109 protein-coding genes, 1 tRNA gene and 3 riboswitches (2 of these 113 only partly in view) are annotated in these 112768 nt (G+C 59.9%); of the genes, 55 read left to right on the plus strand and 55 right to left on the minus strand.

All coding sequences use genetic code 11. The annotated features are described in order from the left end of the window. The 5 genes from nagA to metA form a co-directional block, all read right to left on the minus strand. A protein-coding gene (gene nagA, locus JNB88_RS11470) for an N-acetylglucosamine-6-phosphate deacetylase (RefSeq protein ID WP_220355572.1) crosses the window boundary here: on the minus strand, positions 1-793 show its 5' portion. Its footprint begins 359 nt before the window's first position; the window shows 793 of its 1152 coding nt (coding positions 1-793); the start codon lies at positions 791-793; its stop codon lies beyond the left edge, outside the window. Beyond that, positions 790-1821: an SIS domain-containing protein gene (locus JNB88_RS11475; protein WP_220355573.1), complete on the minus strand. Its 1032-nt coding sequence runs from the start codon at positions 1819-1821 to the stop codon at positions 790-792. Before JNB88_RS11475 ends, nagA begins: the two co-directional genes overlap by 4 nt. Then, positions 1818-2591, minus strand: a complete 774-nt coding sequence (locus JNB88_RS11480) for a GntR family transcriptional regulator (protein WP_220355574.1) — start codon at positions 2589-2591, stop codon at positions 1818-1820. The genes JNB88_RS11475 and JNB88_RS11480 overlap by 4 nt, the downstream gene beginning before the upstream one ends. Positions 2592-2703: 112 nt before the next feature. Beyond that, entirely contained in the window at positions 2704-3726 is a 1023-nt protein-coding gene (locus tag JNB88_RS11485) for an aldose epimerase family protein (protein WP_220355575.1), read from the minus strand. 138 nt (positions 3727-3864) lie between these two features. Further along, the gene (gene metA / locus JNB88_RS11490) at positions 3865-4788 is read right to left on the minus strand and encodes a homoserine O-acetyltransferase MetA (RefSeq protein ID WP_037131835.1); all 924 of its coding nucleotides are present in this window, start codon (positions 4786-4788) and stop codon (positions 3865-3867) included. A 35-nt stretch (positions 4789-4823) separates the two neighbouring features. Beyond that, a riboswitch (SAM riboswitch) is annotated at positions 4824-4901 on the minus strand. Positions 4902-5051: 150 nt separating this feature from the next. Here metA and JNB88_RS11495 point away from each other — a divergent pair. Beyond that, a complete protein-coding gene (locus JNB88_RS11495; protein WP_220355576.1) occupies positions 5052-6878 on the plus strand; it encodes an ABC transporter ATP-binding protein/permease in 1827 nt (608 codons plus the stop codon). A 42-nt stretch (positions 6879-6920) separates the two neighbouring features. On the opposite strand, the gene JNB88_RS11500 is transcribed toward JNB88_RS11495, so the two are convergent. From JNB88_RS11500 to JNB88_RS11510, 3 genes are read right to left on the minus strand one after another with little or no spacing between them, the layout of a single operon-like run. Continuing rightward, positions 6921-8744 carry an ABC-F family ATP-binding cassette domain-containing protein gene (locus JNB88_RS11500; RefSeq protein ID WP_220355577.1) on the minus strand — a complete coding sequence of 608 codons (1824 nt, stop codon included), beginning with the start codon at positions 8742-8744 and terminating at the stop codon, positions 6921-6923. Positions 8745-8747: 3 nt separating this feature from the next. Then, positions 8748-9404, minus strand: coding sequence for a thiamine diphosphokinase (locus JNB88_RS11505; RefSeq protein ID WP_223217171.1), 657 nt, complete (start codon positions 9402-9404; stop codon positions 8748-8750). Between the two features lie 48 nt (positions 9405-9452). Continuing rightward, positions 9453-9977 carry a MarR family winged helix-turn-helix transcriptional regulator gene (locus JNB88_RS11510; RefSeq protein ID WP_220355579.1) on the minus strand — a complete coding sequence of 175 codons (525 nt, stop codon included), beginning with the start codon at positions 9975-9977 and terminating at the stop codon, positions 9453-9455. 119 nt (positions 9978-10096) lie between these two features. Between JNB88_RS11510 and JNB88_RS11515 the strand changes: the two genes are divergently transcribed. The 5 genes from JNB88_RS11515 (at position 10097) to JNB88_RS11535 (ending at position 17006) form a co-directional block, all read left to right on the plus strand. Beyond that, positions 10097-11629 (plus strand): MDR family MFS transporter, encoded by a 1533-nt coding sequence (locus JNB88_RS11515; RefSeq protein WP_220355580.1) that lies wholly within the window; start codon positions 10097-10099, stop codon positions 11627-11629. Between the two features lie 59 nt (positions 11630-11688). After that, a riboswitch (TPP riboswitch) is annotated at positions 11689-11800 on the plus strand. 44 nt (positions 11801-11844) lie between these two features. Next, on the plus strand, positions 11845-12873 hold the full coding sequence (gene thiB / locus JNB88_RS11520; protein ID WP_220355581.1) for a thiamine ABC transporter substrate binding subunit: 1029 nt from the start codon (positions 11845-11847) through the stop codon (positions 12871-12873). Then, a complete protein-coding gene (gene thiP / locus JNB88_RS11525) occupies positions 12873-14504 on the plus strand; it encodes a thiamine/thiamine pyrophosphate ABC transporter permease ThiP (RefSeq protein ID WP_220355582.1) in 1632 nt (543 codons plus the stop codon). Before thiB ends, thiP begins: the two co-directional genes overlap by 1 nt. Continuing rightward, positions 14497-15213: a thiamine ABC transporter ATP-binding protein gene (locus tag JNB88_RS11530; protein ID WP_220355583.1), complete on the plus strand. Its 717-nt coding sequence runs from the start codon at positions 14497-14499 to the stop codon at positions 15211-15213. Before thiP ends, JNB88_RS11530 begins: the two co-directional genes overlap by 8 nt. 248 nt (positions 15214-15461) lie before the next feature. After that, entirely contained in the window at positions 15462-17006 is a 1545-nt protein-coding gene (locus JNB88_RS11535) for a M48 family metalloprotease (RefSeq protein ID WP_220355584.1), read from the plus strand. A 53-nt stretch (positions 17007-17059) separates the two neighbouring features. Here JNB88_RS11535 and JNB88_RS11540 read toward each other — a convergent pair whose 3' ends face one another. From JNB88_RS11540 to JNB88_RS11560, 5 genes are all read right to left on the minus strand, one after another. Continuing rightward, positions 17060-17923 carry an RNA polymerase factor sigma-32 gene (locus JNB88_RS11540; RefSeq protein WP_037131856.1) on the minus strand — a complete coding sequence of 288 codons (864 nt, stop codon included), beginning with the start codon at positions 17921-17923 and terminating at the stop codon, positions 17060-17062. A gap of 372 nt (positions 17924-18295) precedes the next feature. Then, positions 18296-18868, minus strand: a complete 573-nt coding sequence (locus JNB88_RS11545) for a CarD family transcriptional regulator (RefSeq protein ID WP_007528356.1) — start codon at positions 18866-18868, stop codon at positions 18296-18298. Between the two features lie 396 nt (positions 18869-19264). Next, positions 19265-19603: a ferredoxin FdxA gene (gene fdxA / locus JNB88_RS11550; protein WP_037132391.1), complete on the minus strand. Its 339-nt coding sequence runs from the start codon at positions 19601-19603 to the stop codon at positions 19265-19267. A 193-nt stretch (positions 19604-19796) separates the two neighbouring features. Next, positions 19797-20201, minus strand: coding sequence for an RNA-binding S4 domain-containing protein (locus tag JNB88_RS11555; RefSeq protein WP_220355585.1), 405 nt, complete (start codon positions 20199-20201; stop codon positions 19797-19799). A 4-nt stretch (positions 20202-20205) separates the two neighbouring features. Continuing rightward, a complete protein-coding gene (locus JNB88_RS11560; protein ID WP_220355586.1) occupies positions 20206-23271 on the minus strand; it encodes a helicase-related protein in 3066 nt (1021 codons plus the stop codon). A 518-nt stretch (positions 23272-23789) separates the two neighbouring features. Between JNB88_RS11560 and JNB88_RS11565 the strand changes: the two genes are divergently transcribed. Then, positions 23790-23945 carry a DUF3309 family protein gene (locus tag JNB88_RS11565; protein ID WP_081930825.1) on the plus strand — a complete coding sequence of 52 codons (156 nt, stop codon included), beginning with the start codon at positions 23790-23792 and terminating at the stop codon, positions 23943-23945. Between the two features lie 27 nt (positions 23946-23972). Then, complete coding sequence (locus tag JNB88_RS11570) at positions 23973-24233, plus strand: YMGG-like glycine zipper-containing protein (RefSeq protein WP_037131863.1); 261 nt, start codon at positions 23973-23975, stop codon at positions 24231-24233. A gap of 158 nt (positions 24234-24391) precedes the next feature. Here JNB88_RS11570 and efp read toward each other — a convergent pair whose 3' ends face one another. Next, on the minus strand, positions 24392-24961 hold the full coding sequence (gene efp, locus JNB88_RS11575; protein ID WP_220355587.1) for an elongation factor P: 570 nt from the start codon (positions 24959-24961) through the stop codon (positions 24392-24394). Between the two features lie 148 nt (positions 24962-25109). Here efp and epmA point away from each other — a divergent pair, with 148 nt between their 5' ends. From epmA to JNB88_RS11615, 8 genes are all read left to right on the plus strand, one after another. Further along, positions 25110-26177, plus strand: a complete 1068-nt coding sequence (gene epmA, locus JNB88_RS11580; RefSeq protein ID WP_220355588.1) for an EF-P lysine aminoacylase EpmA — start codon at positions 25110-25112, stop codon at positions 26175-26177. Continuing rightward, the gene (locus JNB88_RS11585; protein ID WP_220355589.1) at positions 26174-27226 is read left to right on the plus strand and encodes a lysine-2,3-aminomutase-like protein; all 1053 of its coding nucleotides are present in this window, start codon (positions 26174-26176) and stop codon (positions 27224-27226) included. The genes epmA and JNB88_RS11585 overlap by 4 nt, the downstream gene beginning before the upstream one ends. 258 nt (positions 27227-27484) lie before the next feature. Further along, complete coding sequence (locus JNB88_RS11590) at positions 27485-27736, plus strand: acyl carrier protein (RefSeq protein WP_037131870.1); 252 nt, start codon at positions 27485-27487, stop codon at positions 27734-27736. Beyond that, the gene (locus tag JNB88_RS11595; RefSeq protein WP_220355590.1) at positions 27737-28918 is read left to right on the plus strand and encodes an acyl-CoA dehydrogenase family protein; all 1182 of its coding nucleotides are present in this window, start codon (positions 27737-27739) and stop codon (positions 28916-28918) included. Between the two features lie 4 nt (positions 28919-28922). Further along, positions 28923-29831 carry an amino acid--[acyl-carrier-protein] ligase gene (locus JNB88_RS11600; protein WP_220355591.1) on the plus strand — a complete coding sequence of 303 codons (909 nt, stop codon included), beginning with the start codon at positions 28923-28925 and terminating at the stop codon, positions 29829-29831. Beyond that, positions 29795-30802 carry a DUF1839 family protein gene (locus JNB88_RS11605; protein WP_220355592.1) on the plus strand — a complete coding sequence of 336 codons (1008 nt, stop codon included), beginning with the start codon at positions 29795-29797 and terminating at the stop codon, positions 30800-30802. Before JNB88_RS11600 ends, JNB88_RS11605 begins: the two co-directional genes overlap by 37 nt. Positions 30803-30818: 16 nt before the next feature. Then, positions 30819-33293: a glycosyl hydrolase 2 galactose-binding domain-containing protein gene (locus tag JNB88_RS11610; protein WP_220355593.1), complete on the plus strand. Its 2475-nt coding sequence runs from the start codon at positions 30819-30821 to the stop codon at positions 33291-33293. A gap of 237 nt (positions 33294-33530) precedes the next feature. After that, positions 33531-35381 (plus strand): alpha/beta hydrolase, encoded by a 1851-nt coding sequence (locus tag JNB88_RS11615; RefSeq protein WP_420832185.1) that lies wholly within the window; start codon positions 33531-33533, stop codon positions 35379-35381. 2 nt (positions 35382-35383) lie between these two features. On the opposite strand, the gene JNB88_RS11620 is transcribed toward JNB88_RS11615, so the two are convergent. Continuing rightward, complete coding sequence (locus JNB88_RS11620) at positions 35384-35620, minus strand: Lrp/AsnC ligand binding domain-containing protein (protein ID WP_016556708.1); 237 nt, start codon at positions 35618-35620, stop codon at positions 35384-35386. 73 nt (positions 35621-35693) lie between these two features. Further along, positions 35694-36584, minus strand: coding sequence for a LysR family transcriptional regulator (locus tag JNB88_RS11625; RefSeq protein ID WP_220355595.1), 891 nt, complete (start codon positions 36582-36584; stop codon positions 35694-35696). Positions 36585-36806: 222 nt separating this feature from the next. Between JNB88_RS11625 and JNB88_RS11630 the strand changes: the two genes are divergently transcribed. The 6 genes from JNB88_RS11630 to JNB88_RS11655 all read left to right on the plus strand — a co-directional run bounded on the left by JNB88_RS11630 (position 36807) and on the right by JNB88_RS11655 (position 44639). Then, positions 36807-38090, plus strand: a complete 1284-nt coding sequence (locus JNB88_RS11630; RefSeq protein WP_220355596.1) for an NAD(P)/FAD-dependent oxidoreductase — start codon at positions 36807-36809, stop codon at positions 38088-38090. Between the two features lie 17 nt (positions 38091-38107). Continuing rightward, positions 38108-39646, plus strand: coding sequence for an L-piperidine-6-carboxylate dehydrogenase (gene amaB, locus JNB88_RS11635; protein WP_220355597.1), 1539 nt, complete (start codon positions 38108-38110; stop codon positions 39644-39646). 70 nt (positions 39647-39716) lie between these two features. After that, entirely contained in the window at positions 39717-40706 is a 990-nt protein-coding gene (locus JNB88_RS11640; RefSeq protein WP_220355598.1) for an Ldh family oxidoreductase, read from the plus strand. A gap of 135 nt (positions 40707-40841) precedes the next feature. After that, positions 40842-41870: an iron ABC transporter substrate-binding protein gene (locus JNB88_RS11645; protein WP_220355599.1), complete on the plus strand. Its 1029-nt coding sequence runs from the start codon at positions 40842-40844 to the stop codon at positions 41868-41870. A 130-nt stretch (positions 41871-42000) separates the two neighbouring features. Beyond that, positions 42001-43602 carry an ABC transporter permease gene (locus JNB88_RS11650; protein WP_222857995.1) on the plus strand — a complete coding sequence of 534 codons (1602 nt, stop codon included), beginning with the start codon at positions 42001-42003 and terminating at the stop codon, positions 43600-43602. Continuing rightward, on the plus strand, positions 43599-44639 hold the full coding sequence (locus JNB88_RS11655) for an ABC transporter ATP-binding protein (protein ID WP_220355600.1): 1041 nt from the start codon (positions 43599-43601) through the stop codon (positions 44637-44639). Before JNB88_RS11650 ends, JNB88_RS11655 begins: the two co-directional genes overlap by 4 nt. Here JNB88_RS11655 and JNB88_RS11660 read toward each other — a convergent pair whose 3' ends face one another. From JNB88_RS11660 to JNB88_RS11720, 13 genes are all read right to left on the minus strand, one after another. Then, a complete protein-coding gene (locus JNB88_RS11660) occupies positions 44640-45965 on the minus strand; it encodes a glucoamylase family protein (RefSeq protein WP_220355601.1) in 1326 nt (441 codons plus the stop codon). Positions 45966-46087: 122 nt separating this feature from the next. Next, complete coding sequence (locus JNB88_RS11665; RefSeq protein WP_220355602.1) at positions 46088-46714, minus strand: thiamine phosphate synthase; 627 nt, start codon at positions 46712-46714, stop codon at positions 46088-46090. Further along, positions 46711-47484 carry a thiazole synthase gene (locus tag JNB88_RS11670; RefSeq protein WP_220355603.1) on the minus strand — a complete coding sequence of 258 codons (774 nt, stop codon included), beginning with the start codon at positions 47482-47484 and terminating at the stop codon, positions 46711-46713. Before JNB88_RS11670 ends, JNB88_RS11665 begins: the two co-directional genes overlap by 4 nt. A gap of 2 nt (positions 47485-47486) precedes the next feature. Further along, entirely contained in the window at positions 47487-47684 is a 198-nt protein-coding gene (thiS, locus tag JNB88_RS11675; protein ID WP_037131900.1) for a sulfur carrier protein ThiS, read from the minus strand. Continuing rightward, a complete protein-coding gene (gene thiO / locus JNB88_RS11680; RefSeq protein ID WP_220355790.1) occupies positions 47681-48649 on the minus strand; it encodes a glycine oxidase ThiO in 969 nt (322 codons plus the stop codon). The genes thiS and thiO overlap by 4 nt, the downstream gene beginning before the upstream one ends. A 1-nt stretch (position 48650) precedes the next feature. Next, positions 48651-50477 (minus strand): phosphomethylpyrimidine synthase ThiC, encoded by a 1827-nt coding sequence (gene thiC / locus JNB88_RS11685; protein ID WP_220355604.1) that lies wholly within the window; start codon positions 50475-50477, stop codon positions 48651-48653. 93 nt (positions 50478-50570) lie between these two features. Further along, positions 50571-50683: riboswitch (TPP riboswitch) on the minus strand. A 47-nt stretch (positions 50684-50730) separates the two neighbouring features. Beyond that, positions 50731-51501: a FadR/GntR family transcriptional regulator gene (locus JNB88_RS11690; RefSeq protein ID WP_220355605.1), complete on the minus strand. Its 771-nt coding sequence runs from the start codon at positions 51499-51501 to the stop codon at positions 50731-50733. An 18-nt stretch (positions 51502-51519) separates the two neighbouring features. After that, entirely contained in the window at positions 51520-52581 is a 1062-nt protein-coding gene (locus tag JNB88_RS11695; RefSeq protein WP_220355606.1) for a four-carbon acid sugar kinase family protein, read from the minus strand. Then, positions 52578-53570, minus strand: a complete 993-nt coding sequence (locus JNB88_RS11700; RefSeq protein WP_220355607.1) for an ABC transporter ATP-binding protein — start codon at positions 53568-53570, stop codon at positions 52578-52580. The genes JNB88_RS11695 and JNB88_RS11700 overlap by 4 nt, the downstream gene beginning before the upstream one ends. Beyond that, the gene (locus tag JNB88_RS11705; RefSeq protein WP_220355608.1) at positions 53570-54577 is read right to left on the minus strand and encodes an ABC transporter ATP-binding protein; all 1008 of its coding nucleotides are present in this window, start codon (positions 54575-54577) and stop codon (positions 53570-53572) included. The genes JNB88_RS11700 and JNB88_RS11705 overlap by 1 nt, the downstream gene beginning before the upstream one ends. Further along, a complete protein-coding gene (locus JNB88_RS11710; RefSeq protein WP_220355609.1) occupies positions 54577-55539 on the minus strand; it encodes an ABC transporter permease in 963 nt (320 codons plus the stop codon). Before JNB88_RS11710 ends, JNB88_RS11705 begins: the two co-directional genes overlap by 1 nt. 2 nt (positions 55540-55541) lie before the next feature. Then, a complete protein-coding gene (locus JNB88_RS11715; RefSeq protein ID WP_220355610.1) occupies positions 55542-56498 on the minus strand; it encodes an ABC transporter permease in 957 nt (318 codons plus the stop codon). A gap of 146 nt (positions 56499-56644) precedes the next feature. After that, on the minus strand, positions 56645-58294 hold the full coding sequence (locus JNB88_RS11720; protein ID WP_037131919.1) for an ABC transporter substrate-binding protein: 1650 nt from the start codon (positions 58292-58294) through the stop codon (positions 56645-56647). A 304-nt stretch (positions 58295-58598) separates the two neighbouring features. Between JNB88_RS11720 and JNB88_RS11725 the strand changes: the two genes are divergently transcribed. The 8 genes from JNB88_RS11725 (at position 58599) to JNB88_RS11760 (ending at position 65809) form a co-directional block, all read left to right on the plus strand. After that, positions 58599-59504: a dihydrodipicolinate synthase family protein gene (locus JNB88_RS11725; protein WP_220355611.1), complete on the plus strand. Its 906-nt coding sequence runs from the start codon at positions 58599-58601 to the stop codon at positions 59502-59504. 11 nt (positions 59505-59515) lie between these two features. After that, on the plus strand, positions 59516-60703 hold the full coding sequence (locus JNB88_RS11730) for a sialidase family protein (protein ID WP_220355612.1): 1188 nt from the start codon (positions 59516-59518) through the stop codon (positions 60701-60703). A gap of 342 nt (positions 60704-61045) precedes the next feature. Then, complete coding sequence (locus tag JNB88_RS11735; RefSeq protein ID WP_220355613.1) at positions 61046-62179, plus strand: iron-containing alcohol dehydrogenase; 1134 nt, start codon at positions 61046-61048, stop codon at positions 62177-62179. A 33-nt stretch (positions 62180-62212) separates the two neighbouring features. Further along, complete coding sequence (pdxA, locus tag JNB88_RS11740; protein WP_037131928.1) at positions 62213-63202, plus strand: 4-hydroxythreonine-4-phosphate dehydrogenase PdxA; 990 nt, start codon at positions 62213-62215, stop codon at positions 63200-63202. Positions 63203-63277: 75 nt separating this feature from the next. Then, on the plus strand, positions 63278-64243 hold the full coding sequence (locus tag JNB88_RS11745) for a hydroxyacid dehydrogenase (RefSeq protein WP_220355614.1): 966 nt from the start codon (positions 63278-63280) through the stop codon (positions 64241-64243). 30 nt (positions 64244-64273) lie between these two features. Continuing rightward, a complete protein-coding gene (locus tag JNB88_RS11750; protein WP_220355615.1) occupies positions 64274-65323 on the plus strand; it encodes an Ldh family oxidoreductase in 1050 nt (349 codons plus the stop codon). Between the two features lie 116 nt (positions 65324-65439). Continuing rightward, the gene (locus tag JNB88_RS11755) at positions 65440-65622 is read left to right on the plus strand and encodes a hypothetical protein (protein WP_220355616.1); all 183 of its coding nucleotides are present in this window, start codon (positions 65440-65442) and stop codon (positions 65620-65622) included. After that, positions 65588-65809, plus strand: a complete 222-nt coding sequence (locus JNB88_RS11760; protein ID WP_220355617.1) for a hypothetical protein — start codon at positions 65588-65590, stop codon at positions 65807-65809. Before JNB88_RS11755 ends, JNB88_RS11760 begins: the two co-directional genes overlap by 35 nt. On the opposite strand, the gene JNB88_RS11765 is transcribed toward JNB88_RS11760, so the two are convergent. After that, positions 65788-65862, minus strand: a tRNA-Gly gene (locus tag JNB88_RS11765). The genes JNB88_RS11760 and JNB88_RS11765 overlap by 22 nt on opposite strands. Before the next feature lie 251 nt (positions 65863-66113). On the opposite strand from JNB88_RS11765, the gene JNB88_RS11770 reads away from it, so the two are divergent. The 4 genes from JNB88_RS11770 (at position 66114) to JNB88_RS11785 (ending at position 68612) form a co-directional block, all read left to right on the plus strand. After that, on the plus strand, positions 66114-66623 hold the full coding sequence (locus JNB88_RS11770) for a prolyl-tRNA synthetase associated domain-containing protein (RefSeq protein ID WP_037131937.1): 510 nt from the start codon (positions 66114-66116) through the stop codon (positions 66621-66623). Positions 66624-66676: 53 nt separating this feature from the next. Further along, positions 66677-67642, plus strand: coding sequence for a thioredoxin (gene trxA, locus JNB88_RS11775; RefSeq protein WP_220355618.1), 966 nt, complete (start codon positions 66677-66679; stop codon positions 67640-67642). A gap of 112 nt (positions 67643-67754) precedes the next feature. After that, complete coding sequence (locus tag JNB88_RS11780; RefSeq protein ID WP_037131942.1) at positions 67755-68414, plus strand: LON peptidase substrate-binding domain-containing protein; 660 nt, start codon at positions 67755-67757, stop codon at positions 68412-68414. A gap of 9 nt (positions 68415-68423) precedes the next feature. After that, entirely contained in the window at positions 68424-68612 is a 189-nt protein-coding gene (locus JNB88_RS11785; RefSeq protein WP_007794429.1) for a Trm112 family protein, read from the plus strand. Between the two features lie 4 nt (positions 68613-68616). Here the strand turns inward: JNB88_RS11785 and JNB88_RS11790 are convergent, their stop codons facing one another. Then, a complete protein-coding gene (locus tag JNB88_RS11790; protein WP_220355619.1) occupies positions 68617-69912 on the minus strand; it encodes a ubiquinone biosynthesis hydroxylase in 1296 nt (431 codons plus the stop codon). A gap of 5 nt (positions 69913-69917) precedes the next feature. Here JNB88_RS11790 and tesB point away from each other — a divergent pair, with 5 nt between their 5' ends. From tesB to JNB88_RS11820, 6 genes are all read left to right on the plus strand, one after another. Then, complete coding sequence (gene tesB, locus JNB88_RS11795) at positions 69918-70802, plus strand: acyl-CoA thioesterase II (protein WP_220355620.1); 885 nt, start codon at positions 69918-69920, stop codon at positions 70800-70802. 210 nt (positions 70803-71012) lie between these two features. After that, positions 71013-71363 carry a P-II family nitrogen regulator gene (locus JNB88_RS11800; protein ID WP_019280527.1) on the plus strand — a complete coding sequence of 117 codons (351 nt, stop codon included), beginning with the start codon at positions 71013-71015 and terminating at the stop codon, positions 71361-71363. A 28-nt stretch (positions 71364-71391) separates the two neighbouring features. Next, positions 71392-72822, plus strand: a complete 1431-nt coding sequence (locus tag JNB88_RS11805) for an ammonium transporter (protein ID WP_220355621.1) — start codon at positions 71392-71394, stop codon at positions 72820-72822. A 242-nt stretch (positions 72823-73064) separates the two neighbouring features. Then, positions 73065-75731: an FtsK/SpoIIIE family DNA translocase gene (locus JNB88_RS11810; RefSeq protein WP_220355622.1), complete on the plus strand. Its 2667-nt coding sequence runs from the start codon at positions 73065-73067 to the stop codon at positions 75729-75731. Between the two features lie 132 nt (positions 75732-75863). Next, a complete protein-coding gene (locus JNB88_RS11815) occupies positions 75864-76535 on the plus strand; it encodes an outer membrane lipoprotein carrier protein LolA (protein ID WP_220355623.1) in 672 nt (223 codons plus the stop codon). A 123-nt stretch (positions 76536-76658) separates the two neighbouring features. After that, entirely contained in the window at positions 76659-77462 is an 804-nt protein-coding gene (locus JNB88_RS11820) for an exodeoxyribonuclease III (protein ID WP_220355624.1), read from the plus strand. A 4-nt stretch (positions 77463-77466) separates the two neighbouring features. Here JNB88_RS11820 and JNB88_RS11825 read toward each other — a convergent pair whose 3' ends face one another. Together JNB88_RS11825 and JNB88_RS11830 are read right to left on the minus strand one after the other, a co-directional pair. Beyond that, entirely contained in the window at positions 77467-77922 is a 456-nt protein-coding gene (locus JNB88_RS11825; RefSeq protein WP_037131960.1) for a cyclic nucleotide-binding domain-containing protein, read from the minus strand. Between the two features lies 1 nt (position 77923). Further along, complete coding sequence (locus JNB88_RS11830) at positions 77924-78607, minus strand: response regulator transcription factor (RefSeq protein ID WP_037131962.1); 684 nt, start codon at positions 78605-78607, stop codon at positions 77924-77926. 144 nt (positions 78608-78751) lie between these two features. Between JNB88_RS11830 and JNB88_RS11835 the strand changes: the two genes are divergently transcribed. Together JNB88_RS11835 and JNB88_RS11840 are read left to right on the plus strand one after the other, a co-directional pair. Then, the gene (locus tag JNB88_RS11835; protein WP_222857996.1) at positions 78752-79300 is read left to right on the plus strand and encodes a L,D-transpeptidase family protein; all 549 of its coding nucleotides are present in this window, start codon (positions 78752-78754) and stop codon (positions 79298-79300) included. Between the two features lie 139 nt (positions 79301-79439). Continuing rightward, on the plus strand, positions 79440-80270 hold the full coding sequence (locus JNB88_RS11840; protein ID WP_220355625.1) for an aldo/keto reductase: 831 nt from the start codon (positions 79440-79442) through the stop codon (positions 80268-80270). 49 nt (positions 80271-80319) lie between these two features. Here JNB88_RS11840 and JNB88_RS11845 read toward each other — a convergent pair whose 3' ends face one another. From JNB88_RS11845 to ffh, 10 genes are all read right to left on the minus strand, one after another. Then, positions 80320-80859: a SixA phosphatase family protein gene (locus JNB88_RS11845; protein WP_037131966.1), complete on the minus strand. Its 540-nt coding sequence runs from the start codon at positions 80857-80859 to the stop codon at positions 80320-80322. A 112-nt stretch (positions 80860-80971) separates the two neighbouring features. Further along, complete coding sequence (leuC, locus tag JNB88_RS11850) at positions 80972-82381, minus strand: 3-isopropylmalate dehydratase large subunit (protein ID WP_037131969.1); 1410 nt, start codon at positions 82379-82381, stop codon at positions 80972-80974. Between the two features lie 244 nt (positions 82382-82625). Further along, positions 82626-83447 (minus strand): amino acid ABC transporter permease, encoded by an 822-nt coding sequence (locus JNB88_RS11855; protein ID WP_220355626.1) that lies wholly within the window; start codon positions 83445-83447, stop codon positions 82626-82628. A 22-nt stretch (positions 83448-83469) separates the two neighbouring features. Next, complete coding sequence (locus JNB88_RS11860) at positions 83470-84267, minus strand: transporter substrate-binding domain-containing protein (protein WP_220355627.1); 798 nt, start codon at positions 84265-84267, stop codon at positions 83470-83472. 146 nt (positions 84268-84413) lie between these two features. After that, positions 84414-84950, minus strand: a complete 537-nt coding sequence (rplS, locus tag JNB88_RS11865; protein ID WP_037132408.1) for a 50S ribosomal protein L19 — start codon at positions 84948-84950, stop codon at positions 84414-84416. Between the two features lie 228 nt (positions 84951-85178). Beyond that, on the minus strand, positions 85179-85874 hold the full coding sequence (gene trmD / locus JNB88_RS11870; protein ID WP_220355628.1) for a tRNA (guanosine(37)-N1)-methyltransferase TrmD: 696 nt from the start codon (positions 85872-85874) through the stop codon (positions 85179-85181). Between the two features lie 8 nt (positions 85875-85882). Then, the gene (gene rimM, locus JNB88_RS11875; RefSeq protein ID WP_220355629.1) at positions 85883-86452 is read right to left on the minus strand and encodes a ribosome maturation factor RimM; all 570 of its coding nucleotides are present in this window, start codon (positions 86450-86452) and stop codon (positions 85883-85885) included. A gap of 117 nt (positions 86453-86569) precedes the next feature. Beyond that, complete coding sequence (gene rpsP / locus JNB88_RS11880; RefSeq protein WP_220355630.1) at positions 86570-86938, minus strand: 30S ribosomal protein S16; 369 nt, start codon at positions 86936-86938, stop codon at positions 86570-86572. Positions 86939-86987: 49 nt separating this feature from the next. Then, a complete protein-coding gene (locus JNB88_RS11885) occupies positions 86988-87308 on the minus strand; it encodes a chorismate mutase (RefSeq protein ID WP_016556656.1) in 321 nt (106 codons plus the stop codon). A 16-nt stretch (positions 87309-87324) separates the two neighbouring features. Beyond that, a complete protein-coding gene (ffh, locus tag JNB88_RS11890; RefSeq protein ID WP_220355631.1) occupies positions 87325-88893 on the minus strand; it encodes a signal recognition particle protein in 1569 nt (522 codons plus the stop codon). 304 nt (positions 88894-89197) lie between these two features. Here ffh and JNB88_RS11895 point away from each other — a divergent pair, with 304 nt between their 5' ends. Next, complete coding sequence (locus JNB88_RS11895) at positions 89198-90202, plus strand: MBL fold metallo-hydrolase (protein ID WP_220355632.1); 1005 nt, start codon at positions 89198-89200, stop codon at positions 90200-90202. Here JNB88_RS11895 and JNB88_RS11900 read toward each other — a convergent pair whose 3' ends face one another. Beyond that, positions 90203-92161 carry an elongation factor G gene (locus JNB88_RS11900; protein ID WP_220355633.1) on the minus strand — a complete coding sequence of 653 codons (1959 nt, stop codon included), beginning with the start codon at positions 92159-92161 and terminating at the stop codon, positions 90203-90205. Positions 92162-92367: 206 nt separating this feature from the next. Here JNB88_RS11900 and dapF point away from each other — a divergent pair, with 206 nt between their 5' ends. The 5 genes from dapF (at position 92368) to JNB88_RS11925 (ending at position 97439) form a co-directional block, all read left to right on the plus strand. Further along, a complete protein-coding gene (gene dapF, locus JNB88_RS11905) occupies positions 92368-93273 on the plus strand; it encodes a diaminopimelate epimerase (protein WP_220355792.1) in 906 nt (301 codons plus the stop codon). Next, positions 93270-94544, plus strand: coding sequence for a tRNA (N(6)-L-threonylcarbamoyladenosine(37)-C(2))-methylthiotransferase MtaB (gene mtaB / locus JNB88_RS11910; protein ID WP_220355634.1), 1275 nt, complete (start codon positions 93270-93272; stop codon positions 94542-94544). The genes dapF and mtaB overlap by 4 nt, the downstream gene beginning before the upstream one ends. 15 nt (positions 94545-94559) lie before the next feature. Then, positions 94560-96146, plus strand: coding sequence for a signal recognition particle-docking protein FtsY (ftsY, locus tag JNB88_RS11915; protein WP_220355635.1), 1587 nt, complete (start codon positions 94560-94562; stop codon positions 96144-96146). A 64-nt stretch (positions 96147-96210) separates the two neighbouring features. Beyond that, positions 96211-96855 carry a septation protein A gene (locus JNB88_RS11920; RefSeq protein WP_220355636.1) on the plus strand — a complete coding sequence of 215 codons (645 nt, stop codon included), beginning with the start codon at positions 96211-96213 and terminating at the stop codon, positions 96853-96855. After that, positions 96852-97439, plus strand: a complete 588-nt coding sequence (locus JNB88_RS11925) for a DUF2585 domain-containing protein (RefSeq protein WP_220355637.1) — start codon at positions 96852-96854, stop codon at positions 97437-97439. Before JNB88_RS11920 ends, JNB88_RS11925 begins: the two co-directional genes overlap by 4 nt. On the opposite strand, the gene JNB88_RS11930 is transcribed toward JNB88_RS11925, so the two are convergent. Genes JNB88_RS11930 through ccmA form a run of 5 tightly spaced genes read right to left on the minus strand, consistent with a single transcriptional unit; the run spans position 97440 to position 100324 of the window. Then, positions 97440-98045: a DsbE family thiol:disulfide interchange protein gene (locus JNB88_RS11930; RefSeq protein ID WP_220355638.1), complete on the minus strand. Its 606-nt coding sequence runs from the start codon at positions 98043-98045 to the stop codon at positions 97440-97442. Further along, positions 98042-98209 carry a heme exporter protein CcmD gene (gene ccmD / locus JNB88_RS11935; protein WP_220355639.1) on the minus strand — a complete coding sequence of 56 codons (168 nt, stop codon included), beginning with the start codon at positions 98207-98209 and terminating at the stop codon, positions 98042-98044. Before ccmD ends, JNB88_RS11930 begins: the two co-directional genes overlap by 4 nt. A gap of 2 nt (positions 98210-98211) precedes the next feature. Continuing rightward, positions 98212-98973, minus strand: a complete 762-nt coding sequence (locus tag JNB88_RS11940) for a heme ABC transporter permease (RefSeq protein WP_037131999.1) — start codon at positions 98971-98973, stop codon at positions 98212-98214. A 47-nt stretch (positions 98974-99020) separates the two neighbouring features. Next, complete coding sequence (ccmB, locus tag JNB88_RS11945) at positions 99021-99680, minus strand: heme exporter protein CcmB (RefSeq protein ID WP_007794331.1); 660 nt, start codon at positions 99678-99680, stop codon at positions 99021-99023. Further along, on the minus strand, positions 99677-100324 hold the full coding sequence (gene ccmA / locus JNB88_RS11950) for a heme ABC exporter ATP-binding protein CcmA (RefSeq protein ID WP_220355640.1): 648 nt from the start codon (positions 100322-100324) through the stop codon (positions 99677-99679). The genes ccmB and ccmA overlap by 4 nt, the downstream gene beginning before the upstream one ends. A gap of 258 nt (positions 100325-100582) precedes the next feature. Between ccmA and acnA the strand changes: the two genes are divergently transcribed. From acnA to JNB88_RS11965, 3 genes are all read left to right on the plus strand, one after another. Further along, positions 100583-103273 carry an aconitate hydratase AcnA gene (gene acnA, locus JNB88_RS11955; RefSeq protein WP_220355641.1) on the plus strand — a complete coding sequence of 897 codons (2691 nt, stop codon included), beginning with the start codon at positions 100583-100585 and terminating at the stop codon, positions 103271-103273. A 224-nt stretch (positions 103274-103497) separates the two neighbouring features. Further along, positions 103498-104235 carry a DUF1223 domain-containing protein gene (locus tag JNB88_RS11960; protein ID WP_220355642.1) on the plus strand — a complete coding sequence of 246 codons (738 nt, stop codon included), beginning with the start codon at positions 103498-103500 and terminating at the stop codon, positions 104233-104235. Between the two features lie 365 nt (positions 104236-104600). Beyond that, on the plus strand, positions 104601-105002 hold the full coding sequence (locus JNB88_RS11965; protein WP_220355643.1) for a DUF2794 domain-containing protein: 402 nt from the start codon (positions 104601-104603) through the stop codon (positions 105000-105002). A gap of 4 nt (positions 105003-105006) precedes the next feature. Here the strand turns inward: JNB88_RS11965 and JNB88_RS11970 are convergent, their stop codons facing one another. The 4 genes from JNB88_RS11970 to JNB88_RS11985 all read right to left on the minus strand — a co-directional run bounded on the left by JNB88_RS11970 (position 105007) and on the right by JNB88_RS11985 (position 109822). Next, complete coding sequence (locus JNB88_RS11970) at positions 105007-105564, minus strand: GNAT family N-acetyltransferase (RefSeq protein WP_220355644.1); 558 nt, start codon at positions 105562-105564, stop codon at positions 105007-105009. A gap of 103 nt (positions 105565-105667) precedes the next feature. Continuing rightward, the gene (locus tag JNB88_RS11975) at positions 105668-106396 is read right to left on the minus strand and encodes a Bax inhibitor-1/YccA family protein (protein ID WP_037132016.1); all 729 of its coding nucleotides are present in this window, start codon (positions 106394-106396) and stop codon (positions 105668-105670) included. Positions 106397-106574: 178 nt separating this feature from the next. Then, positions 106575-109118 carry an ABC transporter permease gene (locus JNB88_RS11980; protein WP_220355645.1) on the minus strand — a complete coding sequence of 848 codons (2544 nt, stop codon included), beginning with the start codon at positions 109116-109118 and terminating at the stop codon, positions 106575-106577. Then, the gene (locus JNB88_RS11985) at positions 109115-109822 is read right to left on the minus strand and encodes an ABC transporter ATP-binding protein (RefSeq protein WP_220355646.1); all 708 of its coding nucleotides are present in this window, start codon (positions 109820-109822) and stop codon (positions 109115-109117) included. The genes JNB88_RS11980 and JNB88_RS11985 overlap by 4 nt, the downstream gene beginning before the upstream one ends. A gap of 53 nt (positions 109823-109875) precedes the next feature. On the opposite strand from JNB88_RS11985, the gene JNB88_RS11990 reads away from it, so the two are divergent. Both JNB88_RS11990 and thpR read left to right on the plus strand, forming a co-directional pair. Beyond that, entirely contained in the window at positions 109876-110520 is a 645-nt protein-coding gene (locus JNB88_RS11990; protein ID WP_220355647.1) for an arylesterase, read from the plus strand. A gap of 68 nt (positions 110521-110588) precedes the next feature. Beyond that, entirely contained in the window at positions 110589-111182 is a 594-nt protein-coding gene (thpR, locus tag JNB88_RS11995) for an RNA 2',3'-cyclic phosphodiesterase (protein ID WP_037132029.1), read from the plus strand. Here thpR and JNB88_RS12000 read toward each other — a convergent pair. Continuing rightward, complete coding sequence (locus JNB88_RS12000) at positions 111089-111589, minus strand: low molecular weight protein-tyrosine-phosphatase (RefSeq protein ID WP_220355648.1); 501 nt, start codon at positions 111587-111589, stop codon at positions 111089-111091. The genes thpR and JNB88_RS12000 overlap by 94 nt on opposite strands. 35 nt (positions 111590-111624) lie before the next feature. Here JNB88_RS12000 and JNB88_RS12005 point away from each other — a divergent pair, with 35 nt between their 5' ends. Together JNB88_RS12005 and JNB88_RS12010 are read left to right on the plus strand one after the other, a co-directional pair. Then, a complete protein-coding gene (locus JNB88_RS12005) occupies positions 111625-111930 on the plus strand; it encodes a 4a-hydroxytetrahydrobiopterin dehydratase (protein ID WP_037132033.1) in 306 nt (101 codons plus the stop codon). 52 nt (positions 111931-111982) lie between these two features. Further along, entirely contained in the window at positions 111983-112372 is a 390-nt protein-coding gene (locus tag JNB88_RS12010; protein ID WP_037132036.1) for a YkvA family protein, read from the plus strand. 12 nt (positions 112373-112384) lie between these two features. On the opposite strand, the gene JNB88_RS12015 is transcribed toward JNB88_RS12010, so the two are convergent. Then, positions 112385-112768: the 3' portion of a sigma-70 family RNA polymerase sigma factor gene (locus JNB88_RS12015; protein ID WP_220355649.1), read on the minus strand. The gene runs 177 nt beyond the window's last position; only the last 384 of its 561 coding nucleotides appear in the window; its start codon lies off the right edge, out of view; it ends in the stop codon at positions 112385-112387.

The following is a 112768-nucleotide window of genomic DNA, read 5'->3' on the forward strand; positions in this document are numbered from 1 at the left end:
CCCGTTTGGCTCGAAGAGCGGTTCGAAGCGCCTTCGGGTCGACATGGTGACCATCTGCGATGATGCCGCACCAGACCGAGGGATGGTCGATGGCCGCGCCGACAAGGCCCGGCGCGCGATGGCCGAGCTGGCTCATGGCGTTGAAAAGGTGGGTCACGCCACGCGCGCCGGCGTCAAAGCGCGCCTCCGCGGCCTCGCTGGAGCAATCGGAGTGGCCGATGCTGACGCTGACGCCGGCTTCACTGAGTTCGCGCACCTGCTTCACTGTGACCTGTTCGGCGGCCATAGTGACCAGCAGGGTGCCGATTGCTTCCTTGGCAGCAATGAAGGCCTTTACGTCCTTGTCTTCAACAGGGCGCATCAACTCGGCAAGATGAGCGCCCTTGCGCGCTGGCGCCAGATGCGGGCCTTCGAGGTGGAGGCCTGCGACGCCACGGTTTGTCTTGACGGCTTCCTTGGCTGCTTCGATCGCCGCCGCGGTCGCGTCTGCGGTATCGGTGATCAGCGTCGGCAGCAGTGCCGTCGTTCCGTATGGTCGATGGCCATCGGCAATCATATACATGGAAGCGGTCGATGGCTCATCGTTGAGCATCCTGCCGCCGCCACCATTCACCTGCGCATCGATGAAGCCTGCAGAAAGCACGCCGCCGTTAAATCGCGTGTGCTCGCCCTCCGGCAGTTCGCTGGTCGCTGCGATGGCTTCGACGCGTCCGTCCAGGACGATCAGTGCCTTGTCGTCATGGAAGCGCTGACCGTCGAAGATCCGCGCACCGGAGAAGATCTTGCGCATCACATCGTCTCCGTGACCTTGAGGAGGTTCGCTGGCTTGTCGGGGTCGAAACCCTTGCGGCGCGTAACCGACTCGATCAGGCGATAGTAGACCAGCAGCGAAACGAGCGGGTCGAGCAGGCCGCTGCCCGTGGTCGGAACCTGCAGATTGATGCCGGAGACCGGTTGCGCCGAGAACGGCACGGTGGTCGCTCCGAGTTTCCGCAGCCGCTCGAGCGCCTGGACATTGTTGCTGAATGCCGGATCATCGGGCGCAAAGGCGACGATCGGGAAGCCCGGTTGAACAAGACGCATCGGCCCATGCATCAATTCGGCAAGAGAGAAGGCCTCTGCGTGCAGGCCAGCAGTCTCCTTGGCTTTCAAGGCTGCCTCGAGCGCAATGGCGAAGGCAGGGCCTCGACCGGCCGTGTAGAGCGAACTGGCGTTGAAAAGCACATCTTCCGCGGTTTTCGTGTCGATCCCGCTAGTCGCCTGGAGGGCTTCCGGCAGCTTTTCCAAGGAGGCATGCAGGTCACGCTTGCCGCTGATGGCAGCCGTGACACCGGAAAGCGCGGCGACCGAAGCGATGAAAGACTTTGTCGCTGCCACGCTCTTCTCTGCGCCTGCATGAAGCCCGAGAACGATGTCGGCTTGTTTGGCGAGCGGGCTGTCGGTGACATTGACGACCGCAATCGTCGTTGCGCCACCCCGCTTTGCAGCATCCTGCAAGGCAACGATGTCGGGACTCGCGCCTGATTGCGACACCGTGAAGTGGATGCCGCCCTTCAGATGCAGAGACGCGCCATATACCGATGCGATCGACGGACCGATCGATGCAACCGGCACGCCACAGGTGATCTCGAACAGGTACTTGAAAAACGTCGCGGCATGGTCGGAAGATCCGCGCGCGGCTGTCGTCACCACGCTCGGGCGGCCGGACGCGAACAATTTCGCGATTTCATCGAAGGCCGCTTTTTCTTTCTGAAGCAGTGTTGCGACAACGTCCGGCGACTGGCCGGCTTCCTGCAACATTAGCGACGGGCTTTCAATCATAGGTCATCTCCGATTCTCAATTCCGCAACAAAATCATATGCATCGCCACGATAGTGGGAGCGGGTGTATTCAACAACGCGCTGGTCTTCCAGGCGCGAAACGCGTTCGATCAGGAGTGCGGGCGCACCCGCCTTCACGTCCAGTGCCGCGGCCGATGATGGATCGAGCGTCACCGCCGTCAGTCTTTGCAGCGCCCGAACGGGGCGGTGGCCGCTTGCCGTGAGCGCTTCGTAAAGAGAGCCTTCCCCCCCGGCATTCTCTCCAAGGAACTTTACCGGCACCACAGCGCGCTCGATGGCAAGCGGAAGGCCGTCAGCAAGGCGCAGACGATCCAGGCGGAGGACAGGTTCATCAAGGCCGAGGCCAAGCAAAAAGGCCTCATCGGGAGATGGCGTATTGACGGTTCTAGACAAGATCCTTGCCGCAGGAGCGCGTCCACGTGAGCGCATGTCGGCAGAGAATGACGAAAGCCGCCACAGCGATTGCTCCATCCGTTCGACCTTGCTCGAAACGAAGGTGCCACTTCCATGCCGCGACTCGAGCGTGCCTGAATTCATCAGATCGCGATAGGCGGTCCGAACGGTCACGCGCCCGACCTTCAGGGCTTCCGCCAAATCGCGCTCGCCGGGAAGTGCCGTTCCCGGCTTCAACAATCCTTCCTGAACCAGGCCAGTCAGGGCCTGCGCCAAGCGCTTGTAGAGCGGGCCGGTGAGCGCTTCGTCACGCAGGCCGCGGCTGTTCAGTTCTGCTATCAGACTGGTTCTATCCATATAGGAATAATAGAACCTATATAGAACCAATCGCAAGCAGTAAATCAGCCAGAAACGAAAAAACCCTCGCAGGCGACCTGCGAGGGTTCATTTCTTCGAGGAAAGAAGAGGCTTAGCTTTTAGAGAAGATGTAGTCCGTTTCTTGGCGCAGCACCTCACCCGGACGGAGGACTGCATCGGGGAAGCCCTCGTGGTTGATTGCATCCGGCCAGATTTGTGTTTCCAGGCAGAAGCCAGCGAACGGGCCGTATTTGCGCCCGTCCAGGCCGGGAACCGGCGTGTCAAGCTTGAAGCCGGCATAGAACTGCACGCCAGGCTCCGTCGTGCGCACTTCCAGCGAAACGCCCGAGTTCAAACTGCGGGCAAGGACGACGGAGCGCTTGGCAGTGCGCTCGTTCGAAAGGCAGAAATTGTGATCGTAGAGTGCCTGCTCACCGCCGTCGAACCGCTTCATGGGTGACATCTGACGGAAGTCAAAGGCCGTTCCGGCAACGGGCCGAGCCTCCCCGGTCGGGATCTGTCGTTCATCGGTGACGAGATAGCTGTCGGCTGCAATCATGATGTCGTGGCCGAGCGCGTCATCGCGGCCATCGAGGTTGAAGTAGGCGTGCTGGCAAACGTTGGCAATCGTCGGCTGGTCACTGGTCGATTCGTAGGTCACAGAGAGTTCGCCGTCGCCATGCACCCAGTAGGTTGCCTGAATGGTGCAGTTGCCTGGATAGCCGCCGCGCCCGTCGGGATCGACAATCTTCAGTATGACACGGTCGACATCATGCTCGACGATCGTCCAGTTCCGCTTGGCAATATTGTCGTTCCCGCCATGCAGGTGAGTCACGCCGTTCTCATTGAGGTCAAGCTGATAGGCTTGGTCATCCAGCGTGAATTTTCCGCCGCCGATACGGTTGGCACAACGTCCGGGAGTTGCGCCGAAGTAGGAGGAATGGGCGAGATAGCTGTCGAAATCGTCGAAGCCGAGCGTGAGCGGCGCGTCGTGGCCCTCGAGGCGGAGGTCCTGTATGACGGCGCCCCAGCTGATGACCTTGGCCGTCAGGCCGCCACCCTTGATCTCGACGCGATAAACAGTTTCTCCCGACTGGGTCTGCCCAAAAACTTCCCGCTTCAACATTTCCGCCATCACGACCGTCCTGATATATCTTCAATTAAGGCAGGGAACCTGCCCCCATTTGCGGTAAATCGCAACCGGTGCGGTTTAAAAAAGAACGGCCGCCTGATCGACGCGCTGTGCCGCTGTTCGCGCAACAGCTCGCCGGTGTTACCCGGTCTTGCCGATATCATTAAGGTCGTAAGGTGTCGTTTGGTATAGTTCGTTGATCCAATTGCCGAAGAGCAGGTGCGCATGGCTGCGCCAGCGGTTCTGCGGCGGCAGTGAAGGATCGTTGTGCGGGAAGTAGTTGTGCGGCATCTTGATCGGCACGCCAGCGTTCACGTCGCGGAAGTACTCATCGGAAAGCGACGTCGAATCATATTCCACGTGATTGAACATGTAGAGTCGCTTGCCCTTCCGCTCATGCACGAGGCAGACGCCCATTTCGCTGGACTCCATCAGGATTTCGAGATTGTCCGACTTTTCGATATCGCTGCGGCGGACTTCGGTCCAACGCGAGACCGGTACCTCGAAATTGTCGGAGAAGCCATTGAGATAGACCGATGAGGGCTTCAGGTTCCGGTGCCTGTAGACACCGAAGGCCTTCTCCTTCAGTTCGTACTTGGGGACGCCGTGGAAGTGATAGATTGCGGCCATCGCACCCCAGCAGACATTCATGGACGAATGGACGTTGGTTTCCGTCCAGTCGAAAATCTGCTGCATTTCGCCCCAATAGTTAACGTCCTCATAGGGCAGCGTTTCGATCGGCGCGCCGGTAATGATGAAGCCATCGAACTTCCGGTGCTTCACCTCTTCCCACGTTTGGTAGAAGGAGAGAAGATGATCCTCCGAGGTGTTCTTTGCTCTGTGGTTACCCACTCGGACCAGCGAAAGCTCGACCTGCAGCGGAGATGCGCCGACCAGACGGGCAATCTGCAATTCCGTCTTGATCTTGTTCGGCATGAGATTGAGAAGCCCGATCTGAAGCGGTCGGATGTCCTGACGGATTGCCGCCGTCTCGGTCATCACACGCACGCCTTCCTGAACCAGGGTTTCAAACGCAGGCAACGTATCAGGGATCTTGATGGGCATTGCGGTCACTCGATCAAAACAACGAATATATCGCTATCGGTCCGCACGCGGCCCTTTAGCAACTTCTTTAACGTGGCTGCAAGCCGGCCGGCCAAATCACCACGGAGCGTTTTAAATAGCGCCAGTCGACCTGCGAATCAATTGCTCAAACGAAGGATGGGGTCGATATCAAGTCACTCCCACGTTAATGACTGCTAGAAACTGTTGGTGGACACGGCGAATCACCATGTCTATTGAAGTAAGATGATTGCTAGGGACGCGTAATGGCAGATGACCTCGAAGGCAGGCCAAGCATTCAAGGGCAGGACAGAGTAGGGTACGATCTGAGCCTGGGCTATCGCCTGAAGGTAATGTTTTCGGCTTTCTGGCATTCCCCTGTTCGAGGCAGAGTTCTGGTCATTGCGACCGCGCTCATCGCCATTATTCTCGCCACCGCTTATGCGACCGTCATTCTCAACCAGTGGAACGCACCGTTTTACGACAGCATCGCTCGGCGCGATCTGCCAGGCTTCTTCCATCAGTTGAAGGTCTTTGCCCTAATCGCGGGCATGTTGCTTTTGCTCAACGTCGTGCAGGCGTGGCTCAATCAAATGACCGCGGTCTACATGCGCGAAGGGCTGACGAGGGACCTCGTCAATCAGTGGCTTCAGCGCAAACGTGCGCTTCGGCTTTCGGCCAGCGGCCTCATCGGCGTCAATCCTGATCAGCGCCTCCATGAAGATGCCCGCAACCTCGCGGAAAGCACCACGAGCCTGATGATTGGCCTGGTGCAGGCGACGATTCTGCTGATCAGTTTCATCGGCGTGCTATGGGAGCTCTCCAGCGGCTTTGTCTTCCGGTTTGGTACGCATGCCTTTTCTATTCCGGGTTACATGGTTTGGGCCGCGATCTTTTATGCCGCGTCAGCATCGGTCCTCAGCCAGCTGGTGGGACGCAAGCTGGTGAAGCTCAACGCCGATCGTTTCTCGAAGGAAGCCGAGCTTCGCTTTGCGCTGATGCATGCCAACGAGAACATGCCGGCGATTACGGTGGCCCGCGGTGAGGAAAACGAGCAGCAGCGTATCAATACCGATATCAGCGCCGTGCTTGACGTCATCAAGCGGGTCGCGATGGCCAACGTCAACCTCACTTGGGTGTCGGCCGGCTACGGCTGGCTCGTTGTTGTCATCCCAATCATCGTCGCAGCGCCCGCCTACTTCTCCGGCGGCCTGACGTTTGGTCAGCTGATGATGTCGGTCGGTGCCTTCAACCAGGTCAACACCGCCCTTCGCTGGTATGTTGCGAACTTTGGCGCGATTGCCGAATGGCGCGCCACGCTGATGCGTGTCACCGATTTCAGGCAGGCGCTCACCAGCATGAGTGACGACATCAATCTGAAGGGTACCATCAAGTACGAACGCAATCCTCCGGGAACCCTGACTCTCGATCATGTCCGGATCGCTGCCAAGATCGGCGAAGAGATCGATCAGTGCGGCGGCTTCCGCGTGCATGAGGGTGCCGTGACGATCAAGGCCGGCGAGAAAGTCATGATCAACGGCGATCACAACGTGAACCGTAAGCTCCTCTTTCTTGCGCTTTCCGAGCTCTGGCCCTGCGGTGGCGGCAAGATCGGCCTTCCGCCCACGGACGACATGCTTTTCGTCCCGCAATCGGCCTATATCCCCGGCGGCTCACTTCGCGAAGCACTGGCGTTCCCAGAGCCTGCCGATACCTATCAGAATGCCGATGTCGCCGCCGCGCTGGAGAAGGCGGGGCTTCACAACCTGGTCTCCCGGCTCGATACGCGGGCCCGCTGGGACAAGCTGCTCGATTCAGACGAGCAGCGTGCCATCGGCTTTGCGCGTCTGCTCCTCGTCCGGCCGAAGTGGATCGTGTTCGATGAGGTCCTTGAAGGCATGGAACCGGAATGGCAGTCAACGATGATGAAGGTTCTGGCTTCGATACCTGAGGCCACGATGATCTATATCGGTCGTTCCGAAGCTTATGTGGAAACTTTCCAGCCGCGTGTGCTGCACCTCGAGGCTCTGCCTGCCAAGCCGGAAATGAAGGTTATGGCAAAAGCACCAAACGCACCCGCGCCCGCGCTGTGATGGCTCGGTGACTGATAAGGGTCTGAGGCCGAAAGCGTTGCCTCAGCCCTCCAATTCTTCCCGCAGCATCTCGAGCTCCAGCCATTCCTCTTCCATTTTCGTCAGGCTGTTCCGGAGTTTTTCCATCTCCGCCGCCAGCTTGTGAAACGTGGTGGGGTCCTTGGTGAACAGGCTTGGGTCCGCCATCCGCTCTTCGCGTTTGGCAATCTCGGCTTCGGCCTTGGCCATTTCCTTGGGCAGATTCTCGAGCGCGAACTTCTGCTTGTAGGAAAGCTTGCCCTTCGCCTTCACCGTCTCGGTGGGGGCTGCTTCCTGTGGCTTCGAACGTTCCGATGCCTTTTCGGCCTTTCTTCGCTCCTCCGCGGCGCCCTTTCGTTGAGCGAGCATGTCGGAGTAGCCGCCGGCATACTCGATCCACCGCCCGTCCGGTGCATCGGGAACTGCCGGCGCGATCGTCGATGTCACGGTACGGTCGAGGAAGTCACGATCGTGGCTGACGAGGATGACGGTGCCGGGGAAGCCCGCAACGATCTCCTGCAGCAGATCCAGCGTCTCGATGTCGAGATCGTTCGTCGGCTCGTCGAGGATCAGCAGATTTGCGGGGCGCGACATGATCCGCGCCAGCATGAGCCGCGCTCGTTCGCCGCCTGAAAGGTTCCTGATCGGCGTGCGGGCCTGCTCGGGCTGGAAGAGGAACTCTTTCATGTAGCCGGTTACGTGGCGCTGCTCGCCATTGACGAGAAGGTTCTCGCCGCGTCCGTCCGTCAGATAGTGGGCGAGCGTCTCGTCCGGGTTAAGGTCTTCGCGCTTCTGGTCCAGCGTTGCGATTTCGAGATTTGTGCCGAGTTTGATCGTGCCGGTGTCGGGCGCGAGCTGGCCTGTCAGCATTTTTAGCAGCGTTGTTTTTCCAGCGCCGTTCGGCCCGACGAGACCGATGCAATCGCCGCGATGCACGCGGATCGAAAAGGGCGCAACGATCGCTCGGTCCCCGAATGTTTTCGTGATCTTGTCGGCTTCGATGACAAGCTTGCCGGATTCCTGTGCATCGGAAACCGTTGCCTGCACTGTGCCCTGGGGCCCCTTATGGCCTCGATATTGCGAACGCATGGTCTGCAGTTCGCCGAGGCGGCGCATGTTGCGCTTGCGCCGTGCCGTGACACCGTAGCGCAGCCAATGTTCCTCTCGCTCAATCGCCTTGCCGAGCTTGTGCTGTTCAAGCTCCTCTGCCTCCAGCACCTGGTCGCGCCATGCCTCGAAATGGGCGAAACCCCTGTCGAGCCGGCGTGAAGTGCCTCGGTCCAGCCAGACGGTGGCCGTTGAAACCTTCTCGAGGAAGCGGCGGTCGTGAGAGATCAGGACGAGTGCGCTTCGGCTCTTCTGCAGTTCGCCTTCCAGCCATTCAATGGTCGGGAGGTCGAGATGGTTGGTCGGTTCGTCCAGGAGCAGGATGTCTGGCTCGGGCGCAAGGACGCGCGCGAGGGCGGCACGGCGTGCTTCGCCGCCCGATAGGTTTTTGGGATCCTCTTCGCCTGTGAGCCCGAGGTGCGACAGGAGGTAGGTGACGCGATAGTGATCGTCGCCAGGACCAAGTCCCGCTTCGGCATAGGCCTGCACGGTCTGGAAGCCCGCGAAATCAGGGGCCTGCTCCAGATAGCGGACGGTCGCGGACGGATGACGGAAGACCTCGCCCGACTGCGCTTCGACCAGCCCGGCGGCGATCTTCAGCAACGTCGACTTTCCGGAACCGTTGCGGCCGACCAGACAGATCTTGTCTCCGGGCTCCACCTGCAGGGCCGCGCCCGCGAGCAACGGCGTGCCGCCGAAGCTGAGAAAGATATCGTCGAGTTTCAGAATGGGAGGCGCCAAAGATCAGACTCCGGAAAGGTCATAGGGGCGGGCGAGCACGATGGCCCGACCGCTCTCGAGCGAAAAGCACACCTTGCCTTTCGCCACATTGGAAACAGTGCGTGACGAGCCGAAAGGCAAGTGGAAGTCAGCAAGCGGGTAGCGCGCGTTCTCTATCGTAAGGCCGCGCAGTTCGCTGAAGCCGGGAACCGAAAACAGGCTGTCAGGCGGCAGGTCCAGCTCGATAGAACCCGCAATCAACGGCACGGCCTCCTCGGTGCCAGAGGTCAGAAGCACATCATAGCCCTGCTCTGCCAAGCTGACAGCATAGAGCAGGTGCTGAACGGCGTGGTCGGAGCGCTCGCCCGCCAGCGCACCCGCAAGCACAAGGCGCCTTGCGCCGCGTGCGATCGCTTCCGAGACGGCAATCTCGCCGTCTGTGGATGCCTTGGCAGTAGGATAGGGCTCTCGCGGTACATCAGGGAAAGCACTATCGAGATCAGACGGCGTTGAATCGAAATCGCCCACCCAAAGCTCGGGAACTATGCCGAGTGCAGCCGCATGCCGCATTCCACCGTCGGCCGCAATGAACCGGCTGCCAGCAACAGCGGTACGCAGTCGATCGGTTACGCGCAGTTCGCCGCCGAGGAGAATGGTGAAGGTGGATTGGCTCATGCGCATTGCCCATAGCGCAAAGCAGGGGGCAAGGGAAAGAGCCGCCGTTGTGGCTCAGTCGGCAATATCTTTCATTCGTGCTTGAAAAACGTCTTCAAAGCCGGAGATGAACTTCTCGAATAGCTCACCGAAGATCTCAATCTCTTCGGGGTTCCAGTCTTTGACTACCGTGGAAACAAACGCGAGCTTTTGTGCGCGTATCTCCGATAGCAGCTTCTGCCCGAGCGGGGTCATTACGACGATGATCCTTCGCGCATCCGCCTGGGATGCTTCTCTCCGCAGAATATTTCGTCCTACCATATCCGCGACAATTCGGCTTGCGCGCGATGGATCGATCCGCATCATCTCCGCGATTGTTCCGACCGTTACTTCTCCGTCCTCCTGAGCGCGCCGCACGGCATCCAGCACGTCCAGGTGCGATAGTTCGAGACCTGGTGCAACACTCTGGATGGCTAATCTCCCGATTAGCCGCCGCCCAGTCATGAGACGCATGCGGGTCATGCTTTGACCAATGCGCAGAATGCCCGGTTCGTCGGTTGCGGGGTCTGTCTCGGCAGGTTTCATCAGGCTCTCGTTCATTCGTGAAGCATAGCATGGCATGCGTCACATGAGAATATGCTGAGGTCAATCAAGTGACATTGACAAATATATGCTAATAGCACATAAATGGTTCATCGGTTCATTCGGAACGACATTTCATGGATACTCAGATTGCCATGCCGCCGCTTGTCACGGATCATCGTCGGCGGTTCATCCTCTTCCTTTTCCTGATGTCAGCCATGTTCATGGCAACGCTCGACAACCAGATCGTCGCAACCGCTCTGCCGACGATCGTTGGGGAGTTCGGCCATCTCGAGCGCTTCGGCTGGATCGGCTCTGCCTATCTCCTTGCTGTAAGCGCCGTGATGCCGCTTTATGGCAAGCTCGGTGATCTCTTCGGCCGCAAGTATGTGATGATGGCGGCGATCATGATCTTCACGGTCGGCTCCGCCGTCTGCGGGCTCGCCGTATCCATGAACACGCTGATAGCGGCCCGCGTGCTGCAGGGGCTTGGCGGCGGCGGCATCATGGTGTCCATCTTCGCTGTCAATGCCGACCTGTTCGAGCCGCGCGAACGCGCGCGCTACCAGAGCTATTCCAGCCTTGTGCTGATGGCATCCGGTGCCATCGGGCCTGTGCTCGGCGGCGCGATGAGCGATCTCTTCGGCTGGCGCTCGATCTTCCTCGTCAATGTTCCGATCGGTTTCGTCGTTCTCGTCGGCCTGGCTTTGATGCTGCCGTACCGCAAGCCGAACCGCCGTCCGAAGATCGACTATGCCGGCGCGTTGCTGCTCGCCGTGACAACGGCAAGCATCGTGCTGGCCGCCGACGGAGCGCAGCTCTTTGGTTCGTTGGTGGCTCCGCAGAACCTCGCCATCGTGGCTCTCGGCGTCGCTGCGGCCATCGCATGGATTTTCGTCGAGCGGCGCGCCGCGGAACCGATCGTTCCCTTGTCGCTGTTTCGCAATTCCACTTTCAGCCTGTTGCTCGTGATGTCGATCATGAGCGGGGCGATTGGCATCGGCATGGTCAATTATTTCGCGTTGTTCCTGCAGACGACGACCGGTCTTTCCCCGTCAGCGGCTGGTGCGTTCTTCATCCTCTTGACCGGCGGCATCGTCTGCGGATCGCTTTCCGCTGGCCGCATCATCTCCATCACCGGCCGGTACAAGCCGTTTGCGGTAGCGAGCCTGGCGTGCGGCGTCGTTGCATTCGCCCTGCTGACACAAGTTCACGCAGGAACGCCAACAATACTGATTGGAGCGGTTATGGCGCTGCATGGCTTCGGTGTCGGCCTCGCACAGCAGGTGCCCATCATCGGCGTTCAGAATGCGGCCCCTGCGCGCGATGTCGGCGCGGCGACCGGATCGGTAACGCTCTCGCGTATGGGCGGCGCATCGATCGCCATCTCCATCTATGGGGCGATCGTCGGGACGCAGCTCAGCAAGACTGGACTTTCCATCCCTGGCGTCACGGATATCGAGCAATTGACTCCAAAGATGCTGGCAGCCTTGCCGGAGCAGACGCGTCAAGCCGTTGCCGAAGCCTATGCCAGTGCCTTTACCCCGCTTTTCGCGGCATCATGCGCGATCGCTCTCATCGGGCTTTGTGCGGCGTTGCTGCTGAAATCGACGCAGTTGCCCCGTGCAGTTGAAGCACGGCCCACAGCCAGTGCCGAAGCCGCGGAGTAAGTGCCACGGCAGACTGAGACGGCCACTTGCAAGACGCCAAACGTAGCGATACATCTTCAAGCGCTCTAACGGGGTGCCCCGTGCCATCAGGCGCGCGGCTGAGAGGCTGAAAGCCAACCCGCGGAACCTGATCCGGCTAACACCGGCGGAGGGATTAGACGCGTGACATCTGGCACCGCCCTTTTCCCCTTCAAGCAAACCAGAGGAGAGGTGCCATGTTCATATTCAAACTCGCAAGCCGTTCGCTGCTTGCAGCGACGTGTGTCGTGTCTTTCGGAATTGCATGCGCAAGCGCGCAGGCGGCGGAAAAGACGCTCACCGTCTATACCTACGAGAGCTTCACCTCCGAATGGGGCCCAGGACCGAAGGTCAAGGAAGCATTCGAGAAGACCTGCGGCTGCAGCGTCAATTTCGTCAGTGTAGCCGATGGCGTCGCGCTGCTATCCCGTCTTAAGCTCGAAGGCGCTGGCACCAAGGCAGATGTCGTGCTTGGCCTGGATACGAACCTGACCACCGAGGCGAAAGCAACCGGCTTGTTCGATGTGAGTGGTGTCGACGTCGGCGCGCTCAAAGTACCGGGGGGCTACCAGGACGATGTGTTCGTGCCATACGACTATGGCCACTTCGCCGTCATCTACGATAGTCAGGCAATCAAGAACCCGCCGAAGAGCATGAAGGATCTGGTCGACGGCAATCCCTCGCAAAAGATCGTCATAGAGGATCCGCGCACTTCAACACCTGGCCTTGGTCTTCTGCTGTGGGTCAAGTCCGTCTACGGCGACCAGACACCCGAGGCGTGGGCAAAACTCAAGAAGCGGGTGTTGACCGTAACGCCCGGTTGGTCTGAGGCCTATGGGCTGTTCACCAAGGGCGAGGCGCCGATGGTGCTCTCCTATACCACCTCCCCCGCCTACCACATGGTTGCCGAAAATACCGACCGCTACCAGGCGGCGGCATTTTCAGAGGGTCACTACATCCAGATCGAAGTGGCGGGATTGCTGAAGAACGCGCCCGACAAGGAACTTGCGCGCGATTTCCTGAAGTTCATGATTACGCCGGCCTTCCAGGATGCCATTCCGACCAATAACTGGATGATGCCGGTTTCGGCGACGTCGCAACCATTGCCAGACGCATTCGACAAGCTTGTGAAACCGTCAAAGACGTTTCTGATGAGCTCGGAAGACGTGGCCAGGAACAGGAAGACCTGGATCGACGAGTGGCTGGCTGCCATGAGCATGAATTGATGCTTTCGACCAAGGCGGAGATCCGAAAAGCGATGCTGGGCGGGGCGTTGAGCCTTGCCGGCATTGCCATTTTCGTGGGTCTTGCGATCTTTGCCCTGCTTCTTTCTAGCGGTGTCTCGTCTATTCTAGCGACGGTGGTCGAGCCGTACATTCTGCGCGTTTTGCGATTCACTTTGTTGCAGGCCGTGCTTTCGACGCTGCTGTCGGTCGTTCTTGCCATTCCTCTCGCCCGGGCACTCGCGAGGCAGCAGCATTTTCCTGGTCGCGTCTGGATCATCCGCCTCATGGCTGTTCCGATGGGGCTGCCAGTTCTGATCGGGGCTCTCGGGCTTATTGGGATCTGGGGACGGCAGGGCATCTTGAATTCATTGCTGCTCAACCTTGGCATCGGGCAGCCGATCAGCGTCTATGGACTTTTCGGCATCCTGCTGGCGCATACGTTCTTCAACATGCCGCTGGCATGCAGGCTCATGCTGGCGGCCCTGGAGCGGGTGCCGGCGGAGTATTGGCTGATGGCGAACGGTCTCGGCATGCGATCCCGTTCTGTTTTCCGTTTCATCGAATGGCCAGTTCTGCGGTCGGCCATCCCAGGGGTTGCGGGTCTCATCTTCATGCTGTGCGCCACGAGTTTTACCCTCGTGCTGACCTTGGGCGGTGGACCAGCGGCGACGACGATCGAGGTTGCCATCTATCAAGCGCTCCGCTTTGACTTCGATCCTGGTCGGGCGGTTGCCCTCTCCCTGCTGCAGATCGTTCTGACCGCCGTGATCCTCGCGTGCCTGGCGCTCCTTCCCGCCGCAGGGGATGAGGGCGTAACCGCTGGTAAGGCCATCAGGCGTCCGGATGGCCGGCCGATCGGTGCGCGGCTTTCCGACGGCGGCGTCCTGGTATTCGCCACGCTTTTTTTGGGACTGCCTTTGCTGTCGATCGTCGCGGCAGGACTTCGCTCCGATCTGATGAAGCTCGTGAGGGAACCCATCTTCTGGCAGTCAACCGCAACAAGCCTTGGGATCTCGATCGCTGCGGCCGTTCTTGCCTTGCTGATGTCCATGACGCTCGTACGCGCCCGCCACGCGCTGCTCCAAAGCTCTCGGGCGCCGAGCATAAGAGTCTTCACCGCCGCCATGGGTGGCGCCTCTTCACTGGTGCTTCTCGTGCCCCCGATCGTCCTTGCAACGGGATGGTTTCTGGCGCTGAGAGATTTCGGTGATGCCGGCGTGATCGCTCTGATCCTCATCATCGCTATCAACGCCTTGATGGCGCTACCCTTCGTGATGCGTATCCTCGAACCTGCCTTTGGCATCCACAAGCGCAGGACGCAGAAACTCGCGGCGAGCCTGGGTATATCGGGTTGGGCGCGACTTCGCCTGGTCGATTTGCCTGCGCTGCTCAGGCCGTTACTCACGGCATTTTCCTTCGCAATGGCATTGTCGCTTGGGGATTTGGGCGCCGTCGCACTATTCGGCTCGGACCGTTTCGTCACATTGCCCTGGCTCGTCTACAGCCGCATGGGCAGCTATCGTACCAACGATGCTGATGGGCTGGCGTTGATCCTCGGTCTCGTCTGCCTCTTGCTGACGATCGCTGGCACCATGGGTTCGGCGCGCCGGGAGGCAACCTATCATGGATGACCGGCGCTTCTCGATCGAGATGCGGGATGTCGCCCTGCGGCTCGGAACGCAGGACTTCCATTTTGACTGCGGCCTTCCTGCCGGCGCCGTGATTGCCGTCACAGGCGCGTCAGGGGCCGGCAAGTCGACTTTTCTGAACCTGCTCGCCGGCTTCGATACCGCGACGCGAGGGAAGATTGTGCTCGCGGGAACGGATGTGACCCATGAGTATCCGGCGCGGCGTGCTGTCTCCCTCGTCTTCCAGGACAACAATCTGTTCGCGCATCTCGACATCTTCACCAATGTTGGTCTTGGCATTGATCCGGCGATGAAACTCAAGGCCGCCGATCGCCAATCCATCTTATCCGCACTTGAAAAGGTAGGCTTGGCCGGTTTTGAACGACGGATGCCAGGGACGCTCTCCGGCGGGGAGCGGCAGCGGGCCGCCTTTGCGCGCGCGCTTGTTCGCAACCGTCCGGTGCTTTTGCTCGACGAGCCTTTTGCTGCGCTCGATCCCGGCTTGCGCAATGAAATGGCCGCGCTGCTTCTGGAAATGCACCGTGAAACCGGCAACACCGTCGTCGTCGTTTCGCACGATCCAGATGAAGTAGAACGCATCGCCGATTTCGGACTGTTTATCGAAGACGGCGCGGTTGCCGTGGCGGCCCCGATCGGGGAGTTTCTGGCTGGCGAGCGGCATCCCGGATTGACGCAATTTCTCCGCAGCTGACGAATCTGGCCGTTACAACGGCACTTTTGCCATATTTTGAGGCGACCGAGAAAACTGCAAGGTCACGTTAGGCTTGCTAAAATACAACGGCGCCACATTTACTTAGAGTCTCGCTATGCAACCGATGCGGAAATCAGTTACAGCAAAGACTTGTGTCCCCGATTGTGCAATGCAAGAGCGGGGACGGACGCCTGTTGGATCAAAATGAGACCGAGCGGGTCGCGGAAGCGGGCCGGTCGACAAGCAAGATGACTTGGAGAGCCAGACTGGACAGCATGACGACGTGGAAATTGCCCGCGCCTTCCAGTGATGTGCTCTCTTCAGCGTGCCGTTTGATCCGGCGGGCCTCGGTTGTCTGTGTTGCGAGCCTGGTGCTCTACGGCTGTCAGTCCATGCTTGAGCAATCCTATCAGCCGAGCGTCGGACCGTCGTCCAATCCGCAGATTGTTGATGAAGTGCAGAAGAACGATCCGCGCGCAGCCATGGGCGCCCGCGAGCATCCGCGTATCGTTGCAAGCTATGGTGGCGAATACAAGGATGCAAAGACGGAGCGGCTGGTTGCTCGTATCGCGGGTGCGCTAACGGCGGTCTCTGAGAATCCGAGCCAGTCCTATCGCATCACCATCCTGAACTCCCCCGCCATCAATGCTTTTGCATTGCCCGGCGGTTATCTCTATGTGACGCGCGGTCTACTGGCGCTTGCCAATGACGCATCCGAGGTCGCAGCGGTTCTCTCGCACGAGATGGGCCACGTCACCGCAAACCATGGCATTGAGCGACAGAAACGCGAGGAAGCGGAAGTCATCGCCAGCCGCGTGGTTGCGGAAGTGCTGTCGAGCGATATTGCAGGAAAGCAGGCTCTGGCGCGTGGCAAGCTCCGATTGGCGGCGTTTTCACGGCAGCAGGAGCTGCAGGCCGACGTTATCGGCGTCCGGATGCTCGGGGAAGCAGGCTACGATCCCTATGCGGCAGCGCGGTTCCTGGATTCCATGGCCGGCTACAGCCGCTTCATGTCGGTCGATCCTGAGGCGGATCAGAGCCTTGACTTCCTATCCAGCCACCCGAACTCGGCGCAGCGTATCGAGCTTGCGCGCGATCATGCTCGCGCCTTTGGCCAGGAAGGGAAGGTTGGCGACAAAGGCAGGGACTATTATCTCGACGGCATCGACGGGCTGCTCTATGGCGACAGCCCGGAGGAAGGGTATGTTCGTGGCCAGACCTTCCTGCATGGCGGGCTTGGTATCCGCTTCGACGTACCGCCTGATTTCAAGATCGACAACAAGGTCGAAGCCGTCATGGCGACCGGGCCAGGCGATGTCGCGATCCGCTTCGATGGCGTTGCCGATACCCAGAACCAGAGCCTGACCAACTATATTTCCAGCGGCTGGGTCACAGGCCTTGATCCCTCCACGATCCAGCAGATCACAGTCAATGGAATGGAAGCTGCAACAGCGCGAGCAAGCGCGGATCGCTGGGATTTTGACGTCACCGTCATCCGCAACAACGCTCAGATCTTTCGGTTCCTGACAGCCGTGCCGAAGGGAAGCCCGACGCTGCAGCCGACAGCGGATGTCCTGCGGGCGAGCTTCCGCCGGATGACGCCAGAGGAGACGGCATCACTGAAGCCCCTGCGCGTCAGAGTCGTCAAAGTGCGTGCAGGTGAAAACATCACGACGCTTGCTGCAAGGATGATGGGGACGGACCGAAAACTCGATCTGTTCAAGCTTATCAATGCCCTGCCGACTGGCGCATCCGTGGCGCCAGGTGACCGCGTCAAGATTATCGCAGAATAAAAGAAGGCCCGGTTTTCGCCGGGCCAGTTGCATCACTGGGGGAGTAAGCTCTTTCAGGCCGATGCGGCCATGTAGGGGTCAGCGCTGACGAGCGCGCTGCGGAGTTTTTCCATTGCCCGGCTTTCAATCTGCCGAACGCGCTCCTTGGAAATGCCGAGATCGGCACCGAGTTCCTCAAGCGTCGCGCCGTCTTCCGCCAGTCTGCGGGCGCTGATGATCTTCATTTCTCTCTCGTTCAGATGCTTCAGCGCAGACGCAAGCCAATGGCGTCGGCGCTCACCGTCGATCATGTTCGACACCTGCTCATCCGGAAGAGGTTCGTCACTGACGAGGAAATCCATCTTCTCGGCACTGTCGGCGTCGCCCGAGACTGAGGGCGCCTGGAGGGAGGCGTCGTTGCTGGAAAGCCGCGCGTCCATCGTCTGCACATCCGATAGGCTGACGCCGAGGGCGGCTGCTATTTCCTGATGGATGGACTGCAGCGTGAGCTGGGTGTCTCCCTTGGCGAGTTTGGCTCGCAGACGGCGGAGATTGAAAAACAGGGCCTTCTGCGCGGAACTCGTCCCACCGCGAACGATTGACCAGTTGCGAAGGATGTAGTCCTGGATAGAGGCGCGGATCCACCAGCTCGCGTAGGTCGAGAAGCGAACATCTCGCTCTGGTTCAAAGCGCGCAGCAGCCTCTAGCAGGCCGACATAGCCTTCCTGCACGAGGTCACTCATTGGCAGGCCAAAGTTGCGGAACTTTCCCGCCATCGAGATAACGAGCCGCATGTGTGCCATGGCAATCTGGTTGCGAGCACCACGGTCATCATTGTTCTTCCAGCGAATTGCTAGATCGTGTTCCTCTTCGCGAGCAAGGTAGGGAGCCGCCATGGCGATTTTAATCATGCGCCGGTCTGCAGACATGTTCTTCATATTGGTCTCCTGAATTCAGGCGTCAGCCAAAAGAGCAAAGAATGCTTGCTTCCGGACATTGCGGCCCGGATCAAATTCATGTCTTGAAGGTATGAAGGCCCGAACTCTGGACGTTTCCAGGTGGAGCCCTAGCTTATCGTTATGCGCCGGTAATGCGGCCGGGTAGGACCAGTTTCTTCAGGTTGCCAAACAGGCAAAACGTGGAAGTCATGATCCGCTCCTATCGAACGTTTACAGGAATGCGAACGTTCGAGGGTGATGGCAGTTCCCGACGCTGTCCGCAGCTACATCACCTAAACGCGCCAGGATGGAAAAAGTTCCAATAAAAAACCCGGCACGATGGCCGGGTTTTTTGCAGGAAAAACAAGTAGCTTATGCAGCCTCGTCCTGAGATTCGTCTTCTTCGATTGCCTTGCCGCGCTTCGGACCCTTGTTGAGGTTGGTTTCGACGAGGCGAACGGCTTCCGTTTCCGACATCTTGTTCACGGCAGCGATTTCGCGAGCCATGCGATCAAGAGCGGCTTCATAAAGCTGGCGTTCGGAATACGACTGTTCCGGCTGGTTTTCGGCGCGATAGAGATCGCGGACAACTTCAGCGATGGAGATAAGGTCGCCGGAATTGATCTTGGCATCATATTCCTGGGCGCGACGGGACCACATGGTACGCTTGACGCGTGCCTTGCCCTGCACAACCTTCAGTGCGCGTTCAACAAAATCGGTTTCGGAGAGCTTGCGCATGCCGATGCTCATGGCCTTTGCCACCGGCACTTTCAGACGCATCTTGTCCTTCTCGAAATCAATAACGAAAAGTTCAAGCTTCATGCCTGCTACTTCTTGCTCTTCGATGGCGCTGATGGTACCGACGCCATGTGCGGGGTACACGATCGATTCACCGGTCTTGAAGCCGTGACGTGCGGAAGAAGGTTTTTTCTGCTGGGTCGTCATTCTATTCAAAAACTCCCTGTTACGCTTCCGGCTGCAGCCGGAGCCGGGTCAGTCAGGCCCGGATGAGACGGTCGGATCCGTCGGGTGACTTACTTCTGGTCCCACCGGACCAAAACAAACATATCCATGCGCACAAGCTTGGAACCCTACGGCTCAAGGCGTTGATTTGTCACGGAAACCGCGTGTGTGGATTTGTTTTGCTTTCGTGGTGGTTTGGGCATGCTTCATGCCGCAAATGGATCAGTGTGGGAAAGCTATCACAAAAATATGAGGAAATCAATAATTTACTGCGCCTGAGTCATGCGCGCAACACATGCCACCCATATACCGCGAGCAAGATTCAGGCGTTTTTTATTGAACTCGGGTTCAGACCGAGACTTTCCGAGCAGGCTAGGATCAGTCGCCAGATCCGGGCTTTTCCGAGAAGTACTTCTCGAACTTGCCGCTTTCGCCGTCCATTTCCTTGGCCTCGGGCATCGCATCCTTCTTGACCGTTATGTTTGGCCAGATGCTGGCATACTCGGCATTGATCTTGAGCCACTTGTCGAGGCCCGGCTCCGTGTCCGGCTTGATCGCCTCGGCGGGACATTCCGGCTCGCAAACGCCACAGTCGATGCATTCGTCCGGGTGAATGACGAGGAAGTTTTCGCCTTCATAGAAGCAGTCGACAGGGCAGACTTCCACGCAGTCGGTATATTTGCAGCGAATGCAATTGTCGGTCACGACATAGGTCATGAAGAACTCCAGGACTTCCATACAATGGGGCCGGGCAACCTGGAACGTCGCGCCTTTCCCCAACCGGAAAGGAAGCAGTGAGTTGCTTGGGAGGCAGTCACGCTATCCGGCAAGTTGATTGTGACGTATCGGCTTTGCCAGCGGATTTCAAGAATAAAGAAATCGCAAAACCCGGAAGTTCGGACAGAGTTTTCTAATCCTCGTCCGACATCAGCCTGTCAATTGCACGGCGCTCCTTTTTTGTGGGGCGCCCCGCTCCCGTCGCGCGCATCGCCTGCTCGTACGGTGTGAGGCGCTTCGTCTCGTCCGGTGGTGGCGTCAGGTCGTCATAGAGCAATCGAGCTTCCTCATAGGGACCCCGTCGCTCACCGCCTGATTTGACAATCAGGACAACATCGCGCCGTTCGAGAGTCAGTTCCACCTTGTCGCCGGCCTTCACCGTTTGACTCGGCTGAACGGCGCGCTCGCCGTTGATCCTGACATGTCCCGATTGAATGTGGCTTTGGGCCAGCGAGCGCGATTTTACCATGCGCGTGAAGAACAGCCACTTGTCGATGCGCTGTCGCGAACCGCTTCCTGGCTGTGTCTCCCCGCCCATGCGCTTACTTCTTCATCTGCTCCTTCAAGGCAGCAAGCTTTGCGAAAGGAGAATCCGGATCGATCGGCTTTTCCTTGCGCGGTGGCTTGGCCTCGAAGCGCAACGGCTGTGAGCCGCCACGGTTGTTGTTGCGATCCTTGCGGTCGCCACGGTCCTGACGGTCGCCCCGCTGTTCGTTGCGGTCACCGCGTCCCTGATTTGGCTTGCCGCCGTCACGACCACGCTGCTGGCGGTTGCCATCGCGGTTTTCGCGGCCTTCACGATTGTCACCGCCTTCACCACCGCCATGACGGCGGTTGCCCTGCGGGCGCTCGTTGCCACCACGGCGTTCGCCGTGATTGCGGGCCTGACGCTGGTTGTCGTTACGTCCGCCGAGGCGCCACAGCAGAACCGGCTTCGGTTCGGCCGGCTCGCCAGCTTCCCCAGTTGCCGGAGCAACGTCAACAGCGGTTTCCGCAACAACAGGAGCTTCGGCAGCCGGCGCTTCGGCAGTTGCCTCTTCAGCCTGGTCGACATCGTCGTGATCGGCCTTTTCGGCAGCGTCGTCAGCGGACGGCTCGGCAGCAGCGGCAGGTGCAGCCGAAGCGTCCTGCGTGGCAAGATGAGCGGCAGCTTCTTCAGCCTTTACCGCGTCAGCGCGATAACCGAGCCCCTTGAGGATCTCTTCCATATCCTCGAGCGTTGCGCCGAGGATTGACAGCATTGCGGTCGTCGTCGTGAAACGGCGGCCATCATAAGCGCCCTCAGGACGGTTTGCCTGACCCGGCTTCCACTGCAGCAGCGGACGGATGATATCGGCCAGTCGCTCGAGAATATCGATTCTGACGGCACGCTTTCCGAGAAAGCGGAAACCGGCAAGCTTGTAGAAGGTGCGCTCGAAGCTCGGATCGGTGACGACCGACGTGCGTCCGGCAGCAAGCACCGGAATGAGGTCGCCATAGCCTGGCTTATCCAGGCCGTCGTTCCTGAGTGCCCAGAGGAGCGTGATGAGCTCTGCCGGTGCCGGCTTCAGGAGGGCCGGAACGAAGATATGGTAGGCGCCAAAGCGGACGCCGTAACGGCGCATGGAGGCGCGCGCATCCTGATCAAGCGACTTTACCTCTTCGGTCACGTCGCGACGGAACAGTACGCCGAGGTTCTCGACGAGCTGGAATGCAAGCCCCTTGGCCAGGCCCTGCAGGTCCTCCGCACGAGACAGATCGTCAAGCGGCTTCAAAACCGTGCTGATGTGATGGTTCACGAAGCGCTCGATGCGAGCAGCCACGTGGTCGCGCGCATTGCCCGTCAACTGCTCGTCGGCAAGCAAAATCACGCGCGGGCGCATGACGTGATCGCTGCCTGCCAGACGCGCTACCGGATCGCCCAGCCAGCGGATTGCACCGTCCGAACTGATCGCAAGGTCGCTATTGCCGGCAGCGTGGAGACGCGCTGCGCGTGCCTCGAACTCCAGGGCAAGCGCCTTCTGCGAAGCAGATTGAACAGCCTTGGCGTCCGGTCCCTCGGCCCCCGAAATGGGCGTGAACCGGAATCCCGACAACTGCCCCACATGATGTCCTTCAACAAAGACATCGCCATTTACACTGATTTCAGCTTCCAGCATCGCATTCTCTCTCAGGCGCTTCATGAGCACAGATGTCCTGCGATCAACAAAGCGTTTCGTCAACCTTTCATGTAACGCATCGGACAATCGATCCTCGATTTCCCGCGTCTTTTCCTGCCAGTGTGTCGGATCGGCAAGCCAATTGGGCCGATTCGACACATAGGTCCAGGTCCTTATCTGCGCGATTCGCGCCGAAAGCGTGTCAATCTCACCGTCAGTTCGATCTGCGCGATGTACCTGCTCGGCAAGGAAGTCCTCATTTACCGTGCCATAGCGGACGAGATCGGAAAAGAGGGTGGAGATGAGATCGGCGTGTTGGGCCGGTGCAATGCGCCGGTAGTCCGGAAGCGCGCAGGCTTCCCACAACTTCTCGACGCGTGCCGGGCTCGTTGCCAAGTCGATGATTTCGGGGTAGCGCGACAAGTGTTCCAAAGCTTGCTGGTCGACAGCAGGCAGAGCGCGTGTCAAGCCGGAGACGGTGGGACCGATCTCAAGGCTCGCGCGCAGTGCGTGAATGGAAGCGAAATCAAGGTTCTTTGTCCGCCACTGCAGCACTTTTACATTATCAAACTCGTGGCTTTCGATGCGTTCGACCAATTCCTCGTCGAAGGGATCGACCTGGCCCGTGACGCCAAACGTCCCGTCGCGGACGTGTCGGCCGGCGCGACCCGCAATCTGGCCGAGTTCGGCAGGATTGAGATTGCGAAACTGATAGCCGTCGAACTTGCGATCCTGCGCGAAGGCGACGTGATCGACGTCGAGATTGAGACCCATGCCGATCGCATCGGTCGCGACCAGGTACTCCACGTCTCCTGCCTGATAGAGCGCGACCTGCGCGTTGCGGGTGCGTGGACTGAGGGCTCCGAGAACGACGGCTGCGCCGCCTCGCTGCCTGCGGATCAGTTCGGCAATCGCATAGACTTCGTCCGCAGAGAAGGCGACGATCGCCGAACGTTGCGGCAGGCGTGTGATCTTCTTTTGTCCGGCGTAGAACAGTTGGGAGAGTCGCGGTCGTTCGACGACGGTAATTCCCGGAAGCAGCTGCTGCAAAATCGGGCGCATCGTGCCGGCACCGAGCAATAGCGTTTCGTCGCGGCCGCGCAGATGCAGAATGCGGTCGGTAAAGATGTGGCCCCGTTCCAGATCGCCGGCGAGTTGCACTTCGTCGATTGCCACGAAGGCGGCTTTGGTTTCGCGTGGCATTGCCTCGACCGTGCAGACAGAGAAGCGCGCATTCGGAGGCGATATCTTCTCTTCGCCCGTCACCAGCGCAACATTCTGGATGCCGACCTTTTCCGCGACGCGCGTATAGACCTCGCGCGCCAGCAGCCGCAACGGCAGTCCGATCACGCCGGTGCCGTGTGCCACCATGCGCTCAATGGCATAATGCGTCTTGCCGGTATTGGTCGGTCCGAGCACCGCGGTTACTCCGCGCCCGCTCAGTATCATCGGCTGCGATGTCAGTGTCATGGTCCCGCAAGTGAGGCGTGGGGGCGCCTCAGGTCAAGTCAGCTCCTCTCTGAAGCAGACAACACATGGACAGCCGACGCTTCAAACGCAAGGGCTGATTTGAATTTTGCCGTGCGGCTTTGGTTGCGCGAATAGCTTGTAGATTGCACGTTTTCCGATTCGGAACAGCTTGAGAACGAATCGGAGACGAATCGCTGACTCCGGCTGATTCAGCTTTTGTTCACGACTAAGTATTGATTTTGAATCGCTTTTTTCCACAAGATGATGAATCATCGAATTCGCGCAAAGCGCGTAGTTCGGTTTGGGGCACTGTTGTCAACTGCCTTTGCGAGGTGGCCTCTGTCCACGGTTTATGCGGGGCGTTGCACTTTAAGGAGAACTTTCCGCGGAACGGCCGGAAACGACACTCAATTGAGGAAATTTGCCTCGAAAACCGAGCATCTGATCCATGCGGAACAAAAATCGGTGATGCGTGTTTCTCGTCCATTGCAAGTGTAATGACCGTGAGGACTTGAACCATGCTTGGTACGATACTGCTTATTATCCTTATTCTGCTTTTGATCGGAGCTCTACCGAATTGGGGTTATAGCCGCGGCTGGGGCTATGGACCTTCAGGCGGTTTGGGGCTAGTTCTCGTAATTATTCTTATTCTTCTGCTGATGGGTCGCATCTAAGCGACGGAAAAAACTGGGAGATATGTCATGATGAAGAAGATTGTTCTCGTTGGCGCCCTCGTCGGCGCATTGGCTTCTTGCACTGCGACCGAGCAGGGAACCGCGATTGGCGCGGGCACCGGCGCAATTATTGGCGGTGCTGTCAGCAACAGCTGGGGTGGTGCTGCGGTTGGCGCCGTGGCCGGTGGCCTCGCTGGTGCGCTGATCGGTCAGTCGGTCGAACGCCGCGGCTACTGCGTCTACAGAGACAGGTACGGCCGCCGCTACGAGGCACGTTGCCCGCGCTAACGTGGGTGGCTTTCAACAGCCTTGTTGTTCTGGAATTGAAAGCGCCGGTTCGACCGGCGCTTTTGTTTTAACAGGTCGCGATACTGGCTCGATGGATGACAAGAAAAAGGCCGCTTCGTTTCCGAAAGCGGCCTTTGGGTTCTCAGCACAGCGGCCGATCAGTCCTTGGCGCGCTCGACGTAGGAATTGTCTTCTGTCGCGATCACAACGCGCGTGCCGGCGTTGATGTGTGGCGGCACCATCGTACGAACGCCGTTCGACAGCATTGCCGGTTTGTAGGAAGAGGATGCCGTCTGGCCCTTAACGACCGGTTCGGTCTCAGTGATTTCGAGGGTCACGTGGCGCGGCAGCTCGAGAGCCAGCGGAAGGCCTTCGTGGATCGACAGGATGCAGGTCATGCCTTCCTGGAGATAGGCCTTCTGATCGCCCATCGTCTCGTTGTCGACGACAACCTGGTCGTAAGTCGCCGGGTTCATGAAGTGGAAGCCTTCGCCATCTTCATAGAGATATTGGAAGTTCACATCTTCAACGAAGGCACGCTCGACCTGCTCGGTCGTGCGCCAGCGCTCGGAAACCTTGACGCCATCGACGATACGACGCATGTCGACTTGGGTAACCGGCGTGCCCTTGCCCGGATGAAAGTTCTGGGCAGTCAGAACGACGTAGAGCTTGCCGTCGACGTCCAGAACGTTGCCCTTGCGGACGGAAGAGGCGATGACCTTGACCATTAAGACTTCCTTGTAACTCGGCTTTTGGCGTCGTAGAGGACTGTCGACACAGCCCCGAGACGCGATTGATTGTTCTTTGGGGGCGCAACTAACCTAAAATCCGGCAAATAGCCAGCCCTAGCGTTGGAAGGCCGGCCAGGACAAGCCAATGAATTCCTCGATCACCAAAGTATCGCCGTGGTGGACGCCGAGCGTGCATTTGGACCGGCGCCCGTTCCTGATCGGGCGCAATGCGATCCAGTCTGCGTTGCGCGGATACTTTCTTCGTGAGGATTTTCTGGAGGTCGACACCGCCACGCTGCAGGTGTCGCCTGGCAACGAGGCGCATCTTCACGCGTTTGCCACCGAAGCTCTGACGACGGACGGCCAGACGGCCGCGCCCCTTTATCTGCATACCTCGCCTGAATTTGCGTGCAAGAAACTGCTTTCAGCCGGCGAGCAGCGTATCGCGTGCTTTGCGCATGTTTATCGCAACCGCGAGCGTGGCCCCCTGCATCACCCGGAATTCACGATGCTCGAATGGTACCGTGTCGGTGAAAGTTACGAGAGCCTGATGATGGACTGTGTTCGTATCCTGGCGCTTGCTGCCGAAACCATGAAGACGACGCGGTTCGCCTATCGAGGCAAGGAATGCGATCCGTTCGCTGGGCCTGATCGGATAAGTGTCGCCGCAGCTTTCGAGCGCTATGCCGGTATTGACCTCCTTGCCTCCGTTTCCGCCGATGGCGCGACGGATCGGGCGCATCTCGCTGACCAGGTAAAGCGAACCGGTATGCGTGTCGCCGACGATGATGGCTGGGCCGATTTGTTCAGCCGTGTCCTTGTGGAGAAGGTCGAACCTCATCTGGGTTTTGGACGCGTGACCATTCTTGACGAATATCCGGTGTCGGAAGCGGCGCTGGCGCGGCCCTCCGCGCGGGATCCCCGCGTTGCAGAGCGCTTTGAGGTCTACGCCTGCGGCGTCGAGCTTGCGAACGGCTTCGGCGAGCTTACCAACCCCGTCGAACAGCGGCGCCGCTTCGAGATCGAGATGTCCGAGAAAGCCCGCATCTACGGTGAACGCTATCCTCTCGATGAGGACTTCCTCGAGGCACTCGCCATTATGCCCGCTGCAAGCGGCATCGCTCTTGGGTTCGACCGGCTCGTGATGCTGGCGACGGGTGCGTCGCGGATCGATCAGGTGATGTGGGCGCCAGTGGCGGAGTATCGCAGATGAACAGCGTCGGCGCCATAAAGACAGTCGAGGGCCTGGACCGTGCCGGATTGCTTGGCCAGCGGGACCGGGAAAAGCTGGCGGAGGTTGCTGCCCACTACGCCATTGCACTGACGCCGACCGTAGCGGAGCTCATCGATCGCACAGACGCTGCAGACCCGATCGCTCGGCAATTTATTCCTGACGCGGCAGAGCTCGTCCTCACGCCAGAGGAGCGTGTGGATCCGATCGGTGACGCGGCTCACAGCCCCGTTGAAGGTATCGTCCATCGTTATCCGGATCGAGTTCTGTTGAAGGCGGTGCACGTGTGTCCCGTTTACTGTCGCTTCTGCTTTCGCCGCGAGATGGTTGGCCCGAAGGGTCTCGGGACGTTGGACGCCAAGGCTATGAGGGCGGCATTCGAGTACATCCGCGACCATGAGGAGATCTGGGAGGTGATCCTGACGGGTGGCGACCCGTTGGTGCTGTCATCACGTCGGCTCGAGGAAATTCTCCGCGAACTGGCGTCGATCGATCACGTCAAGATCGTGCGATTTCATACGCGCGTTCCCGTCGTCGATCCATCCGGGGTCGATACGGCGCTGATCGAAGCTCTGAAGGCAAGCGGGAAGACGGTCTACGTTGCACTGCATGCCAACCATCCGCGCGAACTGACGGACGAGGCGCGCGCGGCCTGTGCCCGCCTCGTCGACGCTGGGATCGTCATGGTTAGCCAGTCGGTGCTCCTCAAGGGCGTAAACGATGATCCGAGTGTCCTTGCCGAACTGATGAAAGCCTTCGTCGAAACACGCGTGAAGCCGTACTACCTGCACCATCCGGATCTCGCGCCCGGGACAAGCCATTTTCGGTTGACGATCGAAGAGGGGCAAAGAATTGTTGCCGCCCTGCGAGGCCGAATTTCCGGTCTTTGCCAACCCGCTTACATACTCGACATTCCAGGTGGTTACGGCAAGGCCGTCATCGGTGAGCAGGCCATACGGGAGATCGGGGAAGGTTGCTATTCGGTCTCGGATTACCGCGGTGAAGAGCACCGATATCCGCCCACTGTTTAGCTTAAACGTCGAAAGAAGTATTATTCTTGGACAATATGTCGCAAGCCTTGCAGCTTCGAATCCCTGCATTTTGTGATTTAAGATATTGATTTTATTGTAATTTGTTAAGCCGAGACGCTATCTCGATCGAAATTTAACTGAAAGTCTCAATGCGTTTTAACTACGTCATTTAGCGGAATCTTGGCTTTTCCAAACTAGAGATATTCTAATCACACGGCGGAATCGCCACTCGGGATATGATCACCTGGAGAAATAACAATGAACACGACGATTCGCGATCTCCTGGTCAAGTTCGGGAAGCTCCCGATTCCTCTTGATCAGGTTGCCGATGATGCCGACCTTTATGCGGTTGGTCTGACTTCCTTCGCCTCGGTACAGCTGATGCTCGGCATCGAAGAAGCGTTCGACATCGAATTTCCCGACAATCTTTTGAATCGCAAATCCTTTGCCAGCATCTCGGCCATTGCGAAGACAATTGATCAGATCAACGAAAGCCGGAAGGTCGCCTAAATGAACTTTCCGGTCAAAATCACGGAAGCAGATCTTGGTGCGAGGGTCGCCCGAGTGGCCGCGATCGCGGCGAAGCACGCCGATTCCGTGGATCTTGATGGGAGGTTCCCACACGAAGCAGTGGATGCAATGAAGGCCGAGCGCCTTCTCGGAATTCAGATCCCTCGTCATTTCGGCGGTGAAGGCGCGACAATCGGCGAGATCGCCGAGTTGTGCTCGATGCTTGGTCAGGCTTGTTCGGCGGCCGGCATGGTCTTTGCGATGCATCACATCAAGCTTTGCAGTCTTGTCGAGCACGGCGGCGAGAGCGAATGGCACCGGTCCTTCATGCAAAGGGTGGCCGGCGAACAATTGCTGATCGCGTCTGCGACGACGGAAGGCGGCATCGGTGGCAACCTGAGAAACAGCATTTGTGCCATCGATGTGGACGGTGAAGTTTGTTGCCTCGAGAAAGACGCGACGGTCATTTCGTACGGCTCCTATGCCGACGCGATCATGATTACCTCGCGGGCGCATGCAAATGCTGCCTCTTCCGACCAGGTTCTGACCGTTTTCCTCAAGGACCAGTATGAGCTTGAGAAAACGCACGCGTGGAACACGCTCGGGATGCGTGGCACGTGCTCGGACGGTTTCCTCTTCAAGGGTGAGGCGCCGGCTAAGCAAATCCTGCCGAAGCCCTTTGCCGAGATCGCGGCTCAATCGATGCTGGCGTCGTCGCACCTTCTTTGGAGCGGCGTATGGTATGGTATCGCGGTCGATGCCGTCAGTCGCGCGCAGTCCTTCGTCCGTGCCGCAGCACGCAAGTCGCCTGGAACACCTCCTCCCGGAGCCTTGAGGCTGGCCGAGGTTTCCAACCTGCTGCAGATGGTTCGCTCGAATGTTGTCGCAGGCCTGAAGGCTTACGAGGATGCCAAGAGCGACGCGGACAAGCTTTCCTCGATGGGCTTCGCGGTCACCATGAACAACGTGAAGATCGCCTCGTCGGAGACGATTCTCGAAATCGTCAATCACGTGATGCTGATTTGCGGGATCATGGGTTACAAGAACGGCACACCGTTCAGCGTTGGACGACATCTGCGCGACGCCCATTCCGCACAGCTCATGATCTCGAACGACCGCATCCTCGGCAACACGTCGAGCATGCTTCTTGTCCACAAGCAGGACACTAGCCTACTGGGGTGACGACATGGACGTACAGACAACGTTTCTGGACCGGCTTTTTGAATCTGGCCTCCTGATCGATACCGGCGTTGATGGTCTTTATGGACGCAGCGGACAATTCGAAGATGTGATTGCTGCGTTCGAACGCCTCATCGACAAGTTCGGCGGCGCCGACGGCGCTGAAGCGATGCGCTTTCCGCCGGGAATGAACCGCGCCTTCTTCGAGAAGAGCGGTTACATGAAGAGCTTCCCGCAGCTCGCCGGCACCGTTCACAGCTTTTGCGGCAATGAACTCGACCACATCAGCCTTCTCCAGTGCATGGAAGTGGGCGACGACTGGACGAAGGACCAGCAGGCAACCGACATCGTGCTGACGCCGGCGGCATGCTATCCACTTTATCCGACTATTGCCCGCCGCGGCAGATTGCCGGCGAGCGGCGGCCTTTTCGACCTGCAGTCCTATTGCTTCCGGCATGAGCCCTCGCAGAATCCCGCACGCCAGCAGCTTTTCCGCATGCGCGAGTATATTTGCATGGGGACCGAGCAGCACGTGACGGATTTCCGGCAGCGCTGGATGGACCGCGGCGTCGAAATGATGAAGGCGGTCGGTCTCGATGTGACGATCGATGTCGCGAACGATCCGTTCTTCGGCCGCGCCGGTAAGATGTTGGCCAACAATCAACGCGATCAGAATCTGAAGTTCGAGCTGCTCATTCCGATTACTTCGGTTGCCAAGCCGACGGCTTGCATGAGCTTCAACTATCACCAGGACGCGTTCGGCACGAAGTGGGGCCTCTATCTCGAGGATGGAAGCGTCGCGCATACCGCTTGCGTAGGGTTCGGACTTGAGCGGATTGCGCTTGCCTTGTTCCATCATCACGGCCTCGATGTGAAGCAATGGCCCGCCAAGATACGTCAAGCGCTGTGGGCCTGAACGATTTCACAACAGCCGTCTTTCCGCGGCTGCGCCCCGATGGCTATCGACCGCATTTGCTGCATTCCGGCGAACGAATGTGGCCGGAAACCAATTGCTACGTCGATCTCTGGATCGAGGTGCTCAATGCCTGTGGTGTTGCGCCGGAGGCGATGCTTGGTTTTACGCTGACGCAGGACTTCGAGGGCGATCAGTTCACCTTCTTCAAGGTGCCTCTCGAGGATCTTGAGTCGCTCTATGGCATCCGCGTCACTGAACTCGCCATTTTCGATCGGGTCGAAACACACGTCGAAACGCAGATTGCGCGCGGGCGTCTCTGCCTAGTCGAGATGGATTCGTTCTATATGCCCGATACGCAAGGTACAGCCTACCGTACCGAGCACGGCAAAACCACGGTGGCCATCAACAGGCTCGATTTCGCCGGCAAGCGTATCGAATACTTCCACAACGGCGGTTATTTTCAGTTGCAGGGGGAGGACTTCGACGGGCTTTTCCAGCTTCACCTTGCGGATGAAGCCCCACCATTTCTTCCCTACACGGAATTTGCGAAGTTTCCGGCTCGCATGCCGGACGAAGAGCGCGTCAGGGCTGCGGCACGCACGCTGCTTGGATTTCACTTCGGTCGCAGGCCCGTCGAGAACCCCATCCGCGCCTTCGCAGAGGTGTTCCCGCAGCAGGTGGAAGCCGTGGCAGAGCGGCCCTTCGGTTTCTTTCACAAGTATGCTTTCAACACATTGAGACAGTTCGGGGCCAATTTCGAGCTCGCCGCGGAGCATCTGGCCTGGCTCTCCGCGAGCGAATTCGTTGCGGCCGTCGACGATGCGCGTCGAATTTCTGAAGTCGCAAAGTCGGTGCAGTTCCAGCTCGCTCGGGCCGTCACCCGGAAGAAATACGATCCGCTGCGCGCGGCGCTTGATCCTGCGGCCGATGCATGGGATTCCATGATGGCTTCGCTCAAGGAGCGCTTGTGAAGCCGGGAGTCTGAGCATGCGGGGACGGTTGGCAAGTGTCGGCGCAGAGGAAACTCTGCTTGCCGAGGGATGGAATCTGGTTCTGACAGAACCAGGAGCCTGTGCAACTCCGCACGACATTCCGATGTCAGCCTCGTTCATCGCTGCCGACGTTCCCGGAACCGTGGCGTCGGCGTTGGAAAGAGCCGGCCAATTCGACCGGGAAAACCCGGAGCCGCTCGATAACCGCGATGCGTGGTATCTCTGCCGGCTTTTCGATGCGCAGCCCGGTGACGCTATCCTGCGTTTCGAGGGGCTGGCGACGCTGTGCCATGTCTTTCTCAACGGCCAGGAAATCTTGGCGTCGGAAAGCATGTTCACCATGCATGAGATCCCCGTGACGCTCTCCGGTGGCGATGAGTTGGCACTTTGTTTCCGCGCGCTTGCGCCACGATTGGCTGAGCCTGGGCCGCGGGCTCGCTGGCGCCCGCAAATGATCACCCCGCAAGGTTTGAAAAATGTCCGAACGACGCTGCTAGGGCGCATGCCAGGCTGGTGCCCGGAAATTCACGCCGTCGGCCCGTGGCGTCCGATCATGCTGGTTCGCCCTGATGTTGTTTCGATCGACAACGTATCTGTCCGCGCTGTACTGGAGGCGGACGGTACCGGTCGGCTCAGCGTTTCGCTCCACACTGACGTCGACAATCCGGATCTGTCGCTTCGTTGCGGAGACATCCAGCAGGCCTTCGAGAAAGTTGGTGAGAATCACTACTCGGCGATCCTGAGGCTTCGTAACGTGGACGTCTGGTGGCCGCATACTCACGGTTCGCCTCGCCTTTACGATTTCGCCATCGTCATTGACGGCGTCGAATATCATGTCGGGCGAACAGGGTTCCGACAGATCGAGGTCGATCGCGGGGTGAGCGGAGACGATTTTGCGCTATTGATCAACGGCGAGCGCGTCTTTTGCCGCGGCGCCGTCTGGACGACGGCCGATATCGTTCGATTGCCCGGTGGGAAAGCAGACTACGAACCATTTCTACGTCTTGCCGCTGAAGCAGGTATGAACATGATCCGCGTTGGCGGCACGATGGCTTACGAGACGCCGGATTTCTTTCGGCTCTGCGACGAGCTCGGTCTGCTCGTCTGGCAGGATTTCATGTTTGCCAATTTCGACTACCCGAAGAACGACAAGGCCCTTACGGCACACGTCCATGCGGAAGTTGAAGAGTTCATGCACGCTGTCCAAGGATGTCCGTCGCTTGCGGTGCTCTGCGGTGGCAGCGAGATCTATCAGCAGGCGGCGATGCTTGGGCTGCCGAGAGAATACTGGTCGGGTCCGATCACGGAAGAGATCATTCCTGCGATTGCCGGCCGTTTGCGGCACGATGTGCCCTATGTCCCGAACTCGCCTTCGGGCGGCGCGATGCCGTTTTCTCCGAATGCGGGTGTCACGCACTACTATGGGGTGGGCGCCTACATGCGGCCGCTTGAGGATGCCCGCCGCGCAAACGTGCGCTTCGCAGCAGAGAGCCTGGCTTTCGCCAACGTACCTCAACAGAGGACGCTGCAGCGCCACCTGGATGTTCCACCGGTCCACAGTCCGTTGTGGAAATCGCGCGTGCCACGCGATCGCGGTGCGTCATGGGATTTCGAGGACGTTCGGGATTTCTATCTTGCGGAACTCTACGGTGAAGATCCGGCGCGACTTCGGCGTGAAGATCGCGAGCGGTATCTCGATCTTTCCCGCGTCGTCACCGGCGAAGTCGCGGAAGCGACCTTCGCAGAATGGCGCCGCAAGGGATCGACCTGCAATGGTGCACTGGTCTGGACCCTGCAGGATCTGATGCCTGGGCCGGGTTGGGGCGTAATCGATTCGACCGGTGAGCCGAAGCCGGTGTGGTACGGTCTGCGCCGCGCCTTCCGCTCGGTCCAGGTCATCACAACGGATGAAGGCACGAACGGCCTCGATGTCCATGTGCTCAATGAGACCGAACATACTCTGCAGCTTGATTTGGAATTGGTTTGTCTGCGGCACGGCAAGCAGCATGCCGCTAGTGGCGGCCGGATTCTCACCTTGGCCCCTCGGAGCCGAGAGAGCTTTGCCGCCACCGATCTCTTTGGCGCGTTTTTCGATACGACCTATGCGTTCCGCTTTGGTCCGCCTTCCCATGACGTCGCGGTGGCTCGGCTACGTCTGCCGGATGGCGGGGCGGTGGTCGCAGATGCCTTCTACTTTCCCTTGGGTCGCTCCAAGGCGCTCCACGATGCTGAAATGCAGCTATCAGTGATACGACAAGACGAGGGGTGGGTCCTTGACCTTTCGGCTGACAGGTTTGCTCAATCCGTCCATCTCAACGTCGATGGTTATCGGCCGGATGACGATTGGTTTCATCTTGCTCCTGGCAGCGCTCGGCGCGTTCGGCTGCATCCGCTGGTGGGGCGGACCGACAGCGAAGTTCCGACCGGCGAAGTAACCAGCCTGGGCAGCTCGCGATCCTTCGCATTCTGACTGTATTCGAAGCTTTTGACGCAACGACTCCTCGGAAAACCGTTTTGTGGAGCGGTCTTCCACGTTGACCATTTCCTTGGCGTAAGTCTTTCGAAGGCGATGACTATGGCGGTCTTTTGCGCTTGTATTGTCCGGGGAAGCCTGTCGTTCCAAGCTGCTTGTGGCGATTGCTGGACGAACCTTGAGGCTGAACAACGCTGTCTTGCAAAATGACGCCGGGGTGACGCTGTGTCGATAGTGGAAAGAATGCCCGAAGCGCATGCCGTCAAGGCAGGTGCCAGGCTTGCAGCAGCGCCGGACGCGTCCGCTACCATTGCTCGACCGTCGACGGAACCGGTGGAGGGCGCGGGTCGCTCCGCCGCTCTGCCTTTTGCCTTCAACGGTACGATCGGACTGTTCCAGCCGGAGCGTGCGGGTGTCGCGAAGCGGCAGGCGGCCGTGCTCTTTCTCAATCCCTGGGGATTGGAGGAGATGTGCAGCCGCAAGTTCTTTCGCATTACGGCCGAGCGTTTTGCTGATATCGGTGTGCCAAGCCTGCGGTTCGACTATCCCTCGACCGGGGACGCGCTCGACGTCGATCACGCATCTGATGGTATCGCTTCCTGGGAGCGCTCAGTCCTCGAGGCAGCGGAGCGGCTGAAAAGCCTCAGCGGATGCGACCGCATCATACTCGTTGCTCAAGGACTCGGTGCGATGCTCGCGCAACGGGTCGGAAGCCGGATCGAGGGTGTCGACGCCATCGTCATGCTTGGCCCGGTTCTCAATGGTCGCGCGTACCTGCGTGAACTCAGCGTCTGGTCCCAGTTCATCAATCATCACCTTGGCGTAAGTGACGATCACGCGCCGCAAGGCAAGGCGACGATCGCAGGTCTTGTGATGCCGGCGGAAATCGCAGTGGAACTCGCCAAACTCAAAATCGCCACACCGGAAGCCACAGCCGCAGCGCGCTACCTTATCCTGGAGCGACCTGCTCGTTCCGATGACACGACCTTTGCCGATAGTCTGCGGGCTCTCGGAGCCTTCGTGGAGCAACAAGCGTTCGAGGGATATGACGCGCTCGTCACCGATCCCCTGTTTTCGACGATGCCGATGGAGACCGTGAGTTTCCTCGCCGAGTGGATGGACGCCAACACATCCGCGGCTCCTATCTCTGTTCGTCCTGCGAGCCGAGTGACGTCCGAGCCGCTCACCGGGGACGGATTCGAGGAACTGCCGGTCCGTTTCGGAGACTATAACCATCTGGTTGGTGTCGTCTGCCGACCGCTCGGTGAGCCTACCGGAAACTCAGTCCTCTTTCTGGCGACGGCCTATGACCGTCATTGCGGGTGGGGGCGAGCGATCGTCGAGATGGCACGCAATCTCGCGCGAGAGGGTATCGCCTCGCTGCGCTTTGACTCGGCAAATGCCGGAGACAGTCCACCGCGCCCTGGTGCGCCTGAGCAGATACTGTATTCCCCGGTGCAGTACGAGGACGCGCGGTGCGCGATCGATCTCCTCGAGCGCTTTGCACGCCGCCCGATCATGGTGGCAGGGCGCTGCAGCGGCGGCTATCTTGCCTTTCGTGCCGTCGTCGCTGACGAGCGTTTGCGCGCCGCCGTGTCGATCAATCCCTTCGTTTACTACTGGGACCCCAAGCAGGCTGTCGAGAAAAAGCACATTGTGTCGGTGCCTCGCAGCATCGAGGATTATGGGCAGCGCCTTGCGAAGGTTGACACTTTCAAGCGGCTTTTGCGGGGCGACGTCGACGTGAAGGCGGCGGCAAGAAACGTCGTTATTGCTGTTAGCAGGCGCATATCGGTCAGGATCGCTCCGCTGCTGGACCATCTGACAGGCCGACGACACACCACGGCGGAGGTGAAGAGGTCTTTCGCTGCCCTCGAAAAGCGCAAGGTGCCGCTAACGCTCATCTATAGTGAAGGCGATGTCGGTCTCGAACACATGTATTTTCAGTTCGGTCCCGGCGGGCGCAGACTCGCGCGCTATCCGAACGTACGGCTGGTGATGTTGGGGGACGCAGATCACAACCTGACGCCGCCTGGATCGCGCAAGACGGTTTTCGATGAGATTGTGCGTCTCGCCAGATCGTAAGCTCAAAAAGCCTTGAAGGTCAGCGTCGTCAGCGAGCGCACGATGCCGGGAATGTTGGCGATGTTGTCGTTGATGAACTTGCCGATGTCCTGCCCCTCTTCGATGTAGACCTTGAGCAGGAGATCGTAGTCGCCGCTGGTCGAATAGAGTTCCGAGACGCGCTCCGTCTGGTAGATAGCGTCGGCGACCTCATAGGTCTTGCCGGGCGCGCATTGGAGCTGAACGAAAATTGGCTTCATCGGGAATTTCCTGCATTGAATTCTGGTTGGCGACATAATGGTCGAAAGCGCCATGTCGGCGCAAGCTCTTCCGTTACACCGCCGCCTCCTCGACAATCCAGCTGCGGAATGCTTCGAGGGGCGCGTAATCGGCTCGCTCCGTCGGATAGGCTAGATAGTAACGCTCGGTACTCTCCATCTCGCGGTCGACGGCTGCAGTCAGGTCGCCTCGCTTCAGTTCGTCCTGGATGAGAAAAGTCGGCAGCAATGCAACGCCTAGGCCCGCCATTGCCGCCTGAGCGGCCGTCGCGAACTGGTCAAAGAGCATGCCGTGCACAGTCCGGAAATTCACACCGTTGCCTGCAAACCACTGTTCCCAGGCGTCCGGGCGCGTCGTGAGATGTAGCAGCGGTACCTCCAGCAGGTCTTCCGCTGCGCTGATCGCGTGGCGACGGCGGAACTCCGGGCTGCAGGCCGGTACGGTCTTCTCCGACATCAGAAATGTCAGCTCCGCGCCGGGCCAATGCGCGTGACCGAAGTGAATTGCCGCGTCTATGGAATCGAGCCGGAAGTCAAAGGGAGAGAGTCGGGTGACAAGATTGATCGTCACCCCCGGATTGGCAGCAAGGAATCGTCCAAGCCGCGGTGCGAGCCATCGTGTTCCGAATGTCGGGAGAATAGCCAGATTGAGCGTGCCGCCGTGCGGATTGGCGCGGAGATTAAGCGACGCGCTTGAAATGCGTCGCAGTGCCTCTCGGATCTCGCGCGCATAGGCGTCGCCGGCGAGGGTCAAGCGTACAGTCTGGCGCTCGCGCACGAACAGCTCGACGCCGAGCTGTTCCTCCAGTGCCTTGATCTGACGGCTGACAGCACTCTGCGTGAGGTCGAGTTCTCGCGCGGCGGCGGTCACGCTGCCGGTGCGGGAAACGGACTCGAACGCGAGCAGCAGGGAGGTTGACGGCAGAAAACGTCGCGATGGCAGCATCTGTCATTCCGTTTCAGAATAAGCTATTTCCTAAATGTCGATATTTAGGGCTTCAAGCGCTTTGTAAAGTAATTCATCTGACGGAATCGGAATGAACTTGGACTGCGATCAGGCTTGCCGAATTTGCCCACGGGAAGCTGCGATCGAGAGCCTGATCAACGATTTAACACGCAATCGCGCGGCGCTAGAATGTCGCCTGCTCAATGGATGGATTTTGATCGAATGCTGAACGATCCCCGTTCCCACGGCCTTTGGGAGAAAACGGCTCCTCAGCCGCCCGTGACCTCCCCGCTGGCGGGCGCTGTAAGCGCGGACGTCGTCGTCGTAGGCGGCGGCTATACCGGCTTGTCCTCGAGCCTCCATCTGGCTGAAGCGGGCTCAAGGGTCGTGTTGCTGGAAGCCAAGGAAATCGGATTCGGCGGTGCAGGCCGTAACGTTGGCCTTATCAATGCCGGCATGTGGGTCATGCCGGATGACCTTCCGGGCGTTCTCGGCCCCGTTTACGGCGAGCGGTTGCTCAACCTGCTGGGCAATGCACCAAGGCTGGTAATGGAGTTGATCGACAAGCATGGCATTGCCTGCGAACTCGAGCGGAACGGCACGCTTCACGTTGCCGTTGGTGAGAGCGGCCTGAAGGAGATCGAGGATCGCGCGCGCCAATGGGCAGCACGCGGTGCGCCGGTGGCACTGCTTGACGCTGGCGAGACGGCCAATCGTGTCGGCAGTAGCGCCTATACGGGATCGTTGCTCGACATGCGCGCCGGTACGCTGCAGCCGCTCGCCTATGCTCGCGGCCTTGCCCATGCGGCAGTGAAGGCGGGCGTGTCACTCCATACATCGAGCCCCGTAATAGCGACGGAGAGAAAGGGTAGCCGCTGGACCGTCAGGACCGCAAAAGGCGAGGTGACGGCCGATTGGATCATCGTGGCGACAGATGCCTACAGCACCGGTCCGTGGGAAGCGGTGCGCAAGGAGCAGGTGCATCTGCCCTATTTCAACCTCGCCACCAGGCCGCTCAGCGACAACCTGCGCCGTTCGATCCTGGCCGGACGAGAAGGGGTCTGGGACACAAAGGAAATCTTGTCGTCCTATCGCATGGATCAGGCCGGACGACTGGTTTTCGGTAGTGTCGGTGCGCTGCGCAATACCGGCCTCGGGATCCACACGGCCTGGGCCAAGCGGTCCTTGAAGAAGCTGTTTCCGCAGCTTGGCGATGTCGAGTTCGAATGCGAGTGGTACGGCAAGATCGGGATGACCGACAATGCCCTGCCGCGCTTCCACAAGTTCGCACCCAATGTTGTGGGCTTCTCCGGCTATAATGGTCGCGGCATTGCACCTGGCACGGTCTTTGGTCGCACGCTTGCTCAGCTCATCCTAGGGCACACGACGGAAGCCGATCTGCCATTACCGCTTACCGCACCGTCCGAGCCGAGCTTCCGCGCGGTGAAGGAAATGTGGTACGAAGCCGGCGCCCAAGTGGCGCATTTCGCCGACGCCCGCTTCTGAGAACCGAGGTTGAACCGATGACCATCTCTGCACTTGATCTCGCTACCGAGACGAAGAAACTGCTCACCGAGGTGGGCGTTGGTGCCGACCGTTACACCGGTGGCACGCTGCGGGTTACCTCGCCGGTTACCGGCAAGGAAATAGGCGCGCTGAGGGAGCATTCGGCAGCCGAGGCAAAGGCCGCGATCGAGGCTGCCCATACTGCCTTCCTCGAATGGCGGGCAGTTCCGGCTCCGAAGCGCGGGGAACTCGTGCGCCTTCTCGGTGAAGAACTCCGTGCTGAGAAAACGGCTCTTGGTCGACTCGTCTCGATCGAGGTTGGCAAGATCACCTCCGAGGGGCTTGGTGAAGTCCAGGAAATGATCGACATCTGTGACTTTGCCGTCGGTCTGTCCCGCCAGCTCTACGGTTTGACCATTGCCACCGAGCGCTCCGAACACCGGATGATGGAAAGCTGGCATCCGTTGGGTGTTGTCGGCATCATCTCGGCCTTTAATTTCCCGGTCGCCGTGTGGTCGTGGAATGCCGCCCTGGCGCTTGTGTGCGGCAACTCGACGGTTTGGAAGCCGTCAGAGAAGACGCCGCTGACGGCGCTTGCCGTTCAGGCACTCTTTGAACGGGCGCTGAAGCGGTTTATTGCCGAAGGCGGGGCCGCACCTGCCAACCTGTCGACGCTGCTCATCGGCGGCCGCGATGTCGGGGAAGTCCTTGTAGACCACCCCAAGGTGCCGCTCGTCTCGGCAACCGGCTCGACGGCCATGGGTCGCGCTGTTGGCCCTCGCCTGTCGCAGCGTTTCGCGCGATCGATCCTCGAACTCGGCGGCAACAATGCCGCGATCATCTGCCCGACGGCCGATCTTGATCTGACGCTGCGAGGCGTTGCTTTCTCGGCCATGGGTACGGCCGGTCAGCGCTGCACGACATTGCGTCGTTTGTTCGTGCATGAGAGCGTCTACGATAAGCTCGTTCCCCGTTTGCAGAAGGCTTACGGCTCAGTGTCAATCGGCAACCCGCTGGAAACGGGGACGCTCGTCGGACCGCTAATCGACAAGCAGGCCTTCAGCAACATGCAGTCCGCGCTGGAGCAGGCGAAGACTGCCGGCGGTAAGGTCACCGGCGGTGAGCGTGTCGAGAACGGTGCGGGGGACGCCTTCTACGTCCGTCCGGCGCTTGTAGAAATGCCCTCGCAGACTGGCCCCGTCGAGCATGAGACGTTTGCGCCTATCCTCTACGTGATGAAGTACACGGACTTCGATCAGGTCCTGGAGCTTCACAATGCCGTGCCGCAGGGACTCTCCTCTTCGATCTTCACGAACGACATGCGCGAGGCCGAAACCTTCGTTTCGGCTCGCGGTTCCGATTGTGGGATCGCGAATGTCAACCTTGGTCCGTCCGGGGCCGAAATCGGTGGTGCGTTCGGCGGCGAGAAGGAAACAGGCGGCGGCCGCGAGTCCGGCTCGGATGCATGGAAAGCCTATATGCGCAGGGCCACGAATACCGTCAACTACGGCAAGACCCTGCCGCTCGCACAGGGCGTAAAGTTCGACGTCGAATGATCGTTGCCGCATTGCGGCGACAGGGGTGATGACATAACACGTCATCACCCTTTTCTTTTTGCAGGTCGCCATGCATCTCACCCTACCTGCGGCGGAAACGCTGATTATCGAAGCCTTGACGCGCAATGATGTGGACGAGGCGAATGCGCGCTCTGTTGCCAGGGCACTTGTTGCTGCCGAAGCGGCAGGACAAGGTGGCCACGGCCTGCGCCGGGTTGAGGCCTACGCAAAGCAGGCGAAGGCAGGCAAGGTCGATGGGTTCGCTAAGCCGCAGCTGGAACGGCTGTTTCCCGCAGTCATTCGGATCGACGCCTGCCACGGCTACGCCTATCCCGCTTTCGATCTCGCGGCCTCGGTTCTTCCTGACATTGTCAGGGAGCAGGGAATCGCCTTGGCGGCAGTTCACCGTTCGCACCACGCCGGCGTGCTTGCCCTGACTGTCGAACGGTTTGCGGATATGGGGCTCGTCGCTCTGATGGTTGCCAACGCCACGGCGTCGATGGCCGCCTGGGGTGGGCGCAAGCCCGTCTTTGGAACGAATCCCATCGCCTTTGCCGCGCCGATCCCGGAAGCCGACCCCCTCGTCATTGATCTTGCGCTCTCTCGAGTCGCCCGCGGCAAGGTGATGGCCGCGCGTCAAAAGGGTGTGGATATTCCAGCGGATTGGGCTTTTGACCGGAACGGTCAGCCGACGACGGATGCGGTTGCGGCACTCGAGGGGACGATGGCTCCGTCCGGAGAAGCCAAGGGCGCAGCGCTGGCGATGATGGTCGAATTTCTCGCGGGTGCGCTGACGGGGGCCAATTTCTCCTTCGAGTCCTCCTCGCTTTTCGACGACAAGGGGTCGGCGCCCGGTCTTGGGCAGATGCTTGTTGTCATCAATCCGATCGCTAGCGGTGGGCGCGGCGTGGCCGAGCGATTGGCCATGCTGGCGGACGAGATCTCGTCCGACCCCGGTGTTCGACTGCCGGGACGCCGCGGCCAGACGGCGCGAAGACAGGCGCTGGAGACGGGTATCGATGTCGAGGACGAAGTCATCGCCACGATCCGTCAGCTCTAGAATAATTCTAAAGTTGATGAATGTTTTCAAGCATTTGTGATGCACGGGACGTCACTGAAACTTGAAATGCCAAATCAACAAAAATATACGAGCTCATCATCCTTGGATCTCGGGTGAAACACCATGGAGGCCTTCATGAAAACTTCCCTCAATCACCTTTCAGGCACGTTCGCGCTCGTTGCATCGCTCGTTGCCGCAACTTCGCTCACCACCGGCAGTGCCGTGGCGCAGGAATCCGATGGCATTGTCGTCTACAATGCACAGCACGAGAGCCTCGGACGCGAGTGGATCGATGCATTCACCAAGGCGACAGGCATCAAGGTAACCATGCGCCAGGGCAGCGATATGCAGCTGGCCAACCAGATTGTTCAGGAAGGCGACGCGTCGCCGGCTGATGTTTTCCTGACCGAGAACTCTCCGGCCATGACGCTGGTCGATGCTGCTGGCCTCTTTGCGCCGGTTGACAAGGCGACCCTGGACCAGGTTCCCGAGCAATATCGTCCGTCCGATGGCATGTGGACCGGCATTGCCGCCCGTTCGACGGTCTTTGCTTATGACAAGACGAAGCTGACTGAAGACAAGCTGCCGAAGTCGCTGCTTGACCTCGCGGATCCGGCTTGGAAGGGTCGCTGGGGTGCTTCGCCTGCCGGCGCTGACTTCCAGGCAATCGTCAGCGCGCTTCTTGAGCTCAAGGGCGAGGAAGCAACCGCCGCATGGCTGAAGGCGCTCAAGGAAAACTCTACGCCATACAAGGGCAACAGCGTCGCGATGAAGGCTGTCAATGCCGGCGAAGTCGAGGGTGCGGTGATCTACCACTACTACTGGTTCGGCGATCAGGCGAAGACCGGTGAAAACAGCAAGAACGTTGCGCTACACTACTTCAAGAACCAGGATCCAGGTGCATTCGTCAGCATCTCCGGTGGCGGTATCTTGAAGTCGAGCCAGCATACCAAGGAAGCTCAGGAGTTCTTGAAGTTTGTCACCGGCAAGCCCGGTCAGGATATCCTCAAGAACGGAACGTCCTATGAGTATGCCATTGGCAAGGACGCAGCGTCGAACGACAAGCTCGTTCCGCTGACCGATCTCGACGCGCCAAAGGTCGATGCGGCCAAATTGAACAGCAAGAAGGTGACCGAACTGATGACTGCGGCTGGCATCATCTAACCTCTCTGTTACAGGCCTTTGCGGGCCAAAACTGTTGCTTTTGGCTCAAGAAAAACGTAGGGCATGACGAAATCGGCAATCGCCTCCGTGGGCGGTTGCCTTCCTTTTTCAGCGTATAAAGGCGGCGGCCTTGCTGCAGGACAACAGATTGCTTGTTCCCGGCCATGACAGGCCGATCGTGCGGCCGGTGGCGGGAATAGATCGGCTGCGGGCGCGTCTACCTCACGCTTCCGTCATCCTCTTTGCTTCCGTCGTTGCGCTGTTCAGTCTGGTTCCCCTTGGTTTTATCGGCTGGATTACCTTTGATGTTGGGTGGGCGACTGTAAGGGAACTCGTATTCCGAGCGCGCGTCGGTGAGCTGCTCGTCAATACGGTGCTGCTGGAAGCCTTTACCATTCCGCTGTCGATCGCCCTTGCTGTCACGCTTGCTTGGCTCGTCGAGCGGACTGACATCCCCTTCGCGCGGCTCTGGTCATGGTTGGCGGTTGCGCCGCTCGCAGTGCCTGCCTTCGTTCATAGCTACGCGTGGATCAGCCTCGTTCCCGGCATGCGTGGACTGCAGAGCGGTGTCTTCGTATCCGTATTGGCGTACTTCCCGTTTCTCTATCTGCCTGTTGCCGCTGCCTTGCGCCGGCTCGATCCAGCTATTGAGGACGCGGCCTCCTCCCTCGGCCTCGGCCCTTGGCGTCTGTTTTTCCGTACGATCCTGCCGCAATTGCGCTTCGCGATCTGCGGTGGCTCGCTGCTGATCGCGTTGCACCTGCTGTCGGAATACGGTCTCTACGTGATGATCCGGTTTGACACGTTTGCGACCGCGATCGTCGACCAGTTTCAATCCGCCTACAACAGCCCTGCTGCAAACATGCTGGGCGGTGTTCTTGTGTGCTGCTGCCTGTTTCTGCTCGGCCTCGAAATCCTGCTGCGTGGCAACGAACGATATGCCCGTGTCGGATCCGGGTCTGCGCGGCCAGCGGACCGCCGCCGGCTTGGCTGGTTCGTGTTGCCGGCAATCCTGCTTCAGGTGGGATTGGCAGCTTTGACGCTCGGCGTCCCCTTGGTCACGCTGTTGCGGTGGCTCTATCTCGGTGGGCTTGCGGTCTGGCGCGTCGACACGGTGGGCAATGCGTTTGTGCAAACCATCATTCTTGCGATCGCCGGGGGCGTACTTGCGACGATCGCCGCCGCCCCGATGGCCTGGCTTTCTGTGCGGGCGCCGGGACGTCTGCAGCGTCTGCTCGAGGCTTGCCACTACTATGTTGGCTCCCTGCCGGGTGTGGTCGTGGCGCTTGCTCTGGTGACGATCACCGTCCGTCTGGTGCTGCCGCTCTATCAGACCTTTGCCACGCTCATCGCCGCCTACATCCTCTTGTTCCTTCCGCGTGCAATGGTCGGCCTGCGGGCCAGCATCGCGCAGGCGCCCGTGGAGCTCGAGCGTGCCGCAATGGGTCTTGGCCGAACACCTGCTCAGGCCGTGAGGCAGATCACCATGCGGCTGGCCGCGCCCGGTGCGGCTGCCAGTGTTGCGCTTGTCGGTCTCGGGATTACCAACGAACTGACGGCGACATTGATGCTGGCACCCAATGGGGTGGAAACTCTCGCGACGAGATTCTGGTCGCTGACGAGCGAGATCGACTACGTGGCAGCCGCGCCTTACGCATTCATGATGGTCGTGCTATCGCTGCCGCTCACCCTCCTTCTCTATGCCCAATCGAAACGGACTGCCGGACAATGACGCTGCTTACGATTGATCGCATCAGCAAGCGCTACGGGCATGTCCAGGCTTTGCAGGATATTTCACTCGCTGTCGCAGCCGGAAGCCGCACGGCCGTCGTCGGGCCTTCAGGGTCAGGCAAGACAACGCTTTTGCGCATCATCGCCGGCTTCGAGCAGCCTGACGACGGCCTTGTGACGCTTGACGGCGAGATTCTGGCGGACGGTCCGGCGGCCGTACCCGCGCACAAGCGAGGCATCGGGATCGTGTCGCAGGACGGCGCGCTGTTCCCGCATCTGAGTGTTGCCGACAATATCGGTTTTGGTTTCGAGCGCGGTGCTCCTGATCGCGAACGACGCATTATCGACCTGCTGGATATGGTCGAGCTCGATCGCAACATGCTTGCGCGTCGGCCACACCAGCTTTCCGGCGGCCAACAGCAACGTGTGGCGCTTGCCAGGGCGCTTGGGCGCAAGCCGCGTCTGATGCTGCTCGATGAACCGTTCTCTGCACTGGATACCGGTCTGCGCGAAAATATGCGCAAGGCGGTCGCGCGCGTTCTACAGTCTGCAGGCATCACGACGATCCTGGTCACGCATGATCAGGCCGAAGCGCTCTCGTTCGCCGATCAGGTTGCCGTCCTGCGGGAAGGCAGGTTGATGCAGGCCGGATCACCGCAAACGGTCTATCTGCAGCCGCTCGACCGGGAGACTGCCCTTTTTCTGGGAGACGCGGTCATGCTTCCGGCGGTCGTTCGAAACGGCTTTGCCGATTGCGCGCTTGGCCGCGTTGCGGTCGATGGCAATCATCAGGGCAAGGTCGAGATCATGCTGCGCCCTGAGCAGATCAGGGTCGTTCCTGATGAAAGCGCGCAGACCTATCGCGGACGCGTCGTTGAAGTGGAGTTCGGCGGGGCAATCTGCACTGTCGCTGTGTCGCTTGAGGGTGTGGCGCTGCCGCCGATCATGATCAAGACGTCGAGCGTTGCGCTACCGGAGCGAGGCGATCATGTTCGCCTCGAGATCGCCGGCAAGGCGCATGTTTTCGGAAGGCGCTGATCAGGCGGTTTTCAGTTCGGGACGTTCTTCTTCAGACAGCCAGCCACCGGTAAAACCTGCGCGCTCGAGACCGCGCCGGATCACCGTTGACCGCCGCATCAGGCCCCAGATGAAGTCTGACCGATCGTTTTCGATCGTCATCACAAGAAGTCCCTGATCGATGCCGACACAGCGATCGTCAACCCAGCCTTCAGGTCGCTTGGTTTTGACCGTCGGATTGAAACCGCCAGGGAATCGATCCTCGTAAAGCAGGTTAGGGTAGGTTGATATCAAGGCGTGAAGGCCGTCGAGCGAGGCCTGTCGGTCGTAGGGGAGCGATGCAAGCGCTGCCCAGGGTGCGATCGTGCCGTCATCTGGTCCAAGCGGTGCACCGCGGGCGGCATAGCCGAGCACGCGCGGGTGCCGACCGCCACGCATATTGCGGGTCGGGGGAGGGCCGTCGGAGGCAGAGAGACCCCAGATGTCCTTGTTGTAGCCGACAAAGTGACCGGGATTGCGCTCAGCGTAGTCCCGCTGCACGGCGATCGATAACTGCGTGTTGCGGAAATAGTCCCAGTTGCGATCGGCCATCGGTTTGTCCTGGATTCCGCGGAAATCGATCCAGGCATGCGAGAAGAAATGAATGAAGAGCGGACCGGCATAGAGATAGGGCTGGTCACCAAACAGCATCCACGAATAGCTCGCGGTAAAGGCCTCATAGCTTGACGCCGGGATCGGATGCGTCGGGGAGGCAAGAGCCAGCGTATAAAGCAGAACTGCTTCATCATAGCCCTGCCAGCGCCAACGCAGGAAACCACTACCTGGCTTCCAGCCCATGCAAACGGTCTGGCCTTTGTTCAGCGCCCAGTGCCAGTCGATTCTCTCATAGACCACGTTCGCGAGCCTGCGGATCTCCGACTCGGCTTCGGTGTTACGGTCAAAATAGGCGGCAGCGGTCAGCATGCCCGCAACAAGAAGCGTGGTGTCGATCGTCGACAGTTCGCTGTTCCAGGCACGGTGGCCGGTATCCATATGCAGGAAGTGATAGAAGAAACCGCAATAGCCGATAGCGTGTCGCTCGCGGCCTTGGTGGCCGTTGGCAAAGAAACAAAGGGTCTTCAGCGTGTAGTCGATGGCATCGGAGCGCTGCATCCAGCCACGTTCGACGGCGACGGGGTAGGAAGACAAGGAAAAGCCGACCGCCGCGATGCTACACGGGACGCCAGCGATGGAGGTGTCCGCAACGAGCCCGTTTTCAGCGTTGTAGTGCTTCGGGAAATAATTGAATGCGCCTTGCTGAAGCCTATCGATCAGCGCAGCGTCCGATTCCTCGGTCCGTTTTAACATACGTGCCAAGCCCAACGTGTTGTCCAAGCCCAGGTTGAACATGCGGAAGCATGGTCCGCAAATCAATCATTTTTGACGGCGTTGCGACTACACGCCGCCCCATCGAGTGTGCCATTTGCCGGTTACGCTATGGTTTCGTCCACCGTTCGCCACGCTGCTGTGGCAGCAAGCCATTGCAGTGTTCGCGCTTCGGGGTCCGGGTTCAAGGTGATGTCGGTCACGACCGCAGCACTGTCAGCCCCCTGTGACAGGACGCCTTCTACGCGATCAACGTTCAAGCCGCCAATGGCGACAAGCGGCAGTTCGCCGACGCGCGCCTTCCAGATGCGCAGGCGTTCCGGGCCCTGCGGCGCCCACTTCATCTGTTTGAGGATGGTCGGGTAGATCGGACCAAGCGCGATGTAGTCCGGCTTCGCCGCCAATGCTGTGTCGAGCTCGGCATTGTCGTGGGTGGACAGTCCGAGCTTCAGGCCGGCGCCACGGATGGCGCCGAGATCGGCTGCTTCCAGATCCTCCTGGCCGAGGTGGACGAAATCGCATCCTTCGTCGATGGCGAGTTGCCAGTAATCGTTGACGATCAGCTGACAGCCATGCGCTGAGCAGATTGCCTTTGCCGCTCGGATTTCCTGGCACAACTGCGTTGGCGCTTTGTCCTTGATCCTGAGTTGCACAAGCTTGACGCCAAGCGGCACCAGCCGCGCGATCCACTCGGCACTATCGACGATGAGATAAAAGGGATCCAGTTTCATGCGAACGCGGCCTTTCCGATGATAGGTGTCGAGGGAACCGCGACATCGCGCGGCTCCAGCATGCCGGCGCCGAAGGCTTCGTGGCCCGACTCGATTGCCTTGGCGAATGCACTTGCCATGGCAACCGGGTCGCCGGCGCCGGCGACAGCAGTGTTCAGCAAAACGGCATCAAAGCCGAGCTCCATGACAGACGTCGCGTGTGAAGGCCGACCGACACCGGCGTCAACGATGAGGGGAATGTCCGGGAAATGTGCGCGCATGGAACGGAGTGCCGTTGGGTTCAGCGGTCCTGCGGCACTTCCGATCGGGGCACACCAGGGCATCAACACCCCGCAACCCGCCTCAAGTAGCTTCTCGGCCACCACGAGGTCGTCGGTCGTGTAGGGAAAGACCTCGAAACCTTCGGCTGACAGGATACGTGCGGCCTCGACCAGGCCGAAGACATCGGGCTGAAGCGTATCGTGATTGCCGATCACCTCCAGCTTGATCCAATTGGTGCCGAACAACTCGCGCGCCATCTTGGCCGTCAGCACCGCCTCGGAGACTCCATGGCAGCCTGCTGTATTCGGTAGAACCCGAACGCCAAGCGCGCGGATCATTTCGAAGAAGGCACCGCCACTTCGTCCGCCGGCGGTCTCGCGGCGAAGCGAAACGGTGACGATCTCTGTTCCCGATCGTTTGACGGCCTCCGCAAGGATCGCGGGTGAGGGATATCGTGCGGTTCCCAGAAGCAGTCGGGAAGAGATTTCGGCGTCATAAAGCTTCAGCATCGTCAGCCTCCCTGCATTGGTGACAGGATTTCGATCCTGTCGTTGTCGCTGAGCGCATGGTCGGCGCGATCCTCGCGGTGGACGATTTCGCCGTTGACGGCGGTTGCCAGCCAGTCGCCTTCGTATTCCATCACCGTCAGCAGTTCGGACAGTGTTGGTGCTATGAGGTCGTGATGTTCGCCGTTGACGATCAGTTTCATTGGCTATGTCCTCCTGGTTCGGTTCTGGCGAAGACAAGATCCGCGGCTTCCTCCGCCATTGCAGGCGCTAGCAGGAAGCCGTGGCGGTAGAGGCCGTTCAGCACGACGGCATCGGCCTCGCGGCTCACGCGTGGAAAATTGTCGGCGAATGCCGGCCGGACGCCGGCACCGGTTTCGACGACTGCCGCATCCGCAAAGGCAGGATGTACGGCATAGGCGGCGTTCAGCAGTTCCATCAACGAACGCGCCGAGACTGGACCATCAAACTCCGTCTCGATCATGGTGGCACCCACCATGAAGAGGCCATCGCCGCGCGGTACGATGTAAATGGCGAAGCGGGGATGCAGTAGGCGAACCGGTCTGGAGAGGACGACCTCGCGGGTTTCCAGATAAAGCATTTCGCCGCGGATGCCGCGAAGTCCGTTCGTCTGTCCGATCCGTGCTGCACCGGTACAGTCGACGACGTCGTCGTAGTCAGTGGTTTCGGTCACCTGGTCGACGAACGCGACACGCCGGGAGGCGAGCTTTTCCTGTAGCAAACCCAACACCCGACGTGGGTTGAGATGTCCTTCCAATGAGAAGAAAAGGGCGCGCCTGAAGCGCCCCGCCAGAGATGGCTCCAATGCGGCGACCTGCTCTTCGTCCAGCCATTCATAGCCGCTTGTGCGACCGGCAAAGCGGTCGAGTTCGCCCTGGTCGCGCGCAGGGGCAACGACCAGCGTTCCGTTTCTGCTGACCTCGCCCGGCAGCATCATGTTCCACTGGTCGATGGCATCGCGGCCGCGCAGCAATACGGCCTCGTCAGCGCTTTCGCGTTCGCACCAGGGTGCCAGCATGCCGCCGGCGAGCAAGGAGGCTGCTTGCCGATCGCCCGTATCCAGGACGGTGACGTCGGCACCGCGAAGGCTGAGTTCGTGCGCGACCGTGAGGCCGGCAACGCCGGCCCCTTTGACGAGAACGTGCATCTCAGTCACGCGACCCGTGGGCAGCGTCGATCGGCATGTAGAGATCGCCGCCCTCGCGGTATTTCGCCGCCATGGCATCGAGCCCTTCCTTCTGTGCCTCGGCACGGATGTCGTGGGAGATCCGCATGGAGCAGAATTTCGGTCCACACATGGAGCAGAAGTGCGCGACCTTGTGGGCTTCCTTCGGCAGTGTCTCGTCGTGGAAGCTGCGGGCCGTCTCCGGATCGAGCGACAGGTTGAACTGGTCCTCCCATCGGAATTCGAAGCGGGCGCGCGACAGTGCGTCATCGCGCAATTGAGCGGCCGGGTGTCCCTTGGCGAGATCGGCGGCGTGCGCGGCAATCTTATAGGTGATGACACCAGTCTTCACGTCATTGCGGTCGGGCAGGCCAAGATGCTCCTTCGGGGTGACGTAGCAGAGCATTGCCGTGCCGAACCAGCCGATCATCGCGGCACCGATGCCCGAGGTGATGTGGTCGTAGCCCGGCGCGATGTCCGTCGTCAGCGGTCCCAGTGTATAGAACGGCGCTTCGCCGCAGACGGCGAGCTGCTTGTCCATGTTTTCCTTGATCTTGTGCATTGGCACGTGGCCGGGCCCTTCAATCATGACCTGGCAGTCCTTGGCCCAGGCGATCTTTGTCAGTTCGCCAAGGGTCTCCAGCTCGGCGAACTGCGCGGCGTCGTTAGCATCGGCAATCGAGCCCGGGCGCAAGCCGTCGCCGAGCGAGAAGGAAACGTCATAGGCGCGGCAGATGTCGCAGATCTCCTCGAAGTGCTCGTAGAGGAAGCTCTCGCGGTGGTGATGAAGACACCACTTGGCCATGATCGAGCCGCCGCGCGAGACGATGCCGGTAACGCGGTTGACGGTGAGCGGGATGTAGTGGAGCCGCACGCCGGCGTGGATGGTGAAATAGTCGACGCCTTGCTCGGCCTGCTCGATCAGAGTGTCGCGATAGACCTCCCAGGTCAGGTTCTCGGCAATGCCCTCGACCTTCTCCAGCGCCTGATAGAGCGGAACGGTGCCGATCGGTAGCGGCGAATTGCGGATGATCCATTCGCGGATGTTGTGGATGTTGCGGCCGGTGGAGAGATCCATGACGGTATCGGCGCCCCAACGCGCGGCCCAGACCATCTTCTCTACCTCTTCTGCCATGGAAGAGGTGACTGCGGAGTTGCCGATATTCGCGTTGATCTTCACCAGGAAGTTCCGGCCGATGATCATCGGCTCGGATTCGGGGTGGTTGATGTTGGCGGGGATGATCGCGCGGCCGGCAGCCACCTCCTGGCGGACGAATTCCGGCGTGACGTGATCGGGAATATGGGCGCCGAAGCTCTCGCCGTCGCGCACCATTGCCTCTGCCTTCGCCTTGCGTCCGAGATTTTCGCGGATGGCGATGAACTCCATCTCCGGCGTGATGATGCCGGCGCGCGCATAGGCGAGCTGGGTCACGGCTTTGCCGTCCTTGGCGCGGAGCGGCTGGCGTTTGGCGGAAAATTCCGGTGTCAGCCGTTCGCCGCTGGCAAAGCCGTTATCCTCCGGGCGCACCTGGCGACCCTGATAGGCTTCAACGTCGCCGCGAGCGACGACCCAGTTGCGGCGCAGTTCTGGAAGGCCTTGCTCGATGCGGATGTCGGCACCCTCGACCGTATAAATCCCCGAGGAATCATAGACTGTGACCGCTGGTTCTCCTGATGTCGGATGAACGCTGATTTCGCGCATTGGCACGCGGATGTCCGTGTGGATCTCGCCCGGGATGTAGATCTTGCGGGAGGCGGGCAGGGGGCCCGTGGTGACTGTGGGGGTGATGGTCTTTGCGGCAATATTCATGGTTTGAGGCTCCAAGTTTTAGGTTTGGAGACCCAGTCATCAGCCGGAATGATGAAAAGACGCCGGCACGGATTCCACGCGAAAATCCAATGCCTTCGAGCGCTTGCACCGTCCCTACGCCAGTATGAACTGGATCAGGTTCAACGGGTCACTGCGCGCGATAGCAGTATCTCAGCCCCTTGCCGGGGACCCCCCTGGTGAATGCGAAAAGGTTAGAGCCAGAGCAGCAAAGCTGTCAAGCCGACTGCCGCAACTACATGGAAAGGTCCAGAGCTCGGCCTTCGAAGAGGCGGCTCTGGGATCCCTCAAGATGCGCCTTCATAAGAGCCCGCGCGTCTTCTGCGCGTCCTTCGACGATGGCGAGGTAAATCTTGTTGTGCTCCTCGTAAACCTGCTCGAGGCCCTGACGCGGACCAAGGAGCGATAGGCCATGAAGATGCATGCCGACAGCGATGTGAGCCTTCAGGGCGTCGATCGAGGCCGTATAATAGTGGTTGTTGGCGGCTTCGGTGACGGCCCGATGGAAGGTGAAGTCGGCGTCGGTGCGATGAAGCTGATGGCTGGTCGCCTCGCGCAGATCGGCGAGTGCTGCCGCAATCTTCTGGATCGCCGCCTCGTCGCGGCGCTTCGCAGCGAAGTAGGCTGCAGCTGGCTCGATGGTCAGGCGAAACTCATAGCAGCGCTGGATGTCGGCGATCGTCTTGACGGGCGAATAGGAGAGTTGCGTCGTGGGTGAACCGTGGGCGCTGACGAAGGTGCCGGCTCCCTGGCGGGCATAGACGATCCCTTGATCCCGCAACCGTGCCAGCGCGTCACGCACGATCGGGCGCGAGACACCGAGCATCGACGCAAGTTCGTGCTCGCCGGGAAGCCGCGAATCCGGCGGATAGTTTCCGGAGCGAATACGCTCCTGCAACTGGTCGAAGACCCGATCGACCAGTTTCACAGCCTTGCCGCGCTCCGGCTTGGCTGTCGAGGCCGTCTGGGCTTTCGCCGATACACCGCTAGCTTCGTCCACCTTCATTCTCCCCGCCGGCATTGCCTATGCCGCCTGATTCTGTGCAATCAGTTTTAGCAAACTATCAGAATTACCGAAGCCCCCGGACTTCACCGCGCAACGGAAACGCAGGCCATTGGCCGTTGTGACCTCAAACCACGGAATGCCCGCTTCGATTTCGCCCTGTGGCCTGAGGATCCGAATTCCGAGCTCCCGAAAAACCGCCAGCGCCGTATCACCACCGCCCACGATCAGCATGTCGGGGCGTGTCATCTCAATCAGCGATTTTACGCCTTTTGCGAAGCGGTCGGCAACTGCCACGGCTTCGCCGGTGATTTCGCCGGTGCAGCGAACGAGTAACGGCAAGCCAACCTGTATATCGGGCGGCACGGCTCCCATGGATGCATCGATGGCAGCGGCGAGGGCGCCCGTACTCTCCAGCTTGGTCATCTGTGCCGACGTGATCGGGTCGCGGGAGCCGAACGCGAAGACGGTCCGGCTCGATGCGGCAAAGGCTTTGCTTGCCTTGCTCGGTTGGCCGATCCTGCGGGCAAATGCAGCTCCGACACCGCGGGCGCCGACGGCAAGGGTCGTCCTCCAGTCGTAAGCGCCAACCACTAGGTCGAGATCGCTGTCCGTTTCAGCATCACGGACCAGAACTTCGCATTTGCTTGCGCCGAAAAGCTCTGCAACCGGCAGCGGCGTATCGACGCCACGACCGACGACATGGCCGTTGCGGGTGAAGCGCTCCTGATCTGGAATGGCCGGTGCCGCCACGATTGCGTCGTGACCGAAGACAGCAGCCAAGGCTGCGCTTTCCGCTGCAACATTTCCCTTGAGCCGGGAGTCGATCTTTTTCAGTACGACCTGAGGCGAGGCGGCAAGAAGGGCCTTCGCCGCAGCGCTGACCGTTCTTGCCGCTTCCTCCTCCGGGAGAGCCCGTGAAGCCGTGTTGACCACGACGATTTCGCAATCGGTCGCGAGCGTTTCCGATATGGCTCCGGTGTCGATCGCGACAGCGACGGAGAGGCCGGCGTCGACAAAGGGGGTTCCCGTGTCGAGCGCGCCGGTCAGGTCGTCAGCGATGATCGCGACCTTCAGCGTCATGCAGTCTGCCCCGTGTTGACGGCATGGCAGGCCACGAGATGACCGGGTTTGGCTTCCTTCCATTCCGGCACGAGCTTGCTGCAAACGTCCATGGCGATCGGGCAGCGCGAATGGAAGCGGCAGCCGCTCGGCGGGTTGAGCGGGCTCGGCACATCGCCCTGCAGGATCTGACGTTTGCGTGTCCGCTCAAGTTCCGGATCGGTTTCCGGAACGGCTGACAGCAGCGCCCTGGTGTAGGGATGCAGAGGGTTTTCGAACAGCTCTTCGCGCGTGGCAAGTTCCGCCAAGCGGCCGAGATACATGACACCGACACGGGTGCTGATGTGGCGTACGACGGCCAGATCATGGGCGATGAACAGGTAAGTCAGGCCATACTTCTCCTGGAGGTCGAGCAGGAGATTGATGATCTGGGCCTGGATCGACACGTCGAGCGCCGAGATGGCTTCGTCGCAGACGATGAATTTCGGCTGGCAGGCGAGCGCGCGAGCGATGACAACACGCTGCCTTTGGCCGCCGGAGAGCTCGTGCGGATAGCGTTGGGCAAAGCGGGTCGGCAGGCCGACATCGGTCAGCAGTGTGGCGATCTTGTCCTTGAGTTCCGCCTTCGTGCAGAGTTTGTGGAAGAGGATCGGCTCGCCGATCGCCTCACCGATCGTCATGCGCGGGTTGAGCGTCGAATAGGGGTCCTGGAAGACGATCTGCAGGTCGCGGCGGAAAGGCCGCATTTGCTTTTCATCCAGCGTCGCCAGATCCTGCCCCTTGTAGACCACCTTGCCTGAGGTCGCCTTGTAGAGGTTGAGGATCGTAAATCCGGTGGTCGACTTGCCGCAGCCGGATTCGCCGACCAGGGAAAGCGTTTCGCCCTCCATGATGTCGAGATTGACGTTATCGAGCGCATAGACCGTCGCGGCGCGCTCACCGAAGGCGCCAAGCTTGACGTGGAAGTGCTTGACGAGGTTCTCGACCTTGAGCAGTGGTTGGGCACCCATCACGCGGCCTCCTGCATTTTATGGACGACGAAGCAAGCCGCGCGGTGGTTTCCTGCGCCCGCTATCGGTTCGAGTTTCGGCACCCGCTCGTGACAGACGGCTTCCGCCAAAGGACAGCGTGGCGCAAAAGGGCAGCCCTGGGGGCGACGGCCCGGCTCTGGCGGCGTGCCGCCGATGGAGCTCAATCGGCTTGCAGGCGCATCGGATAGCTTCGGTATCGAAGCCAAGAGACCACGTGTGTAGGGATGGCTGGGGCGAGCATAGAGTTCGTCCACCGGAGCGTCCTCGACGACGGTACCTGCATAGAGCACGGCGACGCGATCGACGAGACCGGCGATCAGCGCCAGGTCGTGGGTGATCCAGACGACCGACATGCCGAGCTTGGCGCGCAGATCCTTCACCAGATCGACGATCTGCGCCTGGATGGTGACGTCGAGCGCCGTTGTCGGTTCGTCTGCGATCAGGAGCTTCGGATTGCAGGCAAGGCCGATTGCGATCATCACGCGCTGCCGCATGCCGCCGGAGAGTTCGTGCGGATAGGCCTGCAGGCGCTCTTCCGGGCCGGGAATACCGACCAGGCGCAACAACTCAACGGCACGAGCGCGAGCCTCTGCCTTGCTCATCTTGCGATGATAGATCAGCGGCTCGCAGATCTGGTCGCCGATGCGCATGACCGGGTTCAGCGACGTCATCGGATCCTGAAATACGAAGCCGATATCGCCTCCGCGCACCTTGCGCAGCTCCTTGTTCGACATCTTCTGCAGGTCATTGCCGGCGAAGCTGGCGCTTCCCTTGGTGACCTTGATCTTGTTGGGCAGGAGCCGCATCAGGCTCAGCATCGTCAGGCTCTTGCCGCAGCCGGATTCTCCGACAACTCCCAGCGTTTCACCCTTGTTGACGTGGAGATCGATCCCGTCCACGACAACGGCAGGGCCATTGCGCCCGTCGATTTCAACGGTGAGACCACGGACATCGAGCAGTCGTTCAGTGGATTTTGTCGTGTTCATCACTTGCTGCCCCGCGGATTGAGTGCGTCGTTGAGGCCGTCGCCGAGGAAGCTGAAGGCAACTGAGGCAAGGCCGAGAACAGCTGCCGGAGCAGCCAGCAGATGTGGATAGTGCTGCCACACGCGCAGGCCGTCCGAGATCATATTGCCCCAGCTGGGGGTCGGAGGATTGACGCCGACGCCGAGGAAGCTGAAGGCACTTTCCAGAACCATGGCGGTGCCGAGGCCGGCGCTGACAGAAACAATCAGCGGTCCGAGTGCGTTCGGCACGACATAGCGCTTCATGATGATCCAGTTGGACAGGCCGAGCGCTTGCGCTGCGGTGATGTAGGGACGGCTGCGGATCGAGAGAACCTGAGCGCGCACCAGGCGCGCATAGGGCGGCCAGGAGATCAGCGCCATCGAGCCGAAGACGAGGAAGAAATCCACCCAGATCGTCTGCCGATAGAATGGATTGAGTGTCGCCATGTACTGGGCCTCCATCCATTTCGCGATCGGCGTTTTAAGCGACGCGTTGATAACAACGACGAGCAGGAGGTTCGGCACCGACATGGTTACGTCCGTCAGCCACATGATGGCGCTGTCGAACGGATTGCCGAAGAAGCCTGCGATCGCACCGAGCACGAGGCCGATCGTTACTGCAATCAAAGTGACGACGATCGCGACAAGGAAAGCAGTGCGCGTGCCGAAAACGACGCGGCTGAATACATCACGCCCGAGATCGTCCGTGCCGAACAGGTGCTGCAACGAAGGAGCGGCATTCCGCGCCTGCAGGTCCTGACTGAGGTAGTCGTATGGCGTTAGGTACGGGCCGAAGATTGCCGCGAAAGCCAGGATGAGCACGACGACAAGGCCGAAGAGAGCAAGTTTGTTGCGCTTCAGGCGGTGCCAGGCGTCACGCCAGAGGTTGACAGGAGGCTCTTCCTGCGTGGTTTCGACCGTGGAGAGAGGGATGGCGGACATGGTCAGCGGCTCCTTCTTGCATCGTTGGCGCGCGGATCAAGCAGCGGATAGAGCACATCGACCAGGAGGTTCGAGGCCATGACGAGGAAGGATCCAATCAGCGTGATTGCCAGAATGACGGGGTAATCCGAATTGATCAGTGCCTGAACGGTCAGGCGTCCGAGACCCGGCAGGCCGAAGACGAGCTCGACGAAGATCGCACCGTTGACGATGGTGATCATGATCAGGCCGAGCTGCGTGACGACGGGGGTCAGCACAGGGCGCAGGATATGACGCAAGGCGACCACGATTTCGGGAACACCCTTGGCGCGAGCGGTGCGAACGAAATCCTCGGAGAGAACCTCGATAACCGCTGCGCGTGTCTGACGCACGATGAGCGCGATCGGCTGAAACGAAAGGACAACCAGCGGCAAAATGATGCGCGTGTCGAAGACGCCACCCCAGCCGTAAGGCACTTTGATCATGGGCAGCAACACGATGAGACCAACCATGAGCAGTGGACCGGCCACATAAGCGGGGATTGCCCAGAGGAAGAGCGCGCTCCCGAGGATCGTGTAGTCGAGCCGCGAATTCTGGTTAAGCGCCGCGATCATGCCAAGTGGAATGGCAATGACGGCGGTCAGGATGATGGAACAGAGCGCGAGCTGGAAGGAAACTGGCGCGGCGGCCGAGACCATGGCCCAGACCGAGCGGCCCGAGGTCAGCGAGTTGCCGAATTGACCATGCAGCAGGTTCCAGATGTAAAGACCGAACTGCGCAATGAACGGCTTGTTCAGGCCCGCGCTTTCGCGGATGGCCTCGATGCGCTCGGGATTGTAGGCGACGTCGCCTGGTGCCCGCAAAAAGATAAGCTTGATAGGATCGCCGGCGCCGTAGAAGGCCAGTGCATACACGGCCAGCATCACGATCAGCACGGACGGAATCCAGATGGCAAACCGGGTTAGCACATAGCGTAACAAGGTTACCTCCCACCTGTTGCCGGCATGGCTCCGTGTTCGGGTCCTCCCCGCGGAGATGCCGTCTCTTCTTGAAACTTGCGCGAAGGCCTTGCGGTCTTCGCGCGGTTGCTAATGCCCGGAGGCTGTCTTTCTGTGCGGTCGCCGGCTCAGCCGACCGAGATGTCCCAAGGCGCCACGACCTGCCAGTCGAGGTTCTTTTCCATGCCCTTGACTTCTTTCGTCGCCCAGCGCGACATCGCCTGAGAGTACCACGGAATGAAGGCCCAATCGTCGCGGAATGCCTTCTGTGCATCCTGTGCGAGCTTCACACGCTGCGGGTCGTCCGCTGCCTTGGTGGACGCTTCCGCGAGCGCAGCATCGACCTTGTCGTTCTTGTATCCGCCGAGCTTGTTCTGTGCGTTCGACGAGGTCGACGCGATCGAGCCGGCAAGGTAGGAAACGGCATCGGGTACCCGGGTGCCGACGTCATCGCGGAAGATCTGCACCGCGTTTTGATCCGGACCGGCATAGGCGTCCTGCTGAGGCTTCATGTCGACAGCCGTGATGCCGAGGTTCTGCCGCCATTGCTCGGCGATGAACTGGGCTGCGGCTTCGATGGCGGGAGCAGAGATCCCGACAAAGAGGATCTTCGGCAACCGTTCCGGCCCGCCGTAGCTCGACTCGGCAAGCAGCTTCTTGGCCGCTTCCGGATCGTAGGGATAGGGCTCGAAACCGGAATTGTCAGCGCCGGGAACGGAGTTGAGAATCTGGTCCGCTTTCTTGTGGGGACCATCCGGGTAGGAGGCCTTGAAGAGGCCGTCGCGATCGATAGCCATAATCAGCGCCTGACGAACCTTCGGATCGTCCATCGGAGCGCGCTTGATGTTGAACCAGAAATGCTGGCTGGTGGGGATCAGCGGACCGGCAGAGAATTCCGGGCCGAGATCTTGAATGATCGTGGAAGTGACCAATTCCGTGTGAGCATTGAATTCGCCGGATTTTATCAGCGATGTCGCCGTCACGTTGTCTTCGATCGACGTGATCTCGATGCGTGCCAGCTTCGGCTTGGGGCCAAAGAAGTTCTCATTCGGCTCGAACACAAGTTTGCCGGCGTCGATGTCGATGCTGGTCAGCTTGAAGGGACCGGAGTAGACCGCGCTGCTTTCTGGCTTGTACCAGTCGACGATCTCCTCTCCATCACTGCCACGCGACTGCGCGGCCTTGGTGATCGGCGCGATGTGGTTGGCGAGACGCATGAAGAAGATCGGATCGGCGTCTACAAGCGTCACGACGACGGTGCCTTCATCAGGCGTTGCAACGCCCGTGAGCTCGTTTCCGGAGCCGCCGCTGATCTCCTTGTATCCCTGAACCTTGCTCAGCACCTGGTCGGCGCGCTGGCTCTTGGTGTTCGGCATGGAGGCGACTTCCCAGGAGCCCTTGACGTCGGCAGCGGTAATCTTGCTACCGTCCGAAAATACCGCCTTGGGATCGATCTTGAAGGTCCAGACTTTGTTGTCCGGGGACTCCCAGCTGGTGAAGACGTAGGGATGGATCTTGCCTTCGCCGTCGAAGTACATCGGCGAGGCCCACCAGATCGAGTTCCAGCGGAAAGGAACGCCGCCGCCGCGCAATGGCGACCAATCCTGGTTGAACGCCGGATTGGCGACCTTCAGGACCTGGCCGTCATCGGCAAGCACGATGCGGGCGTTCATCCCGAATATCGTGAGGCCGACGCCAGCGGCGAGGCCCAGCTTCAAGGCCTCGCGGCGCGACATCTGCGCTTTTTGCGCAGCATTCCCTTCATTCCGTTCAGTCATCGTGTCCTCCCATGACAAAATGCGTGAGCCACACTTCCCACTCTATCCCGAAAGCGCGTCACCATATGCCGAGACACTCGCTCGATAATGTAAATATGTCAACAGAAATTAATTCTCTATCCGAGTAGCGAGTAGAGGCGAAATATTTTCTTTATATTTTTCAGTAATTTAAAAAATGATGTGTTTGACAATCCCTATTGTCATATTGACAACACGGCCTGTGGGGATGATGAAAATCGCATCATGCGGGCTTGAGCTCCCGCCTTTGCCGCCATCGATGCGGTGTTCATCCGAGGAGGACGATATGAACGATCACAAGATTACAGGCGTGTTCAGTGCGGCCGCGACACCGCTCAATGCCGATGGCACTCCGGACCTTGGCCTGTTCACGGAGCACTGCCAACGTCTGTTGCAGGAAGGTTGTCATGGCGTGGCTCTGCTGGGCACGACCGGCGAGGCAAATTCGTTTTCCTCCAGCGAACGTCGGGAAATTCTGGAGGCGGCACTCAAGGCAGGGGTACCAGCAGACAAGCTCCTTCCGGGCACGGGCGTCGTCGCCATTCCCGAAACGGTGGAACTGACTAGGCATGCCCTCTCGCTCGGTGTGACGAAGGTCGTGATGCTGCCGCCCTTCTACTATAAGGGCGTATCCGATGATGGATTGTTTGCCGCCTACTCGCAGGTTCTGGAAAAGATCGGCGACAGCCGACTGCAGGTTATTCTGTACCACATCCCCCAGGTTTCCGGCATTCCGCTCTCCATTCCTCTGATCGGCAGGCTCATCAAGGCGTTCCCTGACAATGTCGTTGGCATCAAGGAATCGGCTGGCGATTTCAATAACATGCAGGCAATCATCGCTGCATATCCGGGCTTTTCCGTGCTGGCGGGCGCTGATCCGCTGCTGTTGCCCCTGCTGAAGGCGGGAGGTGCCGGCTGCATCACGGCTACCTCCAATCTCGTCGCGGACTCGCTGCGCACCGTTTATGACAAGGTTCACGACGAGACGCGCGCTGGCGAGGTGGAGGTAGCGCAGGCTCGTATCAATGCCTACCGAACGCTTTCCAACTCCTATGTGCAGATCCCGACGATCAAGGCCATGGTGGGTCTCAAGGCTGGCAATGAAGCATGGCGGCGCACGCGTGCTCCATTGATGCCGATCAGTGACGCCGACTATGCCGCCCTTTCCGTGGCCTATGCAAAGCTGCCGTAAGGAGCGCGATCATGAGATTTACAGGTTTGCCGCCCGAGGCGGTTCCGGCGCTGATGACCGGTGAGATTGTTGCCAATGGGAGTGAGAAGTCGCGCGCAGATGCGTATCTGCCTTCCCCCTGCATCCAGAACCATGCCGCCAACCTGGCCTTTCTACCTGACGGCACGCTAACCTGTGTCTGGTTTGGTGGCACGATGGAGGGTATGGGCGACATTTCTGTTTACATGTCGCGGCTTGCCCCAGGCGCCAAGGTTTGGTCGCAGCCGGAAAAAATGTCCGACGATCCGACAAAATCCGAGCAGAATCCGTTGATTTTCAGTGCGCCGGACGGAAAGGTCTGGCTGCTTTACACCTCCCAGACATCGGGCAACCAGGACGGCTCCATCGTTAAGTGCAGGATCTCCGCGGATGGCGGCAAGACATTCGGCGAGGTGCGTGTTCTCTGCGATATCCCAGGTACCTTTGTCCGTCAGCCGATCACTGTGAATGACCACGGCGCCTGGTTGTTGCCGATCTTCCGCTGCGTCGGTTTGCCCGGCGAACGCTGGACGGGCGACGTGGATACGGCTGGCGTCCTTATCTCGCGAGATGAAGGGAAAAGCTGGAGCTTGACCGAGGTGCCCAACAGTGTTGGGGCGGTTCACATGAACATCGTTTCTATCGAAGGCGACGAGCTTGTAGCCTTCTATCGGAATCGTTTCTCGGAGTCGGTGCTGTCCAGCCGCTCGAGCGATGGCGGTGAGCATTGGAGTGCGCCGCAGGCGATCGATCTGCCGAACAACAACTCGTCCATTCAGGCGACAAGACTGAAAAATGGCGTTGTTGCAATGGTTTATAACCATTCGAACGGGCAGATGTCGGACGCTAGGCGCCAGTCGCTCTACGATGAGATTGAGGGCGATGAAGAGAATGTGACCGTGCCGGCGCACGTGATCGAGCGTCGTAGGGCCGTCTGGGGGGTGCCTCGCGCGCCACTCAGTCTCGCATTTTCCAGCGACGGCGGCGTTACTTTTCCGCGTCGCACCGATCTCGATACCGGTGACGGCTACTGCCTCAGCAATAACTCGAAGGACTCCGTGAACCGCGAGTTCTCCTACCCTTCGATCGTTCAGGGGTCCGATGGCACGGTGCACATCGCCTATACCTACTACCGACGAGCCATCAAGTATGTCCGGCTTTCGGCCGACGCCACCGCTTAACGCTGTCGCGGGTTGCCAGCGAGCATTCTCGATCCGACGCCGCGCGTGATGAGCGGTTGCGTCGGGTCGGCTTCTTTATTTGACAACTTCATATGATTTGCGAGGTGGTTCGGCGCCCGCAGCGGCTTCGTTTCTGCCTAAGCAGTTGTTTCCAGTTTATTTGTTTAAAATCATATAGATAGATTTTCCGCTTTGTTCCGTCTTTGGCCACCTCGATAAGGGAATGCAGAATATTTTCCGATGCGATCAATCTCCCGACTTGCCAAATGCGGGTACATTGTATAACAAATTTACATCTTTGTGACGCGGGGCGTCGCAACACCTGCAGGGAGGAGTGGTCCAGTGGCCAGCTTGGATTCACCTATCACAATTGTCCGGCCGCATCTGATCGAGTTCGGCGTCGGCACCGCTGAGCGCCTCGGCAAGTGGGCCGCAGACAAGGGCTACAGCCGGATCCTTGTAATCTCCGACGCCTTCAACGCGACACGAGTCGATGCACTGGCGCTCAACGGGGAAGTCACGGTCTTTGCCGACGTGACGCCGGAGCCGGATACTGCCAATCTCGACAAGGTGCTGGTCGCCGCGAACGCAGCGGACGCCCAGCTCATTGTCGGTTTTGGTGGTGGTAGTGCGATGGATCTTGCGAAGCTCGCCGCTGTGCTCGCCGGTTCGTCACAGACGCTGCACGACGTCGTTGGACCGAACAAGGTCAACGGGCCCCGCCGCGTCGCTCTGGCACAAGTGCCGACGACTTCGGGGACCGGAAGCGAGGCCGGTATCCGGGCTCTCGTCACCGACCCGAGGACGATGGCCAAGCTGGCTGTCGAGAGCATGTATATGCTTGCGGATATCGCGGTTGTCGACCCAGCCCTGACCTTTAGCGTGCCTGCGCGTACGACCGCGGCAACCGGCGTTGACGCGATGGCGCATTGCGTCGAGGCGTTTACCAACCGCAAGGCCCATCCAATGATCGATCTCTATGCGATCGAGGGCACACGGCTGGTCGGGAAATATCTTGCTCGGGCCGTTCGGGACGGTTCCGACGCGGAGGCGCGTGCCGGTCTGTCGCTGGCCTCACTCTATGGCGGCTTCTGTCTTGGCCCTGTCAATACGGCGGGCGGTCACGCGCTCGCCTATCCGCTTGGTACGCGTTGGCATGTAGCGCATGGTGCGGCAAACGCCCTGATCTTCCCGCATGTTCTTGCGTTCAATACGCCGGCGGTTTCCGAGAAGACCCGTATCATCATGGAGGCGCTTGGCCAGAAGACCTCTGACAGTATCGAATCCGTCTTTGATGCTGCTTACTCCTTCTGCGCTGAACTCGGGATTGAGATGAAGCTCTCCGGCCTCGGTGTACCCGAAAGCGATCTGGACGCGATGGCAGACGATGCTTTTGCGATCCGTCGCCTCCTGGACAACAATCCGCGCGATCTGTCGCGTGCCGATATCCGCTCGATCTACGAAGCGGCCTTTTAGGGCTCGCTTCCATTCAAAAGAGGACCGTGAGTGATGGACAGGAATGCGAAAGTTGCCGTGACGCTCGGCGATCCGGCCGGCGTCGGCCCCGAGGTGATCGTCAAGGCACTTGCGACGATGCCGGAACTGGAGCGGCGCGATTTCGTCATCGTCGGCAATACGGAAGCGCTCGAGCGTGCCAATCGCGCTGCGGCAGCCGGACTTTCCTTTGCGCCGGCAGACGCTGTTGCGGCAGGCAAGATCGCGGTCGACGAAGTGGAGCTTGGTGCGCCACTGCCTGAGATCGGCAAGGTCAGCCCGGTCGCCGGCGACGCCTCCGTTCGGTACATCAGTCGCGCGGTCGATCTTGCGATGTCGGGCAATGCCGATGTCATTGTTACCGCGCCGATCAACAAGGAAGCGATGAACCTTGCCGGTCATCACTACGACGGTCATACGGGCCTGCTTGCGCACCTTACCGGTTCGAAGAGCTCGTTCATGCTGCTCGCTTCAGAACGACTGAACACGATCCACGTTTCCACTCATATCTCGCTCAAGGGTGCGATCGAGCGCGCCAAGACCGAACGCGTGCTGGCAACGATCGAGGCAGGACACAATCATTTCATGCGCCTTGGCAAGAAAGCCCGCATCGCGGTTGCTGGCCTCAACCCGCATTGCGGCGAAAACGGTCTTTTCGGTACCGAGGATACCGAGTTCCTGGCGCCTGCCGTCGAGCTGGCGCAGGCGAAGGGTATCGATGTTGTTGGTCCTATCTCGGCCGACACCGTGTTTGCTCGCGCCTACAACGGCGCCTTCGATCTGGTCATCGCGCAGTACCACGATCAGGGTCATATCCCGATCAAGCTCATCGCCTTTGATACTGCCGTCAACGTGTCGCTCGGCTTGCCGATCGACCGTGTGTCTGTCGATCACGGCACGGCCTTCGATATCGCCGGCACGGGCAAAGCCAACCATGTAAATATGCTTTCGGCCATTGCCTACGCGCGGCTGATGGCACGATCCCCACGCCGACAGGCCGCCTGACACCTGAACGCGCTCTAAACTGTCGAGGCGCAGTGCTGCGCCGTCTGCCGCTTTGCTCGTTGGAGGAGATGAGCGATGGAAAGAACTGTTGTCATTCTGGGAGGTGAACTGGCGTCGGAAGGACGCTTGGTTCTTGAGGATGCCGGTGTAAATGTCGTCTCCACGCAACCCTACATCGACCGCCAAGGCGTGATCGAGGTGATGAGGGTTCACCGACCCGACGCCGTCATCGTGCGCCTGCTTGCCGATCTTCTCGGGCCTGAAGAAATGCGGGCCGGCGGACAGCTTCGGCATATCGCCAAGCATGGAGTCGGAACCAACGACATTGATGTGAAGGCAGCGACGGCGCTCGGTATTCCGGTATCGATGACCACGGGCAGCAATGGACACTCTGTGGCCGAGCACGCACTCGCGTTGATCATGGCGTTGGCCAAGGACCTGCCGCGCCAGGATGCGCTGATCCGGGACGGCATCTGGGATAAGAACCAATACAAAGGGCGTGAGTTGCGCGGCCAGCGACTCGGTCTTGTCGGCTTCGGCTTCATCGGCCAGACGCTCGCGCGAATGGCCGGCGCCATCGGCATGATCGTCTCAGCCTTCGATCCGCATGCGCCGGATGACGCCTTTCTTGATGGAATCATCCGCGAAACGGACCTGGATACGCTTCTGGCGAGCTCTGATGTCGTCAGCCTGCACTGTCCATTGACGCCGGAGACGCAGAATCTGATCGACGCCCGCCGCATGGGGCTGATGAAACGAGGCGCGTTCCTGATCAACACGGCGCGTGGCGAAGTTGTCGACGAAAAGGCACTGGTTTCAGCCCTTGAAGATGGTCATCTCGCCGGTGCCGGATTGGACAGTTTCGCAGTCGAGCCGCCCGGCACAGAAAATCCGCTATTTCAGCTGTCGAACACGCTGGTAACCCCACATGTCGCCGGCGTCACGCTCGATGCCAAACGCGCCGTTTCGGTCATGTCGGCCGAAAACGTGCTGGCAGTGCTCAACGGAAAGACCCTTGAGCCCCGCTTTCTGGCGAGCTGACGCTTGGTGTCGGCAAAGATGGAGACAAACATGGGCGAGACACCGGATACCCGCTACGAAGCGGATAGGCTGCGTCAGTTCGCGCAGGCGCTGTTTTGCGCCGCCGGACTTGAGGAGAGCAAGGCGGCCGCGGTTGCCTTCTATCTCGTCGAGGCCGATCTGATGGGGCACACGACGCATGGTCTGGCACTGGCCGGTTGGTACCTGCAAAGTATCGCCGATGGTGTGATGAAGCGCGAGGGCGTGCCGGATATCTTGTCCGATCGCGGACCGGCCGTTGCATGGCAGGGGCGACGGCTTCCCGGTGCCTGGTTGACATCCGAGGCGGTGAAGCTTGCCTGCGAGCGCGCGGCGACCTACGGCACGGCGACGATCGCAATCGCCGACAGCCATCATATCGGCTGTCTTGCCGCTTATCTCACCATCGCAACCGATCGCGGCTACATGGTCAGCATCGCGAGTTCCAGCCCATCCGGGGCGCAGGTCGCTCCGTTCGGGGGACGAAAGGGTGTCTACACGCCTAACCCCGTCGCTCACGGCATTCCGACACCTGGTGATCCCATTCTGATCGACATCAGCGCCTCGATCACGACCGTCAACATGGCGCAGCGGCTCGCGCGCGAAGGCCGGCAATATGAGCGCGAATGGCTGATGGACGAAAACGGCGAACCGAGCAACGATCCGCGGGTCATCGAACGTGGGGGTACGCTGTTGCCGGTCGGTGGGCTCGACCATGGTCAGAAGGGCTATGGCATGGCGCTTCATGTTGAGGCCTTCACGCAGGGCCTTGCCGGTCTTGGACGTGTCGATGATCTCAAGGGTACGAACGCTGCCGTCACTGTTCAGGTTTTCGATCCGGACGCTTTTGGTGGCCGAGATGCCTTTCTGCGGCAGACGGGCTGGCTTGCCGAGGCGTGCCGCAGCAATCCGCCGCGGCCGGGCGTGACGCGCGTTCGGCTACCCGGAGAGAACGGCCTTGCGCGCAAGCGCGATGCCCTCATCCATGGAGTACCACTGCACGCCAACATCATGTCATCGCTGGCCACTCATGCCGAAAGACTCCGGGTCGCCATGCCCTAGTCCCGGGGCGCTTGTCTTATCCCGGACAAAAGCACGTGGAGAGTTCGGTTGAACCGTTTCGATCGGCTCTACGAGCGGCTAAGTGTTTACAAAGTGTAAACACCGTGAGGGATGAGATGAGAAGCTTCGCAGCAGGCTTGACCGCGGCTCACTTGGAGCAAATGCTGGCGCCATACATCGCCGAGAGGCAGGTGGATGCGGCTCGCGACAATGCTGAGCGCGGCAATCAGCGTGACACTGTTCCCGCCAAGGAAGCGGCAGGGAATGGCTGGACATCGTCTCGCGATTATTCGCGCTGATCCATATTTCCGAGAAACCAGAGCCGACGATTTGGCATTGCTGAACGTCGGTTTCTTGTTGCGTAGCGATTTAGCTGCGCCATTGCGCGGTATTTTTAATGTATTGAAAATACAGGCAATTGTCAGGCCGAAGCCTGAATTCAACATCGCCCTAGTAGGAGAATTTGGAGCGGGCGAAGGGATTTGAACCCTCGACCCCAACCTTGGCAAGGTTGTGCTCTACCCCTGAGCTACACCCGCTCAATCCGCATCGGTCCGGGGTAGTTGTGAGGACCGTGGGCGCCACCTTGCGGCGACGGGCGCTATATCGCCCAAACGATTTTCAAATGCAACAGGGAAATGACGGAAATTCGAAGAAAAATTCCAAAGCCATATTCCCAAACATCGGAAACGCCGCAAATGCAGGGCAAAGTGTCGATCAGAAGCGTTGCAAAAGGCGGTGGCGGGACGTAATCAGGCACCTATCACCATCCGACCGCATGGATTTTACAATGACCGACGCGACACCGAAGACCAGGGACGATCTTTTTGCCTTTCTTGATGGTCTTGAGATCAAGCACAGCACTAAGAACCATGCGCCCGTCTTTACGGTCGCCGAATCGGTCGCGTTGCGTGACGAGATTCCGGGCGGCCACACGAAAAACCTCTTCGTCAAAGACAAGAAGGATCAGTTCTTTCTGCTGACTGTGGAAGAGAACGCAGCGGTCGATCTGAAGACGGTGCATACGCTGATCGGTGCCGCCAGCAAGGTCTCATTCGGCAAGCCGGAAAAGCTGATGGAGTACCTTGGCGTCGCACCCGGCTCGGTCACCGCCTTCGGGGCAATCAATGACGAGGGTGGAAATGTGACCTTCGTTCTCGATGCCGATCTTATGAAGGACGAGATTATCAATTGTCATCCGTTGTCCAACGATGCCACGACATCGATTGCAAGCAGCGATCTCATTCGCTTTATGGAAGCGACAGGACACAAGCCGCTTGTCTTGAAAGTGACGTCCTGACATACGATTTTAGCGCTAGAAAAGCCGGCTGACCGGCACGGCGGGAGATATCCATGAGCGGCAACGACAACCCTTACAGCAATTCCTTCGGCCAGATGACGGCAACGGCGAACTACGGGGCGGCCCCGGTTGCCGGCGCGGGCGGTTACATCAAGGATACAACGACCGCGAATTTCGCGAAGGATGTCATCGAGGAGTCGCGCAACCAGCCGGTTCTCGTCGATTTCTGGGCGCCATGGTGCGGTCCTTGCAAGCAGTTGACCCCCGTGCTCGAGAAGGTCGTCAATGAAGCGCAGGGCCGTGTCAAGCTGGTCAAGATGAACATCGATGACCACCCTTCGATCGCCGGGCAGCTCGGTATCCAGTCGATTCCAGCCGTGATCGCCTTCGTTGGCGGTCGTCCGGCCGATGGCTTCATGGGTGCAGTGCCCGAGAGCCAGATCAACCAGTTCATCGATCGCATTGCCGGTCCGGCGGGCGCCGACCAGGCCGCCGAAATCGAAGGTGTCCTCAAGGAGGCCGACGAGCTGTTGGCATCCGGCGACATCAATGGTGCCGCACAGCTCTACGGCGCCGTCATGCAGGCCGATCCCGAAAATGCAAAGGCTTTGGCGGGAATGGCGGAGTGCATGATAGCCGCAAACCAGCATGAACGCGCGCGCGAGGCGCTGACGGAATTGCCGGAGGAAATGGCGAAAGATCCTGCGATCCAGGCTGTGTCGAAGAAGCTCGATCAGATCGAGGAAGCACGCAAGCTCGGCGATCCCGTGGCCCTGGAGCAGGATCTTGCGCGAAACCCTGACGATCACGAAGCTCGGCTGAAGCTTGCCAAGATCCGCAACGTCGAGGGGCGGCGCGAAGAATCAGCAGAGCATCTGCTTTACATCATGCGCAAGGACCGCGCTTTCGACGACGATGGCGCACGCCGGCAGCTACTGCAATTTTTCGATGTCTGGGGCTTCAAGGATCCCGCTACGGTTTCGGCGCGGCGCAAGCTTTCCGCCATGCTGTTTTCATAATTCGCGCTTCAAGTTTCGATCGGCCGCCCTTGCGTTTTTGGAGGGCGGCCCCACATTCCCGTTTGTGTGGGCGCATCGTGTCGCGTCTGCCGGCAATGCAGGACCAGTCTCTATGCAAGTGGGGAATGCACGATATTTGAAGCCCGGTGATCTTCCCGATACGATCGCTGTTTTTCCGCTTGGCGGCGCGCTGTTGCTGCCGACGGGCCAATTGCCCCTCAACATTTTCGAGCCGCGCTATCTTGCCATGTTCGATGCCGCCCTGTCGGGCAATCGGTTGATCGGCATGGTGCAACCGGCGCTGGGCGAGCAGGATGAGGCGCATTTGGCTCCGGTTGGCTGCCTTGGGCGCATCACCTCGTTTGCCGAAACGGGCGACGGTCGCTACATCGTCTCGCTCACGGGGATTTGCCGTTTCCGCCTGCTTGAGGAAAAGGAAACGCATCAACCCTTCCGAACCTTCCGCATCGCGCCCTTCATTGCCGACCTTTCGGCGCGCGACGAGGAGGATGCGGTCGATCGTGGGGCGCTTCTCGCAGCCTTCAAGGCCTATCTCGATGCCAACAAGCTCGAGGCTGATTGGGAAAGTGTCGAGCGCGCCAGCAATCTGACGCTGGTCAATTCGCTGGCGATGATGTCGCCTTTCGGACCGGCGGAGAAGCAAGCACTTCTGGAGGCCCCAGACCTCAAGACGCGGGCCGAAACATTGATCGCGATCACGGAGATCGTGCTGGCGCGTGTCTTCGGTGACTCGGACACTGTTCTGCAGTAAGCTCCGATCATGGACGAAAAGCTCAGTCGCGTTGATCCGAAACTATTGGAATTGCTGGTGTGTCCCCTGACCAAGGGGCGGCTCACCTACGACAGGGAACACAACGAACTCGTGTCGGAGAAGGCACGCCTCGCTTACCCGATCCGCGACGGTATTCCGATCATGCTGGTATCGGAAGCGCGCGGGCTCGATGACTGACGGTTCAGATCGCCTGTCCCGTCAATAGCCGGGGGTTGTCTTTGGCGGTCGTGCCGGCTGCCTGCCCGATGAAGAACGACTTGAGGCCGGGTAGCCGGTCAACAATGCCCAGACCGAAATCGCGAGCGATGCGTAGCGGCGCCATGTCGTTGGAGAAGAGCCGGTTCAGCACGTCCGTCGTGACGCCCATACGGAAAGTATCGAAGCGACGCCAAGCCTGATAGCGCTCGAGAATGTTGATCGAACCGATGTCCAGGCCGAGCCGGTCGGCGTCGACGATTGTTTCGGCAAGGGCGGCAACATCCTTGAAGCCGAGATTCAGGCCCTGGCCCGAAATGGGGTGGATACCGTGCGCAGCATCGCCCGCGAGCGCCACGCGCGGGGCCACGAAGGCACGCGCAAGCGTCAGTCCAAGCGGGAAGGCGCGTTTCTCGCCGACGACCCTCAAGGTACCGAGCTTGTGGCCGAAGCGACGTTCCAGCTCTTCCTCGAAGATCAGATCGTCGGATGTGACCAGGCGGTTTGCTTCCGGCGTCGGTTCCGTCCAGACAAGCGAGGAGCGGTTGCCTGTCAGCGGCAGGATCGCAAAAGGCCCGGAGGGAAGGAAGTGTTCTTCCGCGCAGCCATGGTGCGGGCGATCGTGCTCGACCGTCGTGACGATCCCCGACTGGCCGTAATCCCACGACACCGTCTTGATACCTGCCAGATCCCGCAGGTGGGAGCGTATACCGTCGCAGGCGACCACGAGGCGCGCTTCCAGCACGCTGCCATCCGAAGCGGTGACGCTCGCATGTGTATCTTCGATAGCAAGCCCGGTCGCGCTGAAGCCATGACGGATTTCGATGCCAAGCCGCTCGCAAGCACCGCGCAACGCCCGAACGAGCGCGACGTTCGGAATCATATGTGCGAAGGGTCGGCCATCCTCTACCTCGCCATCGAAAGTCAGGAACACCGGGCGTACCGGGTCGGACGTCTTCGAGTCGGTCACAATCATCTTGGTGATTGGTTGCGCCTCGGGCTCGATCTCGTCCCAGATGCCGAAGACTTCGAGCATCCTGCTTGCGGCGGCGATGATTGCCGATGCCCGCATGTCCTTCTGCCACACGCCCGCAGGGGCAGCCTCGAGGACGGCTACGTCGAGATGAGGCGCCGCCTGCTTGACTGCCACGGCAGCGGAAAGCCCGACATAACCCGCGCCTACAACCAGCATGTCCCGCATGGAGTTCCGTTCCGTTTCTTGTGAATATCGTATTGATCTATATAGATCATCGCTGTCGTACTTCCTACCGTCCGGAGCCATACAAAATGACGCGCCACACCGAAAAGCCGACCGCGATGGAGACGCTGCTCTCGACGCTGGATCTTGAGCCGATCGAGGTCGACATCTTTCGCGGGCGTAGCCCGCAAGTCGGCTGGCAGCGCGTCTTTGGTGGTCAGGTGATTGCGCAGGCCTTAATGGCGGCGCAGCGCACGGTGGAGCGCGAGCGCATCGTGCATTCGTTGCACGCCTATTTCATGCGCCCTGGCGACCCCTCCGTGCCGATCGTCTACCAGGTGGAGCGGATTCGTGACGGGTCGAGTTTCAATACGCGTCGCGCTGTTGCCATCCAGCACGGCGAGGCGATCTTCGCTCTGTCGGCCTCGTTCCAGATCGAGGAACCCGGCTTCGAGCATCAGATCACCATGCCTGACGTGCCCGCCCCCGAGAAGCTTCTCGATGAACAGCAGATCGCGGCTCAGTTTCTCGCCAACGCTCCAGCGCCGATTCGCAAATACTGGGAGCGTGAGCGGCCGATCGAGATCCGGCCGATCTCGCTCACGCACTATTTCTCCGACAAGAAGCTGGACCCGGTGCAGCATGTCTGGGTGCGGGCGACCGGGCCGGTTCCCGAGGATCGCTTCTACCAGGCGGCCATTCTTGCCTATCTCTCCGATATGACATTGCTCGATACGTCGCTTTATCCGCATGGAACATCGATTTTCGACCAGACGATTCAGGTTGCCAGCCTTGATCACTCGATGTGGTTTCACCGCCCGACGAGACTGGACGATTGGCTGCTTTATACGCAGGACAGCCCGTCGGCCTCCGGTGCGCGGGGGCTGACGCGAGGTAGTCTGTTTACGAGAGAGGGTGTCCTGATTGCGTCGGTCGCTCAGGAGGGGCTGATTCGTAAAAGGGCAAATGAATAAATAGTAGGCATATTTATTCATTTGGATAATTTTTGAGCGATTATTAGGCAATCATTTGCCTGTTTCTTGGTTCTCTTTTATATAATCTTTATTTTTCAATAGCTTAATTTCCACTTCGAATCTGGCACGTCCTTTGAATGTATATCCCCGGTCGCTGTTCGGGAACGTCAGCGGCAAGGAGAGTCGGCTCCGCGCCGAGGATAACGAAGGATGGGAAACCAGATGAAAATTGTGATGGCCATTATCAAGCCGTTCAAGCTGGATGAGGTGCGCGAAGCCCTCACGGCGATCGGCATTCAGGGCCTGACCGTGACCGAAGTGAAGGGCTACGGGCGCCAGAAGGGGCATACTGAGATTTATCGCGGCACCGAATATGCGGTCAGCTTCCTGCCGAAGCTCAAGATCGAGATCGCGGTTGCTTCCGAACTCGTCGACAAGGCCGTTGAGGCCATCGCGTCATCCGCCAAGACCGGCCAGATCGGCGACGGCAAGATCTTCGTCTACTCGATCGACCACGCCGTGCGTATCCGCACCGGCGAAACCGACACAGAAGCGCTGTAAGAGCGGCAGAGCAAGGGAGCCTCTTTCAATGTCAATTTCGAAGTTTTCTTCCAATTTTGCGCGGCTTGGCGCTGCGTCCGCTGCGCTCTTCGCGCCGGTCGCCGCTTTCGCGCAGGATGCAGCCGCCACGGCGGCACCTGCCGCAGCAGCTGCTCCTGCGATGACGGTCGACAAGGGCGATAACGCCTGGATGCTGATCTCTACGGTTCTCGTCCTCCTGATGACGATCCCCGGGCTGGCACTCTTCTATGGCGGTCTCGTTCGCGCCAAGAACATGCTTTCGGTTCTCATGCAGGTCTTCATGATCACGGCTGTAGCCATGATCATCTGGGTTACCTACGGCTATTCGCTGGCCTTCACGGACGGCGGTTCGCTCAACAGCTTCGTCGGTGGCTTCTCGAAGGCCTTCCTCGCCGGTGTCGATACGACCACCCTCTCCGAGAGCTTCACGAAGGGCGTAGCCATCCCGGAGCTGACTTACGTCTGCTTCCAGATGACCTTCGCCTGCATCACGCCTGCTCTGATCGTCGGCGCTTTCGCCGAGCGCATCAAGTTTTCGGCTGTCATGCTCTTCGTCGTCCTGTGGCTCACCTTCGTCTACTTCCCGCTCGCCCACATGGTTTGGTTCTGGGGCGGTCCGAGCTCCTACACGTCGCCTGCCGGCCTGATCTTCTCCTACGGCGCGCTTGATTTCGCCGGTGGTACGGTCGTCCACATCAATGCCGGTATTGCCGGTCTGATCGGCGCCATCATGCTTGGCAAGCGCACGGGTTATAAGAAGGAAATCATGGCCCCGCATTCGATGACGCTCACCATGGTCGGCGCATCGCTTCTGTGGGTTGGTTGGTTCGGCTTCAACGCCGGCTCGAACCTCGAAGCCAACTCCTATGCCTCGCTCGCGATGATCAACACCTTCGTGGCAACGGCTGCAGCGGCTGTGTCCTGGTGCCTCGTTGAAAACTTCGCACGCGGTAAGGCCTCGATGCTCGGTGCAGCTTCGGGTGCGGTTGCCGGTCTCGTTGCCATCACCCCGGCAGCAGGCTTCGCAGGCCCGATGGGTTCGATCGTTCTCGGCCTGATCGTTTCGCCGGTTTGCTACTTCTTCGTCGATGTCGTGAAGAACAAGTTCAACTATGACGACTCGCTCGACGTCTTCGGTGTCCATTGCATCGGTGGTATCCTCGGTGCAATCGGTACCGGCATCCTCGTGAATCCTGCACTTGGCGGCGCCGGCATCGTCGATTATTCGACGGCCGATTTCGCGGCGGGCTACCCGGGTACTGCCACGCAGGTTCTCGCTCAGCTGAAGGGCGTTCTGACGACGATCGTATGGTCGGGCGTCGGCTCTGCGATCCTCTACAAGATCGTCGATGTCGTCATCGGCCTACGCGTTACCGTCGAAGCCGAGCGCGAGGGTCTCGACCTGTCGACCCACGGCGAAGCTGCTTACCACTCGTAATCAAGGCATTGCGGCGCTTGCACAAAGCAGGCGCCGCTGAACAGCCCGTCGCGGCCTGTCCAACCGGATAGACCGCTCTTGGCCCGGACCTCCATAGGTTCGGGCTTTTTTATTTTCCGGTGCGAGATGTGGGGACGGCATGGTTAATACCGCTTTAACCGTCCTCTGATTAGGTGGGGCGAAGGTACTGGGTGCAGACGCCTGGCGATTCGCACGCTCTCACGCATTGGACGGGTACACATATGGCAAGAAGCACATCGCCAGCAATGGATGGCCGGCCGGACCGTTTTTCCCTTTCGGGCTTCATGTTCCGGCAGGCGCAGACCCTCTTGGGGTTTGCAATCTTCCTGCTGCTCGCGTTGGCGGTCGCAGCGCTTGCGACGTGGAACGTCACTGATCCAAGCTATTCCTATGCGACCGGCAACGAGCCAACCAACATATTGGGCTACGGTGGGGCGGCCTTTGCCGATCTCGCCATGCAGTTCTTCGGGCTGGCGAGTGTTGTCGCACTGCTGCCGGTTGTGGCCTGGGCGCTTGCATTGATCTCGGGCCGCCGCTTCAGCCGCATCCCGGCGCGAGCCGCCGCCTGGGGACTGGGCTCGGTGCTCTCCTCGGCCGTCATCGGTTGTTTTCCGCCGCCGCTGACCTGGCCGATCCCCAACGGCATCGGCGGCGTCATCGGCGATATGATCCTGCGGTTTCCGGCGCTGTTTGTCGGCGCCTATCCGACCGGCGCCTTCGCGACGGCGGTCGGCTGCGTGGTTGCTGTCCCGACCGTGTGGATGATGCTGTTTGCCGCCGGCATCGTCGGCCGTAGCGACGAGGAAGAAGCCGAGGCAGAGGAGGAGGCGTATGCAAACACGCGTTCGAAACTGCGCTCGGTGGGTGACGAAGACGAGGATGAGGATGAAGGCGGCTGGCTTGCTTTCGGTGCGCTGACGCACGCCTGGTACATGAGCCAGGCCCGGCTTCGACGACTGCTCGGGATGGGGCCGCGAAAGCGGCGCCAGGAAGATTTCGAGTCACCATACGATTTCAATGATGACGAGTTCGGCAAGCTGAACGAACCGGTGCGCGCAAAGGCGCCCGCCACGCGCGGCGAACGCATGGACCCATCGATGGAGCCGCGCGCTGCCTCGCAGCGTCGCGTCGTTTCTACGCCGTCCATTTCGCTCAACGATGACGACGACGATGACGATGCGCCGTTCGACGACATGCCGCCGCGTCCGGCCGATATCCTGCCTGACGACGACGACTGGATGATGCGTGCTCCCACCAAGTCCAGCGGCGGGCGTTCGGAACCGCGCGTCGTCCAAGCTGCAGCGCGGCCGAAACCTGGCGCTCGCATGGAGCGCGAGCAGCAGGGATCCTTCATTCGTCCCGAAGGTTTCCAGCTTCCCTCTATGCATTTGCTGGCCGAACCGAAGAACGTGGTGCGCGATTCGACGCTGTCTGCCGACGCGCTGGAGCAGAATGCGCGCATGCTCGAAGGCGTGCTGGAAGATTTCGGCGTCAAGGGCGAGATCATCCATGTGCGTCCGGGTCCGGTCGTCACCCTGTACGAACTCGAGCCGGCTCCGGGCATCAAATCGTCACGCGTCATCGGTCTTGCCGACGACATCGCTCGCTCGATGAGTGCTATCGCTGCCCGCGTCGCTGTCGTGCCGGGCCGTAACGCGATCGGCATCGAACTGCCGAATTCGACGCGCGAAACAGTCTACCTGCGCGAACTGATCGCCTCGCGGGACTTCGAAGGGTCGAAGGCGAAACTCGCCATGGCACTCGGTAAGACCATTGGTGGCGAGGCTGTTATCGCGGATCTGGCGAAGATGCCACACCTGCTGGTGGCTGGTACGACCGGCTCCGGTAAGTCGGTTGCTATCAACACCATGATCCTGTCTCTGCTCTACCGCATGACGCCGGAGCAATGCCGCCTGATCATGATCGATCCGAAGATGCTCGAATTGTCTGTCTATGACGGCATTCCGCACCTTCTCTCGCCTGTTGTTACTGATCCGAAGAAGGCTGTTGTTGCGCTCAAGTGGACCGTCCGCGAGATGGAAGAGCGCTACAAGAAGATGTCGAAGATCGGCGTCCGCAATATCGACGGCTTCAACAGCCGTGTCGAGCAGGCCCTTGCCAAGGGCGAGGTCATTTCCCGAACCGTGCAGACGGGCTTCGATCGCCATACAGGCGAGGCGATGTACGAAACGGAAGAATTCGACTTGCAGCCCATGCCTTATATCGTCGTCATCATCGACGAGATGGCCGACCTGATGATGGTCGCCGGCAAGGACATCGAAGGCGCCGTGCAGCGCCTGGCGCAGATGGCACGTGCCGCCGGCATTCACGTCATCATGGCGACGCAGCGTCCCTCCGTCGACGTCATTACCGGCACCATCAAGGCAAACTTCCCGACCCGCATTTCCTTCCAGGTGACCTCGAAGATCGACAGCCGCACGATCCTTGGCGAGCAGGGCGCGGAACAGCTGCTTGGTATGGGCGATATGCTCTACATGGCAGGCGGCGGACGCATCCAGCGCGTTCATGGCCCGTTCGTTGCAGATATGGAGGTGGAAGAGATCGTTTCCTATCTTAAGACGCAAGGCGCACCGCAATATCTCGATGCGATCACCGCAGATGACGACGAAGATGGCGACTATGGCGGTGGTCCGGCGGGGACGTCCAATCTCTCGGATTCCGACGATCCGTACGATCAGGCGGTTGCCATCGTTCTGCGTGACGGAAAGGCATCTACGTCGTATATTCAGCGCAGACTGGGCATTGGGTATAACCGCGCCGCATCACTGATCGAGCGGATGGAGCAGGAAGGCATCATCGGTCCCGCCAACCACGCTGGAAAACGCGAGATCCTTGTTCCGACCGAAGGCGATATCCTCGACCGTTGAAGTCGCATCAATAGATGACGCGGTCTTCACGGAAACCTGATGGTCTCGAAATCGTTAGTTTATGCAGGTCTGCGAACTACGCCTTGAAGGCGCCGCGTTTCAGCAGCATTCAGTTGCATAAAGGAGACATAGATGAACAACTCCGATTCATTCCTGGATCGCATCTTAATGACCCGGCGCCATATGATGGGCACGTTGGCGTTCGCAGCGGCATCTGCGATCCCGATGGTTGCCTATGCCCAAGCGGCATCCGCTGCATCCAGCAGCGCGACGGCACAGGCAATTGCAGACCATTTCTCGAGCGTCGCGACCATGCAGGGCGAATTTGTTCAGTTCGGCCCGCGCGGCGAGCAGACGGGCGGGAAGTTCTACATCCAGCGTCCCGGCAAGCTGCGCTTCAACTATGACAATCCCTCGCCGATCCGTGTCATCGCGGATGGGAAGAACGTCGCTATCGGAAACATGAAGCTCAAGACGTGGGACCTCTACCCACTGTCGAAGACACCGCTCAGCCTGCTGCTGGCGCGGCGGATCGATCTGTCGTCCGGTTCGGTAAGAAGCGTGAAGCAGGAGTCCGACCTGACGACCATCGCGCTCGGCAACAACACGGTTTTCGGCAACTCGACGATTACGATGATGTTCGACCCGAAGACCTACGATCTCCGCCAGTGGACGATCACGGACAACCAGGGCAAGGACACGTCGGTGATGGTCTTCAACGTCAAGACAGGCATGCAGTTCGACGACAAGGTCTTCAGGGTGCCGTACGAGGTAATCCCGGGAACGGCCGCCTACCGCGACTGATTTCTATTGCTTTGCAAGAAGAACGCCCTGCGATTGCGCGGGGCGTTTTTCTTTGCATGCATCCGTTCCATCGGCGCAGCCTTTACTCTAAAGCCAGTTCGTTGGGCTTTGAAAGGCAATCGAATGGGCTTCTCGGTTACTACTTGGAATATCAATTCTCTCAGACTTCGCATGCCGATCGTCGAGCAATTCGTCCTCAAGCATAAGCCAGACATCCTTTGCCTTCAGGAAACCAAGGTTCCGAACGACCTGTTTCCCGCACTGCCGCTGCGCTCAATGGGCTACGAACACATCATCATCCATGGCCAGAAGGGCTATCACGGCGTCGCTATCGCATCGCGTTTTCCGCTGGTCGAAGACCACCGGCAGGACTATTGCAAGGTCGGCGATGCGCGGCACATCTCTGCGGTCTTCGAGCGCGGTGGCCGGCGCATTCGCCTGCATAATTTCTATGTTCCGGCTGGTGGCGACGAACCGGATCGGACGATCAATCCGAAGTTCGGTCATAAGCTCGACTTCATCGAGGAAATGAAGCAGCTCAAGGCAAACGGCGAGGCGAACACCTCGGCAATCCTGGTTGGCGATCTGAATATCGCTCCGCTCGAGCATGACGTCTGGTCACACAAGCAGCTACTCAAGATCGTCAGCCACACGCCGGTAGAGACCGAGGGCCTGCTGGAGGTGATGCAGCGCGGCGCCTGGCTAGACCTGATGCGGCAGCACGTTCCGGAAAATGAGAAGCTCTATACATGGTGGAGCTATCGCGCCAAGGACTGGGAAGCTGCCGACCGCGGCCGCCGCCTCGACCATATCTGGTCCTCCAAGGACCTTGGCCCCCACCTGCAGCGCATCGACATTCTGAAGGAAGCGCGCGGTTGGGAACGGCCGTCCGACCATGTGCCGGTCACGGCGCATTTCAACCTCTGAGCCGTCAGGCGAAGCGGTGAAGCTGGGCCGCGGCTTTGGCCGCGAGCTCGGCGATGTTGTCGCGAATTCGGCTCTCGATCAGCCGGGCGGCATCCGGATACTCCTCGATCAACCGATGAAAGAGCGAACGGGTGATGCGGATGATGCTCGTGTCTTCCGTCGCAATGGCCGTAAACTTGCGCTCGACCAAAGTGATCAGCGCAAGCTCGGACAGGAGCGTGCCGGCTCCGACAGTGCTTTGGATTTCGGGCTGGCCATCGCGGCCAGTCCGGCTCAGCTCGACGCCGCCATTGAGGATGACATAGGCGCTTTCTGCCGGTGATCCTTCCCGGAAAAGCATTTGACCGGTCGAAATGACGCGTCGGTCTGCACCAAAGGCAATCAGCCGCAACTGGTCCTCGGACATGCCGTGGAACAGAGGCAGCTGCGAAAGCAGCCTGATGTCATCGTTCAGCGCCATGTTACGGTATGATCTTGTAGCCGCCGTTTTCCGTTACCAGAATCTCGGCGTTGGAGGGATCTCGCTCGATCTTCTGGCGCAAGCGATAAACATGGGTCTCGAGCGTGTGGGTGGTCACGCCGGAATTGTAACCCCATACTTCTTCCAGCAGCACGTCGCGGGTGACGACCTTCTGTTCCGCACGGTAGAGGTAGCGGATGATCGCCGCTTCCTTCTCGGTCAGGCGGATCTTCTGGCCACTGTCCATCGTCAGCAGCTTCTGGCTCGGCTTGAAGACGTAGGGGCCAACGTTGAACGTGGCGTCCTCGCTCTGCTCGTGCTGGCGCAGCTGCACGCGGATGCGCGCAAGCAGGACGGCAAAGCGGAAGGGCTTGGTCACGTAGTCGTTGGCGCCGGCTTCCAGGCCAAGTATTGTGTCCGAGTCCGTATCATGGCCGGTCAGCATGATGATCGGAGCCTTCAATCCGCCCTTGCGCAACAGCTTTACGGCCTCGCGCCCATCCATGTCGGGCAGTCCGACGTCCATGATGAGCAGATCGATCGGCGTCGACCGCGCGCGCTCGACGCCCTTGGCCGCTGTCGATTCCTGGAGGACCGTGAACTCGTCATAGAGAGAAAGCTGCTCCGTGAGCGTTTCGCGGAGGTCGTCATCATCATCCACCAAGAGAATGGTGCGTGCGGTCATGCGGCTCTATCCCTCGCCTTCGGTCCCGTCAGTCCTACGCCAATTTTCCATCATTGGCAAAGATCGGGTGACCGAGCTGTTGTCGTATACGATGCTATGTGATTTCAATCCTGATCCTAGCAATGGCCAACACATGTGAGAAAAATGGAGAAAACAAGGCGCTCGCGACCGATAAAGTCGATGACCCTCCTCGTTCGTCCTGCGCCGGGCAAAAAAAGCCGTGCTCTGGTCCAGCTCGGCACGATTACCGTGCCGGCCGCAATCGGCCGCTCGGGGCGAACAGCCCTCAAGCGCGAAGGGGACGGTGCTACTCCTATTGCTTCGATGAAGCTTCTCTCCGGCTTTCGCCGTGGCGAGCGGCCCGCGCGCCTCGAGACGCCGCTCGCGATTCGCCGCATCAGGGAGGATATGCTCTGGTGTGACCAGCCCGAAGATCCGAACTATAACAGGCTCGTCAAAGCGCCATTCCGGCCAAGCCACGAGGAAATGAAGCGCAAGGACAGGCTATACGATGTCTGCCTCGTTATGGACTGGAATATCACGTCGCGAGCGCGCAACCGAGGCTCGGCAATCTTCTTTCATCTGATCAAACCCGGCTACGAGCCGACAGCGGGATGTGTGGCCGTTCATCCGCGCGATATGCGGCGTCTTCTTCCGTTTATGCGCAGGGGCACCGTCGTGCGCGTTCTTTGATACCGGGGGTGATAAATCTGCTGCGGCGACCTATATGCTTTTTCGACCGGCGCACGGGCTGAAATGCGCGCAGGGAAATCCGCATGACTGCGGGTTCAATCACGCCCCGTCCAATTCTTCAAACTTCCGGAGACATATTGTGGCACAGCAACCCATCATCACTTTCCATGACGGACATTCCATTCCCCAGGTGGGCCTTGGCGTATGGCAGACGCCCCAGGAGATCGCAGCACCGACGGTGCGTACGGCCATTGCCGCCGGCTATCGTCACATCGATACGGCATCCGGCTACGACAACGAGGAAGGTGTCGGCGAGGGCATTCGCTCGTCCGGTCTCGATCGCAAGGACATTTTCGTTACCACAAAACTGCGCAATACCGATCAGGGCTACGACGCGACCATGCGCGCGTTCGAGGGCAGCCTGAAGAAGCTCGGTACGGAATATGTCGACCTCTACCTCATCCACTGGCCGTCGCCGCACCGCGGCCTGTATCGCGAGACCTGGAAGGCCTTCGTGAAGATCAGGGAAGAAGGGCGCGCGCGGTCGATCGGAGTTTCCAACTTCTATCCCGACCACCTCGAACAGATCGTCGGCGATACTGGTGTCGTCCCTGTCATCAACCAGATCGAGTTGCATCCCGATTTCCAGCAGCGGGCGGCGCAGGAAGCGCACAAGAAGCTGAACATTGCCACCGAATCCTGGAGTCCGCTTGGCCAGGGCAAGTTGATCGCCGATGCGACGATTGGCGAGATCGCCAGGAAGCACGGAAAGACACCCGCCCAGGTCATCATCCGGTGGCATATAGACAGCGGCCTTGTCGTCATTCCGAAGTCGGTGACGCCTTCGCGCATCGAGGAGAATTTCAAGGTCTTTGACTTCAAGCTGGATGCGGCGGACATGGCCGCGATTGCCAAGCTCGACGACAAGAACGCCCGTATGGGGCCGGATCCCTACACGGCCAATTTCTAACCTGACTCCGTCTCCCTTCTCTCAAGGCGAGGGGAGGGAGACACTCCCCTCACACGAGTGAGCGCGGCGTCACGAACCGTTCCAGCACGCCGCTCTTTGGTTTCAGCTGTTTCCATCGATCGACATCGAACTCGATCACCGCAAGGGCAGCAGTCGGGAACTTTTCTTTGATATCGATACATGCCTCCGGATCGCCTGCGCCGATGAGGCCGTCCGCAAGATCCTGAAAACCGGGATTGTGCCCGATCAGCAAGAGCGTTCCGATCGATGGATCGATTGTCTGTATGACGGCAGCGATTTTTGCCGCAGAGGCTTCGTACAGCTCGTCGGTATCTTTCTTTGCAATCGAGGGCGGGAGCTTTTTGGCGACAAGTTCCCAAGTTTGCTGCGTTCGGCGAGCTGACGATACCAGCACAAGGTCAGGGATGAGTTTTTCACGCGCCAGGTAGCGGCCCATCAGCGGTGCCGCCTTCTCTCCCCGGCTTGCCAGCGGGCGGTCGTGGTCGTCCACGTTCTCTGGCCATGCGGATTTAGCATGACGGAGAAGAAGCAAGCGTCTTTTCTGGGGCAGTTTTGTTGCGGCGTTCATGTTGCTCACCGGAATGGAGCGAAGTTTCGAACGCGGCTATTGTCTCACCGAATGCGTCCGGTGTCTGCTGGGATCGCCTCCCTCTCGCAGTAGAGAGGGAGGCTTCCTTTTCTTAGTTCCAGTCGCGAATATCGACGAAGTGACCGGCAATCGCGGCTGCGGCTGCCATGGCAGGGGAAACCAGGTGTGTGCGGCCCTTGAAGCCTTGGCGGCCCTCGAAGTTGCGGTTCGAGGTCGAGGCGCAGCGTTCGCCGGGCTTCAGGCGGTCGTCGTTCATGGCGAGGCACATGGAGCAGCCCGGCTCGCGCCAGTCAAAGCCGGCGGCCTTGAAGATCTTGTCGAGACCTTCCAGCTCCGCCTGTTCCTTCACGAGGCCGGAGCCTGGAACGATCATGGCGTTGACAGTTGACGCAACAGTCTTGCCTTCGACAACCTTGGCAACGGCGCGCAGGTCTTCGATGCGGCCGTTGGTGCAGGAGCCGATGAAGACCCGGTCGATGTTGATCTCGGTGATCGGCGTGCCGGGCTTCAGGCCCATATAGTCAAGCGCGCGCCACTTGGAGGCGCGCTTCGTCTCTTCCGGGATTTCGTCCGGGTTCGGAACGACACCCTGAACGGAAATGACGTCCTCCGGCGAGGAGCCCCAGGACACGATCGGCGGTAGTTCGGCGGCGTTGAGCTTCACAACACGGTCGAAATGCGCGCCCTCGTCCGACTTGAGGGTCTTCCAGTAGGCAATTGCCTGCTCTAGAGCCTCGCCCTTCGGCGCACGCGGCTTGCCCTTGATGTACTCGAAGGTGGTTTCGTCGGGTGCGATCAGGCCGGCGCGGGCGCCGCCTTCGATCGACATGTTGCAAATCGTCATGCGGCCTTCCATCGACAGCGCGCGAATGGCTTCGCCGGCATACTCGATGACGTAGCCGGTGCCGCCGGCCGTGCCGATTTCGCCGATGATGGCGAGAACGATATCCTTGGCAGTGACGCCAGCCGGCAGCTGGCCGTCGACCTGCACCAGCATGTTCTTCGCCTTCTTCTGGATCAGCGTCTGGGTGGCGAGCACGTGCTCGACCTCAGAGGTGCCGATGCCGTGCGCCAGCGAGCCGAAGGCGCCGTGCGTCGAGGTGTGACTGTCGCCGCAGACGATCGTCATGCCAGGCAAGGTGAAGCCCTGCTCCGGTCCGATGATGTGGACGATGCCCTGACGCTTGTCGTTTTCCGAGTAGTACTCGACATTGAACTCGGCGGCATTGATGGCGAGCTGCTCGACCTGGATGCGGCTTTCTTCGTTCTTGATGCCGAGATGGCGATCCGGCGAGGTCGGGACGTTGTGGTCGACGACAGCCAGTGTCTTCTCCGGTGCACGAACCTTGCGGCCGCTCATGCGCAGGCCTTCGAAGGCTTGCGGGGAGGTGACTTCGTGGACCAGGTGGCGGTCGATGTAGAGAAGACAGGTGCCGTCGTCCTGTTGATCGACCAGGTGGTCGTCCCAGATCTTGTCGTAGAGGGTACGCGGTGCGCTCATGGCGGTAAGTCCGTTCTTGGATGCGTATGGAAAAATGGAGCTGGTGGCGGAGAGGTCCGCCGGCCGTCATTCGATCAACGAAGTCGGCTGTTGAGCGCACCGGAAACGGTCGCAAAGAAGCGTGCCGGCAGGCGGTAGTGATCCTGCAGCACGAAAATATGCGCCCCAATGCAACTGAACTTGGATTCCATGCGCTGTCACATACCAATTTTTCGCGACGGCGGCAATTCGAATCATTCGGACGCTAACGTCGGTCTTTCCCACGCATCCGCTTCTCAACCTGCCTCAACGCAAGCGACAAACCGATTGTCAGGATGAGGTAGATATAGGTGACGATCGAGTAGGTTTCAAAGAAACGAAACGAGCCGGAAGCGTAGATCTTGCCCATCTGCGTAATGTCGGAGACGCCGAGCACCGAGACCAGCGAGCTGTCCTTCACCATCGCCACGAAATCATTCGACAGCGGAGGAAAGATCACCTTGATCGCCTGCGGGAAGACCACGAATCGAAAGCGGTGATATCGCGACAGACCAAGCGCCTTGGCCGCCTCTATCTGCCCCTGATCGACGGACTGGATCCCGGCGCGGAACACTTCGGCGATGAACGAGGAATAGCCTATCATCAAGGCGATGATTGCCCGCCACATCAGCGAGAAGTCGCGGACCATCACTGGTTCGCTCAATCCTGCCTGGACCAGCGGGCTGGTCAGGAAATTATAAGCCGCGACGATCCCGGGGGCGCCGACGAAGGCCACGTAGAACAGCAGCACAAGCATCGGCACGCCACGGATGACTTCTATATAGAAGCGCGAGATCTGGCGTAGTGCGACGCTGTCGGAGAGCCCGAGCAGCGCGATCCCGAGGCCGAGGATGGTTGCCAGCGTAAACCCCACCAGCGTCACGAAGATGGTAACACCGACGCCGTTGAAGACGGTGCGGAAGACCTGTGCATAGATGTCGTTGGTGACGATGACGACGGCAAGGACGATGCCGATCACGACAAGGGCGACCAGCCACCAGGGGTAGTCGCCCTTCACATGCCCGTCAGGCGCTGGCTGCGGAGCCATCACGCGTTAACCGAAGGGAGAGTCATTCGCCCATCTTGTAGTCGAGGAACCACTTCTTGTTCAGCGCGTCAAACGTGCCGTCTGCCTTCAGGCTCGCAATCGCGGCGTTCACCGGAGCGACAAGGTCCGAGCCCTTCGGGAAGATGAAGCCGAAATCTTCCGTACCGAGTGGGCCGCCGATGACCTTCAGGCCGCCGTTCGAGGCATCGACATAGCCCTTGGCTGCGACGCTGTCGGTCAAAACCACGTCGACGTCACCGGCCTTCAGTGCCTGCACAGTGGCGCCGAAGGTTTCGAAGAGCTTCACGCGCGGGTTCTGCTCGTTGCCGTCGAGAATCTCATAGACAGCCGTGTAGAAAGGCGACGTGCCCGGCTGCGCGCCGACGAGGCCTTCATTGAAGGCACCGAAGGTCTTGGCATCAGTGAAGCGGCTTTCGTCGCCACGCACCAGCATGAACTGCTGCGAGCGCATGTAGGGATCGGAGAAATCCACCTTGGCCTTGCGGTCATCCTTGATGGTGATGCCGGTCATGCCGATGTTGTACTGGTTGTCGGAGACGGCCTGGATCATCGCGTCCCAGCTGGTGTTCTGATACTCGACCTTGAAGTTCAGCCGCTTCGCGATCTCGTTCATCGCATCATATTCCCAGCCGATCGCCTTGCCCGACTTCGGATCGACGAACTGCAGCGGCGGATAGGCGTTCTCGGTAACGACAACGACTGCCTTGCCCTTAAGGTCCGGAAGGTCGGTGGCGAGGGCGGCGAGCGGCGACAGAATGAGAGCAGTCAGTCCTGCAAGGACGGTGCGGCGGAACGGCATGAAATATCTCCCCAAAATATAGCTCGCGAAACCTGTCATAGTTGCGAAGCGACTGGCAAGAGCATTGCCTCATACCATGGCTCAAAAACAGAAAAGGCGGTCCAAAGACCGCCTTTCATGCAAAGATTTTTGCGCTTTCGCAGAACTTATTCTGCTGCCGGCTCGGCCGCTGCTGCAGCTTCTGCTGCTGCCTTGGCTTCTGCGGCTTCCTGTGCTGCCTTCTCGGCTGCGAGCGCCTGAGCTGCTGCAACCTTTTCAGCTTCCAGGCGTGCCTTTTCCTCGGCAACAGCCTGACGCTCGGCGTCGTTGAGCTTGCGGGCGCGGGTGCCGGTGTTCTCGACGATACGAGCCGACTTGCCGCGACGGTCGCGCAGGTAGTAGAGCTTCGCGCGACGGACCTTGCCGCGGCGAACGACTTCTACGCTCTCGATAGCCGGGGAGTAGACCGGGAATACGCGCTCGACGCCTTCGCCGTAGGAGATCTTGCGAACCGTGAAGTTCTCCTGCAGGCCTCCGCCGGAGCGAGCGATGCAAACGCCTTCGTAGGCCTGTACGCGGGTACGGTTGCCTTCCTTGACGCGGACGTTAACGCGAACGGTGTCGCCCGGGGAGAATTCCGGAAGCGTGCGCTGGGCTTCGATCTTGGCGACCTGTTCGGCCTCAAGCTGCTGAATGATGTTCATCGTCTTAACCTTTGGTTCTTCTGAAACAGCCAGAGCGCTCAACGTCTATCCTTTGGATCTAGCCTCCGGATGTACCCTTGCGGGCGGGAGCGGATTCGCCATTCTTTGTTGCTGGCAGACGGGGCAAGCCCCATTTCCGCGTGCGCTCCTACACGAAAGGAGCCTGCTTGTCATCCCCGAATGACAAATTTGTCAAAGCGAATCCGACGAATCTCCCGGTAGCGAGCGCTATTGCTTGTCCGCGGGGCGCGTGAGCAGATCTGGCCGCCGCTCCTGCGTCAGCTTCACGGCCTGTTCACGCCGCCACTTGTCGATGGCACCGTGATTGCCCGAGGTAAGGATCGCGGGAATTTCGCGGCCTTCCCATTCCTGCGGCCGGGTGTAATGCGGATGTTCCAGCAGGCCGCCTTCGAAGCTCTCATGCAGACCGGAAAGATCGTTGCCCATGACGCCGGGCAGAATGCGGACGATCGCATCCAGTACGGTCAATGCCGCCGGCTCACCGCCAGAGAGCACATAGTCTCCGATAGAGACTTCTTCCAACTCACGCGCATCGATGACACGCTGATCGACGCCCTCGAAACGGCCGCAGATGATGATGACGCCATCGCCAGATGCGAGCTCGCGCACGCGCTCCTGCGTCAGCGGCTTGCCGCGCGGGCTCATCAGCAGGCGTGGACGGCCGTCGTTCTCGGAGGCGCTGTCGATGGCGCGGGCGAGAACGTCGGGCTTGAGCACCATGCCGGCACCGCCGCCAGCGGGCGTATCATCGACGGTCCGGCGCTTGTCGGTGGCGAAATCGCGAATCTGCACTGGATCGAGCGACCATTGGCCACGTTCCATCGCTTTCCCAGCCAGGGAGTAGCCGAGATGGCCCGGAAACATTTCCGGGTAGAGGGTCAGCACGGTCGCGCGAAACGCCATGGACAGCCTCACTTCTTCTTTTTCGGCGCGTCAGATGTGAATTTCGGACCCTCATCCTGACTGTCGACCAGGCCAGCGGCCAGTGGGTCGATGGTGATCTTGCCGCCTTCGAGGTCGATATCGAGTACCGAGGTTTCCGAAAAGGGTATCAATACGGGGCGCTTGCCCGGACCCTTGAGTTCCAGGAGATCGCCGGCACCGAAGTCGAAGACGCCGGTCACTGTACCGTAGCTGACGCCCTGGTCGTCTAGTGCTTCCAGGCCCTCGAGATCGGCGTAGAAGAACTCGTCTTCCTCCAGCTCGTCATCCGGAAGGTTATCGCGCTCGATGTAGAGCTCCAATCCGTTCAGCGCCTCGGCGGCGGTGCGGTCGTTGATACCGCGGAAGCGGACGACGACGACGTTCTTCATTTCCCGGATATCGAGAACCTCGAAGGTACGGCCGTCCATGCTGTGCAGGTTGCCGTAGTCGCCGAGCGCCGTCGGATCGGCGGTGTAGGCCTTGGCGCGCACTTCGCCGCGCAAGCCTTGGGCGCCACCGATCGTTGCCATCAGAACGGGATTTTCAAGCTTTGCCATGACGTCCTTCACATGAAGCCGCAAATCTGGGCTTCTCTTAAACGAAGTGCGGTGGAATGGAAACGAAAACGGGCGGCATGTCGCCATGCCGCCCGTTCGACAAGGGAAAGTTCCCGATTATTCTGCGGAAGCAGCGGCTTCGGCAGCGTCAGCAGCCTTCTGAGCCTTTTCAGCAGCGCGCTCCTGAGCCTTCTTGCCCGGCTTTGCCTTTTCCGGGTTGCTCTTGGCGTCGCGCTTTGCAAGGCCAGCTTCGTTCAGGAAGCGCAGAACGCGGTCGGTCGGCTGTGCGCCCTGATCGAGCCAATGCTTGATACGGTCGTTGTTCAGCGTGACGCGAGCGCTGTTGTCCTTGGCCAGCATCGGGTTCCAGGAACCGAGGTTCTCGAGGAAGCGGCCGTCGCGCGGCGAACGGGCGTCAGCGAGAACGATGTGGTAGTACGGGCGCTTCTTGGAACCACCGCGTGCGAGACGAATTTTCAGTGCCATTTTCTTTACTCCTTGGACTTTTCTGGACCGCCTGATCCGGCGGTATGGTTCATTTTGCTGCGGCGCCGTTTTCGGCGTGGTCTGCAGCGATCTGCTCATGATGCCGGATGACTTCCTTGATGATGAAGTTCAGGAACTTCTCGGCGAAATCCGGATCCAGATTGGCATCCTTCGCCAGATGGCGGAGGCGTTCGATCTGGTATTCTTCGCGCGCCGGATCGGCCGGCGGCAACTTGTACTTGGCCTTGAGAACGCCGACCTCTTTGGTGCAGCGGAAACGCTCGGCCAGGATATGGACCAGCGCCGCGTCGATGTTGTCGATCGACTGGCGATAGTTCGAAAGCTGGGCTTTGATTTCAGGATCAATCATCTTCTACGCGACCCCTTCACTTCTTCTTGGGCAGGCCGGGAAGGCCGGGGAAACCACCACCAAGGCCCGACAGCTTGGCGCCGCCCAGACCCGGCAAACCGCCGCCGCCGAGACCGGGCAGCCCAACGCCCGGCTTTCCAAGACCGGCAGCTTCAGCCTGCTTCTGGAGCGCTTCGAGCTGCTTCGGGTCGATGTTGGATAGATCAGGCATACCCCCACCGAGGCCACCGAGGCCCATCTTGCCGGCAAGGCCGCCCATCATCTGCTTCATCAGGCCGCCCTTGCCCTTGCCACCCATCATCTTCATCATGTCCGCCATCTGGCGGTGCATCTTCAGGAGCTTGTTGATGTCGGAGGCATCGGTGCCGGAACCGGCGGCGATGCGCTTCTTGCGCGAATGCTTGAGGATATCAGGGTTGGCGCGCTCGGCCTTGGTCATCGAAGAGATGATGGCCAGCTGTCGGCCGAACAGGCTGTCGTTCAGACCGGCCGAAGCCATCTTGTCCTTCATGCCTGCCATGCCTGGCATCATCGACATGATGCCGCCCATGCCGCCCATCTTCTGCATCTGGCGCAGCTGGTCGGCGAGGTCGTTGAGGTCGAACTTGCCCTTGGCCATCTTGGCGGCCATGGCGGCCGCCTTCTCGGCGTCGATGTTTTCAGCGGCGCGCTCGACGAGCGAAACGATGTCGCCCATGCCGAGGATGCGGTCGGCGATACGGCGCGGGTGGAACTCTTCGAGCTCGCCCATGCGCTCGCCGACACCGATGAGCTTGATCGGCTTGCCGGTGACGGCGCGCATCGAGAGTGCCGCACCGCCACGGCCGTCGCCGTCCATGCGGGTCAAGACGAGGCCGGTGATGCCGACGCGTTCGTCGAAGTTGCGGGCGAGATTGACGGCGTCCTGACCGGTCAGCGAATCCGCGACCAGCAGGATTTCATGCGGGTTCGACTTCTTCTTGATGTCGGCCATCTCGACCATCAAGGGCTCGTCGATATGCGTACGGCCGGCGGTGTCGAGGATGACGACGTCATGGCCTCCGAGCTTGGCTGCCTGCACGGCGCGTGCGGCAATATCGGTCGGCGACTGGCCGGCGATGACGGGCAGCGTATCGACATTGGTCTGCACGCCGAGCTGGCGCAGCTGCTCCTGGGCGGCCGGGCGTCGCGTATCGAGCGACGCCATCAGCACCTTCTTCTTCTCGCGGTCGGTAAGCCGCTTGGCGATCTTCGCAGTCGTGGTCGTCTTACCGGAACCCTGTAGACCGACCATCATGATGACGACCGGGGCGGCCGCATGCAGGTCGACGCCCACACCTTCGCCACCGAGCATCTCGATCAACTCGTCATGGACGATCTTTACGACCATCTGGCCCGGTTTGATCGACTTCAGGATCTCGGCGCCGACGGCCTTCTCGCGGACGCGGTCGGTGAACGAGCGCACGACATCGAGCGCGACGTCTGCTTCCAGCAGCGCACGGCGAACCTCGCGCAGCGCCGCGGAAACATCACTTTCCGAAAGCGCGCCACGGCCTGTCAGTCCATTCAGAATGGATCCAAGACGGTCCTGGAGGTTCTCAAACATCGGCTCTTCCTTGTGATTTCCTGAAGACGGAAACCTTGTGCTTTTCCTTGACGAAAACAAGACGCATAGCCAAAAAGCACCCGAGGGCGCATCGCGCTGTCGGGTGTGGACCTCCGGGATCGGTTTATACCTTTGCGGGCCCCGGTCGGTGGCTCGAGTCTTGAAGCTCGTCGCAGATTGAGCGGCGGTAAACAGGAAAAAGCGCCGCGAGTCAAGGCAAAGCCGAGAAAAGACGGTGTTTCGATCTTTCAAAACCGCGCGCCCGATCCCAGATCAGCCTTCCACACAACGGAAACGCTCTTGCATGTCCACTGCCAAGCGACGCAATCCCTATTATCAGGGTCCTGTCTCCGATCACTTCGACGGCACGCATTTCTTCAATCCTGATGGTATCGAGCCGCTCGGTTTCAGAGATCTGATGCGATGGCAGTTCGGCGGTGGTCGCGATCGCTGGCCGAAGTCGGTTCCAAGCCCATTCCAGCCAGCCAAGCCGGATTTGCGTGTCGACGGCGAAGATATCAAGGTAACGATGGTCGGTCATGCGACCCTGCTAATTCAGGTCGCCGGGTTGAACATCCTGACGGATCCCGTCTGGTCGGATCGCGCAAGTCCCTTCGCCTTTGCCGGCCCCAGACGCGTCGTTGCGCCTGGCATCGCGTTCGAGGATCTGCCGCCGATCGATCTCGTCCTCGTTTCGCATAACCACTACGATCACCTTGACGTTGCGACGCTTCGCCGTCTGCAGGCGAAACACCGGCCGCATGTCGTTACACCGCTTGGTAACGACACGATCATTCGCCGTGCCTGCCCCACGATGCAGGTGACAGCGATGGACTGGGGCGAGCGCATCTCGCTTCAGGGGATCGATATTTACGCGGAGCCGGCGCACCACTGGTCGGCGCGCGGCACGGGGGATCGTCGCATGGCGCTCTGGGCGGCGTTCGTGTTGTCGACGCCGGCCGGGAAGATCTATCACATCGGCGATACCGGCTTTCACGGCGGCGTCAACTATAAGGCCGCGCAGCAAAAGCATGACGGTTTTCGCCTCGCCATCCTGCCATTCGGCGCTTATGAGCCGCGCTGGTTCATGAAGGGGCAGCACCAGAACCCCGAGGAGGCGGTGGCGGGAATGCAGCTCGCCAACGCCGCCTATGTCGCCGGGCACCACTTTGCTACGTTCCAGCTGACGGACGAGGCGATCGATGCACCGGTCAAGGCACTCGATGCGGCAATGACCGATCACGGCATCTCGCCCGAGCGGTTCCGCCCGCTCAGGGCAGGCGAGGTCTTCGACGTGCCGCAAACATGATCAGTGTGGCTGAGCCCCCGAGCCGTGCGTGTTGACGATGGTGTCGGCCTCCTTGCCGTAAAGCTCCTCGAAATGATCGAAGGTCTTTGAGAAGTGGCCGATGCCCTGCGTCGCGGATTTCAGCGATCGTGCCAATTCTTCCAAGACACCACCTGGGACAAGCGCGCGGAATATGTCCCAGCCCTTTGCATTCTCGTCGCGGTCAAAGCCGAGAACCTGTCCCTTGAGCGAGGAAACGAGCGTCACCATGCCTCCGGAGTAGACCGAAGGGATATGAATATCGACGCGCACGACAGGCTGCATGAGCACGGCGGATGCCTGTGACAGCGCTTGCTTGACGCCCATTTTCCCGGCCGCACGGAAGGCAAAATCGGAGCTGTCGACCGAGTGGTACTGGCCGTCGGTCAAAGTTACGTCGACGTCAATCACCTGGAAGCCAAGGGGCCCTTTCTCCATGGCTTCGCGGGCTCCGGCCTCGACCGCGGGTATGTAGTTTCGCGGCACAGTGCCGCCTTTGACGCTTTCGCCGAAGGTGAAACCTTGTCCGCGCTCGTTTGGCCGCACACTGAGTTGCACATCGGCGAATTGGCCAGCACCGCCCGTCTGCTTGCGGTGACGGTAGCGTACGTCCGACGGCTTGGAGATTGTTTCCCGGTAGATCGGGTTCGGCGCGCGGTCCGAAACCTCGACCCGGAATACCTCCGACAGCGTTCTTCGAAGGTCGCGCAGATGGACGGGCCCCTGTGCGCAGATCAGCGCTGCGCCAGTACCTTCCTCCTGCATCACCTTGAGACCGCGATCGGTTTCCGCCAGTTTCGCCAGTGTGGCAGAGAGCTTGGTTTCGTCACGTTCGCTGCCGGGAACGAGGATCCTTTCAAGCATGGGTGTCGGCGGTGTCGTCCAGTCGGGTGGTTCGACGCTGGCGGATTGTGTCAGCAAGGCCGGCGCCGGCAGATGGTCCGATTTCAAAGCGGCAAATATGCCGCCTGCCTGCACGGTACCGCTGATCGGCTTTCCGCTGCCGGCTTCCTGCAGTGGACCCAAAGTGGCGCCGCCGAGCGACGCGCCTTGCTTCAAACCGTCGGCAAACGCGCGTATCAGGACCGTCTTGCCGACATTGGCCTTGTGATAGGCGTGGAAACTGACGGCCGAAATTTCCGTATCTTGCGCCCCTGAGCTTTCCGCAAGCCTCGTCCGCAGCGCGGCTGCCGGTGGCGCCTCGTGGCGAAGGGCCTTCATCAGGCGCATGATGCCGTTGCTGTGCGAAGCGGCACCGAACAGCACGGGGATGACCCGGTTCTCCTTGAGTATCCGTGAGGAAATTGCAAACAGCGTGTCGCTTGCCGGCTCGCGGTCTTCGATAAGCTCCTCGAGCAGCCAATCATCGAATTCCGACAGCTGTTCGAGCATCTCTGCCCGGGCCTCGTGCTCGCGCTCGGCAGTGTCCTTCGGCAGTTCGATCAGCGCAGACGGCTGCCCTTCCCGGTAGCGCCACGCACGTTCAGAAATCAGGTCGCAGCTGCCGACGACCGTGTCGCCTTCGCGAATCGGCACCTGCCGCAGAACGAGAGGGTGGTTTGAGTAGGCCTGGAGTGCAGCGATGACATCGCGCAATCGGCCGCGCGGTTCATCCATCCTGTTGATGAAGACCAAACAGGGCGTGCCGGATGCCTCGATGGCGCGGAGATAGGGTGCCACCAGAACCGCTTCGTCCGGCGTCGGTGATATGCAGAGAATACAGGCGTCGCTAGCGAGTAGGGCATCCTGCGCCAGGGCCAGCGCCTCGTTTGCTCCGGGTGTGTCGATCGCACACCATGCTTCGTCCTTGAAATCGAATTCCGTCAGGCTTGATCCATATGGAGAGGCTGACTTTCTGGGCGTTCCCTCGAGCGAGGCCAGCTTTGCGACGAGTGTCGTTTTTCCCGTCTGCGAGGGCCCAAGTACCGTGAAGCAGCGCATCGGCGATCCTCCCTGCCAAAAGCACCATCCAAACCAAAGAATGCCCCCAAGCGAAGAAAAGCGCCAGATAGTTGCGATCATTCTTAAATATGAGGCTTCGTATGGCTCTCTCATGAATGTGTCGCGGTGCTCGGGTCCGTCAAGCCACTGGTAATTGCCGTGCATTTCCGCCATATACAGCCCAAACAGAGACGGACATGACACCTATGAGCGCAACGGTCGAATTCGCGAAGATGAACGGGCTTGGCAACAAGATCCTGGTCGTTGATATGCGCGGCCGTGGCGACAAGGTGACGCCGGCCGCGGCAATCGCGCTGAATGCCGCTGACGATACGCAGTTCGACCAGATCATGGCTATCCACGACCCGAAGGCTGCGGGTACGGATGCCTGGATCGATATTCTCAATTCCGACGGCTCGAAGGCGCAGGCCTGCGGCAATGGCACGCGCTGCGTCGTGCAGGCGCTTGCGTCTGAGACCGGCAAGAAGGTCTTCACCTTCCAGACGGTGGCCGGCATCCTCAATGCCGTCGAGCACGAGGATGGGACGATCTCCGTCGATATGGGCAAGCCGGTCTTCGAGTGGGACAAGATCCCGCTTGCCGAAGAATTCCACGATACCAGCCGCATCGAGCTGCAGATCGGGCCGATTGACAACCCGGTGCTGCATTCGCCCTCCGTTGCTTCGATGGGCAATCCGCATGCGATCTTCTGGATCGACCGCGATCCGATGTCGTTCGATCTCGGCCGCTTCGGACCGCTGCTTGAAAATCATCCGATGTTCCCCGAGCGCGCCAACATCACGCTGGCGCAGGTGACCTCGCCGAGCTCGATCACGACGCGCACCTGGGAACGCGGTGCGGGACTGACGCTTGCCTGTGGTTCCGCCGCTTGTGCGACCGCTGTTTCCGCTGCCCGCACCGGACGGACTGGGCGCGACGTCGCGGTGAAGGTCGCAAGCAGCCCCAATCAGGGCATGCTCAACATCGAATGGCGCGAACGCGATGGCCACGTCATCATGACCGGCCCTGCCGAATGGGAATGGTCCGGCACGCTCGACCCGTCGACGGGTGATTGGTCGCGCGATGCGGCGCCGGGAGCGGAAGCGCGGTGAGCGGCGTCGAAGTCATCACCTTCGGCTGTCGTCTCAATACCTACGAATCCGAAGTGATGCGGGCCGAGGCCGAGAAGGCCGGGCTCAACAATGCCATCCTCGTCAATACCTGCGCGGTCACCGGCGAAGCCGTGCGTCAGGCTCGCCAGGCAATCCGACGGGCGCGGCGCGACAATCCTCATGCCCGCATCATCGTGACAGGCTGCGCTGCCCAGACGGAAAAAGAAACCTTCGCCGAGATGGCCGAGGTCGATGCTGTTCTCGGCAACGAGGAGAAGCTGAAGAGCGCTTCCTATCGCGCGCTGCCTGATTTCGGCGTTTCGGCGGAAGAGAAGCTGCGCGTCAACGACATCATGAGCGTGCGCCAGACGGCGCCGCAGATGGTCAAGCATATCGACGGTCATGTACGGGCGTTCATCCAGGTCCAGAATGGTTGCGACCACCGCTGCACCTTCTGCATAATTCCCTATGGCCGCGGAAATTCGCGTTCGGTGCCGATGGGAGCGGTCGTCGACCAGGCGCGCAAGCTCGTCGAAAGCGGCTACCGGGAGATCGTGCTGACCGGCGTCGACGCGACCAGCTATGGTGCCGATCTTCCCGGCGAGCCGACGCTCGGGCTGCTTGCGAAGACACTTCTGAAGCAGGTGCCCGATATTCGCCGCCTGCGGCTTTCGTCGATCGACAGCATCGAGGCCGACAAGCATCTGCTCGATCTGATCGCCGAGGAAGCGCGCTTCATGCCGCATCTTCACCTCTCGCTGCAGCATGGCGACGACATGATCCTGAAGCGGATGAAGCGTCGCCATTCCAGCGCTGACGCTTTGGCTTTCGTCAACGACGTGCGCCGCCTGCGGCCGGAGATGAGCTTCGGCGCGGATATGATCGCCGGCTTTCCGACCGAGAGCGAGGAGATGTTCGCCAATGCCGCGCGGCTGGCGGACGAGGCTGGTATCGCCCATCTCCACGTGTTCCCTTACAGCCCACGACCGGGAACGCCTGCCGCGCGAATGCCGCAGCTCGATCGCGCGTTGGTCAAGGAGCGTGCGGCGCGGCTTCGCGCCACTGGACATCGCCTGCATCAGGCCCATCTCGACGGAATGGTCGGAACGCAGCAATGGCTGCTGGTGGAAAACAATGGTTTGGCGCATACCGAGAACTTCACGCTTGTCGCAGCGGCCGGACTGGCACCCCGAAGCTTCGTGCAGGCTGTTATCACCGGGCACAACGGCAAACACCTCGACATGCAATTGACGGCCGCCGACGCGGCCTGAGTTTACGGAATCCTCATGGCGTTCAACTTCATCAAAAAGGTCTTCACCTTCGGCCCGAAACCGGAGGAAGAGCAGGCGCCGGAGCCGGTCGAGACGAAGGCACTCGAGTCCGAACTGGAGCCGCACTCGCGCGAGGAGAACCTTCCCGTTGCCGCCGACCCGGTCCTTGCCGAGGAAATGGACACAGCCGGCGGTCCTGCCGATGACGTAGGCGAGGACGCTCCGATCGAGGACGTTGCCGAGCAGGCCGAAGCGCTCGCGCCCGTCGAGGAGGACGTTTCCGAAGTCCTGCCGTCCGAGATACAGGCGAGTGATATAGGCGTTGTGCCGCTCTCGCTGCTCGAGGCCGAAGCCGAGGTCGAGACCGCCGCCGAAAGCGCGCCGGAGGAGACGGCTCCTGTTGCTGCTTCCGTGCAGCCGGAAAGCGGTGAGCAGGCAGAAGAGGAAGAGATTGCGCAGGCAGCATCTGCTGCCGAAGCCGAAGAACAGCCGGCTACCAAGCTCGAAGCGGACGCTGATGCGGAACAGCAGCCCATCACGGACTCTTCCGCCGAGCAGGAGACATCTGCTTCCGTTGAAGATGATGACGTTTCCGATGATGTCTCGGCCGCGCCCGTTCTTCCGAAGGGATTTGCGACCGGTCCCGCGGTTTCCGAGGTCGCGCCGTTGGTGCCCGCGCCAAAGCTTTCCTGGTTCCAGCGCCTGCGCGCCGGTCTTGCCCGGACCTCGTCGCAGCTCACCGGTCAGATCGCGGCGCTGTTCACCAAGCGCAAGCTCGACGACGAGACATTGCAGGATCTCGAGGATCTGCTGATCCAGGCCGATCTCGGTGTCGAGACGGCGATGCGCGTCACCGACACGCTGGCCTCCGAGCGCTACGGCAAGGACGTCACCGGCGAGGATGTCAGCCGCATCATGGCAAGCGAGATCGCCAAGGTGCTGAAGCCTGTCGCGAAGCCGCTACAGCTCGATCTCAGCCACAAGCCGCACGTCATCCTCGTCGTCGGCGTCAACGGAACAGGCAAGACGACGACGATCGGCAAGCTCGCGGCCAAGCTGTCGGGCGCCGGGCTGAAGGTTATGGTAGCTGCCGGCGATACGTTCCGTGCCGCTGCGATCGAGCAGCTGAAGATCTGGGCCGATCGCACCAAGTCGGAGTTCATCGGCACCAAGTTCGGCGCGGATGCTGCTGGTCTCGCCTACGATGCGTTCGAGCAGGCCAAGGCCAAGAAGTGCGATGTGCTGATCATCGATACGGCAGGCCGCCTGCAAAACAAGGCGGAGCTGATGGCGGAACTTGAGAAGATCGTTCGCGTCCTCGGCAAGCTCGATCCGGACGCGCCGCATACGGTGCTGCAGACGCTCGACGCGACAACGGGCCAGAATGCCCTGTCGCAGGTCGAAATCTTCCGCAACGTCGCCGGCGTCAATGGTCTGATCATGACCAAGCTCGACGGCACGGCGCGCGGCGGCATCCTCGTGGCGATCTCCGCCAAGCACAAGCTGCCGGTTTATTTCATCGGCGTCGGCGAAGGCGTCGATGATCTCGAGCCATTCGAGGCCGAGGATTTCGCCCACGCCATTGCCGGGCTCGGCCAATAATGCCACAGATATGCCGACAAACACGGGCAAGCGTCTCGTGTGGTACAAACGGATTTGAGATAGAATGACGACAGAGAGCGATATCACCCCAAGTGCGGCCGACCGTCATCACCCGATGCTGAAGCTGGCACTGGAGCTTGGCCCTTTGCTGATCTTCTTCTTCGCCAACCTGCGCGGCGCGTGGCTGGTCGAGCGGTTTCCGGCTCTTTCGGAGCTTGGCGGACCACTGTTTGTCGCAACGGCGCTCTTCATGGCGGCAACTGTGATTTCGCTGACGGTTTCGAAGGTCGTGCTTGGGCATTTGCCGATCATGCCCTTCGTATCCGGCATCGTCGTCGTGATCTTCGGATCGCTGTCGATCTACCTGCAGAACGAGACCTTCATCAAGATGAAGCCGACCATCGTCAATGCGCTCTTCGGCTTTGCGCTGCTTGGTGGCCTTGCCTTCGGTAAATCACTGCTCGGCTACGTTTTCAACGCGGCCTTCCAGCTCGACGCCGAGGGATGGCGAAAGCTGACAATCCGCTGGGGCGTCTTCTTCCTTTTCCTTGCCGTGCTGAACGAGGCAGTCTGGCGCAATTTCTCCGATGATTTCTGGGTTGCCTTCAAGGTCTGGGGGACAATGCCGATCACCATCATCTTCACGCTTGCGCAGATGCCTCTGATCATGAAGCATACGGTCACGCCGGCGGGAGAGACCGAGAATTGACGACACTGGATTCGGCAGACAGAGCAAGACATCAAACCTTCTGGTTCGCGGCATGCCTTGCGGTTCTGCTGATCCAGATCGTCGCGGAATACATGATGGGCCGAACTCCCATCTGCACCTGCGGATATGTCAAGCTGTGGGAAGGCACCGTCAATTCCAGCGGCAACTCCCAGCATATCTCCGACTGGTACACACCGTCCCACATCATTCATGGCTTCATTTTCTATGGGATCGCGCACCTTGTTATGCGCGGGAAGCCGATCGCCATGCGGCTGCTTCTGGCGCTGGTGATCGAGTCAGGCTGGGAACTGCTGGAAAATTCGCCTGTAATCATCGACCGCTATCGGACAGCGACGATCTCGCTCGATTATTATGGCGATAGCATCCTGAACTCGGCGATGGACACGGTGTTCATGGTGGTCGGGTTCTTCTTCGCTTCTCGGGCGCCCGTTGCGTTGACGGTTGCGATTGCGATTTTCTTCGAGTTGTTCACCGGCTACGTTATCCGCGACAACCTGACACTCAATGTGGTGATGCTGATCTGGCCCATCGAGGCGATCAAGACCTGGCAGAGCGCGATCTGATCAGGACGCCGGCCTGCCCAAAGCCTTTTCGATCGCGGGGAAAAGGCCTTCCTTCAAACTGATGTCGTCGAACGGGCCGACCCTCTTGTAGAGGATCGTGCCGTCAGGTGCGACCAGATAGCTTTCGGGGATGCCGTAGACACCCCAATCGATGGCTGCCTGTCCTTTCGGATCGATGCCGATGGCCGCAAAGGGGTTGCCCAATTCGCCGAGGAAACGAAGCGCGTTGTCGTTCTTGTCCTTGTAGTTGATGGCAACCACGTTGAGCCGACTGTCCTTCGCAAGCTCTTTCAGGATCGGATGCTCTTCGCGACAGGGAATGCACCAGGAGGCGAAGACGTTGACGAGCGTCAGTTTGCCCTTGATGGCGCTATCGGTCAGGGCGGGCAGATTGGCGCCGTCGAGCGGCGGCAAATTCAGTGTCGGCGCCTTTGTGCCGATCAATGCGGAGGGGATTTCCGAGATATCCTTGCCGTGGAAGTCCTGATCGTAAAGCATCTTTGCCGCGGTGGCTGCGATACCGGCGAACACGACCAACGGGATCAAAGCGACGGCATAACGCCCAAATCCGCGCTTGGTTGGGGTTGTCTCGGGCGCGGTGCTCATTCGCCGTCCCTCGCTTGCGCCGAGCGGCGTCGGATGCCGGAGGCTTCAAGGGTTGCCAGCTCCCTGCGACGAGCACGGCCATCCGCCCAGGTCCAAAGCGTCACCGCTGCAGTGACAAGCGCAGCAAATCCATATGAGCCGTAGACGTAGAAAGCATATGTCATGGCTATCCCTCGCGGCTCGCCAGGCGCGCCGCCATACGACGCTGCGCTGCGACGCGGCGACGCCAGATTTCGTTGCGCATGGCCATAATATGCAGCGTGAAAAAGAGCGCGGTGAATGCAACCGCCATCACCAGCAGCGGTCGCAGGAACTCGGGGTCGATGGCAGGGCCGTCGAGACGCAGGACGCTCGCCGATTGATGCAGCGTGTTCCACCAGTCCACTGAAAATTTGATGATCGGGATGTTGACGAAGCCAACGAGGATCAGGACGGCGCTGACACGGGCGGCCTTTGATGGATCGTCGATGGCGCGGCTGAGGGCAATGAGACCGAGATACATCAGGAAAAGAATGAAGACGGACGTAAGCCGGGCATCCCAGACCCACCAGGTACCCCACATCGGCTTGCCCCAGAGCGAACCTGTTACCAGGGCAATCAGCGTGAATGCCGCGCCGAGCGGGGCCGCGGCCTTTGCCGAGACATCCGCCAGTGGATGGCGCCAGACCAACGTACCGATCGCCGAAAGGCTCATGATCGTGTATCCCATCATTGCCAGCCAGGCCGATGGTACGTGGACATACATGATGCGAACTGTTTCGCCCTGCTGGTAGTCGCCTTCGGTCGTGAAGCTGAGATACAGCCCCACGATAAAACAGAGGGCCGTGAAACCGGCCATCCAGGGAAGGATGCGTGCGGCCAGCGCCAGAAACCGCGTCGGGTTGGCGAGATCGCTGAATTTTGTGATGGCCAGGCTCGTTTCGCTCATGCCGTTTCCTTACCGCGATATGCTTTTTCCCGCAATCGAGCGCTCCATCAATCCGATGTGTTGCGCAGTGCCAGCGCAGCCGCCGCCGGGCCGATGACGGCGAAGAACAGCGTGAGTGCGATCAGGATGAGGAAGGGCGGCAGGAAGGGCGAAGGGCCCTCGACAGCCGCATAAGTGGCGCTGACACCGAAAATCAGCACGGGGATGGTCAGTGGCAGCACCAGGATCGAGACAAGCAGGCCGCCGCGCGGCAGAGCGACCGCAACGGCAGCGCCGACGGCACCGATGAATGTAATCGCCGGCGAACCGACAAGCAGCGTCAGCATCGTCGCGCCGATCGCCGTCTCGCTCATGTTCATGAAGAGGCCGAGCAACGGCGAAGCGATGACGAGCGGCAGGCTAGTGGCGATCCAGTGCGCCAGGCACTTGACCAGCACCGTCAGGACCAACGGGGTTTCTTGCATCAGCATGAGATCGAGCGAGCCATCGTCACGTTCAGCCTGGAACAGGCGATCAAGGCCGAGAAGGGCGGCAAGCAGCGCGCCGATCCAGACGATTGCCGGGCCGATGCGGGACAGCAGCGCAAGGTCCGGCCCGACACCGAACGGAATGACGGCGACAACGGTGAGGAAGAAGAGAACGCCGATCAGCGCGCCGCCGCCGGCGCGGATCGAGAGCTTGAGGTCGCGCAGCAAGAGGGCCGTCATGCCCATACTCCCGGCCCGCTATGGGCAAATCCCACCATTCGCAGTTCCTGCGCACGCTCGAGACCCAGGGGCTGATGGGTTGCGGCTAGCACGATGCCGCCACTACGCCGATGTGCCTCGATGAGTTCCGCGAAAAGGTGGTCGCCGCTTGTATCCAGCGCAGCGGTAGGCTCATCGAGAATCCAGACCGGTCGATAGGCAACAAGCAGCTTGGCGAAGGCAAAGCGGCGTTGCTGGCCAGCCGAGAGATAGCCGAATGGAAGATGCGCGATCCCCTCAAGCCCGACCGCCTCGGCAGCCTCGTCGATGGAAACGGTGGAGGCACCGTAGATGTCTCCAAGAAAGCGGCGCCAGAAGGCAAGGTTTTCGGCGACCGTCAGCTCGCTCTTCATCGCGTTCCGGTGGCCGAGATAGTGGCTGATTTCGCCAACGCGTCCATGAGTGTTGCCGTGCGAATCGGTGACGCTGACCGAACCTCTTTCCTGGCGGAGCAGACCCGCGACGACACGCAGTAAAGTTGACTTTCCCGATCCATTTTTGCCAGTTAAAACCAACGCTTCGCCCGGTTCCAGGCGAAACGACACGTCCTCGAAAATAAGGTCTTCCCCCCGGCGCGCAGCCAGATTGGCGGCCTCAAGATGCATGACTTTTCCGTGGTTTAATTTTTCAGTCATCGCAATGCAAAAAAATCCAAAATGGGCCACGCACTCTCTGGCACCTTTCTTAGAAATTATCTATAAGACCCGCAACCACGCCAGCGGTCGGCGTGAATTTCATCCTTGCGCCGAACATGGGCTTCGCTCCACGTGCGGACAGCGGAAATGGCCGTACCCGCATCCTGATGTGCATAAAGTGCATAGGCGTCCGCACGATTGTGTTCGCTATCAGAAACGGGGTCTCTCGTGTCTAAATCTCTTGACAGCTTCAATTGTCGTTCCACGCTCACCGTGAACGGTAAGGACTACGTCTACTACAGCCTGCCCAAGGCTGAGGCGAATGGCCTTCCGGGCGTTTCGAAGCTTCCCTATTCGATGAAGGTTCTGCTCGAGAACCTGCTTCGCTTCGAAGACGGCCAGTCGGTGACCAAGGAACACATCCTTGCTGTGGCCGAATGGCTGAACAACAAGGGCGCTGTCGAAAACGAAATCGCCTATCGTCCAGCGCGCGTGCTGATGCAGGACTTCACGGGCGTTCCTGCCGTCGTCGACCTCGCCGCGATGCGCGACGCGATGGTGTCGCTCGGTGGCGATCCCGAGAAGATCAACCCGCTGGTTCCTGTTGATCTCGTCATCGACCACTCGGTTATCGTCGACGAGTTCGGCACGCCTCAGGCATTTGCCAAGAACGTCGAGCTGGAATACCAGCGCAACGGCGAGCGCTACCGCTTCCTGAAGTGGGGCCAGCAGGCGTTCAAGAATTTCCGCGTCGTTCCCCCGGGCACCGGCATCTGTCACCAGGTCAATCTCGAATACCTCGGCCAGACCGTCTGGACCAAGGAAGAGGACGGCGAGACGATCGCTTATCCGGATACCTGCGTCGGCACCGACTCGCACACGACGATGATCAACGGTCTCGGCGTTCTCGGCTGGGGCGTCGGCGGCATCGAAGCAGAAGCTGCCATGCTCGGCCAACCGGTCTCGATGCTTCTGCCTGAAGTCATCGGCTTCAAACTGACAGGCAAGCTCAAGGAAGGCGTTACGGCGACCGACCTCGTGCTGATGGTCGTTCAGATGCTGCGCAAGAAGGGCGTGGTTTCGAAGTTCGTCGAATTCTTCGGTCCTGGCATGGACAATATGCCGCTCGCAGACCGCGCGACGATCGGCAACATGGGTCCGGAATACGGCGCGACCTGCGGCTTCTTCCCGGTTGACGGTGAAACCATCAACTACCTCAACATGTCGGGCCGCACGAAGGACCGCATCGCGCTTGTCGAAGCTTACTCGAAGGCTCAGGGCATGTGGCGCGAAGGCGACGGCTCCGACCTCGTGTTCACCGACACGCTGGAACTCGACCTCGGCGACGTCGTGCCTGCCATGGCAGGCCCGAAGCGTCCGGAAGGCCGCATCCCGCTCGAGAATATTGCATCCGGCTTTGCCACCTCGATGGACGCCGACTACAAGAAGCCCGGCCAGCTCTCCAACCGCTATGCGGTCGAAGGCACCGATTTCGACCTCGGTCATGGCGATGTTGCGATTGCCGCAATCACCTCTTGCACCAACACCTCCAACCCGTCGGTTCTGATCGCTGCTGGCCTTCTCGCCCGCAACGCTGTTGCCAAGGGCCTGAAGTCCAAGCCGTGGGTCAAGACCTCGCTGGCACCGGGATCGCAGGTCGTTGGCGAATATCTGGCGAAGTCTGGCCTGCAGGCCGACCTCGACAAGCTCGGCTTCAACCTCGTCGGCTTCGGTTGCACGACCTGCATCGGCAACTCCGGTCCGCTGCCTGCGCCAATCTCGAAGACGATCAACGACAAGGGCCTGATCGTTTCGGGCGTACTCTCGGGCAACCGCAACTTCGAAGGCCGTATTTCTCCTGATGTTCAGGCGAACTACCTGGCCTCGCCGCCGCTCGTCGTTGCCTACGCGCTTGCCGGTACGGTCCAGAAAGACCTGACCAAGGAGCCGATCGGCGAAGATCAGAACGGCAATCCTGTCTATCTCAAGGATATCTGGCCGACCTCGCACGAAGTGCAGGAGTTCATCCAGAAGTACGTCACCCGCGAACTTTACGAAACGAAGTACGCCGACGTCTTCAAGGGTGATGAAAACTGGCAGGCCGTCAACGTTCCGGCCGGACAGACCTATGCATGGGATGACAAGTCGACCTACGTGCAGAACCCGCCCTACTTCGTGGGCATGGGCAAGACCGGCACCGGCATTTCCGATATCAAGGGTGCGCGCGTTCTCGGTCTCTTCGGCGACAAGATCACCACCGACCACATTTCCCCGGCCGGCTCGATCAAGGCTGCGTCTCCGGCCGGCGCTTACCTGCTCGAGAACCATGTCGGCGTCGCTGACTTCAACCAGTACGGCACGCGTCGCGGCAACCATGAAGTGATGATGCGTGGCACCTTCGCCAACATCCGCATCCGCAACCACATGCTCGGCCCGAACGGTAAGGAAGGTGGCTACACCATCCACTATCCGTCGAAGGAAGAGGAATCGATCTACGACGCGGCCATGCAGTACAAGGCCGAGGGCGTTCCGCTCGTCATCTTTGCTGGTGTCGAGTACGGCAACGGCTCGTCCCGTGACTGGGCCGCGAAGGGCACCAACCTGCTCGGCGTGAAGGCGGTCATTGCCCAGTCCTTCGAGCGTATTCACCGCTCGAACCTGGTCGGCATGGGCGTCATCCCATTCGTCTTCGAAGAGGGCACGACTTGGGCAAGCCTCGGCCTTAAGGGCGACGAAATCGTCAGCATCGAAGGGCTGGAAAACATCAAGCCGCGCGAAAAGAAGATCGCCAAGATCACCTATGGCGACGGCACCGTGAAGGAAGTTCCGCTGCTGTCGCGCGTCGATACGCTCGATGAAGTGATTTACCTCAACAACGGCGGTATTCTGCAGACAGTTCTGCGTGATCTCGCTGCCTGATTGTTAACAGACTTGCATGACAATGACCGCCGGAGAGAGATTTCCGGCGGTTTTTTGTTTGAACGAGAGACGGTAACTGGTCGGTCACGACGATGTGTTTCTACGTGGCTTCCTGGAAGCTTGGTCTCACCCGTTCGTGACTTTCCGTTTGGATCGAGAACCACTATCTCTACGGTCGTATATCGGAACCTGCGGCGGCAGGTGCTGAAGAAAAGGTGCAGTGAATGTCCCCGCGGTTTCTGATTTCTCTGGTTGCAGGTGTGGCGCTTGCGGGTCCACTTTTTGCCCAGGATGCGCCGAAAGGCGTTGTAGAACTCTTCACGTCGCAGGGCTGTTCGTCCTGTCCGCCTGCCGATGCCGCGTTTCGCAAGCTTGTTGAGGCGGGAGGCGTCATTGCTCTCGCCTATCACGTTGATTACTGGGACTATCTGGGCTGGAGCGATACGTTAAGCTCCAAGGAAAACACCGAGCGGCAGTACGCCTATGCCCGGACGATGGGTCGAGCCAACGTTTACACACCTCAGGTTATCGTCAATGGCCGCGACCACGTGGCTGGGGCCGATCTTGGCGCGATCAACAAAAAGATCGATGGCTATGCGACCGAAGGCATGGGTCTGTCCGTTCCTGTTAACGCGCAGATGCGTGACGACCAGCTTGAGATCAAGATCGGTGCCGGACAGGGCAAAGCCAATGTTGTCATGGTCTACTTCAACCGCGAAAAGACGATTGAGGTCCAGAAGGGTGAGAACAGCGGCCAGAAGATCGCCTATCTGAACAGTGTTGCCGATGTGGAGACGGTTGGCATGTGGGAGGGCAAGGAAACGAGCTTGACGCTGCCAGCCAGCGTGATGCAGAAGCCCGACCTTGAGGGCTGCGCGATTCTGCTTCAATCCTCGACCGCTGATGGCAATCCGTCGGCGATCCTTGGAGCGACGGTCGTTATGGCCGGAAAGAATATCTGACCGTTTCGTCCGCTTGGCGGATGGAAAACGGGGCGGCCCGGCTGATCGTATTCGGGGCTGGGGTTAAGGTCGATACGGTCAGCCGGGCCCTTTGGCGCGCTGGCGCCAAACTCGCAGACAACCTTTTCAACAGATCGAATCTGGTAAAAAGATCATGCGCAATTCATGTGCAACGCGGGTCCGAACGGGCCCGCGGCGCAGTCGTGAGGGAATTTCCCCCGCAAATGAGGCGCTGTTTTGACTGAATTGCGGCGCTCGGGAGATTGCACAGACTATGATTAATGTGAGCGATCGCCTGCTTGCAATTTGTAAACGCTAAGGCAAACTGTCATTTACCTGTCACGAGCGGAGGCACCGGGAGACTGATGACAGATCAGCCGGATTTGCGGCGCGGCGAAAGCCGGTCAGCCGAGAGCAGTTCCTCAGTCGTCGTAGATCTCAATGAATACAAGCAGAGCAAGGATCCGACGCCGGTGACCTTTCACCGGCGCGAACTCGACGCGATCCTATGGATCTACGGCCGTATGGTCGGTGAGGGCGAGTGGCGGGACTATGCGATCGATCATCTGAAGGACCGAGCGGTATTCTCGGTTTTCAAGCGGTCCGGTGAAATGCCGCTCTTTCGAATAGAGAAGAATCCGAAACTCGCCGCCAAACAGGGCGCTTATTCCGTGATCAACACCAACGGCGTGATCCTGAAGCGTGGGCACGAACTGCATCAAGTCCTGAAGGTTTTCAACAAGGTTCTGAAGCTGGTCGAGAAGTGAACTTTCACTGCTTGAACAGCGTGCCTGGATAGACGGAGGGATCGGGGTCCGTGGCTGCACCTTCGCCCAGCGCACGCTGCATGATCATCGTATCGAGCCAATGGCCGTGCTTGTAGCCCGTTCCTTTCAGGCGGCCGGTCTCCTCGAAGTGCAAAGCCTTATGCAGAGCGATCGATGCAGGATGCGCGCCGCCGATCACGGCAACCATCTGGCGGAAGCCGAGGCTTGTGCAGCGTTGGATCAGTTCAGTGAGCAGCAGTTTTCCAATTCCCCTGCCGCGCGCCTCGGGTTCCAGGTAGATCGAATCCTCGACCATCCAGCGGTAGGCAGGCCGCGTCCGGAAGGCTGAGGCATAGGCGTAGCCAAGGAGGTTTCCAACTTCGTCGACCGCGGCGATGTAAGGATAGCCCTGGCCCGTGATCGCAGAAAAACGTGCCGCCATCTCGTTCTGTTCCGGTGGAATGATCTCGTAGCTTGCGACCCCGCTCAGCACGGACTCGCGATAGATGGCGGTGATGGCATCGAGATCAGATGTTGAAACGTCGCGAAGAGAGATTGGCATTCGGTCGGCCGCAATGGGAATGGACACTTCCAGAAATCATTCTCCGCATGGGCGGGCAACAAAAAAGGCGGCCGAAGCCGCCTTTTTCCGTAGATCGTTCCTGTTACTTTCGGTCGCCCATGAACTGCAGGAGGAACATGAAGAGGTTGATGAAGTCGAGATACAGGGTCAGTGCACCCATGATCGCCTTGCGACCGGCGACTTCTGCGCCGTCGGCTTCGTAGTACAGTTCCTTGATGCGCTGCGTGTCGTAGGCGGTCAGGCCCGAAAAGATCAGGACGCCAATCACCGAAACCGCGAACTGCAGGGCAGACGATGCCAGGAAGATATTGACGATCGACGCGATGATCAGGCCGAACAGGCCCATGATCAGAAACGAGCCCATCGCGGAGAGATCACGCTTGGTGGTGTAGCCGTACAGCGAAAGTGCGCCAAAGGCGGCTGCAGTCACGAAGAAAGTCTGCGTGATGCTCGACTGCGTGTAGACCAGGAAGATCGACGCGAGCGACAGTCCCACCAGCGCGGCGTAAACCCAGAAGGTCGTCTGCGCGGCGGCAACGCTCATCCGGTTAATCCTGAAGCTCAGGAAGAACACGGCGGCCAACGGGGCCAGAATGACCACCCAGCGGAGCGGCGATTGGAACAGCAGGACGCCGAACTGCGTCAGCTGACCGTCCTGGACGGCGAAATTGAAGCCGAGATAAGCGGCTACACCCGTGATCGCCAAACCTAGCGCCATCAGGTTGTAGACCCTCAGCATATAGCTGCGCAAACCCTGATCGATCATCTCGCCGGTTTGTGCGCGGCCTTGGTAGTTACGAAGGTCAGCCATAGTTTCCTCTTTTAAGCTCCGATGTGAACACGGTGTCGGGTTCCTACCCGGGCGCCGCTGCGGAGCTCCAGCTTGCCTGCCAACAATATGAGCCTTTCGCCTTTCGCAAACAAGGCCCTTGCAACCCGGGATCGGGTTAAATCGCCGTAAGGTGAAGGGAATTTCTCAGTGGGATCAATCAGAGTTCGCGCAAAACGGGTGCCGCCTTCTGCCCAAGGATACGCCAGGTCCCGACAAGACCGATGCCGACAGTCAGCACCAGAGCAGTCAAGAGCGTCAGCCCAGCAACGTCAGGCAGGAAGTGCGAAGGGATGCGCATGATCCGGGCGGTGATGAACCAGGCCGCAACACCGCCGGCGAAGAGGGCAAAGACCGCGGTTGCTGCGCCGAGGATGAGGTATTCGTAGCAGAAAGCGCGGATCAGCATTTGCCTTGTCGCGCCTAGTGTCTTTAGGACGACTGCGTCATGGGTCCGGGCGCGGTTGCCGGCGGCGAGCGCACCGGCAAGGACGAGGACGGAGGCGATAAGCGCAACGGAGGCCGCAGCACGGATCGCTGTTGCCAGCTGCGCTACCAGGGTATTGACGATGTCGATCGCGTCCTTCACGCGAACGCTGGTAATGGTCGGGTAGGTGTTCGTTACGGACTTGAGGATCGCTGCCTCCTGACCGGAACTTGCGGAGGGATCGGTCAGCGTCGCGAGCCAGGCGTGGGGGGCGCCCCGGAACGTGTTGGGTGAAAAGACCATCACGAAGTTGATGGACAGTGACTCCCATTCCACTTTGCGCAGGTTGGCGATCCTGGCAGTAATGTTGCGGCCGAGCACGTTGACAGTGACGGTATCGCCGATCTTCAGGCCGAGTTCTCCGGCTTCCTCGGCGGAAAAGGAGACAAGCGGCTCGCCGCTGTAGTCCTTCGGCCACCATGCGCCCTCACTCAGCGACGCATTCTCGGGCAGCGTCTCCGAGTATGTTATCCCGCGGTCGCCGCGCAGCACCCACTGGCCACCCGGCGGGACCTTCCGTTTCGTGACGTCCTCGCCGTTGAAGGCCAGGATGCGACCGCGCAACATGGGCACCTCAACCAGCTTGCCTCCCGGCGAGTCGGCTTTGACAAGGCTGCGGAATTTCTCGAGTTCGGATCCCTGGATATCGACGAAAAAGAAGTTCGGAGCACCGGCGGCCATACGCCCGGTCAATTGCTGGCGCATATTGCCATCGATGAGCGTCAACGTCACAAGCAATGCAAGGCCAAGGCCCAGCGACAGTACGACAGAGGGCGTCAGCGCGCCGGGCCGGTGGATATTGCCGATCGCCAGCCGCAGTGCGGGCGAATTCACCCGCGGGCTGCGCCTTGCAAGCCAAGCAATGCCGGCGGCGACAAGACGCAGGATCACAAAGGCGAAGGCGATTGCCCCCACAAAGACAACTGCGATGAAACGATCATAGGCGGTTGCCACCGCAAGGCCGGCAAGGGCTGCGAGAAAGATCGCGGCAAGCAGGATATAGGGCCAAGAGGGCAAGCCGCGCGCTTCGAATCCCTGCTCACGGAAAAGGGCCGTGGCAGGGACCTCGCGGGAATGTCCGAGCGGCATGATGGCAAAGGCCAGCGTCGTCAGAATGCCGAAGAGGACGGCAAGGGCCAAAGCACCGGGGTAGAAAGTCAACTCGGTGGAAACGGGTAGGAACTGAGCCAGGAATTGCGAGGCGACGATTGGCGCCGCCGCTCCGATGACGAGGCCGATCGCCATGCCCCCTGATGCAATGATTGCGATCTGGAAAAGATAGATCAGGACCACGGTCGCTGCCGGAGCGCCCAGGCACTTGAAGGTTGCGATCGTCGTGCGCTTGGAATCGAGAAATGCGCGCACGGCGTTTGCGACGCCGACGCCGCCGACGATCAGGGCGGTCAGTCCGACCAGCGTAAGGAACTGCGAGAAGCGCTCGATGTTCTCGGTCAGCGAGGGGGCTGCCCGGTCGCTCGTGCGGATTGACCAGCCGGCGGACGGGAACTCTTTGGCCGCCCGAGCCCGGATCGTGGACCGCTCACCCGGATCGTCCATGCGGATCTTATAGGCATGCTCGACAAGACTGCCGGTCTGGATGAGGCCGGAGGCCTTCAACGCCTCCCTGCTCACAAGAAGGCGGGGGGCGAAGCCAAAGCCTTCCGAAACCGCGTCCGGCTCGGTCTTGATCGTGCCGGTGATGTTTAGAATGGCATTGCCGAGCAGGATTTCATCGCCGATGGAAAGGCCGAGGCGTTCCAGGAGTAGTGGCGCTGCAACCGCGCCATAAGTACCGCTCTGCCCGGATAGAAGCGTGTGCAGCGGATAGTTCGGTTCCGCTTCAAAAGTACCGTAGAGCGGATAGGCGCCATCGACCGCCTTGACTTCGACCAGGGCCTGATCGGAGCGATCTGGCTTGCGCGCCATCGAGCGCAGACCCGTCGAAACCGACACATTGCCGAAGCCGCGCAGGAAGCCCATTTCCGCTTCCGTCGCCTCGCGATTGTTGAGTTCGAAGCGCGCATCACCCGCCAGAATCTCCTGGCCCTGGGTAGCGATCGTATCGGTGATGGACTGCGAGACCGAGTTGACCGCCGCGATGGCGCCGGTGCCGAGAGCGATGCAGGCCAGAAAGATGTAGAAGCCGTTAAGCCCCCCGCGCAACTCGCGGAGCGCAAGGCGAAAGGCAAGCGAGACGCGCGGTGTCAGCAGTGTCATGCAATGGCCGCCTCGGGCTGCACAGGCGCACTATCGCTCTCGATCTGCCCGGAGCGAACGCGGATCTGCCTGGAGCAGCGCTTGGCGAGCGCCGCGTCATGGGTCACGAGCACCAGCGTCATTCCGCGCTCAGCCTGTTTCGAAAACAGGAGATCCGCGATTTGGCGTCCGGTATCGGTGTCAAGGTTGCCGGTCGGTTCGTCGGCGATCAGCAATGCCGGGGATGGTGCGAGTGCCCGCGCGACCGCCACGCGTTGCTGTTCGCCGCCGGAAAGCTGGCCGGGATAGTGGTTCAATCGATCGCCGAGGCCGACCGACTTAAGTTCGCGGCGCGCGATTTCGAAGGCGTCGGGACGATTGGCGAGTTCAAGCGGAACGGCGACATTCTCCAGCGCCGTCATGTTGGCGATCAGGTGGAACGACTGGAAGACAATGCCGATGTTGCGGCCGCGGAAATCCGCGACCTCGTCTTCGCTCAACGCATGCAACGGCGTGCCGTCGATCTCGATTTCACCACTGTCGAGTTTTTCCAGCCCTGCCAGCACCATCAGCAATGTCGACTTGCCGGAGCCGGAGGGGCCGACAATGCCCACCGACTCACCTGCTCCAATCGTCAGGTCGATACCCTTGAGTACATGGACGGAGGCGGCGGCGCTGCCAAGCGTCAAATCGGCGCGCCTCAACTCGATGATGGTTTTTGCCAACAGTATTCGCCCTATATAGATGCCGTTTGTCCTGCCAATCTAGGGAAAGCGGAATGAGTTTTAAAGTTACTGGCCTTCACATCGCCGTCATTGTGGCTTCCTTGATGTTCTCGGTCGCCGCCAACGCAAGGACTATCAGTCTCGTTGGCTTTGGAGACAGCCTGATGGCAGGATACCAACTCCCACCCGGCGATGGGTTCCCAGAAAAGCTGCAGGCATTGCTGAAGGCGAAGGGAGTGGACGTAACCATCGCCAACGCGGGTGTGTCGGGCGATACGACGACAGCGGGGCTGGCGCGAATCGATTGGTCGGTTCCGGACGGTACGGATGGCGTCATTCTCGAGTTGGGGGCGAACGACGCCTTGCGGGGCATTCCGCCAGAAGAGAGTGAAAAGAATCTCGATCAGATGATTGCCCGGCTAAAGGAACGCGGAATCGCTGTCCTTCTCGTCGGCATGCTCGCTCCGCCGAACATGGGCGCCGACTACGCGGCGCGCTTCAATCCAATCTACGAGAAACTCGCGCAAAAACATGGTGTTGCGCTCTATCCATTCTTCCTTGACGGCGTTGTTCTAGATGCCGGCCTGAAGCTCGAGGATGGGATGCACCCCAACAGCAAGGGGGTCGATGTGATGGTCGAAAAGATGGAGCCGGCTATCACGCAATTCTTGGGAACGATTTCAACTGTGAGGAATTAGGGACTTGCGCAGGTGCCAAATGCGTGATTCCGTGTGAGCACCTGCAAAAGATTCGGGGAGTGCTCGTTATGCCGAGACTGTTTACCGCCCTCGAAATTCCGCGCAATGCCGCGATGAGCCTCTCATTGCTGCGCGGTGGTCTCCCCGGTGCAAGATGGATCGATGTGGAGAACTACCACATCACTTTGCGGTTCATCGGCGATGTCGATGGGCGCACGGCAGACGAAGTTGTCGATCGGCTCGACCGCATCGATCGGCCCGAATTCCAGATCCGTCTTGATGGCATCGGCGCATTCGGCTCAAAGAAGCCGCATTCCGTATGGGCGGGTGTCTCGCCCTCGCCTGAGATGTATGCCCTCCAGGCGGAAATAGAGCGCATCTGCCAGCGCATCGGCTTGCCGCCCGATCCTCGCAAGTTCACGCCGCATGTCACGTTGGCGCGGTTGAAGTCCTCGCGGGTCGACGACGTGGTGCATTATCTTGCCGGTCGTGGAAATTTCCAGACTTCGGCCTTTACCGTTCCCCGCTTCGTCCTTCTGTCGTCGAGGGAATCGGTTGGCGGCGGTCCTTATCTGACGGAAGAAATCTTCCCGCTCCACGAGGCCTTGTCGGTGCCGAGCGTCTCAAGCAGCTTCCTGCAGCCGGTCAAGAGCCTGGCGTAGACGAGCTCAAACTCGCTGCTGCTCCCAAAATAGGGGTCGGGTATGTCCTCGCCGGTCGCCAGGGCAAACTCGCCGAAAAGGCGGATGTTTGTCGCTCCTGGGCTAAGTCGGTGCAATTCGTCGATATTTGCGCGATCCATCGCGAGTACAAGATCGAAGTCGTCGAAGTCCTTTGCCGTGATCCGGCGGGCGCGTTGGCGGGAAATATCTATCCCGTGGTCTTTGGCCGTTGCGATCGAGCGCCGATCCGGATGCTGGCCTTCGTGCCATCCACCAGTACCGGCTGAATCAAGTTCGAAGCAATCTGCGATGCCGGCCTCGTCGACGAGATGCGTGAAGATGCCCTCTGCAAGAGGCGAGCGGCAGATATTGCCCATGCAAACAAACAGGATGCTAATGCGTTTCATCTGTGGTCCACTATCAAAAGAGGAGGGACGATTGCATGAAACGAGAAAAACTGGAACGGCAGGCCATCGCTGCCGAACTCGCCAAGCTTGACGGCTGGTCGCTTGATGATGCGGGCACGTCGATATCGCGAAGTTTCAAGTTTCGCAACTTCGTCGAGGCCTTCGGGTTCATGACAGAGGGGGCACTCGCGGCGGAACGGCTCAATCATCATCCCGAGTGGTTCAACGTCTATTCGCGTGTCGACGTGAAGCTTAACACCCACGATGTCGGCGGACTCACTGAACTCGACTTCAGGCTGGCGACCGAAATGGAGAAGGCTGCAGCACGCCGATCTGATTGAATACGCCGCTGCGATCGCCCATATGTGCGCATGAACGAAAGGACAATCGGGAATGGACGACGTCAAATTCGGTGAGATCCTGTTGCCGGGCGATGAAGATACGCAGAGCCGGCGAAAAGAGACCGTACGCACGAAATTCTGGCCGACCTTCAGGAAGGCTGTGCGGCAGATCCCATTCTCGCGCGATGTCGTCGCTGCGTTCTATTGCACGATGGACCCTCAGACTCCCACGAGGGCGCGTGGCGTGCTTTTGGCTGCGCTTGCGTACTTTGTCATGCCGATAGACATGCTCCCCGATGTTTTCGCGATGATCGGATTTTCCGACGACGTTGCAGTTCTTTCCGCCGCCTTTGCAATGGTGAGCAGGCATATCCAGCCGAGACACTACGAAGCGGCTGACCGCGCGCTAGCCGACAAGCCGGAAGGCATGAAAACGATCTAGTTGCCTGGTTGGTCAGGTGCTCTCTGCCTCGAGAGCCTTCTTGAGCTTTCCGAAGGCAAGCCGGATGCGGGATTTGACTGTCCCGAGCGGTAGGCCCGTTGCCTCCGCGATCTGTGAATGGGACTGGCCGAGAAAGAACGCGGCCCGTAGCATTTCTCGTTGCTCTTCCGGCAGCTGGCTGACGGCTGCGCGTACATGGGCGTCGCGATCGTCGTTGACGAGCATTTCGTCAGCACCAATCTCCGCGACGGGCTGCAAGGTCGGGTCTGCCCCATCCAGGATACGGGTTTTCGTCCGGCGCTGGAGGTCAATCCGGCGGTTGCGGGCGATGCGAAACAGCCAGGTCGACAGCGACGATCTGGTCGAATCGTAGAGCTCCGCCTTGTGCCAGAGCAC

This window comes from Rhizobium cauense, from assembly GCF_019511525.1.
Classification (GTDB): domain Bacteria; phylum Pseudomonadota; class Alphaproteobacteria; order Rhizobiales; family Rhizobiaceae; genus Rhizobium; species Rhizobium cauense.

Excerpts from the sequence above, each read along its gene's own strand:
- JNB88_RS11695 (WP_220355606.1), bottom strand. The coding sequence starts at position 52,581 with ATGACGCTGAAGGTCGCGATCATCGCTGACGACCTGACCGGCGCGCTC.
- JNB88_RS11485 (WP_220355575.1), bottom strand. The coding sequence starts at position 3,726 with ATGGCGGAAATGTTGAAGCGGGAAGTTTTTGGGCAGACCCAGTCGGGA.
- JNB88_RS11625 (WP_220355595.1), bottom strand. The coding sequence starts at position 36,584 with ATGCTGCCATCGCGACGTTTTCTGCCGTCAACCTCCCTGCTGCTCGCG.
- JNB88_RS11720 (WP_037131919.1), bottom strand. The coding sequence starts at position 58,294 with ATGACTGAACGGAATGAAGGGAATGCTGCGCAAAAAGCGCAGATGTCG.
- JNB88_RS11860 (WP_220355627.1), bottom strand. The coding sequence starts at position 84,267 with ATGCCGTTCCGCCGCACCGTCCTTGCAGGACTGACTGCTCTCATTCTG.
- JNB88_RS11555 (WP_220355585.1), bottom strand. The coding sequence starts at position 20,201 with ATGGGCGGGGAGACACAGCCAGGAAGCGGTTCGCGACAGCGCATCGAC.
- trxA (WP_220355618.1), top strand. The coding sequence starts at position 66,677 with ATGAGCGGCAACGACAACCCTTACAGCAATTCCTTCGGCCAGATGACG.
- JNB88_RS12000 (WP_220355648.1), bottom strand. The coding sequence starts at position 111,589 with ATGAAACGCATTAGCATCCTGTTTGTTTGCATGGGCAATATCTGCCGC.
- JNB88_RS11790 (WP_220355619.1), bottom strand. The coding sequence starts at position 69,912 with ATGGCTCCGGACGGTAGGAAGTACGACAGCGATGATCTATATAGATCA.
- JNB88_RS11975 (WP_037132016.1), bottom strand. The coding sequence starts at position 106,396 with ATGGCTGACCTTCGTAACTACCAAGGCCGCGCACAAACCGGCGAGATG.
- ccmA (WP_220355640.1), bottom strand. The coding sequence starts at position 100,324 with ATGCATCTTGAGGCCGCCAATCTGGCTGCGCGCCGGGGGGAAGACCTT.
- fdxA (WP_037132391.1), bottom strand. The coding sequence starts at position 19,603 with ATGACCTATGTCGTGACCGACAATTGCATTCGCTGCAAATATACCGAC.
- JNB88_RS11895 (WP_220355632.1), top strand. The coding sequence starts at position 89,198 with ATGTCCACTGCCAAGCGACGCAATCCCTATTATCAGGGTCCTGTCTCC.
- JNB88_RS11505 (WP_223217171.1), bottom strand. The coding sequence starts at position 9,404 with ATGCGCATGAGCCAATCCACCTTCACCATTCTCCTCGGCGGCGAACTG.
- JNB88_RS11810 (WP_220355622.1), top strand. The coding sequence starts at position 73,065 with ATGGCAAGAAGCACATCGCCAGCAATGGATGGCCGGCCGGACCGTTTT.
- JNB88_RS11530 (WP_220355583.1), top strand. The coding sequence starts at position 14,497 with ATGGATGACCGGCGCTTCTCGATCGAGATGCGGGATGTCGCCCTGCGG.
- JNB88_RS11630 (WP_220355596.1), top strand. The coding sequence starts at position 36,807 with ATGCTGAACGATCCCCGTTCCCACGGCCTTTGGGAGAAAACGGCTCCT.
- rplS (WP_037132408.1), bottom strand. The coding sequence starts at position 84,950 with ATGAACATCATTCAGCAGCTTGAGGCCGAACAGGTCGCCAAGATCGAA.
- JNB88_RS11805 (WP_220355621.1), top strand. The coding sequence starts at position 71,392 with ATGTCAATTTCGAAGTTTTCTTCCAATTTTGCGCGGCTTGGCGCTGCG.
- JNB88_RS11820 (WP_220355624.1), top strand. The coding sequence starts at position 76,659 with ATGGGCTTCTCGGTTACTACTTGGAATATCAATTCTCTCAGACTTCGC.
- JNB88_RS11510 (WP_220355579.1), bottom strand. The coding sequence starts at position 9,977 with ATGAACGAGAGCCTGATGAAACCTGCCGAGACAGACCCCGCAACCGAC.
- JNB88_RS11535 (WP_220355584.1), top strand. The coding sequence starts at position 15,462 with ATGACTTGGAGAGCCAGACTGGACAGCATGACGACGTGGAAATTGCCC.
- JNB88_RS11620 (WP_016556708.1), bottom strand. The coding sequence starts at position 35,620 with ATGAAGCCAATTTTCGTTCAGCTCCAATGCGCGCCCGGCAAGACCTAT.
- JNB88_RS11655 (WP_220355600.1), top strand. The coding sequence starts at position 43,599 with ATGACGCTGCTTACGATTGATCGCATCAGCAAGCGCTACGGGCATGTC.
- JNB88_RS11705 (WP_220355608.1), bottom strand. The coding sequence starts at position 54,577 with ATGAACACGACAAAATCCACTGAACGACTGCTCGATGTCCGTGGTCTC.
- thiB (WP_220355581.1), top strand. The coding sequence starts at position 11,845 with ATGTTCATATTCAAACTCGCAAGCCGTTCGCTGCTTGCAGCGACGTGT.
- JNB88_RS11595 (WP_220355590.1), top strand. The coding sequence starts at position 27,737 with ATGAACTTTCCGGTCAAAATCACGGAAGCAGATCTTGGTGCGAGGGTC.
- rimM (WP_220355629.1), bottom strand. The coding sequence starts at position 86,452 with ATGGCAAAGCTTGAAAATCCCGTTCTGATGGCAACGATCGGTGGCGCC.
- JNB88_RS11825 (WP_037131960.1), bottom strand. The coding sequence starts at position 77,922 with ATGGCGCTGAACGATGACATCAGGCTGCTTTCGCAGCTGCCTCTGTTC.
- JNB88_RS11930 (WP_220355638.1), bottom strand. The coding sequence starts at position 98,045 with ATGAGCACCGCGCCCGAGACAACCCCAACCAAGCGCGGATTTGGGCGT.
- JNB88_RS11605 (WP_220355592.1), top strand. The coding sequence starts at position 29,795 with ATGGCCCGCCAAGATACGTCAAGCGCTGTGGGCCTGAACGATTTCACA.
- thiC (WP_220355604.1), bottom strand. The coding sequence starts at position 50,477 with ATGAATATTGCCGCAAAGACCATCACCCCCACAGTCACCACGGGCCCC.
- JNB88_RS11545 (WP_007528356.1), bottom strand. The coding sequence starts at position 18,868 with ATGACGACCCAGCAGAAAAAACCTTCTTCCGCACGTCACGGCTTCAAG.
- JNB88_RS11755 (WP_220355616.1), top strand. The coding sequence starts at position 65,440 with ATGAGAAGCTTCGCAGCAGGCTTGACCGCGGCTCACTTGGAGCAAATG.
- JNB88_RS11610 (WP_220355593.1), top strand. The coding sequence starts at position 30,819 with ATGCGGGGACGGTTGGCAAGTGTCGGCGCAGAGGAAACTCTGCTTGCC.
- JNB88_RS11760 (WP_220355617.1), top strand. The coding sequence starts at position 65,588 with ATGGCTGGACATCGTCTCGCGATTATTCGCGCTGATCCATATTTCCGA.
- JNB88_RS11670 (WP_220355603.1), bottom strand. The coding sequence starts at position 47,484 with ATGCTGAAGCTTTATGACGCCGAAATCTCTTCCCGACTGCTTCTGGGA.
- JNB88_RS11495 (WP_220355576.1), top strand. The coding sequence starts at position 5,052 with ATGGCAGATGACCTCGAAGGCAGGCCAAGCATTCAAGGGCAGGACAGA.
- JNB88_RS11855 (WP_220355626.1), bottom strand. The coding sequence starts at position 83,447 with ATGGCTCCGCAGCCAGCGCCTGACGGGCATGTGAAGGGCGACTACCCC.
- JNB88_RS11785 (WP_007794429.1), top strand. The coding sequence starts at position 68,424 with ATGGACGAAAAGCTCAGTCGCGTTGATCCGAAACTATTGGAATTGCTG.
- JNB88_RS11835 (WP_222857996.1), top strand. The coding sequence starts at position 78,752 with ATGGAGAAAACAAGGCGCTCGCGACCGATAAAGTCGATGACCCTCCTC.
- JNB88_RS11990 (WP_220355647.1), top strand. The coding sequence starts at position 109,876 with ATGAGTTTTAAAGTTACTGGCCTTCACATCGCCGTCATTGTGGCTTCC.
- dapF (WP_220355792.1), top strand. The coding sequence starts at position 92,368 with ATGAGCGCAACGGTCGAATTCGCGAAGATGAACGGGCTTGGCAACAAG.
- JNB88_RS12010 (WP_037132036.1), top strand. The coding sequence starts at position 111,983 with ATGGACGACGTCAAATTCGGTGAGATCCTGTTGCCGGGCGATGAAGAT.
- JNB88_RS11645 (WP_220355599.1), top strand. The coding sequence starts at position 40,842 with ATGAAAACTTCCCTCAATCACCTTTCAGGCACGTTCGCGCTCGTTGCA.
- JNB88_RS11960 (WP_220355642.1), top strand. The coding sequence starts at position 103,498 with ATGTCCCCGCGGTTTCTGATTTCTCTGGTTGCAGGTGTGGCGCTTGCG.
- JNB88_RS11750 (WP_220355615.1), top strand. The coding sequence starts at position 64,274 with ATGGGCGAGACACCGGATACCCGCTACGAAGCGGATAGGCTGCGTCAG.
- rpsP (WP_220355630.1), bottom strand. The coding sequence starts at position 86,938 with ATGGCACTGAAAATTCGTCTCGCACGCGGTGGTTCCAAGAAGCGCCCG.
- JNB88_RS12005 (WP_037132033.1), top strand. The coding sequence starts at position 111,625 with ATGAAACGAGAAAAACTGGAACGGCAGGCCATCGCTGCCGAACTCGCC.
- JNB88_RS11585 (WP_220355589.1), top strand. The coding sequence starts at position 26,174 with ATGAACAGCGTCGGCGCCATAAAGACAGTCGAGGGCCTGGACCGTGCC.
- ccmB (WP_007794331.1), bottom strand. The coding sequence starts at position 99,680 with ATGACGGCCCTCTTGCTGCGCGACCTCAAGCTCTCGATCCGCGCCGGC.
- JNB88_RS11700 (WP_220355607.1), bottom strand. The coding sequence starts at position 53,570 with ATGGGTGCCCAACCACTGCTCAAGGTCGAGAACCTCGTCAAGCACTTC.
- JNB88_RS11770 (WP_037131937.1), top strand. The coding sequence starts at position 66,114 with ATGACCGACGCGACACCGAAGACCAGGGACGATCTTTTTGCCTTTCTT.
- JNB88_RS11800 (WP_019280527.1), top strand. The coding sequence starts at position 71,013 with ATGGGAAACCAGATGAAAATTGTGATGGCCATTATCAAGCCGTTCAAG.
- JNB88_RS11885 (WP_016556656.1), bottom strand. The coding sequence starts at position 87,308 with ATGATTGATCCTGAAATCAAAGCCCAGCTTTCGAACTATCGCCAGTCG.
- JNB88_RS11780 (WP_037131942.1), top strand. The coding sequence starts at position 67,755 with ATGCAAGTGGGGAATGCACGATATTTGAAGCCCGGTGATCTTCCCGAT.
- efp (WP_220355587.1), bottom strand. The coding sequence starts at position 24,961 with ATGGTCAAGGTCATCGCCTCTTCCGTCCGCAAGGGCAACGTTCTGGAC.
- pdxA (WP_037131928.1), top strand. The coding sequence starts at position 62,213 with ATGGACAGGAATGCGAAAGTTGCCGTGACGCTCGGCGATCCGGCCGGC.
- JNB88_RS11565 (WP_081930825.1), top strand. The coding sequence starts at position 23,790 with ATGCTTGGTACGATACTGCTTATTATCCTTATTCTGCTTTTGATCGGA.
- thiS (WP_037131900.1), bottom strand. The coding sequence starts at position 47,684 with ATGAAACTGATCGTCAACGGCGAACATCACGACCTCATAGCACCAACA.
- JNB88_RS11660 (WP_220355601.1), bottom strand. The coding sequence starts at position 45,965 with ATGTTAAAACGGACCGAGGAATCGGACGCTGCGCTGATCGATAGGCTT.
- metA (WP_037131835.1), bottom strand. The coding sequence starts at position 4,788 with ATGCCCATCAAGATCCCTGATACGTTGCCTGCGTTTGAAACCCTGGTT.
- JNB88_RS11570 (WP_037131863.1), top strand. The coding sequence starts at position 23,973 with ATGATGAAGAAGATTGTTCTCGTTGGCGCCCTCGTCGGCGCATTGGCT.
- JNB88_RS11980 (WP_220355645.1), bottom strand. The coding sequence starts at position 109,118 with ATGACACTGCTGACACCGCGCGTCTCGCTTGCCTTTCGCCTTGCGCTC.
- thiO (WP_220355790.1), bottom strand. The coding sequence starts at position 48,649 with ATGCACGTTCTCGTCAAAGGGGCCGGCGTTGCCGGCCTCACGGTCGCG.
- JNB88_RS11600 (WP_220355591.1), top strand. The coding sequence starts at position 28,923 with ATGGACGTACAGACAACGTTTCTGGACCGGCTTTTTGAATCTGGCCTC.
- ffh (WP_220355631.1), bottom strand. The coding sequence starts at position 88,893 with ATGTTTGAGAACCTCCAGGACCGTCTTGGATCCATTCTGAATGGACTG.
- JNB88_RS11745 (WP_220355614.1), top strand. The coding sequence starts at position 63,278 with ATGGAAAGAACTGTTGTCATTCTGGGAGGTGAACTGGCGTCGGAAGGA.
- JNB88_RS11690 (WP_220355605.1), bottom strand. The coding sequence starts at position 51,501 with ATGAAGGTGGACGAAGCTAGCGGTGTATCGGCGAAAGCCCAGACGGCC.
- JNB88_RS11480 (WP_220355574.1), bottom strand. The coding sequence starts at position 2,591 with ATGGATAGAACCAGTCTGATAGCAGAACTGAACAGCCGCGGCCTGCGT.
- JNB88_RS11560 (WP_220355586.1), bottom strand. The coding sequence starts at position 23,271 with ATGACACTGACATCGCAGCCGATGATACTGAGCGGGCGCGGAGTAACC.
- JNB88_RS11970 (WP_220355644.1), bottom strand. The coding sequence starts at position 105,564 with ATGCCAATCTCTCTTCGCGACGTTTCAACATCTGATCTCGATGCCATC.
- JNB88_RS11940 (WP_037131999.1), bottom strand. The coding sequence starts at position 98,973 with ATGAGCGAAACGAGCCTGGCCATCACAAAATTCAGCGATCTCGCCAAC.
- epmA (WP_220355588.1), top strand. The coding sequence starts at position 25,110 with ATGAATTCCTCGATCACCAAAGTATCGCCGTGGTGGACGCCGAGCGTG.
- JNB88_RS11730 (WP_220355612.1), top strand. The coding sequence starts at position 59,516 with ATGAGATTTACAGGTTTGCCGCCCGAGGCGGTTCCGGCGCTGATGACC.
- JNB88_RS11590 (WP_037131870.1), top strand. The coding sequence starts at position 27,485 with ATGAACACGACGATTCGCGATCTCCTGGTCAAGTTCGGGAAGCTCCCG.
- JNB88_RS11965 (WP_220355643.1), top strand. The coding sequence starts at position 104,601 with ATGACAGATCAGCCGGATTTGCGGCGCGGCGAAAGCCGGTCAGCCGAG.
- trmD (WP_220355628.1), bottom strand. The coding sequence starts at position 85,874 with ATGGCGTTTCGCGCGACCGTGCTGACCCTCTACCCGGAAATGTTTCCG.
- thiP (WP_220355582.1), top strand. The coding sequence starts at position 12,873 with ATGCTTTCGACCAAGGCGGAGATCCGAAAAGCGATGCTGGGCGGGGCG.
- tesB (WP_220355620.1), top strand. The coding sequence starts at position 69,918 with ATGACGCGCCACACCGAAAAGCCGACCGCGATGGAGACGCTGCTCTCG.
- JNB88_RS11475 (WP_220355573.1), bottom strand. The coding sequence starts at position 1,821 with ATGATTGAAAGCCCGTCGCTAATGTTGCAGGAAGCCGGCCAGTCGCCG.
- ftsY (WP_220355635.1), top strand. The coding sequence starts at position 94,560 with ATGGCGTTCAACTTCATCAAAAAGGTCTTCACCTTCGGCCCGAAACCG.
- JNB88_RS11920 (WP_220355636.1), top strand. The coding sequence starts at position 96,211 with ATGACGACAGAGAGCGATATCACCCCAAGTGCGGCCGACCGTCATCAC.
- ccmD (WP_220355639.1), bottom strand. The coding sequence starts at position 98,209 with ATGACATATGCTTTCTACGTCTACGGCTCATATGGATTTGCTGCGCTT.
- thpR (WP_037132029.1), top strand. The coding sequence starts at position 110,589 with ATGCCGAGACTGTTTACCGCCCTCGAAATTCCGCGCAATGCCGCGATG.
- JNB88_RS11710 (WP_220355609.1), bottom strand. The coding sequence starts at position 55,539 with ATGTCCGCCATCCCTCTCTCCACGGTCGAAACCACGCAGGAAGAGCCT.
- JNB88_RS11725 (WP_220355611.1), top strand. The coding sequence starts at position 58,599 with ATGAACGATCACAAGATTACAGGCGTGTTCAGTGCGGCCGCGACACCG.
- JNB88_RS11900 (WP_220355633.1), bottom strand. The coding sequence starts at position 92,161 with ATGCGCTGCTTCACGGTACTTGGGCCCTCGCAGACGGGAAAAACGACA.
- JNB88_RS11830 (WP_037131962.1), bottom strand. The coding sequence starts at position 78,607 with ATGACCGCACGCACCATTCTCTTGGTGGATGATGATGACGACCTCCGC.
- JNB88_RS11845 (WP_037131966.1), bottom strand. The coding sequence starts at position 80,859 with ATGAACGCCGCAACAAAACTGCCCCAGAAAAGACGCTTGCTTCTTCTC.
- amaB (WP_220355597.1), top strand. The coding sequence starts at position 38,108 with ATGACCATCTCTGCACTTGATCTCGCTACCGAGACGAAGAAACTGCTC.
- JNB88_RS11640 (WP_220355598.1), top strand. The coding sequence starts at position 39,717 with ATGCATCTCACCCTACCTGCGGCGGAAACGCTGATTATCGAAGCCTTG.
- JNB88_RS11540 (WP_037131856.1), bottom strand. The coding sequence starts at position 17,923 with ATGAAGAACATGTCTGCAGACCGGCGCATGATTAAAATCGCCATGGCG.
- JNB88_RS11515 (WP_220355580.1), top strand. The coding sequence starts at position 10,097 with ATGGATACTCAGATTGCCATGCCGCCGCTTGTCACGGATCATCGTCGG.
- JNB88_RS11665 (WP_220355602.1), bottom strand. The coding sequence starts at position 46,714 with ATGAAACTGGATCCCTTTTATCTCATCGTCGATAGTGCCGAGTGGATC.
- JNB88_RS11815 (WP_220355623.1), top strand. The coding sequence starts at position 75,864 with ATGAACAACTCCGATTCATTCCTGGATCGCATCTTAATGACCCGGCGC.
- leuC (WP_037131969.1), bottom strand. The coding sequence starts at position 82,381 with ATGAGCGCACCGCGTACCCTCTACGACAAGATCTGGGACGACCACCTG.